The organism is Anabaena sp. PCC 7938 (assembly GCF_049315035.1).
GTDB classification, from domain to species: domain Bacteria; phylum Cyanobacteriota; class Cyanobacteriia; order Cyanobacteriales; family Nostocaceae; genus Anabaena; species Anabaena cylindrica.
This window is the reverse complement of sequence record NZ_CP186034.1, coordinates 2,758,186-2,873,528: the sequence shown is the minus strand read 5'-3', so window position 1 is coordinate 2,873,528 and position 115,343 is coordinate 2,758,186. Positions and strand designations below refer to the sequence as shown.

101 protein-coding genes and 1 pseudogene (2 of these 102 only partly in view) are annotated in these 115,343 nt (G+C 38.6%); 61 read left to right on the top strand and 41 right to left on the bottom strand.

Annotation, left to right across the window (positions count from 1 at the left end; genetic code table 11):
- The 5 genes from recG to rpsB all read right to left on the bottom strand — a co-directional run.
- On the bottom strand, nt 1-2,295 hold the 5' portion of the coding sequence (gene recG / locus ACOWPH_RS13095; protein WP_015215821.1) for an ATP-dependent DNA helicase RecG. It extends 171 nt beyond the left edge of the window; the window shows 2,295 of its 2,466 coding nt (coding positions 1-2,295); the start codon lies at nt 2,293-2,295; its stop codon lies off the left edge, out of view.
- 63 nt (nt 2,296-2,358) lie between these two features.
- Nucleotides 2,359-3,183, bottom strand: coding sequence for a hypothetical protein (locus tag ACOWPH_RS13090; RefSeq protein ID WP_015215820.1), 825 nt, complete (start codon nt 3,181-3,183; stop codon nt 2,359-2,361).
- Between the two features lie 165 nt (nt 3,184-3,348).
- Nucleotides 3,349-4,293, bottom strand: a complete 945-nt coding sequence (gene tsf / locus ACOWPH_RS13085) for a translation elongation factor Ts (protein WP_015215819.1) — start codon at nt 4,291-4,293, stop codon at nt 3,349-3,351.
- A gap of 249 nt (nt 4,294-4,542) precedes the next feature.
- Nucleotides 4,543-4,734, bottom strand: coding sequence for a zinc ribbon domain-containing protein (locus ACOWPH_RS13080; RefSeq protein ID WP_042465183.1), 192 nt, complete (start codon nt 4,732-4,734; stop codon nt 4,543-4,545).
- A 330-nt stretch (nt 4,735-5,064) separates the two neighbouring features.
- Nucleotides 5,065-5,859, bottom strand: coding sequence for a 30S ribosomal protein S2 (gene rpsB, locus ACOWPH_RS13075; protein ID WP_015215818.1), 795 nt, complete (start codon nt 5,857-5,859; stop codon nt 5,065-5,067).
- 262 nt (nt 5,860-6,121) lie between these two features.
- Here rpsB and ACOWPH_RS13070 point away from each other — a divergent pair, with 262 nt between their 5' ends.
- Nucleotides 6,122-6,367, top strand: a complete 246-nt coding sequence (locus ACOWPH_RS13070; protein ID WP_015215817.1) for a hypothetical protein — start codon at nt 6,122-6,124, stop codon at nt 6,365-6,367.
- Complete coding sequence (locus tag ACOWPH_RS13065) at nt 6,357-6,719, top strand: type II toxin-antitoxin system RelE family toxin (RefSeq protein WP_015215816.1); 363 nt, start codon at nt 6,357-6,359, stop codon at nt 6,717-6,719. Before ACOWPH_RS13070 ends, ACOWPH_RS13065 begins: the two co-directional genes overlap by 11 nt.
- 150 nt (nt 6,720-6,869) lie before the next feature.
- Here the strand turns inward: ACOWPH_RS13065 and ACOWPH_RS13060 are convergent, their stop codons facing one another.
- The gene (locus ACOWPH_RS13060) at nt 6,870-7,127 is read right to left on the bottom strand and encodes a hypothetical protein (RefSeq protein WP_042465181.1); all 258 of its coding nucleotides are present in this window, start codon (nt 7,125-7,127) and stop codon (nt 6,870-6,872) included.
- 426 nt (nt 7,128-7,553) lie between these two features.
- Here ACOWPH_RS13060 and ACOWPH_RS13055 point away from each other — a divergent pair, with 426 nt between their 5' ends.
- Nucleotides 7,554-8,021: a DUF29 domain-containing protein gene (locus ACOWPH_RS13055; RefSeq protein ID WP_015215815.1), complete on the top strand. Its 468-nt coding sequence runs from the start codon at nt 7,554-7,556 to the stop codon at nt 8,019-8,021.
- 46 nt (nt 8,022-8,067) lie between these two features.
- On the opposite strand, the gene ACOWPH_RS13050 is transcribed toward ACOWPH_RS13055, so the two are convergent.
- Nucleotides 8,068-9,033 (bottom strand): glycosyltransferase family 2 protein, encoded by a 966-nt coding sequence (locus ACOWPH_RS13050; protein WP_015215814.1) that lies wholly within the window; start codon nt 9,031-9,033, stop codon nt 8,068-8,070.
- 1,319 nt (nt 9,034-10,352) lie between these two features.
- Here ACOWPH_RS13050 and ACOWPH_RS13045 point away from each other — a divergent pair.
- The 6 genes from ACOWPH_RS13045 (at nt 10,353) to ACOWPH_RS13020 (ending at nt 20,449) form a co-directional block, all read left to right on the top strand.
- The gene (locus ACOWPH_RS13045) at nt 10,353-12,554 is read left to right on the top strand and encodes a PhoX family protein (RefSeq protein WP_015215813.1); all 2,202 of its coding nucleotides are present in this window, start codon (nt 10,353-10,355) and stop codon (nt 12,552-12,554) included.
- A 1,167-nt stretch (nt 12,555-13,721) separates the two neighbouring features.
- Nucleotides 13,722-14,144 (top strand): hypothetical protein, encoded by a 423-nt coding sequence (locus ACOWPH_RS13040; RefSeq protein ID WP_015215811.1) that lies wholly within the window; start codon nt 13,722-13,724, stop codon nt 14,142-14,144.
- A gap of 371 nt (nt 14,145-14,515) precedes the next feature.
- Nucleotides 14,516-15,949 (top strand): alkaline phosphatase PhoX, encoded by a 1,434-nt coding sequence (locus ACOWPH_RS13035; protein ID WP_015215810.1) that lies wholly within the window; start codon nt 14,516-14,518, stop codon nt 15,947-15,949.
- 607 nt (nt 15,950-16,556) lie between these two features.
- Nucleotides 16,557-18,989 carry a hypothetical protein gene (locus ACOWPH_RS13030; protein ID WP_242043047.1) on the top strand — a complete coding sequence of 811 codons (2,433 nt, stop codon included), beginning with the start codon at nt 16,557-16,559 and terminating at the stop codon, nt 18,987-18,989.
- A gap of 67 nt (nt 18,990-19,056) precedes the next feature.
- Complete coding sequence (locus ACOWPH_RS13025) at nt 19,057-20,256, top strand: argininosuccinate synthase (protein WP_015215808.1); 1,200 nt, start codon at nt 19,057-19,059, stop codon at nt 20,254-20,256.
- A gap of 19 nt (nt 20,257-20,275) precedes the next feature.
- Nucleotides 20,276-20,449 (top strand): hypothetical protein, encoded by a 174-nt coding sequence (locus ACOWPH_RS13020; protein WP_171815805.1) that lies wholly within the window; start codon nt 20,276-20,278, stop codon nt 20,447-20,449.
- A 14-nt stretch (nt 20,450-20,463) separates the two neighbouring features.
- Here the strand turns inward: ACOWPH_RS13020 and ACOWPH_RS13015 are convergent, their stop codons facing one another.
- A complete protein-coding gene (locus ACOWPH_RS13015) occupies nt 20,464-21,093 on the bottom strand; it encodes a DedA family protein (protein ID WP_015215807.1) in 630 nt (209 codons plus the stop codon).
- 409 nt (nt 21,094-21,502) lie between these two features.
- Here ACOWPH_RS13015 and ACOWPH_RS13010 point away from each other — a divergent pair, with 409 nt between their 5' ends.
- Entirely contained in the window at nt 21,503-21,856 is a 354-nt protein-coding gene (locus ACOWPH_RS13010; RefSeq protein ID WP_015215806.1) for an STAS domain-containing protein, read from the top strand.
- Between the two features lie 293 nt (nt 21,857-22,149).
- Here the strand turns inward: ACOWPH_RS13010 and ACOWPH_RS13005 are convergent, their stop codons facing one another.
- Together ACOWPH_RS13005 and rpsF are read right to left on the bottom strand one after the other, a co-directional pair.
- Nucleotides 22,150-22,710 carry an Npun_F5560 family protein gene (locus ACOWPH_RS13005; protein WP_015215805.1) on the bottom strand — a complete coding sequence of 187 codons (561 nt, stop codon included), beginning with the start codon at nt 22,708-22,710 and terminating at the stop codon, nt 22,150-22,152.
- Between the two features lie 505 nt (nt 22,711-23,215).
- On the bottom strand, nt 23,216-23,542 hold the full coding sequence (gene rpsF, locus ACOWPH_RS13000) for a 30S ribosomal protein S6 (RefSeq protein WP_015215804.1): 327 nt from the start codon (nt 23,540-23,542) through the stop codon (nt 23,216-23,218).
- Between the two features lie 357 nt (nt 23,543-23,899).
- On the opposite strand from rpsF, the gene ACOWPH_RS12995 reads away from it, so the two are divergent.
- Nucleotides 23,900-24,673 (top strand): fumarylacetoacetate hydrolase family protein, encoded by a 774-nt coding sequence (locus ACOWPH_RS12995; RefSeq protein ID WP_015215803.1) that lies wholly within the window; start codon nt 23,900-23,902, stop codon nt 24,671-24,673.
- Between the two features lie 90 nt (nt 24,674-24,763).
- Here ACOWPH_RS12995 and ACOWPH_RS12990 read toward each other — a convergent pair whose 3' ends face one another.
- Nucleotides 24,764-25,240, bottom strand: coding sequence for a Tic20 family protein (locus tag ACOWPH_RS12990; protein ID WP_015215802.1), 477 nt, complete (start codon nt 25,238-25,240; stop codon nt 24,764-24,766).
- Nucleotides 25,241-25,322: 82 nt separating this feature from the next.
- Nucleotides 25,323-25,520 (bottom strand): hypothetical protein, encoded by a 198-nt coding sequence (locus ACOWPH_RS12985; RefSeq protein ID WP_015215801.1) that lies wholly within the window; start codon nt 25,518-25,520, stop codon nt 25,323-25,325.
- A gap of 442 nt (nt 25,521-25,962) precedes the next feature.
- Between ACOWPH_RS12985 and glyA the strand changes: the two genes are divergently transcribed.
- From glyA to ACOWPH_RS12830, 31 genes are all read left to right on the top strand, one after another.
- Nucleotides 25,963-27,246, top strand: coding sequence for a serine hydroxymethyltransferase (gene glyA / locus ACOWPH_RS12980; RefSeq protein ID WP_042466083.1), 1,284 nt, complete (start codon nt 25,963-25,965; stop codon nt 27,244-27,246).
- Nucleotides 27,247-27,400: 154 nt separating this feature from the next.
- Nucleotides 27,401-28,447 (top strand): glycosyltransferase family 4 protein, encoded by a 1,047-nt coding sequence (locus tag ACOWPH_RS12975; protein WP_015215799.1) that lies wholly within the window; start codon nt 27,401-27,403, stop codon nt 28,445-28,447.
- A gap of 40 nt (nt 28,448-28,487) precedes the next feature.
- A complete protein-coding gene (locus tag ACOWPH_RS12970; protein ID WP_015215798.1) occupies nt 28,488-29,738 on the top strand; it encodes a competence/damage-inducible protein A in 1,251 nt (416 codons plus the stop codon).
- 539 nt (nt 29,739-30,277) lie between these two features.
- On the top strand, nt 30,278-31,705 hold the full coding sequence (locus tag ACOWPH_RS12965) for a glycosyltransferase family 4 protein (protein WP_015215797.1): 1,428 nt from the start codon (nt 30,278-30,280) through the stop codon (nt 31,703-31,705).
- Between the two features lie 154 nt (nt 31,706-31,859).
- Complete coding sequence (locus tag ACOWPH_RS12960; protein ID WP_015215796.1) at nt 31,860-32,315, top strand: hypothetical protein; 456 nt, start codon at nt 31,860-31,862, stop codon at nt 32,313-32,315.
- A gap of 54 nt (nt 32,316-32,369) precedes the next feature.
- Complete coding sequence (locus ACOWPH_RS12955) at nt 32,370-33,206, top strand: ABC transporter permease (RefSeq protein WP_015215795.1); 837 nt, start codon at nt 32,370-32,372, stop codon at nt 33,204-33,206.
- Between the two features lie 166 nt (nt 33,207-33,372).
- Nucleotides 33,373-33,966 carry an adenylyl-sulfate kinase gene (gene cysC / locus ACOWPH_RS12950; protein ID WP_280514238.1) on the top strand — a complete coding sequence of 198 codons (594 nt, stop codon included), beginning with the start codon at nt 33,373-33,375 and terminating at the stop codon, nt 33,964-33,966.
- A gap of 87 nt (nt 33,967-34,053) precedes the next feature.
- Nucleotides 34,054-35,355 (top strand): ABC transporter ATP-binding protein, encoded by a 1,302-nt coding sequence (locus ACOWPH_RS12945; protein ID WP_015215793.1) that lies wholly within the window; start codon nt 34,054-34,056, stop codon nt 35,353-35,355.
- On the top strand, nt 35,346-36,158 hold the full coding sequence (locus ACOWPH_RS12940; RefSeq protein ID WP_015215792.1) for a sulfotransferase domain-containing protein: 813 nt from the start codon (nt 35,346-35,348) through the stop codon (nt 36,156-36,158). Before ACOWPH_RS12945 ends, ACOWPH_RS12940 begins: the two co-directional genes overlap by 10 nt.
- A 94-nt stretch (nt 36,159-36,252) precedes the next feature.
- Nucleotides 36,253-37,176, top strand: coding sequence for a glycosyltransferase family 2 protein (locus tag ACOWPH_RS12935; protein WP_015215791.1), 924 nt, complete (start codon nt 36,253-36,255; stop codon nt 37,174-37,176).
- A 4-nt stretch (nt 37,177-37,180) separates the two neighbouring features.
- The gene (locus tag ACOWPH_RS12930; protein ID WP_015215790.1) at nt 37,181-37,951 is read left to right on the top strand and encodes a hypothetical protein; all 771 of its coding nucleotides are present in this window, start codon (nt 37,181-37,183) and stop codon (nt 37,949-37,951) included.
- A gap of 27 nt (nt 37,952-37,978) precedes the next feature.
- Nucleotides 37,979-38,977 (top strand): polysaccharide pyruvyl transferase family protein, encoded by a 999-nt coding sequence (locus ACOWPH_RS12925; protein ID WP_015215789.1) that lies wholly within the window; start codon nt 37,979-37,981, stop codon nt 38,975-38,977.
- A gap of 7 nt (nt 38,978-38,984) precedes the next feature.
- A complete protein-coding gene (locus tag ACOWPH_RS12920; RefSeq protein WP_015215788.1) occupies nt 38,985-39,884 on the top strand; it encodes a hypothetical protein in 900 nt (299 codons plus the stop codon).
- Entirely contained in the window at nt 39,884-40,978 is a 1,095-nt protein-coding gene (locus tag ACOWPH_RS12915; RefSeq protein WP_015215787.1) for a glycosyltransferase, read from the top strand. Before ACOWPH_RS12920 ends, ACOWPH_RS12915 begins: the two co-directional genes overlap by 1 nt.
- 71 nt (nt 40,979-41,049) lie before the next feature.
- Complete coding sequence (locus ACOWPH_RS12910; protein WP_015215786.1) at nt 41,050-42,018, top strand: glycosyltransferase family 10 domain-containing protein; 969 nt, start codon at nt 41,050-41,052, stop codon at nt 42,016-42,018.
- A 334-nt stretch (nt 42,019-42,352) separates the two neighbouring features.
- The gene (locus tag ACOWPH_RS12905) at nt 42,353-43,150 is read left to right on the top strand and encodes a glycosyltransferase family A protein (protein ID WP_081593702.1); all 798 of its coding nucleotides are present in this window, start codon (nt 42,353-42,355) and stop codon (nt 43,148-43,150) included.
- Between the two features lie 33 nt (nt 43,151-43,183).
- Nucleotides 43,184-44,035, top strand: coding sequence for a polysaccharide pyruvyl transferase family protein (locus ACOWPH_RS12900; protein ID WP_015215784.1), 852 nt, complete (start codon nt 43,184-43,186; stop codon nt 44,033-44,035).
- An 81-nt stretch (nt 44,036-44,116) separates the two neighbouring features.
- Nucleotides 44,117-45,070, top strand: coding sequence for a glycosyltransferase family 2 protein (locus ACOWPH_RS12895; protein WP_015215783.1), 954 nt, complete (start codon nt 44,117-44,119; stop codon nt 45,068-45,070).
- Between the two features lie 67 nt (nt 45,071-45,137).
- Nucleotides 45,138-46,079, top strand: coding sequence for a glycosyltransferase family 2 protein (locus ACOWPH_RS12890; RefSeq protein WP_015215782.1), 942 nt, complete (start codon nt 45,138-45,140; stop codon nt 46,077-46,079).
- Nucleotides 46,080-46,114: 35 nt separating this feature from the next.
- Nucleotides 46,115-46,690 (top strand): acyltransferase, encoded by a 576-nt coding sequence (locus ACOWPH_RS12885; protein WP_015215781.1) that lies wholly within the window; start codon nt 46,115-46,117, stop codon nt 46,688-46,690.
- 76 nt (nt 46,691-46,766) lie between these two features.
- The gene (locus ACOWPH_RS12880) at nt 46,767-47,675 is read left to right on the top strand and encodes a glycosyltransferase family 2 protein (protein WP_015215780.1); all 909 of its coding nucleotides are present in this window, start codon (nt 46,767-46,769) and stop codon (nt 47,673-47,675) included.
- A gap of 524 nt (nt 47,676-48,199) precedes the next feature.
- Entirely contained in the window at nt 48,200-49,468 is a 1,269-nt protein-coding gene (locus ACOWPH_RS12875; RefSeq protein ID WP_015215779.1) for a calcium-binding protein, read from the top strand.
- Between the two features lie 531 nt (nt 49,469-49,999).
- Nucleotides 50,000-51,070 carry a calcium-binding protein gene (locus ACOWPH_RS12870; RefSeq protein ID WP_015215778.1) on the top strand — a complete coding sequence of 357 codons (1,071 nt, stop codon included), beginning with the start codon at nt 50,000-50,002 and terminating at the stop codon, nt 51,068-51,070.
- 417 nt (nt 51,071-51,487) lie between these two features.
- Nucleotides 51,488-52,714, top strand: coding sequence for a glycosyltransferase family 4 protein (locus ACOWPH_RS12865; protein ID WP_015215777.1), 1,227 nt, complete (start codon nt 51,488-51,490; stop codon nt 52,712-52,714).
- A 20-nt stretch (nt 52,715-52,734) separates the two neighbouring features.
- A complete protein-coding gene (locus ACOWPH_RS12860) occupies nt 52,735-53,817 on the top strand; it encodes a glycosyltransferase family 4 protein (RefSeq protein ID WP_015215776.1) in 1,083 nt (360 codons plus the stop codon).
- Between the two features lie 61 nt (nt 53,818-53,878).
- Nucleotides 53,879-55,336, top strand: coding sequence for a hypothetical protein (locus ACOWPH_RS12855; protein ID WP_015215775.1), 1,458 nt, complete (start codon nt 53,879-53,881; stop codon nt 55,334-55,336).
- 20 nt (nt 55,337-55,356) lie between these two features.
- Nucleotides 55,357-56,535 carry a glycosyltransferase gene (locus ACOWPH_RS12850; protein WP_015215774.1) on the top strand — a complete coding sequence of 393 codons (1,179 nt, stop codon included), beginning with the start codon at nt 55,357-55,359 and terminating at the stop codon, nt 56,533-56,535.
- 50 nt (nt 56,536-56,585) lie between these two features.
- Nucleotides 56,586-57,182 carry a YdcF family protein gene (locus ACOWPH_RS12845; RefSeq protein WP_015215773.1) on the top strand — a complete coding sequence of 199 codons (597 nt, stop codon included), beginning with the start codon at nt 56,586-56,588 and terminating at the stop codon, nt 57,180-57,182.
- Nucleotides 57,169-57,747 carry a WcaF family extracellular polysaccharide biosynthesis acetyltransferase gene (locus ACOWPH_RS12840; protein ID WP_015215772.1) on the top strand — a complete coding sequence of 193 codons (579 nt, stop codon included), beginning with the start codon at nt 57,169-57,171 and terminating at the stop codon, nt 57,745-57,747. Before ACOWPH_RS12845 ends, ACOWPH_RS12840 begins: the two co-directional genes overlap by 14 nt.
- Before the next feature lie 415 nt (nt 57,748-58,162).
- Nucleotides 58,163-60,385: a GumC family protein gene (locus tag ACOWPH_RS12835; protein WP_015215771.1), complete on the top strand. Its 2,223-nt coding sequence runs from the start codon at nt 58,163-58,165 to the stop codon at nt 60,383-60,385.
- A 263-nt stretch (nt 60,386-60,648) separates the two neighbouring features.
- Entirely contained in the window at nt 60,649-61,443 is a 795-nt protein-coding gene (locus ACOWPH_RS12830) for a DUF2993 domain-containing protein (RefSeq protein ID WP_015215770.1), read from the top strand.
- A 103-nt stretch (nt 61,444-61,546) separates the two neighbouring features.
- Here the strand turns inward: ACOWPH_RS12830 and ACOWPH_RS12825 are convergent, their stop codons facing one another.
- The 8 genes from ACOWPH_RS12825 to ACOWPH_RS12790 all read right to left on the bottom strand — a co-directional run bounded on the left by ACOWPH_RS12825 (nt 61,547) and on the right by ACOWPH_RS12790 (nt 71,196).
- The gene (locus ACOWPH_RS12825; RefSeq protein ID WP_015215769.1) at nt 61,547-62,938 is read right to left on the bottom strand and encodes a UDP-glucose dehydrogenase family protein; all 1,392 of its coding nucleotides are present in this window, start codon (nt 62,936-62,938) and stop codon (nt 61,547-61,549) included.
- Between the two features lie 97 nt (nt 62,939-63,035).
- Nucleotides 63,036-63,971 carry a UDP-glucuronic acid decarboxylase family protein gene (locus ACOWPH_RS12820; protein WP_015215768.1) on the bottom strand — a complete coding sequence of 312 codons (936 nt, stop codon included), beginning with the start codon at nt 63,969-63,971 and terminating at the stop codon, nt 63,036-63,038.
- Nucleotides 63,972-64,352: 381 nt separating this feature from the next.
- A complete protein-coding gene (locus ACOWPH_RS12815; protein WP_015215767.1) occupies nt 64,353-66,644 on the bottom strand; it encodes a cation:proton antiporter in 2,292 nt (763 codons plus the stop codon).
- Between the two features lie 338 nt (nt 66,645-66,982).
- Entirely contained in the window at nt 66,983-67,639 is a 657-nt protein-coding gene (locus ACOWPH_RS12810; RefSeq protein ID WP_015215766.1) for an HAS-barrel domain-containing protein, read from the bottom strand.
- Between the two features lie 69 nt (nt 67,640-67,708).
- A complete protein-coding gene (locus ACOWPH_RS12805) occupies nt 67,709-67,903 on the bottom strand; it encodes an NAD(P)H dehydrogenase subunit NdhS (protein WP_015215765.1) in 195 nt (64 codons plus the stop codon).
- Nucleotides 67,904-67,984: 81 nt separating this feature from the next.
- Nucleotides 67,985-69,298: a rod shape-determining protein RodA gene (rodA, locus tag ACOWPH_RS12800; RefSeq protein ID WP_015215764.1), complete on the bottom strand. Its 1,314-nt coding sequence runs from the start codon at nt 69,296-69,298 to the stop codon at nt 67,985-67,987.
- A gap of 78 nt (nt 69,299-69,376) precedes the next feature.
- On the bottom strand, nt 69,377-70,447 hold the full coding sequence (locus ACOWPH_RS12795; protein WP_015215763.1) for an Mrp/NBP35 family ATP-binding protein: 1,071 nt from the start codon (nt 70,445-70,447) through the stop codon (nt 69,377-69,379).
- Between the two features lie 236 nt (nt 70,448-70,683).
- Entirely contained in the window at nt 70,684-71,196 is a 513-nt protein-coding gene (locus ACOWPH_RS12790) for a hypothetical protein (RefSeq protein WP_015215762.1), read from the bottom strand.
- Nucleotides 71,197-71,524: 328 nt separating this feature from the next.
- Between ACOWPH_RS12790 and hemF the strand changes: the two genes are divergently transcribed.
- Together hemF and ACOWPH_RS12780 are read left to right on the top strand one after the other, a co-directional pair.
- Entirely contained in the window at nt 71,525-72,571 is a 1,047-nt protein-coding gene (gene hemF / locus ACOWPH_RS12785) for an oxygen-dependent coproporphyrinogen oxidase (protein WP_015215761.1), read from the top strand.
- 286 nt (nt 72,572-72,857) lie between these two features.
- Nucleotides 72,858-73,304 carry an STAS domain-containing protein gene (locus tag ACOWPH_RS12780; protein ID WP_015215760.1) on the top strand — a complete coding sequence of 149 codons (447 nt, stop codon included), beginning with the start codon at nt 72,858-72,860 and terminating at the stop codon, nt 73,302-73,304.
- A gap of 51 nt (nt 73,305-73,355) precedes the next feature.
- Here the strand turns inward: ACOWPH_RS12780 and ACOWPH_RS12775 are convergent, their stop codons facing one another.
- Nucleotides 73,356-73,952: a chromophore lyase CpcT/CpeT gene (locus ACOWPH_RS12775; protein WP_015215759.1), complete on the bottom strand. Its 597-nt coding sequence runs from the start codon at nt 73,950-73,952 to the stop codon at nt 73,356-73,358.
- Between the two features lie 216 nt (nt 73,953-74,168).
- Here ACOWPH_RS12775 and psb29 point away from each other — a divergent pair, with 216 nt between their 5' ends.
- Nucleotides 74,169-74,876 (top strand): photosystem II biogenesis protein Psp29, encoded by a 708-nt coding sequence (psb29, locus tag ACOWPH_RS12770; protein ID WP_015215758.1) that lies wholly within the window; start codon nt 74,169-74,171, stop codon nt 74,874-74,876.
- A 259-nt stretch (nt 74,877-75,135) separates the two neighbouring features.
- Here the strand turns inward: psb29 and ACOWPH_RS12765 are convergent, their stop codons facing one another.
- The 3 genes from ACOWPH_RS12765 to ACOWPH_RS12755 all read right to left on the bottom strand — a co-directional run bounded on the left by ACOWPH_RS12765 (nt 75,136) and on the right by ACOWPH_RS12755 (nt 77,179).
- Nucleotides 75,136-75,498: a phage holin family protein gene (locus tag ACOWPH_RS12765; protein ID WP_015215757.1), complete on the bottom strand. Its 363-nt coding sequence runs from the start codon at nt 75,496-75,498 to the stop codon at nt 75,136-75,138.
- Between the two features lie 249 nt (nt 75,499-75,747).
- The gene (locus ACOWPH_RS12760; RefSeq protein WP_015215756.1) at nt 75,748-76,404 is read right to left on the bottom strand and encodes an ExbD/TolR family protein; all 657 of its coding nucleotides are present in this window, start codon (nt 76,402-76,404) and stop codon (nt 75,748-75,750) included.
- On the bottom strand, nt 76,394-77,179 hold the full coding sequence (locus ACOWPH_RS12755) for a MotA/TolQ/ExbB proton channel family protein (RefSeq protein ID WP_015215755.1): 786 nt from the start codon (nt 77,177-77,179) through the stop codon (nt 76,394-76,396). Before ACOWPH_RS12755 ends, ACOWPH_RS12760 begins: the two co-directional genes overlap by 11 nt.
- A 219-nt stretch (nt 77,180-77,398) precedes the next feature.
- Here ACOWPH_RS12755 and ACOWPH_RS12750 point away from each other — a divergent pair, with 219 nt between their 5' ends.
- Entirely contained in the window at nt 77,399-77,701 is a 303-nt protein-coding gene (locus ACOWPH_RS12750) for a YkvA family protein (protein ID WP_015215754.1), read from the top strand.
- 488 nt (nt 77,702-78,189) lie between these two features.
- Here ACOWPH_RS12750 and ACOWPH_RS12745 read toward each other — a convergent pair whose 3' ends face one another.
- Nucleotides 78,190-79,857 (bottom strand): IS1634 family transposase, encoded by a 1,668-nt coding sequence (locus ACOWPH_RS12745; RefSeq protein WP_096713130.1) that lies wholly within the window; start codon nt 79,855-79,857, stop codon nt 78,190-78,192.
- Nucleotides 79,858-80,046: 189 nt separating this feature from the next.
- Between ACOWPH_RS12745 and ACOWPH_RS12740 the strand changes: the two genes are divergently transcribed.
- Complete coding sequence (locus tag ACOWPH_RS12740; protein ID WP_015215753.1) at nt 80,047-81,303, top strand: RNA-guided endonuclease InsQ/TnpB family protein; 1,257 nt, start codon at nt 80,047-80,049, stop codon at nt 81,301-81,303.
- 1 nt (nt 81,304) lies between these two features.
- Here ACOWPH_RS12740 and ACOWPH_RS12735 read toward each other — a convergent pair whose 3' ends face one another.
- Nucleotides 81,305-84,511 carry a glycoside hydrolase family 15 protein gene (locus ACOWPH_RS12735; RefSeq protein ID WP_015215752.1) on the bottom strand — a complete coding sequence of 1,069 codons (3,207 nt, stop codon included), beginning with the start codon at nt 84,509-84,511 and terminating at the stop codon, nt 81,305-81,307.
- Nucleotides 84,512-84,976: 465 nt separating this feature from the next.
- On the opposite strand from ACOWPH_RS12735, the gene ACOWPH_RS12730 reads away from it, so the two are divergent.
- From ACOWPH_RS12730 to dmeF, 3 genes are all read left to right on the top strand, one after another.
- Entirely contained in the window at nt 84,977-85,252 is a 276-nt protein-coding gene (locus ACOWPH_RS12730) for a ribbon-helix-helix domain-containing protein (protein WP_015215751.1), read from the top strand.
- Nucleotides 85,249-85,605, top strand: a complete 357-nt coding sequence (locus ACOWPH_RS12725) for a type II toxin-antitoxin system PemK/MazF family toxin (RefSeq protein WP_015215750.1) — start codon at nt 85,249-85,251, stop codon at nt 85,603-85,605. Before ACOWPH_RS12730 ends, ACOWPH_RS12725 begins: the two co-directional genes overlap by 4 nt.
- 145 nt (nt 85,606-85,750) lie before the next feature.
- Nucleotides 85,751-86,698 carry a CDF family Co(II)/Ni(II) efflux transporter DmeF gene (dmeF, locus tag ACOWPH_RS12720; RefSeq protein WP_015215749.1) on the top strand — a complete coding sequence of 316 codons (948 nt, stop codon included), beginning with the start codon at nt 85,751-85,753 and terminating at the stop codon, nt 86,696-86,698.
- A 345-nt stretch (nt 86,699-87,043) separates the two neighbouring features.
- On the opposite strand, the gene ACOWPH_RS12715 is transcribed toward dmeF, so the two are convergent.
- The 5 genes from ACOWPH_RS12715 to ACOWPH_RS12695 all read right to left on the bottom strand — a co-directional run bounded on the left by ACOWPH_RS12715 (nt 87,044) and on the right by ACOWPH_RS12695 (nt 91,102).
- Entirely contained in the window at nt 87,044-87,832 is a 789-nt protein-coding gene (locus ACOWPH_RS12715; RefSeq protein ID WP_015215748.1) for an ABC transporter ATP-binding protein, read from the bottom strand.
- A 71-nt stretch (nt 87,833-87,903) separates the two neighbouring features.
- The gene (locus tag ACOWPH_RS12710) at nt 87,904-88,944 is read right to left on the bottom strand and encodes a FecCD family ABC transporter permease (protein WP_015215747.1); all 1,041 of its coding nucleotides are present in this window, start codon (nt 88,942-88,944) and stop codon (nt 87,904-87,906) included.
- Nucleotides 88,941-89,936: a FecCD family ABC transporter permease gene (locus tag ACOWPH_RS12705; RefSeq protein ID WP_015215746.1), complete on the bottom strand. Its 996-nt coding sequence runs from the start codon at nt 89,934-89,936 to the stop codon at nt 88,941-88,943. The genes ACOWPH_RS12710 and ACOWPH_RS12705 overlap by 4 nt, the downstream gene beginning before the upstream one ends.
- 130 nt (nt 89,937-90,066) lie before the next feature.
- Nucleotides 90,067-90,465: an ExbD/TolR family protein gene (locus ACOWPH_RS12700; protein ID WP_015215745.1), complete on the bottom strand. Its 399-nt coding sequence runs from the start codon at nt 90,463-90,465 to the stop codon at nt 90,067-90,069.
- Nucleotides 90,449-91,102 carry a MotA/TolQ/ExbB proton channel family protein gene (locus ACOWPH_RS12695; RefSeq protein WP_015215744.1) on the bottom strand — a complete coding sequence of 218 codons (654 nt, stop codon included), beginning with the start codon at nt 91,100-91,102 and terminating at the stop codon, nt 90,449-90,451. The genes ACOWPH_RS12700 and ACOWPH_RS12695 overlap by 17 nt, the downstream gene beginning before the upstream one ends.
- Before the next feature lie 284 nt (nt 91,103-91,386).
- Here ACOWPH_RS12695 and ACOWPH_RS12690 point away from each other — a divergent pair, with 284 nt between their 5' ends.
- The gene (locus tag ACOWPH_RS12690) at nt 91,387-92,985 is read left to right on the top strand and encodes an energy transducer TonB (protein WP_042466079.1); all 1,599 of its coding nucleotides are present in this window, start codon (nt 91,387-91,389) and stop codon (nt 92,983-92,985) included.
- Nucleotides 92,986-93,040: 55 nt separating this feature from the next.
- Here the strand turns inward: ACOWPH_RS12690 and ACOWPH_RS12685 are convergent, their stop codons facing one another.
- Nucleotides 93,041-95,071 (bottom strand): FAD-dependent oxidoreductase, encoded by a 2,031-nt coding sequence (locus ACOWPH_RS12685; RefSeq protein WP_042465174.1) that lies wholly within the window; start codon nt 95,069-95,071, stop codon nt 93,041-93,043.
- A gap of 491 nt (nt 95,072-95,562) precedes the next feature.
- Here ACOWPH_RS12685 and ACOWPH_RS12680 point away from each other — a divergent pair, with 491 nt between their 5' ends.
- Nucleotides 95,563-97,941, top strand: a complete 2,379-nt coding sequence (locus ACOWPH_RS12680) for a tetratricopeptide repeat protein (protein ID WP_015215741.1) — start codon at nt 95,563-95,565, stop codon at nt 97,939-97,941.
- Between the two features lie 865 nt (nt 97,942-98,806).
- Here ACOWPH_RS12680 and bchH read toward each other — a convergent pair.
- Nucleotides 98,807-102,541 (bottom strand): magnesium chelatase subunit H, encoded by a 3,735-nt coding sequence (gene bchH, locus ACOWPH_RS12675; protein WP_015215740.1) that lies wholly within the window; start codon nt 102,539-102,541, stop codon nt 98,807-98,809.
- A 514-nt stretch (nt 102,542-103,055) separates the two neighbouring features.
- Here bchH and ACOWPH_RS12670 point away from each other — a divergent pair.
- The gene (locus ACOWPH_RS12670; RefSeq protein WP_015215739.1) at nt 103,056-104,000 is read left to right on the top strand and encodes an N-acetylmuramoyl-L-alanine amidase; all 945 of its coding nucleotides are present in this window, start codon (nt 103,056-103,058) and stop codon (nt 103,998-104,000) included.
- A gap of 233 nt (nt 104,001-104,233) precedes the next feature.
- On the opposite strand, the gene ACOWPH_RS12665 is transcribed toward ACOWPH_RS12670, so the two are convergent.
- Nucleotides 104,234-105,235: a CHAD domain-containing protein gene (locus ACOWPH_RS12665; RefSeq protein ID WP_015215738.1), complete on the bottom strand. Its 1,002-nt coding sequence runs from the start codon at nt 105,233-105,235 to the stop codon at nt 104,234-104,236.
- A 411-nt stretch (nt 105,236-105,646) separates the two neighbouring features.
- A complete protein-coding gene (locus ACOWPH_RS12660) occupies nt 105,647-106,051 on the bottom strand; it encodes an NIL domain-containing protein (protein WP_015215736.1) in 405 nt (134 codons plus the stop codon).
- Between the two features lie 45 nt (nt 106,052-106,096).
- Here ACOWPH_RS12660 and ACOWPH_RS12655 point away from each other — a divergent pair, with 45 nt between their 5' ends.
- A complete protein-coding gene (locus ACOWPH_RS12655) occupies nt 106,097-106,687 on the top strand; it encodes a thioredoxin family protein (protein ID WP_015215735.1) in 591 nt (196 codons plus the stop codon).
- An 81-nt stretch (nt 106,688-106,768) separates the two neighbouring features.
- Here the strand turns inward: ACOWPH_RS12655 and ACOWPH_RS12650 are convergent, their stop codons facing one another.
- Both ACOWPH_RS12650 and ACOWPH_RS12645 read right to left on the bottom strand, forming a co-directional pair.
- Complete coding sequence (locus ACOWPH_RS12650; protein ID WP_015215734.1) at nt 106,769-107,008, bottom strand: DUF6737 family protein; 240 nt, start codon at nt 107,006-107,008, stop codon at nt 106,769-106,771.
- A gap of 112 nt (nt 107,009-107,120) precedes the next feature.
- The gene (locus ACOWPH_RS12645; RefSeq protein WP_015215733.1) at nt 107,121-107,618 is read right to left on the bottom strand and encodes a hypothetical protein; all 498 of its coding nucleotides are present in this window, start codon (nt 107,616-107,618) and stop codon (nt 107,121-107,123) included.
- A 462-nt stretch (nt 107,619-108,080) separates the two neighbouring features.
- Between ACOWPH_RS12645 and ACOWPH_RS12640 the strand changes: the two genes are divergently transcribed.
- Nucleotides 108,081-108,536 (top strand): DUF1499 domain-containing protein, encoded by a 456-nt coding sequence (locus tag ACOWPH_RS12640; RefSeq protein WP_015215732.1) that lies wholly within the window; start codon nt 108,081-108,083, stop codon nt 108,534-108,536.
- Nucleotides 108,537-108,628: 92 nt separating this feature from the next.
- Entirely contained in the window at nt 108,629-109,087 is a 459-nt protein-coding gene (locus tag ACOWPH_RS12635; RefSeq protein WP_242043143.1) for an EVE domain-containing protein, read from the top strand.
- A gap of 99 nt (nt 109,088-109,186) precedes the next feature.
- Here the strand turns inward: ACOWPH_RS12635 and murG are convergent, their stop codons facing one another.
- Nucleotides 109,187-110,260 (bottom strand): undecaprenyldiphospho-muramoylpentapeptide beta-N-acetylglucosaminyltransferase, encoded by a 1,074-nt coding sequence (gene murG / locus ACOWPH_RS12630; RefSeq protein ID WP_015215730.1) that lies wholly within the window; start codon nt 110,258-110,260, stop codon nt 109,187-109,189.
- Nucleotides 110,261-110,344: 84 nt separating this feature from the next.
- Between murG and ACOWPH_RS12625 the strand changes: the two genes are divergently transcribed.
- Nucleotides 110,345-111,157: a hypothetical protein gene (locus ACOWPH_RS12625; protein WP_015215729.1), complete on the top strand. Its 813-nt coding sequence runs from the start codon at nt 110,345-110,347 to the stop codon at nt 111,155-111,157.
- A 258-nt stretch (nt 111,158-111,415) separates the two neighbouring features.
- On the opposite strand, the gene pip is transcribed toward ACOWPH_RS12625, so the two are convergent.
- From pip to ACOWPH_RS12610, 3 genes and pseudogenes are all read right to left on the bottom strand, one after another.
- The gene (pip, locus tag ACOWPH_RS12620; protein ID WP_015215728.1) at nt 111,416-112,363 is read right to left on the bottom strand and encodes a prolyl aminopeptidase; all 948 of its coding nucleotides are present in this window, start codon (nt 112,361-112,363) and stop codon (nt 111,416-111,418) included.
- A 36-nt stretch (nt 112,364-112,399) separates the two neighbouring features.
- A complete protein-coding gene (locus ACOWPH_RS12615) occupies nt 112,400-112,600 on the bottom strand; it encodes a hypothetical protein (protein ID WP_250855397.1) in 201 nt (66 codons plus the stop codon).
- Nucleotides 112,536-112,746 (bottom strand): annotated as a pseudogene (locus ACOWPH_RS12610) (RNA-guided endonuclease TnpB family protein); the annotation flags it as partial. The pseudogene ACOWPH_RS12610 and the gene ACOWPH_RS12615, both read right to left, overlap by 65 nt.
- Before the next feature lie 264 nt (nt 112,747-113,010).
- On the opposite strand from ACOWPH_RS12610, the gene ACOWPH_RS12605 reads away from it, so the two are divergent.
- From ACOWPH_RS12605 to ACOWPH_RS12590, 4 genes are all read left to right on the top strand, one after another.
- Nucleotides 113,011-113,607, top strand: coding sequence for a hypothetical protein (locus tag ACOWPH_RS12605; protein WP_015215727.1), 597 nt, complete (start codon nt 113,011-113,013; stop codon nt 113,605-113,607).
- A 26-nt stretch (nt 113,608-113,633) separates the two neighbouring features.
- Nucleotides 113,634-114,275 carry a cupin domain-containing protein gene (locus tag ACOWPH_RS12600; RefSeq protein ID WP_015215726.1) on the top strand — a complete coding sequence of 214 codons (642 nt, stop codon included), beginning with the start codon at nt 113,634-113,636 and terminating at the stop codon, nt 114,273-114,275.
- 77 nt (nt 114,276-114,352) lie between these two features.
- A complete protein-coding gene (locus ACOWPH_RS12595; protein WP_199327453.1) occupies nt 114,353-114,634 on the top strand; it encodes a chorismate mutase in 282 nt (93 codons plus the stop codon).
- A 279-nt stretch (nt 114,635-114,913) separates the two neighbouring features.
- Nucleotides 114,914-115,343, top strand: the start of a protein-coding gene (locus ACOWPH_RS12590; RefSeq protein WP_015215724.1) for a GNAT family N-acetyltransferase. It continues 986 nt past the right edge of the window; only the first 430 of its 1,416 coding nucleotides appear in the window; the start codon lies at nt 114,914-114,916; its stop codon lies off the right edge, out of view.

Sequence of the window (115,343 nt, the reverse complement as noted above, 5' to 3'; positions counted from 1 at the left end):
TACACCTGATTGACGCGTTCCCATTACTTCTCCAGGCCCCCGAAAACGCATATCCATTTCCGAGATAAAAAACCCATCTTGGGACTGTTCCAACACCTTCAACCGTTGTTGAGCATCAGGACTTCTGGAACTACTCATTAATAAACAATAAGATTGTGCTGCACCTCGTCCAACACGTCCCCGTAATTGATGCAACTGTGATAAACCAAATCTTTCCGCGTGTTCAATGAGCATCACTGTGGCATTTGGCACGTCTACACCCACTTCAACCACAGTGGTAGAAACTAAAATTTGCGTTTCATTATCGCGGAATTTGGTAATAGCTTCGTCTTTTTCTGCTGAAGTCATACGACCATGTAAAAGCCCCACTTGAAAGTCAGGAAAAATGCTTTCTTGTAACTTTTGATGTTCATCAACTGCTGAACGCAAATCTAATTTTTCTGATTCTTCTACCAAGGGTAAAACTACATATATTTGTCTACCTTGGGCAACTTCTCGACGCATCAAATCATAAGCTTGTGGTCGTTGTTGACCACTTAACATTGTGGTTTTAATTTGTTGTCTTCCCGGTGGTAACTCATCAATTTGACTAACATCTAAATCCCCATGTACTGTTAAGGCCAAAGTCCGGGGAATGGGAGTCGCCGTCATGGTTAATACGTGGGGTTGTTCGCCTTTTTGCTGTAATTTCGCTCGTTGTTCTACACCAAAACGATGCTGTTCATCAATTACAACTAAACCCAAACGTTGAAAGTTAACTTTATCTTGAATTAAGGCATGAGTTCCAACTAACAAAGGTAATTCACCTGTTTCTAATTGAGAGTGAATTTCTCGCCTTTTAGCTATTTTTGTCGAACCTGTTAATAATTCAACTGGCAAATGTAGCAAGTTAAACCAACTAACTAATTTGCGATAATGTTGTTCTGCTAATACTTCAGTGGGAGCCATCAAAGCCGCTTGATAACCTGATTGAATTGCTGCCACAATAGCCACAACTGCAACCACTGTTTTACCTGAACCGACATCACCCTGAACTAACCGATTCATGGGTGTCGATTTTTGCAAGTCGTTGAGAATATCGTTGATAACTCTTTGTTGTGCGCCGGTGAGTTGAAAAGGAAGAATTTTGTGGAAATTTTCTAATAGTTGTCCTTTGGGGGCAAGAATGGCGCTGGTTTGGATTTCTTTGGCTTTTTTCTGACGTTGTAATAAGCCTAATTGGAGGTAGAAAAATTCATCAAATACTAGACGGCGACGAGCTATTTTTAAGGTATCGCTATCTTCAGGGAAATGAATATTTGCGATCGCATCTTTCAATTCCATCAAACCATATTTTTGCCGCAAACCACTGGGTAAGGGGTCTTTCAAATTCACCGTCGCAGGTAAGGCCGTAATTACCGCTTGACGTACCGTATTCGCTACCACTCCCTCAGTTAAAGCATAAATAGGAACAACCCTGCCAATAGTCAGCGAATCAATCGCATCTCCAGGATTTGCTAAAACTTCTAGTTCTGGGTTATCCAGCGTTACACCATATTTACCAGCTTTTACCAACCCACAAGCTGCCAGCACACTACCCACAGCATAACGGCGTTTTAAAGTTTCCTGCCAAGCACGACTACTAAAACGCGCCCCAGCATAAAAGCGCCCAACTTTAATTTGCCCTGTATTATCTTTGAGGATCAATTCTAAAATTGATAATTTCTTATTTTTAGGGCTAGTAAAACAATTACAACGCTTCACAGTCGCTATTATCGTTACGGTTTCACCCCCCTGTAATTCTTGAATATTTACTTGCCGCGCATAATCAATATGATCACGGGGATAATAAAACAGCAATTCACGCACAGTATATAAATCCAAACGCGCCAAATTTTCAGCTTTTCTCAGTCCAATTTCTGGCAATTCGCTGAGTTTTTGGTCAATTTTTGGTGCTAATCCCCGACTGACTTCGGCCACAATTGGGGTTGTAGGATTGAGGGTTTTGTTTGGATATGTTTTCTCCTGTTCCCCCTCTTCTAGTTCTTGCTGTAATTGGTAGAGGTATCTTCTGACTTCTGCGACTAAGTGCTGTCTGACTTGTACACCCCAAGTTGGATATTCAGCAAATTGCATGGCCATTTGATGCCAGCGCGATCGCTCTTTTGGTGGTAAAGCTTGGGGAAATTTCCCAAAAGTCAAACTGAGAAATTCACTGAAGCGGTATTGCTTACCCACCAAATCCGTAAAACCATGTTCGGCCTCTACTGCCAAGGCTTTATGCAATCTTATCCAATCGGGTATGTCATTGGTCATTAGTCACATTGAAGTTAATTGCAATTGATTCCTATCCACACTCAGTACTCGGTACTCGGTACTCTATTCAAACCAACTAGCACGCCATGCAGCCTCAGCTTCAGAAATTTTGAGTTCCCGTTGCTTTTTTTGATACTCTCGCCCCGCTTTATTTAGCTGTACTAAAATATTACGAATTTGTTTGCGCCCTGACAACAGTGTAGTATCAGCAAATTCAATTTCTCCTAGTCGCAAGTTAATAGTTATCAGCTGCGTCACACTAGAATCATCTGGTTCTTCCTCATTACCTATTTCAATTACTAAATTTAATAGGTTGGGTGGACCAGGTATAACTTCAGCAGATGCTTCTGATGCTGCCGCAGCGGCAGCTAAAATCGGTTCTGGTAGTTTTTTGGGTAAAATTCCAGCCTTTTGAATCAAAAAGTTAGCATCATGGGAGACTTTTTTCAGTGTATCCTGAATGGCTTCCTCTATATCCTCATGCCATTGAACCAGTTCTATCGGGTTAGAAGGGTCTAAGTATTTTGGATTTTCGATTTCGGATTTTGGATTTTCGTCAACTTCCTCTGTTTCTTCAGATTCCTCTAATTCTTCAACTTCAGATTCTTCAGCTTTAAGATAATCGAGTAGCTGCATAGCTGCTTTTTGACCCAATTTGCGGATGCCTTGTTGCAATTGTTGCCGCTGATTTAGGGACAGTTGGAGAAAGTTGTCAGAATATCCCTGGGTGCAAAGGTGATAAGCAGCTAAAATTAACTGTTTTTGTAAAGCTGCCCCCAAAATAGTTAAATAACTAACATAACTGCTATGGAGTTCTGTTGCGATCGCTCTAATCGCCTCTTTTAGCATCGTCATATCTTGTTCTATTCGCTCAATTGCTCTGGCCATATCTTCTCGTTATTTTCCATTTTCTAACAAATTCACAAACACAGGATTTGAGGTTTTCTACTACCTCTAGTGTACTGAATTCCAATAAAATACAGGCCAGCAAAGCTTGCTAGACCTGTATTTTCAGTAGTTATTAGGCAAATAAACAACTAACTAATGACTAAGTTACTTAGCACCCATTTGAGCCGCTACTTCGTCAGCAAAGCTAATTTCTTGCTTATCAATGCCTTCACCTAAAACATAGCGGACAAAGCGATTGATTTTAATCTCTTCACCTACTTTAGACTTAACTTGCTTCACCAATTCTTCCACCGAGATAGCTTGGTCACGGATGTAAGGTTGATCTAGCAAAGTGATTTCTTTCAGGCGTTTGTCAATCCGTCCTTGAACAATCTTTTCTTTGATATTCTCTGGTTTGTTACCCAAGTCATCCTTGCCCATTTCGATGTCTTTTTCTTTTTGGACAAATTCGGCAGGGATTTGTTCTATGGTGACATACTCAACATTAGGACAAGCCGCAACTTGCATTGCCGCATTTTTAGCCAAGTTTTGGAAATCTTCATTACCAGCCGCTGATTCAGTTTGGGCGTTCAGTTCCAGCAACACCCCAACTCGGCCTCCAGTGTGAATGTAGCTGTCTACTACTCCGGGTGTGGCTGCTGATAGGGCAAAATTGACAAAGCGCCGTACTTGGATATTTTCACCCAAGGTAGCCATTGTTTCTTTAATGAATTCGTCAACGCTAACGCTGGATTTTTCCAAATAGGGTTGAGCCAGCAAGGACTCCACACTATCAGCAGTTGCTGCTTGTTGTGCCAGGTTCTTAACTAAAGATTTAAAAGCATCGTTACGGGCAACAAAGTCTGTTTGGCAGTTGACTTCTATAAGAACACCAACCTGACCACCGGACTGAATGTAGGTGTCTACTAGACCTTCAGCAGCAATGCGATCGCTTTTTTTACCCGCTGACGCAATACCTTTTTTACGCAGCCAGTCTACGGCTTCTTCTATATTGCCTTCAGTTTCTTTCAAAGCTTTTTTGCAGTCCATCATGCCAGCACCGGTTTTTTGGCGTAGCTCTTGGACGAGTTTTGCAGATATTTCCGCCATGTTGCCTCAATTCCTAACTTGACCTTGAGTTGTATTTGTTGCTATGTAAAACCTAGATAAATCTAGACTTTACTTCTTACTTTAACGGGAGCCTAGCATGGAAGCGGTTATCCCACCCTGCGGTAAGCAAGCTACAGTAAGCTTTTACGCCTTAGCTAGACGCGATCGCCTAGCGTGAAGATGTAGGAGTGATAAGGTTAATTACTGAAAAAAACCTTATCTATCTCAAAACCGCAGTTTTCACGGCAGTCAGTCCTTTGGAATCAAGAAAGTTTTTCTTGCTTGTATCCACAATTGAGAACGAGTTTTACTAGAGGGATACCATCTATCGGCAATTATTATTTCACTACCAAACTTTTTAGCTTCATATTCTAACTGATGTTTAAACTCATTAAATCCACAGTCAGCTATTACTTTAGCTAGTTTCTCATTTTTTAGCATCCCAGCAACGTTTCCATCTTCTACTACTATTTTGGCGTAGTTTTTTACATAAGTAAAAAAGAGGAGAAACGTAGATTCACGATGACGCTGACTCTAAACAGATATTTTGTGGCTAGAAAAAAAGCAGATAAAGTTGAAAGCTAATAGCTGGAGTGATGTAATTGAGGGTATGCCAAGAGAAGATCAAGAGTAGTCAATGTTTTTATAAAGTTATTGACTAGCTTTATCTAGTTTATCGCTCGCTAGTAAATATTTTATGACAATTTAAAGGATCAAAGACGAATTATGAAGGATGAAATCAATTTTTTTAGTTTTCATCCTTCCATTGGCTTATTCTTCCTCTTCTTCGTCGGGAATTACTGCGTCAGTGTATTCACTTTCGTCATAGTCGTAATCTCCCTCAGCGCCTTCATAATCGTCGTAATCGCCTTCCGCTTCTAGCTGACCGTGACGACCTTCATAGATAGCATCTGCTAATTTACCGACAATCAACTTAATTGATCTAATCGCATCATCATTAGCTGGGATAGGAATGTCTACTACATCTGGGTCACAGTTTGTATCCAACATAGACACAATAGGAATACCCAATTTTTCGCATTCTTGAACTGCGTTATACTCCCGTCGTTGGTCAACAATGATCACAACATCAGGTACTTTCCGCATATTTTTAATCCCACCCAAGTACTTTTGCAGCTTGGTCATTTCCCGACGCAGCATTGAAGCTTCTTTCTTGGGTAATAAATCTAGTGCGCCATTTTCTTCTCGACGTTCTAGATCTTTGAGCCTGTCTGCTCTGGTTTTGATTGTCGCCCAGTTGGTGAGCATTCCACCTAACCAACGTTGGTTAATGTAGTGAGAACCGCAACGAGCAGCTTCTTGAGCAATAATTCCTGCTGCTTGGCGCTTTGTACCCACAAACAGGAATTTCTTCCCTTGCTCAGACTGCGATCGCATATAGTTGTAGGCATTATCCATCAACTGGGCAGTTTGTACCAAGTCAATGATATGTACACCATTGCGAGAAGTGTAGATGTAGGGAGACATCTTTGGGTTCCAACGTCGTGTTTGGTGTCCAAAGTGAACCCCCGACTCCATCATTTGAGCCAATGAAACAACAGGCATTTTTGTAACTCCTATTCGGGTTAAACCTCCATCCAGGAGCATTTCCATAACAGAAACACCCGAATCCCCGGATGTGCGGAATTTTTAATTAACTTTACTAGGGTAGCACAATCGTGGCGTATGTTGAAGGGATGCCTTGAATTTTATATTGTATCTACACAATCAACAGTAAATAGAAATGCAAAAAGCAGCGATTTGATTAAGGTTTTTAATATTTATTTATCTTGCTATAATTTTACTCACACCTATTTGAGGTCAAGTAATGAAAGCTTTTGAAGTCATGGGAAAAGTTAATGAAAAAGGTCAATTATTACTAGATAAACCTTTAGAAATTCATACGTCTAGTCTAGTCAGAGTAATTATCCTTGTATTAGATGAAACTGAATTTGATCCTGATGATACTCCCATTGTGGAAATTAAAGCAAGTTTAAAAACAGCATTACAAGAAGCAAAAGCAGGAAAAAGAATACCTTTAGAAAAAATGTGGGAAGGAATTGATGCAGAATGATTCTTTCTTAATTAAGATTGATTTAACTCCTGAATATCAGAGAAATTTAAAATCTTTAGCTAAAAAATACCGGAAGATTCGTTCTGATACCCAGTCTTTCATTACAGAATTGCAAAAAGTCCATTTATTAGGAGATAGGTTAACTGGTTTTGATGAAGATGTTTATATTTATAAAGCTAGAGTCAAAAATAGTAATATTCAAAAAGGTAAAAGTGCTGGTTATCGGGTAATTTATTTACTGGAATCTGAAACCAGCATTTTATTGTTAACAATTTACAGTAAATCTGAACAAGAAGATATTACTGATCATGATATTAATTCTATTTTAGACGAATTTTATAAAGATGAATAAAAAAAAGCCGATGATATAAAGATAATAAATGTTGGGTTTCGTCACCTCAACCCAACCTACTTACTTAATTGAGATTTATAATTGAGCTTGACAGACCACTAGATATTTTTTGCTATTATTTTGATATAAATAATTTACCTTGAAAAATAATCAAATGTCTAATTCTATTTGATTCGCTTGCACTTCTCTTTGTTTTTTAGCACTTTTAACAACTTCAAAACTTAAACGAATATTTAACCTTTGGTTGTTTTCAATAATATCTTCAACAGTTACAATCTGAATTGTATCGCAACTGTGACTCATATATTTACTCTGATAAAAGCCAGCAGGTTTTGCTGTTTTCAGCATATCTTTAGTAGGATTTTCTAAAGTTATGAATATAGCTATACTAGCATTTTCTAGCGTCATTATTCCTAGTAAATCTCGTATATCTCCCGATTTGACTTTACCAGATTTTACTTGAAACTATATCCAGAGATGAGATAAAACAGTCTTTATCATTGTCATCATTGGATGTAATTAACGGCTTACAGTCATTAACCAGAAGATATTTATTAACCAAATTAAAAAGTGATGAAAAATTATTTAATCTTTCACCTGTGTTTAAAGCATATTTAAAACTTATGCTCTAAAATATTAAATATACAGCAGATTCCTTTGTTATAAGGTACATTATAGCCCCCTCATCGCTTGCGGTGAACCAGCGCTGTAGGCGGGTTTCCCACCGTAGGCGACTGGTGAATCCGAAGGAGGAGGGGGTTGGGGGTGGGGTTCTTGTACCTCATGACACTGGGAAATGCTGTAAACACACAATTCAATGAGTGGAACTAAAAGATGTCTAACACGCTGTACAATCGTGATTTGCAATTATGGATTGAGCAAACGATTCAGCAATTACAGAATCGTGAATTTGTATCGCTGGATATTGAGCATTTGATTGAGGAGTTAGTTGATTTGGGTAAATCAGAGAAGAATGCGCTTAGAAGCAATCTCAAAATCTTGTTAGCTCACTTACTCAAGTTAAAGATTCAGCATGATGTACCCGATTCAATGAACGCAAGTTGGTACAGTTCAATTGTAGAACATCGTCAGCGAGTTCTCGATAATTTGGCAGATACCCCATCTCTTAAAATTTTCTTAGTGGAAGCAGTAGAAAAAGCCTATCCCGATGCTCGTAAACTAGCAATTAAAGAAGGTAAACTTGCTAAATTTGGAGTTCGTGTACCAGCAGAAAGTGAATATCCTCTAATGTGTCCTTTTTCGATTGAGCAAATTTTGGATGAGGATTTCTACGGGTTATAGAGGTTAATTAATAGATTTGCTCCTTTGCGTCTGGAGCGTGAGAAAATCATTTACCCTGCATTTCAGCATAAGCAGCATAAACACCCTTCACGTTATACCAATTCAAGAAAATACGCGCAATTTCCAAAGCCAACTGAGGTTTACCCAAATCAATCAACCATTGCAGAAACGGAGCCATAGTCCTTTCATTTAACACCCCATTTAAAGAAAGAATCCCCCACAACAAACGATGAAACCAAGTCATTTGAATCATCATTTTCACTTCCCACGTAGGATGTTTTTGATAAAATAAAACTCCCATGCGTCCGCGCTGAATTTCCTGATCAATTAACTTAGGAATTTGCTGTAAACTAAATGGTGGATGCCAATGATAACCAACAGCTTCAGGACATTTAACTAGTTGCAAACCTAAGTTTTTCAACCTTACCCCTAATTCCAAATCTTCCCACCCATAAAGTTGAAAGCCAGTATCAAATAAACCTGCTTCTTCTAACCAATGTTTAGGAATTGCTACATTACCTGTAGCGAAAAAAGCGGCAGAAAAATCTGTAATTTTATAAGGTTCTGCGGTGGGGTTATCAAAATTGCAAGTGTTAATTACTGCACCATAGGTAAAAAAGCTGTCGTTTCCTAATTTCTCTCTTCCCTGCACCAAAGCATCTGCATGAGCTTGTAGGAAATTAGATAAAACCACTAAATCGCTATCAATAAAGATAATTGTATCTCCCAGTGCTTTCTCTACCCCCAAATTACGAGCAGCAGCAGGCCCAGCGTGGTTTTGTTGAAAACATCGTACATGAGGAAATTCTTCTTTGTGTGCTGCTAACCATTCTAAAGTGCCATCAGTAGAACCATCATCTACTAAGACAATTTCATAACTAATGATAGAACTTGATGTACTCAAATCTTGCACCTCTAAAGCGCGGAGGCACTTTTCTAAAATAGGCAGACGATTGTAAGTTGGTATAACAACGCTGAAAAACACAATTTCACCCACAACAAAATTATCCATTTCCAGGATAGGACAACAGAGTACTTTTCACTGTTCCTGATCTAAATTTGGTGATAGGGAGCAGGGGGATTTGGAATAAAATAGTATGAAATCCTCTGGTTTCAAATGTAACTGAAATTAGGATTTACGCAAAAAACTGCTCAATCTCCTATTTATACCTATCGCGTCAGTTGCTACAACGGAGAAAACTCTCGCCAAGCACTGACTTCTCTGTGTCCTCTATGGATATTTTTCCCGTGACTTTTACGTAAGTCTTGTATCAGAAAGCAAATACACAAAATTCATGAAAATTTTAAACTTATGGTAATTCCCAAGTTCATGAAATACACCCCACCCGCGCTATCGCACTTACCAAGGGGAGGGTTGGGAAGGGGTAATTTTGTATATCACGCTTAGTGGGAAACGCTATAACTATAGAGTCAAATTTATTTTCATTAATTTTAAGTTGCTGATAAATGATAACGTTAAAATTTTCGCTAAAGCATCGAAGTAGAGATAGATTTTTTGGGAGAATTAATTTACAGTCAGATATAACTAAATGCAAGCTTCTATAAATTATTGAAAATTATTTTTATTAGCAATACTTCTTAAGTAAGAAACTCAGATTGAAAAAATTACTAATAGGATGTTTGAACAGTCGGAGAAGGTAACATTTTGTCATTCTGTTTGCGAAGCGTTTCTGTAGAATGCCGTAGGCTCTAGAATCTAGGTTTTCATCTGCATACAGAGATATTTCACTTTGCTGCGCTGCCTATGGCTAAGACTTCCGTCAGGGATACAACGTGACATAGAAAAACCCTTTTAAAACGTTCTCTAAAGTTGTGTTAGAGATATTTTGTATAATTGTTATACAGTAAAATATACGTATATTAGAAATAATATGTTGAATGACAAACGCTATTTTAACTGAAAAAATACTGATTAATAAATTAGAATTAATCAATATATAACCTGATATTAATGCTTGCTACTTAAATTTGAGATGGAATTGATAATTCTTGCGTGTGTGAGCATTAATATCAATTTTAACCTGTTATTAACCAAGGCTCACTATCAATTTTAACCTGTTATTAACTAAAGGTTCGTGGCTGTTAAAAGTCAAGAAAATATCAGCAAAATTTCTGTAAATCTGTAGAGTTTTTCTTTACTAGACTGATCTTGCTAGTGAGAAATTAACTAAATATAGCAATCCTCAATCATTCGTGAGCAAAAAAATGGCTGAAAGTCTTATAAATACGCACCTTTTATCCCCTTATTTTCTCACGCTTCGATTTGGATTGCGATCGCAACCTTGTAAACTTTAAAGTAGAGAATCGAGAATGAAAGGTCAATTTCATCCTAAGAACGATACAACCATCAACCCATCCGGTAACGAGTCAATCCTGGACGTAATTGATCGTGTCAGCATAAAACGCAGACGATTTATCACAACGGCTGTAGGTGCTTCAGTAATGACCGTGCTAGGTGATATGACCCTTGGTGGTTTTTTCCAAACCGTAGAAGCAGCACCAATTCCAGCTGGAATTGGCTTCGCTGGAATTGGCTTTGAGAGCATCGAGCCAAATCTCCGCAACCCGGTAACAGGACTATTAGAAAAGGATCTTGTTACTGTTCCTAAAGGTTACACCGCCAGAGTATTATCTGCTTGGGGTGATCCAATCATGCCTGGTGCGCCAAACTGGCTACCCGATGCTTCCCAAGATGCTGCGGCACAAGAAAAGCAAGTTGGGGAAAACCAGGATGGGATGCACTTCTTCCCCTTGCCAGGGCGAAGCTTTCTCAACCGGACAGCAGGTTTACCAGTAGCTGTTGAAGGTAAAGCATACAATAATAGTGGGCTACTGTGCGTTAACCACGAATATACCCAAGAGCAATTCCTTCATGTCGATGGTAATACAAGTAACGAGACCATGACTATTGAGAAAGCAAGAAAGTCTCAAGCAGCCCATGGTGTATCTGTTCAAGAAATATCTAAAGACAGATTTGGCAATAGCTGGAGTGTTAACCGCAATTCCCGTTATGGTCGCCGCATTACAGGTAACACAGAAATGCGAGTTTCTGGGCCTGCTGCGGGTGATGCCTTGATGAAATCGAAGAAATTTTCCATTCAACCTAATGGATCTTTTGAAATCGGCATCAACGATGGCTACACCGCTTATGGTACTATCAATAACTGCGCTAACGGTGTAACTCCCTGGGGTACTTACCTGACTGCGGAAGAGAATTTCCAAGGCTATTTTGCTAACCAGACATTTGCTTCTGGACAATCTGCCGATGTAAATAACGATGCTCTAGCAACTGTTGGTCTAACTAGTAAAAAGGCTGATATTCTCAACGGACAAAGACGGCATGGTATTCCTTCAGCTTCTAGTTATCGTTGGCCTGTGGTTGATCCACGTTTTGACGCATACAACAATCCCCTGGAACCTCATTTGTTCGGTTGGATGGTCGAAATTGATCCTTACGATCCTGAGAGCAAACCAGTTAAGCGCACATCTATGGGTCGTTTCAGACACGAGAGCGCCCAATATGTTGTTGATAGCAACAATATTTTGGCTTTCTACATGGGTGACGACAACGTTAATGAGTATATCTACAAGTTCGTTTGCTCTAGACCATACAATCCCAATGTTCGGGCTGCTAACCGGGATTTACTTGACCACGGTACTCTTTACGTTGCTAAGTTCAATGACAACGGTACCGGTCAATGGTTACCTTTGGTATGGGGTCAAGGTGGTTTGACACCAGCAAATGGATTTGACAGCCAAGCTGAAGTATTGGTTAAAACTAGACAGGCTGCGGATAGAGTTGGCGCGACAATGATGGATCGCCCAGAGTGGGTTGGTGTCCGCCCTCGCATTCGTGGATTCAATGAAGTTGAAATTTACTGCACATTGACCAACAACTCTCGTCGCGGAACACAACCTGTCTCCGTGAACAGCCCAGACGGCACAACCCCAGGAGGTGCGGCACGTCCTCCTGTTGATGCTGCTAACCCACGTCCTAATAACCCTTACGGTCATGTTATCCGTTGGCGCGAATCTGGACGCAGTGTTACCGCTACAACTTTCAATTGGGATATTTACGTTTTGGCAGGCGACAAAAAAGACCCTGATCCAATTCGTCAAGGCAATATCAATGGTGACGACTTTGGCTCACCAGATGGTCTTTGGTTCGACTCCTACGGTCGTCTGTGGATTCAAACTGATCAGGCAGGTGATGGTACAGGGAATTATGCCAATATCGGCGGTAACTCGATGGTTTGTGCCAACCCTAATAACCCAAGAGAGATTAAACGATTTTTAACTGCGCCTACAGATTGTGAAGTGACTGGTGTGACCACTACACCTGATCACAGAACCATGTTTATTAACATTCAGCACCCAGGTGATAGCGGAACTGTTGCTAATCCTACAACCCATAGCAATTGGCCGCATAGCCAAGGTTATGGTCCACAAGGTCGTCCCCGTTCTGCGACAGTGGTAATTACAAAAAATGACGGTGGCATTATTGGTACTTAATTCTTGATGGAATATCTAGTACCGCTTTCTCGGAATTAGAAATTAAAGGATGAACAGGATAAAAATAGGAATTGTATTATAGCAATTCCCAAGCTCATGAAATACACCCCACCCGCCCTATCGCGCACCCTCCCCTTAGTAAGCTACGGTGTACACACAAGGAAATGCTCTTTGGTCGCCATAAAACCCCACCCCTAGCCCCTCCCCGCTGTTTCGTGGAGGGGAACTGGATTTCCGGTTAAATCCTGTTTTCATGGCGCGAAACTTACTCTGGCTAAGATTGTGTGTACACCGTAGCCCTTAGCAAGGGGAGGGTTGGGGAGGGGTAATTTTGTATATCACGCTTAGTGGGAAACGCTATATGAATTACCTATTACCAGCTTAACCTAGATGTTTGAATTGACTAATTAGAGACTTCCAACTAAAAAAATATCCCGTCATTGTGACGGCAGGGGGCAGGGGGCAGGGGCAGGGAGCAGGGGGAAGAAAAGTCGCTTTGAGTTGGTGAAATTGGATCATCTTTTGTGTGGAGTTCTCTTAGTAATTGAGACTCAATTAAAGAATAGAGCTTACAGCGGTTTTCATGTATTTGTACCACACACTAATTTTTCTATTTCTTTCTTTGCGCCTTTGCGCCTTTGCGTGAGATATAAAAACGTGGTTCATTTACCCAAAAATCACCGTAAAATAAGTTACTTGATTAGGGTGCATTTATATAAATACACCCTAATTTATTGATTCGTGAAATTTGCTGCATTGAAAATAGGAATATTATGAAAATAAAAACTCAAGCTTTATCTTTTCTTAGCCTTGAGTTAATCTAATGTTTTGAAAAAATAAATAAAGTTTCATTCGGCTATTTTATCGCTATCAATAATTAATTAAAATATTTTTTACGGCTTGACTAAACAATTACTTTTAAGTAATATAACTCTGTTGTAAGATCTACGCACTGCAAAGGTTAATCAAAACTTAACTTGGATTGTGCTGAAATATAATGTTTTTCACCTTAGATGCTGAACAGTAATCACACCTTAAATTCAACAGTTTGTGTTGATAAAATCGCTTGCTTTAACAGTAATTTAAATAGTGAAATTTTCCACAGCACAGATGTAAGATGCGTAGATTGCAAATACATTAAACTTTCAATAAAAGGAATAGAAGCCGATGAAATTGAACAAGAAAGTAGCGATCACATTAGTTACAGTTTCCGCTAGTGTATTTGGCTTTAGTTCTGTAGCTTCTGCTGGTGAAGGTGGTGCTGCTGGAGCGGTAGCAGCTACACTCGACGCTAATGGTTTAGTAACTGAAATGGCTGCTGCTGGAGCAGTTGGTAAAAATGATGCAGCTGCTACAGCCACTGGTAACTTTGGTGTTGTCTCAGCGGCTGCCTTGGGAAGTGCTGGCGTAATCGAATTAATTAGCGACAACGGATATTACTCCTACTCAGACGAGCAGATTTCTGAAACCGAAGCTTATAACAATATCACTCTCAAAGGTAGTGCAGACACTGCTTTAGAAACTAGCCAAGCTAACTCTATTGCTACCTTCACCGAAACCCCTATCGGTTCTGTTGAAACAGGATTTTAGTTTGTCAAACGTCTGAATCATTTACTTGATTGGGAGTTTTGTTGATCTGTTAGAGACATGATTAGCACGTGTCTCTAGCTTATTAGATAAATTTATATGAATAAATTACAGCTAAACTAGTAAACTACGGCGGCAATAAATATCCATTAAAATAATTTAAAACTGTGAGTACTTAGGGAAGGTTTTAAAAATCTAATTTATTAATTACACTAATAATTAGAAAATAATTAGAAATTGCCGCTACATAGAATTTGATTATCAATATTTTGCTAATCGATTGTTAAACTAAACATTATCTAACATTAAGGTTGATTCAATAATCTTTGATCGTGCTGCCGAGCATTTATTTAAAAAAGAAGAGGAGCAATACAGTGGAAGTCTCAAGACGTAAATTTCTAACCTTAGCTGGGACAAGTGCAGCTACCGTGACACTACTTTCACCACTTGAAGCCTTCTACGCAAAAGTAGCTCGTGGTGAAATGCCCACAAGTACTGGCTACGGACTACTTGAGGAAAAACTGCCTTTAAACACTGCTGAACTTCCTCCTAGTTTAAGCGGCAGACCTATTTTGAAACTGCCTCGCGGGTTTAACTACACCGCATTCTCAACTACTGGTGAGCCAATGGACGACGGCTTTACAGTACCGTCAAATCATGATGGTATGGCTGCGTATTCAGGAGCCAACAATACAACTATTTTGGTTCGCAACCATGAGTTGGGAACTTCCGCCGCAGATCCAGTTCGTGGAGACCTCAGATATTCTACAGGCGCTCAGGGTGGAACGAGTACATTAGTAGTTGGAGCAAATCGCCAACTGATTAAGCACTTTAACTCCCTAGCTGGAACTAGGACTAACTGTGCAGGTGGTCCTACACCCTGGCGCACATGGATTAGTTGTGAGGAAACCTTCTCCACAACCACCAACAATACTGTTTCTGGTTCTGAAACTATCAGACATGGTTACAACTTTGAAGTTGTCGTTGACCCCAATAGCGGTTTAGTCACCCCAGTCCCCTTAAAAAGCATGGGACGTTTCAGCCATGAAGCTGTGGCTGTAGAACCCAAAACTGGTTATGTCTATGAAACTGAAGACCGTGGTGATAGTTGTTTCTATCGTTTTGTACCTAATGCCAAACCCACTAAACCCGGTGATTTAGCTCAAGGTGGTACTCTTTACGCTTTGAAAGTTATAGGTGCAAACAACTTTACCTTGAATACTACCAATAACCCTAATCAAGGTGGTCAACTTGGACGTATTAAGGTTGGCGAAACACTACAAGTAGAGTGGGTGCAAATTCCTAATCCTGACCCAGACTCAGAAAATGCAACCACCCGGACTGGTGTTCGTCATCAAGCACAAGACTTGGGAGCAGCCATTTTCTTCCGAGGAGAGGGAGCTTGGTATGGTAATGGACTAGTCTACTTCATTGCTTCTCAGGCTGGCCCTCCAATTTCTGCTGCCAGCGATGCTAGGGGTAATGGTCAAGTTTGGTCTTATAACCCTGCTAAAGAAGAATTAACCCTTGTTGTCGAAGCATCTCCTACTGGTCAATTTCTAGATGATCCAGACAATATTACCGTTGCTCCCTGGGGTGACCTCTTCCTTTGCGAAGATGGTAGTGGAGTGCAATATATTGTTGGCGTTAACGGAAAGGGTGAAGTATATCAGTTTGCGTTTAACAATATCACTAACGGTGAATTTGCTGGTGCTTGCTTCTCACCTAACGGTAGAACAATGTTTGTAAATATTCAATCTCCTGGTATAACACTTGCTATTTGGGGTCCCTGGAATCGTGGTCGATAGGATTAGGAGAACCCCAAATGGGTTTGTTTAAAAAAACGCAAATACAAATTTAAGTTTAATCTTGGGAAGGTACAACAATTGTAACTTTCCCAGATTCTACACATATAAATTGAACAATTTACTAAGGAAATACCTGGTGTCTTTTAGACCGATAATCAGGAAGTTATGAAGGTCTTATTTTCGAGACTATAAAATATTTAGAACTATGTTTTTGACATTTTGCTTAAGCAATGAGCTTTAAGTCATATAACTCTATTTTAAGACTTAATTGCCGCATACATAATTTAATCTTGACTTAACCTTAAATATGTTTAAATATAACTTTTTTAAGTTTTAATAATTAAAGAATTATCACTTTTTTTTTAGTCAAATCAATGTACAGCAAGACTTAGAATTGCAATATGGTAATTTTTTAGCACGGAATTAGAAGTAGAATATTTTTTTCACACCACAGATTTATACGTGTAGACAGCAAATTTTTAAAGTTTCAAAATTGGAACCAAGATAGATATAATTCAATGAAAAATTAATGCATTGGTTCGGCTAAATTACACAAAAATTCTAATTAATATTGCAAGTGTTTATTACAAGTCTGGCATAAATGTATATGATGATTTCGCAGCACAAAAACTTAAAGCTGGCGCTTGTATTATTATTTAGTTCAGCAACAATATTCTTTGCTAAAACAGCGAATGCTGAGATATCTGTATCTGCAAACACGTTGGAACTGGAGAACCTCAATAATAATAGCAAATTAGAATTATCTGCACCCTCTGAAGATGATTTTGTATTAATTGCTAATCTAGAACCTTTGATAATTTTGTCAGCTTCAGAGCAGCAATTACAAGCTTCTGTATCTAATTTTGTTCAACAAATACAAGTAACAGATTTAGTAAAAACTAATTCCTTATTTCCGTCTTGTTTTTCCAGCAATGTTAGACAAACAGAATTTACTTCAGTCACAGATTTAGCAAAAACTAATTATCAAATTCAGTCTTGTACTGCTAATAAGATTAGTCAAGCAGAATCTAGAAACAAACAATTAGATCCACTAGACCCTCCAATAGATCCGCAACCTAAGGTTGATGAATTGGATCTTGAACAAACATTACCACCAGAAAAAATACCTCAAACTGAACAAGAATATATTATTTACCCCAGAGTTGCAAATGAGAAAAAAATTCATCCCCGGACAACTACTATTCCACTAAATGGGGAATTGATTAATCATTTAACTGATAGCCAACTAAATCTAGGTTCTAGCTTTGGTAATAATCAAAATACTACTTTTGATGTCAATGGACTTGTTAAACTTAATGGACAAATACGAGAAAATGTAACAAAAAATAATATTTTGACCGTAGACCAAATAGGAGAATATTTACAACTGCAAACGGTAAGAAAAACCAGAGAAGTTACTGTTAATTTCCGAGAACCTCAGACAGTATTGGGTACACATCTTCAATTCAGTATGATAGGTTCATGCATATTACCTGGTGGTAATCCAAATCAAATATGCACATATATTCCTGGATTAAAATCTGCTGATATCAACCCTGAAAGCCTGACACCCAGGAGAATTTTTCAAACTTCAAAAGTAGGTGATATCGTTAAAGCAGAAACACTAGCGGCTATTCGCCAACCGGGGTTTCAATCTGGTGCTAATGGTCAAGAAATTGGCATAGATTTATTTTTACCAAATACAGGTTCATTGATTGGTAATAGCACTGGAAATCAGCTTTCTATCACTAGAAAAGAAGAAATAGATAATACACCTGTAGCAATTTATTCTAGAGTTAGACAGATTGTTAAAGTTAATGACCGTGAAGCTGTAATGGGTCGGACAGTAAGAGGTTTTAGCTTCATTTTAAATGATGATAATACGTTATTGAATACGGCTTTGCAACTGGGATATAGTTTGTTGCCTGATATTGTTCCTGATATTGACGGTTCAGAAAATCGAGTCAACTCCAATGTCAATAACAATTTGTTTTTAGCTGCTAATAATGTCAGGATTCCTGCTAATAGTTTGACTGCTTATCACGGAGGAATGGCTAGAGCGCAGAGTGTACCGCCAAAAGCAGAAAATTTGAGTCAAGTACCTGCTGCTACCTTCAATGGTATTTGGCTAGGTGCATCACCTATTATCAAACGCAGGTCTGATATTTCTACTCGTTTTGAACAAACTGGAACTCAGACAGTTTTAGCTTCTGGTGGTGGAGAAGGGGGATATGGTTCTAATGCAAGTTTTGTTTCTAATATTAACAATCAAGTTTTTTCTACACTTGATTTACAAGATTTCCATACTCAAGTTTATGTCACAGTTCTCAATCAAGAAGTTAATAATGTCACATCTAACAGATATAGAGAAGAAACAAAATATGCTCCACATCTGAGTTTCACAGGAAATATCACAGGGTCACAGGAAGCGTTGAGATATTATACAGGTGTAATAGGTGCAGAAGACGAAATTAAGGCTTATGGTGGAGTGGATTTTACTAAAAATACTGCAAATGGATGGAATTTTTCTGGAGGTGTGATTGGTTATATTAATCCAGATGTTGATTACTACAGTCAAGTAACAAGTAGTGTTGGTAAACGTATACCGTTCAGTCGGAATAGTAATTTAGTGCTATCCACTGGAGTTAATTATGCTTTTGATAGAGAAACTCGTCCCAATGACTTTGTAAATTCAATTACAGTCAGAGCTAGAGTGAATTTAGGTAATGTTTGGTTTGGTTTAACTAACTATTTTGGGGATGTTTTGCCCGATTCACTGAAGAATACTTTGGTAACAAGCGTTGGTATTCAATTTAGCAGTAATTTTTCATTATCTGCATATTATAATCCTGTAAATGAAAATGCTGCTCGTTCTGTCTATGGTGCTGGAGCGCGATTGAGACTTGGTACAAATCAGAATAGTCCTACACTCAACCTATCCTGGAGAAATAATGAGTATGACTATGGCAGAGATCTGGTTGGTAATGAATTGAAAATAAATGAGAATATATTTACCGTGTTTTTGAGGAGTAATTTTTAAAGAGGGTTTTTAACCTACATATCTTATAATAATGACTCATTGTTTGTTTTCCTAAGTGGAGAAACTAATGGGTCGCGCCAAAAAGGTTGTTCTGGCATATTCTGGTGGAGTAGATACTTCTGTTTGCATTCCCTACCTGAAGCAAGAGTGGGGAGTGGAAGAGGTAATTACCCTAGCAGCAGACTTAGGCCAGGGAGATGAATTAGAGCCAGTTCGAGAAAAAGCGCTGAAATCGGGTGCAAGTGAATCCCTGGTAGCGGATGTCAAAGATAGCTTCGTGAAAGAGTACGCATTTCCTGCTATTCAAGCCAACGCCCTCTATGAAAATCGCTATCCACTGGGAACAGCCCTCGCTCGTCCACTGATTGCTAAAATCTTGGTAGAAGCGGCTGCAAAATATGGTGCTGATGCGATCGCTCATGGTTGTACTGGCAAAGGTAACGACCAAGTACGTTTTGATGTCTCCTGTACAGCCCTAAATCCCAATTTAAAGATACTCGCACCAGCGAGAGAATGGGGAATGAGCCGTGAGCAAACCATCGCCTATGGTGAGCAATTTGGCATTCCTACACCAGTAAAAAAATCTTCTCCCTACAGTATTGACAAAAATTTGCTTGGTCGCAGTATTGAAGCTGGTACGTTGGAAGATCCAACCGTTGAACCACCAGAAGAAATCTATGAAATGACCAAAGCCATAGTAGACACTCCTAACGAGCCAGAATATCTAGAAATTGGTTTCCAAAAAGGGCTTCCTACCACAATCAACGGTACATCTAAAAACCCAGTTGAGTTAATCGAACAACTCAATCAGATCGTGGGAAATCATGGTATTGGGCGGATTGACATGATTGAAAACCGTTTAGTAGGCATCAAATCGCGGGAAATATACGAATCACCAGCGATGATAGTGCTAATTAATGCTCATCGTGATTTAGAAAGCCTGACCTTAACAGCCGATGTCAGTCAATACAAACGCGGTATTGAAGAAACCTACACCAAATTGGTATACAACGGTTTGTGGTATAGCCCACTTAAAGCCGCATTAGATGCCTTTATTCAACAAACACAAGAACGAGTTTCTGGTGTTGTGCGCTTAAAACTGTTCAAAGGTAATGCCACTATAGTTGGTCGTTGGAGTGATAACTCTCTCTACACTCCAGACTTAGCAACCTACGGTGCTGAAGACAAATTTGATCATAAAGCAGCGGAAGGCTTTATCTACGTTTGGGGACTCCCAACTCGCATTTGGGCGCAGAACAACAGGTAACGCAGGTTATGGGTGATGGGTGATAAGTAAAAAATTACGAATTACGAATTACGAATTACGAATTACCCATTACCCATTAAGAGAACTCCACAAAAAAGATGATCCAATCTTGTGGGATGGGCATCTTGCCCGTCCTTATATTATTAGCGGGCAAGATGCCCGCACCACAAGAAATTTTGGGATATTTTTTTAATTGGAGAACTCTAACTAATCCCCAGTCTGATGTTTAACTTGACGAGATTCCCACCAAATAGGAACAACAATCACAGCCACTAAAATCAGTAATGCCAAAATTGCAAACTGACTTACCCAAGCGACTAATTGCTCTAGGGAAACAATTTTGCCTGCAAAAAAAGCTAAAGTCACCATTGCACTAGCCCAGGCAGTTGCCCCAGCCAAGTTGTATACCAAGAATTTACCAAAAGGCATTTCGGCAATACCAGCAAGTGGTGCAGCAAAAATTCTCAATAAGGCGAAAAAGCGACCAAAAAATACAGCTTTAGCAGCATTTTCACTAAATTGCTCTTTAATACTTAGCAATCGCACTTCAGATATGCGGAATATCTTGCCCACTTGTAGCAGGAACGGCCAACCACCAACCCTACCAATCCAATAGCCACAATTACCGCCAATGACAGCACCTGCAACTGCATCACCCAGAACTAACCAGTAATTTAGTTCATCACTGCCAGCTAAGAAACCACCTACTAGAGTTACGGTTTCACCGGGAAGAGGAAGACCCAAATTCTCTAGCAAAATTCCTAAAAAAATTGCCCAATAACCGTAAGATTGAGCAAATTCTTGGATGTTTTCTAGTGAAATTAGCTCAAAAGACATCCAGCACCGCCGACTTTACAAATTTTTACCTTTCATATATCTTGGCTTGTTTTTGGTGAGGGTGTCAATCAAGTCGCGACGAGAAATCAATTGCTTTCTGATAGATAATTAGGGTTTGCTGAAATTTATATTTACTTATAAAAAAGTTATAAAAGTACATATAGCTTATAAGAATTTTGTAACTGTTAAGTTCGCTACGGAAATACCCAAGCATTTATGCCTATACTAGATTCATGTATCAAAAATTATATGAGCTAATCACTGTACCCATTCCTATGAGCTATAATTGTATTAAGTCTCGAAAAATCGGTTAAAAACAGTAATTCCACTGTTGATAATTAATCCATTTTGATATAAAAACCGCATTATCCAAGTTTCAAATGCCCAGTTCAACTACCCGGTTAAATTCATGACTCTTACACAAGAACGCCAAGTAATTTTGTTCAAACCCCAAGGAAGCATAGACTTAGAGGTTGGTACTGACTTGAGCGAACAGATGGCTGGAGTAACTCCCTTACCTGAACAACTCTGGGTTATCGATCTAGCAGAGGTTGACTTTATGGATAGTTCTGGTTTAGTGCCTCTAGTACAAGGTTTGAAAGCTGTACGTCAGAGCGGTTGTCGCTTGGTTCTTTGCAACGTAAAAGCGCCTGTAAGATTAATTTTGGAACTTACTAAGTTGGATTCAGTGTTTGAAATAGTCAATAATTACGAAGATATATTTTCTAGTGTCAATGAAAAAAGTCTAGCGACAGCAGCCTAAATCTCAATTTTGCTCAGGGGAAAAATAGCAAAATGAGGGGATAGAGGGGTTATTAGCCATCTCATTGAGGTTGACACCTGGAAAATTAACTTTGTAAAGTTGTCTATAAAATTACAAACTGTCAATATCTTTTTCTAAGTGTTATTGCCCCTCTTTTATAGATCCCTTCCAAGTCATAGCTTAATATTGACACTCTCAGGTCTAAAGACACTGATATTCTGCGGACAGAGTAAAACTCTCGCTGCGACCGTCAAGCGTCGCCTAAACGCTCAAAGCAACTACCAAATATAATGTTAGGCATTTTGAGGAGTGGATATATTACTTTGTCCAGATATGGGACTAGAAAAATTTGGTAAATCAATACCGCTATGACTTGCGTGGCGAGTTTTTAGTGCTAACCGATAACTTACACTTTGTAGCTCTGCTTGTAATTGACGATTTTCTCGTTGTAGCATTGCGACCTTATCTCTGACGGGAGTCATTCTTTCCTCAAATTTACGACGATAAATTTGGGGTAATTCTTGTACTACCTGCTCTAACATCCGACTACGATCAGTTAGTTCTTGGACTGATTGTCGCAATTGGTGTATTTCTTGATCACGAGATGTAATTTGCTCTTGGTAGAACGTTACTTGCTGTTCGACAGCTTGAAGTTGTTCTCTTAAAGCCTCTAATTGACTCAAATCGCACTCGGGTTCAGGCCGTTGAGGGATAAAACTAGTATTACCCTTTACAAGCCGGAACAGTTCTTGGGATAGCTGTTGCACTAATTGATCTCGAAGTTGCAATTCTTGATGCAACTGCGATACTTCAGTAGAAAGAGTTTGGATGTCGGGGGTGTCTGATTGGCTCACAGTGGCTTACATCTCTTAGGTATAACTGCGATGATACTACCTTTAGCAAGTACTTGGGGAAGTAATCACATACTGAATTTTGCTATCTTATGTCGAGGCAAAATACAAATCACAAGGGATATATTTGAGAGGTTGTATGCCTCTTTTCATAGCCTTGTTTTGATGGGAAGTGCAATTTTAATACTAGAAAACAAGGTGTTTAAGCTTTTTTGTATAAAATTTTATTTCTCACCACCCTTGAAGTCATGGTTTAAAAAAGTTGCATTCTCACCTAATTATGTTTTTTCCTATACCTGAATTATATTATGGAAAAAAATGCACGGGATGATTTCATGAAAAACATATCGCATTTAAGAGAATTTGACAACTGTTAAAATACGCAATTTAATAAGTAATTCAATAAAAAAAATTTCTGTAGGTGAAGCATACTAGCTTACCTGACAGAAAATATTACTAGGAATTTTTTTTGGGGAATTCCTGGGAAATTCCTCCATGAACCATCTTTTTAGGCAGTTACAGCTTCTGGTTCTGATTTTTCTTTACGGATCTGCTGCTTAATGGTCATGTAGCGAATCACTTCTTCACTCAATCTCATGGCGCGTTCTACTGGTGCGATCGCAGTTGGAGGTGCTGTGTAGTTTAATTGAATGTAGATACCATCACGATGCCTATTGATTTCATAAGCAAGACGACGCTTACCACGATTTTGAATTTCAATATTTTCAGCACCTTGTTCAATGAACAAATTCTGATATTTGGCAACGGCTTGCTCTACCTGCTCATCTCCCAAGTCAGGACGCAGGATGTACATTGTCTCGTAAACTGTGGTCATTTATCTTTAGTTACCTTATGGACAGATTGGCTGCTGATGTTAATTTATACGAGTAAATTTCAACGTTGCTGGTACAACTCAACATCTGAAGCAACAAGGAATCCCAATAATAACACAACATAGAGCAAGATAAGTTTTGATGCTGCTGGTAATTCCTGGAGCAAAGTCACGGCATTTTCAGCATTTATCCTATAATCTTACCAGTTTTCAATTTATAGCAGTTACTAGGGTAGTGAGGAAAAGCCTAAATTCTCGATTCCTGATAATACAAGCGTTCTCACCAGATGGCTGCTGACTGCTATAAATCATTAGCCAAATCTGCCGAAATTTGGATCTCTAAGGATATTAATCAAGGTTATGGCGCAACGCTATGTGCGAGTTAAAAGTCAAGAAGGAAAAATTTACTATGGGTTGCTGCAACTATCCCTCAATGTAGAGGTTCTGGATGCTCCACCTTGGTTAGATGGACAACCCACTGATTTAATTTTGGAATCAGACAAATACGAAATTTTGGCTCCTTGTTCTCCTTCTAAAATTGTAGCTGTAGGTAAGAATTATGCGGATCATGCAGCAGAAATGGGAACTCCCGTACCTACTGAACCGCTGATTTTCTTTAAACCATCTACATCTGTAATCGCGTCGGAAAGAGAAATTAAGTATCCTCCACAGTCACAGCGGGTAGACTACGAAGGCGAATTGGCATTAGTGATAGGCGATCGCACCTGTGACTGTACCCCAGAACAAGCCCAAAGCAAAATATGGGGTTATACCATTGCCAATGATGTCACAGCTAGGGATTTACAAAAAAAAGATGCCCAATGGACACGAGCCAAAGGCTTTGATACATTCTGCCCTTTAGGCCCTTGGATTGTCCGAGAATTGAATCCAGGAGCGAGATTGCAGACCTTTTTGAATGATGATCCCCACCCAGTCCAATCTGCTTGTATTGATCAGATGGTTTTTCCCCCGGATTTTTTGGTGTCTTACATCAGTCAAGTGATGACACTTTTACCTGGGGATATAGTGCTAACAGGTACACCTATGGGGGTAGGAGCTTTGCAAATAGGCGATCGCATCCGGATAGAAATTGAAGGTATTGGTCGCCTTGAAAATACCGTTATAGCCCGTTAGCACCAGATGGGAATAGATACTATTTTTTAAATTTTGAGCGATCGCTTATTATCAAAACTGTTGAGCAAAAAACCCAAACTGCTATCACGTCTAGCGCACTTGCATATAAACAGCATCAGAAATTGCTGGTATTTCTGCATAGCGACCCATCAGAGACTGGACAACAGAATAAACAACTGTGACAACTATTCCCATGAAAATAGTTGTATACAGTGTTTGCATGGCAAATCCACTACCAGGAACTAATTTCACAATATCAGTCAAGATGCTGCATAAAAATATAACAATATCCAAAATGATTGCTTGCATAGTGTTGAAACGAATAAAATGGCTGATTTTGTCATTTCTCACTACCAACAGCCATAAAGCAAAGAAAATAATCAGCCCAGCATAGCGGACACCATAGTAAATCCTTAACAACGGCAATAGAGGTAAAAAGATGATTCCTAAGAATGGAAAATCATTCAGCAGAAACTGACCAAAGGCAAATACCTCAATCAAAGGCAGTAAATAAGGTAAAGAAGCGAAAATTCGGTCGGGAACCGTTGTAGACCCGCGCAAGGACATATTGCGTTCTCCTGTGGCTGAAATTTTAATAGCTATTTGAGCTTAGGATAACGCAGTTGCTTGATATTGCTAGAAAATTAGATTATTTTATATGGGCAATGCGGAAGCCCATCACGCATTCATACTGCTCAGGCTGCTGCTCAGTAAATGCGCGAATTGCTTGACCACAGCCAAGTTTACCCCCACCCCAGCGTGGTTGTCCGCTACTATTAGCAAGCAAACAAGATTGGCAAACCTGCTCAGGGGTAAAGATTTGATCATCCGTTAAAATGACTAACATCCAAATACCTCCATCGCTCCTTTTAGCATCAAGGCATAAATGCAGAAAATAGCAAATTTTTGGTAACTGCACCTGAATTCATTGTATGTTATATGTTTTAGATATTTATTTTCATGAGTAAAAAATAATACATATATTTTCATGGTTAGTGAATTACAGGCAAAAGACCAAAGCTAATACGCGAAGGCATTTATTTTCTGGACATTGAATAATAAAGAAGTCAATACTCAAAACATATTAAATGAACAGCAATATAGCGTTTCCCACTAAGCGTGATATACAAAATGACCCCTCCCCAACCCTCCCCTTACCAAGGGAAGGGTGCGCGACAGCGCGGGTGTGGTGTATTTCATGAGCTTGGAAATTGCCATAACACTATTACTACCGTGCTGTACTGAAAACAAAAGCTCAGATTTTACCAATGTTTCAAAGGATAGTAAACGTGAATAAGACTAGCTCAGACTTACTTAAATCTGCCGATCCTGCCATTAGCGAGTTAATTAACCAAGAATTACAGCGTCAACGTGATCACTTAGAGTTAATTGCGAGTGAAAACTTTACTTCTGCGGCTGTATTGGCTGCTCAAGGTTCTGTACTGACCAATAAATACGCTGAAGGATTACCAGGTAAACGCTACTATGGCGGTTGTGAGTTTGTTGACAAAATCGAGCAAATAGCGATTGACCGTGCCAAACAGCTATTTGGTGCTGCCCATGCGAATGTTCAACCCCATTCTGGCGCACAGGCTAATTTTGCAGTGTTCCTGACCCTATTAGAACCAGGGGACACAATTATGGGGATGGATTTGTCTCACGGGGGACACCTCACCCATGGTTCACCTGTGAATGTATCGGGTAAGTGGTTCCAAGTGCGTCACTATGGTGTCAGTCAAGAAACAGAACAACTTGACTATGACCAAATCCGCGAGTTGGCTTTGAAAGAACGTCCTAAACTGCTGATTTGTGGTTATTCAGCTTATCCCCGGATTATTGATTTTGAAAAGTTCCGCAGCATTGCTGATGAAGTTGGTGCTTACTTATTAGCAGATATTGCTCACATCGCTGGTTTAGTCGCTACAGGTCATCATCCCAACCCCCTTCCATATTGTGATGTGGTGACAACAACAACTCATAAAACTTTACGGGGTCCAAGAGGTGGCTTGATTTTAACCCGCAATGCTGAACTTGGTAAAAAGCTAGATAAATCAGTTTTTCCTGGTACTCAAGGTGGCCCTCTAGAACACGTAATTGCTGGTAAAGCTGTAGCTTTTGGTGAAGCACTGAAGCCAGAATTTACTACTTATTCTGCTCAAGTGATTGACAATGCTCGTGCTTTAGCTACCCAATTGCAAAAACGAGGATTTAAATTAGTTTCAAATGGCACAGACAATCATTTAATGCTAGTAGATTTACGTTCTATTGGCATGACAGGGAAGAAAGGCGATCAACTTGTTAGTGGTGTAAATATTACCGCTAATAAGAATACAGTCCCATTTGATCCAGAATCACCTTTTGTTACTAGTGGATTGAGATTGGGTTCGCCAGCAATGACAACAAGGGGCTTGGGTGTGGCAGAATTTACGGAAATTGGTGATATTATTAGCGATCGCTTACTTTCTCCAGATTCTGAAACAGTAGCCGCAGATTGTCTGCAACGAGTAGCAGCATTGTGCGATCGCTTCCCCTTATATCCTCACATAGAAATTCCCTTGCCAGTTCTAGCCTAAGGGATTCTAGATTTTAGATTTGGGATTACCTGCTCAAATCTAAAATCTCATAATTACGCCGTAAGTACCCCAACCATAGTAAATGTTGCGTAAAAATTGCGGACAAAACCCTCACACAATTTTGGTCATCCCCACCACTTCTTAAAAAATACTGATGCCTGCTCAGATTTATCATCTGATTGCCTTTCTTCTCGCCGCAGTAGTCGTTCTCTGGACTACACCAGATGTCAAAAATATTGGCATCAAAAGTGGACGTTTAGATAAACCGGGTAGTCGAAAAATTCATCAACATCCTATGGTACGCCTGGGAGGAGTTTCTATCTTCGCAGGTACTATTATCTCCCTATTAATTGTCTGGTGGCTGGGCGGATTTGCGAATCTACCACCGGAAAAAGAATGGCAAATTTGGGGTGTCACTTTAGGCGGTCTAGGCTTTTTTCTGATCGGTTTAGCAGATGATTTATTCAACCTATCCCCTTTAGTCCGGCTATTAATACAAATAATAGTCGCTGCTGCTGCATGGAAAGTTGGTGTCAGTATAGATTTTATTACCATTCCCACAATCGGCATAGTTAATCTAAATTGGCTAAGTTTTCCAATTACAGTTATTTGGTTGGTAGGAATGGTAAATGCTATTAACTGGATTGATGGTTTAGACGGACTAGCTGCTGGTGTCACAGGAATTGCTGCCGTAGTCATGCTGTTAGTATCTCTATTTATGCACCAACCAGCAGCAGCCTTAATAGCAGCAGCTTTAGCTGGTGCAGCCTTGGGATTTCTTCGTTATAACTTCAATCCAGCGCAAATATTTATGGGTGATGGTGGATCTTATTTTATGGGATTCACTATAGCGGCTGTTGGTGTCATCGGGCTAGTCAAAATTCCCGTTTTTACCGCTGTATTATTGCCTTATTTAATTTTGGCAGTGCCAATCGTTGATATGTCAGCAGTAATTTTAGCGCGACTACGACACGGTAAATCACCTTTTTTAGCAGATAAACGCCATTTACATCACCGTCTATTAAATGCCGGTTTATCACACCGATTAACAGTTTTGTTCATTTATTCTTTAACTCTATGGGTGGGTAGTTTAGCCTTAGCTATTGTTGGCATTCCTAGCGGGATGACTTATGCCTGTGCATCTACCTCTTTATTGAGTTATGCTATTTGGCGAGTTTGGAAACTTTCTCGACAATCTTAAGGATTCTGGATGCAATCTAAAATCTAAAATCTAAAATTTCATGAGTGCAGAAATTATTTGTGTTGGTACTGAATTGCTACTAGGAGATATCCTCAATAGCAACGCTCAATTTTTAGCCCAGCAGTTAGCCCAGCTAGGCATTCCCCATTACTATCAAACTGTCGTGGGAGATAATCCAGAAAGACTCAAGCAAGTTATAGAAATTGCTGCTTCCAGAGTACAAATTTTAATTTTTACTGGTGGACTTGGCCCCACACCAGATGACCTCACCTGTGAAACCATTGCTGATTTTTTTGGCGTTCCTTTGTTAGAAAGTGTCGATATTATTGAAGACATCACTCAAAAGTTTGCCCAACGCGGTCGGGTGATGTCTCCCAGTAACCGCAAACAAGCCTTAATTCCCCAAGGGGCTGAAATTTTACCCAACCCTACAGGAACAGCACCAGGCATTATTTGGCAGCCCCATCCTGGATTAACAATTTTAACTTTTCCTGGTGTTCCTAGTGAAATGCACCGAATGTGGACAGAGACAGCAGTACCTTTTCTCAAAAGTCAAGGTTGGGGCAAGGAAATTATTTACAGCCGGAGTTTAAAATTTTGGGGTATTGGTGAATCTGCTTTGGCAGAAAAAGCATCTGCATATCTGAATTTATCTAACCCGACAGTAGCACCCTACGCTGGCAAGGGAGAAGTCAGGCTACGAATTTCTGCTAAAGCATCTAATACAACAGATGCAGAGAATTTAATTGCACCAATTGAAAAACAACTGAGGGAAATTGCTGGTTTAGATTATTACGGTGCTGATGATGACACTTTAGCTTCTGTTGTTGGTAGGTTGTTGCAGTTATCAGGAGAAACGCTTTCAGTTGCTGAATCTTGTACAGGTGGGGGACTGGGGCAAATGTTGACAGAAATTGCTGGCAGTTCTAATTATTTTTGGGGCGGAGTAATTTCTTATGACAATTCGGTAAAAGTCGGCTTGTTAGGGGTTAACCCAGAAGATTTAAATCGATTTGGTGCGGTGAGTGCTACTGTAGCCGAACAAATGGCTTTTGGTGTGAAAACTCGACTGGGAACTACTTGGGGATTAAGTGTGACAGGGATTGCCGGTCCCACTGGAGGAACTGATACAAAACCAGTAGGATTAGTATTTATTGGATTAGCCGGACCAGGAAATGAGGTAAAAAGTTATGAGTGTAAGTTTGGGACGATACGGAATCGATCTTCTATTCGTCATCTGAGTGTATGCGCGGCTTTAGATAATTTGCGGCGCAGTTTATTAATGCGTTAGTTTTGAATTAATTGTGATTTATGGCAATGCTATTTGTTTAAAGGGTTACTTTATGTATTTGTACTAACAAGTAGCAAGAAAATTACGAGTTATTTCCCATGAACATCCGATACTCTACAAAAATCACACGGGAACTTTCTCAAACAGTATTAGTTCTGTTATATATGGATAACAAATTTATGAAAATTTAATGAAGTTGTTTACTATGTTATTTCGATCACACAAGATATTTTTCGCTCATGTTTTTTATCTTACCTACTAAAATAAATGCACCAAATAACCACTTTTAAGGTATCCTACTCCAGTAGGTTTAAAAATTTGCGCTTTTATTTAAGACGGTGATTTTGCTTAGTTTTTTAATAGCCAATTTTTTTTCCGGAACTGGTATTAACTCTGTTGTCTTGTAAAGTATGATCATTCAGATAACACTTACTACCAAATCAATCAAGAACAACTAGCGATTAAGAAAAATATTTACCTTATAATCGCTATGGATCTTGCCTGTAAGCCTCAATTTTTTTCTACAGGGAACTATACTCATGGCATTCTGGCCGAAAAAGTCAACCACTTCTAATCCAACAGCATTTCAGAATCAGGATTTTAAAAAAAATACAGACGTACTTAATATATCGAATCAATCAAGTACGGAGAGTAAGCCATTTTATAAAAATACAAATTTTACCACACCAGCACTATCTTCCATAGACTTAGCAGATACTTTTCAAGCGAATCATAATTTGTACGAGAACTTATTAAAAGTATCTATACTCACAGAATTCTTCCCGCCTGATTATGCTGCTACGGGTCAGTTGATTGAAGAACTGGTAAAACACTTAGAGAAACAAGGAGTAAATATTGAGGTATTTACAGGACAGCCAGCATATGCATTTTCAACAGCTAACGCACCTGCTGTTGAACAATTAGGTGGTATTCGTATCCAGCGATCGCGTTCAACACAAGCTTGGTCGGGACGGATTCGAGGCAAAGCCGTAAATGGTGTTTTATTTACATTGCGTGCCTTTCTACATATTATCAGAAATTTCCGTCGGCATAATGTATTTTTGGTAACTTCTGCTCCTCCTTTTTTGCCTATAGCAGCGTATCTAGCACATCTGTGTTTTCGAGTCTCTTACGTTTGCTTAATCTATGACCTTTATCCAGATATTGCGATCGCACTAGGAGTAGTCTCCAAAAATCATTGGCTGGCAGGGTTATGGAGAGAACTGAACAAAATGATTTGGCGGCGGTCTCAAGGGCTAGTAGTGCTTAGTCCTGATATGAAAAAGAGAATCATCGCCATATGTCCAGATATAGCCGATAAAGTATCAGTAATTCACAGTTGGGGAGATCCTAACTTGATTGTACCGATTACCAAAGAAAATAATTGGTTTGCTAAAAAACATAATTTAGTTAATAAATTCACTGTCCTTTATTCTGGTAATATGGGCAGGTGCCATGATATAGAAACTATATTAGAAACTGCAAAACAACTACAAGGTGAACCTATTCAATTTGTTTGTATTGGCAGTGGAGCAAAAAGAGAGCGTTTTATTGAGGCGGTGAATAAACTAGGATTAACCAATTTTCTATTTCTCCCTTACCAAGATAAGCAAGTGCTTCCTTACTCCTTGACTGCTTGTGATCTCTCTCTAGTGAGTGTAGAAGCCGGGATGGAAAGTCTTGTCGCTCCCAGTAAGCTTTACCCAGCTTTAGCCACCGGACGACCAGTAGCAGTGATTTGTTCAAAGTATTCTTATTTACGACAGCTAATTGCTGATGGCAAGTGTGGGGTGAGTGTGGAAAATGGAGATAGTACTGCTTTAGCTGAATTTATTCGGCTGCTGAATAGCGATCGCAAATTAGCAGAACTTATGGGCAAAGCCTCCCGCCAGTATTTGCAGTCAAATTTTACGCCGCAAATCATAGCTGAACAATATCTTAGAGTTCTGCAAAAGTCCAACTTGTAGTATCTTGGTTGCACTATACCAATGATCACAAACCTGCTAACATATCCAACGGGTTTACAAAACTTAGATTCAAAAACCGAATAACTAAACTTTCAAATTAGGAGTTGGGCTTTGATGGTCTTTTTGATCTCAGTCCTGCCAACGCAACCTTCTTATGATCTATCTTTATCAAAAGGAGGCCGAAGTGCAGAGAAGGTGTGACCGAAATCGGAATCGTTCAAAACGTCGAGCCATTTATTGTCCGGTACATAGTTGTTACATGGATAGCGTCAGTCAAAAATACGGCTTGTTTGCTGAACACGCAGGACAACTACAGCAGAGAGGAATGAAACGGAAAGAAGCCCTAATGTTAGTAGCGGCAAAAACTACAGTTTCTCTAGAAGGGGAGTGGTTAGAAGCATTTTGGTGTGAACATTGCCAGGATACCAAATGGTATCACGTCCATAAACGTGAATCTGTATATCACTTGTCATTAGCACCAGCAGAACTTTGGCAACAAGCAACAGGAGTTATTAATCCCCATAGAAATCCTTCAGTAGGAGAGTTTACATTCAGAAACTCCCACATTGTAGGTGGCAACAATATAAAAGATTTTTGGGTGATCAGCTAAAAACTGTGTGCATTTGCACCTGTAGATTGAGATACGCATAAATAAATTTATGATATGAAAGACACCTCTTCTCAGCCAGAATTAATAATTGAAGCCGGAAGAAGCGAAGGGCAATACTGGAAAGACCTCTGGCGCTATCGAGAGTTATTTTATTTCCTAGCATGGCGAGATATATTAGTTCGGTACAAGCAAACAAGCATTGGTATCGCTTGGGCTTTAATTCGTCCTTTTTTAACAATGGTGGTGTTTACCGTCGTATTTGGGCGATTAGCAAAATTGCCATCTCAGGGTGTGCCTTATCCCATCCTCGTTTTCTCCGCGATGTTACCCTGGCAGTTTTTCGCTAGTTCCCTATCAGAATGCAGTACTAGTTTAATTACCAATTCCAACCTAATTTCTAAAGTCTATTTTCCCAGATTAGTAGTACCTACAAGTGCAGTAGTAGTGAGCTTTGTAGATTTTATGATTTCGGGAATGATTTTAGTAGCATTAATGGCATGGTACAACTTTATTCCTAGTTGGCGAATTTTGACCCTACCTTTATTTATTAGTATCGCCTTTGCTGCTTCAATAGGAGCAGGATTGTGGTTTGCCTCCCTGAATGTTCAATATAGAGATTTCCGCTATATTGTGCCATTTATTGTCCAGTTTGGACTGTATATATCACCAGTAGGCTTTAGCAGCAGTCTTATTTCTGAAAAGTGGCGCTTGATATACTCGTTAAACCCAATGGTAGGAGTAATTGATGGTTTCCGTTGGGCAATTTTAGGTAGTGAATCAAATTTATATCTACCAGGATTTATTCTATCTTTGATCCTCGTATTCTCGCTCTTATTTAGTGGGATTTGGTATTTCCGCAAAATGGAAAGGAAGTTTGCAGATGTGATTTAGATTCTCTGGCTGAAAACAACAGTACAGTAATAGAAATACTATATATTTTTCAGAGATGTGATACCCAACGTCATTTTGAAAAATGGCTTATTAACAAGTAAAATAGGCTTTTTGTACATTTCCTCCAAAGCTAATAATTGAAGTTAAACCCGCAGAAAAGCAGCTAATAATTTTTGATGTACTTAGTAATACAAAAGAGTTAAAAATGCAAGATATTGGAGCAACAATTTGGTTTACAGGATTGAGCGGTGCTGGCAAAACTACAATTAGTAGTGAAGTAGCAAAACATCTACGAAGTCGTGGTATCAAAGTTGAAGTTTTAGATGGTGATATAGTGCGCCAAAATCTCACAAAAGATTTAGGATTTAGTAGGGCAGATAGAGATGAAAATATTAGACGAATTGGTTTTGTTGCTCATTTATTAACTCGAAATAATGTGGTAGTAATAGTTTCAGCTATTTCACCATATCGTGATGTGCGGCAAGAGGTACGCCAAAAAATTGGTAATAATTTTATTGAAGTTTATGTCAATGCTCCCTTAAAGACTTGTGAAGATCGTGATGTTAAAGGCTTGTATAAAAGAGCGCGTCAAGGAGAGATCAAGTTTTTTACAGGTATTGATGATCCCTATGAACCACCTTTAAAACCAGAAGTTGAGTGCTTAACAAATCAAGAAAATCTCGAACAAAGTGTGGCAAAAGTAATAAAGCAATTTGATATTTTGTGTAGCAATTTAGCTGGATCTTCTGCTTGTTTATAATTCTCTGATTTAGATTTATTCTAAATAAATTATAGAAGCATTAATTTTGAGAATAGTTAATATTTCTCACCGCCCAATTCGTAACCTATGCCAGACAAAATCATCCACGTTGAAAACCTCAGCAAAAAATATATTATTGGACACCAAAAGCAGGAGCGCTATACTGCATTGCGTGATGTTATATCTAATCAATTTAAATCTATTGGTAGTTTAATCAATCCTAAAACCAAAACCAAAAATCCTGCTTTTGAGGAATTTTGGGCTCTCAAAGATGTATCTTTTGAGGTTAATCAAGGTGATAGAATTGGAATTATTGGCCGCAATGGAGCCGGAAAATCAACACTATTAAAGATTCTCAGTAGGATTACAGAACCCACTCAAGGACGCATCAATATTAAGGGACGAGTTGCTAGTTTATTAGAGGTTGGTACTGGTTTTCATCCAGAGTTAACAGGACGAGAGAATATATATCTCAATGGTGCAATTCTGGGGATGAGTAAGGCGGAAATTAAGCACAAGTTTGATGAAATTGTTGCTTTTTCTGAAGTAGAGAAATTTTTAGATACACCAGTGAAACGGTATTCATCTGGTATGTATGTGCGTTTAGCATTTTCCGTAGCGGCACATTTAGAACCAGAGATTTTAATTGTGGATGAAGTATTAGCAGTAGGGGATGCTGCTTTTCAAAAAAAATGTTTAGGCAAAATGGAGAATGTAGCTTCAGAAGGCCGCACAGTCATATTCGTGAGTCACAATATTGGAGCAGTTCGCGCTCTTTGCAATCGAGGAATTGTCTTAAGCAGTGGAAATCTTATCAAAGAGGGAGATGCAGAAAGTTGCATCGCTGAATATCTTGCAAAAATCGCCAGTAACCAAGTTTTTTCAGGACAAGCTTCATGGAATATGGATAATGCACCAGGAAATGAATATTTCCGAATATTAAAGATGGAACTTGTATCTGTTGATGGCGAAATAAAATCTTCTTTTTCGGCCCAAGAAGAAATTATTATTCGTATTCACTATCAGTTACTCAAAAATATTGAAGGGATGCGTTTGGTTTTACAAATCTTGGCGCAGACAGGTGAAATTGCCTTTACAAGTACAGATCACGCCCAGCGCCAAAGTCAAGAAGGTTTAGCAGGACATCATATTTCTGTGTGCCATATACCTGGGAAGTTACTGAATCTTAGTAACTATGTGATTAAGATATGGGCAGGAATTCCAGGTAAACAGTATCTACTAGAACCGGTTGAATTGATGATTTTTTCAATAATAGGAGGGGGGAATCATCACTCGACTTACACAGATTATCAACGCTGGCCTGGTGTTGTCTGTCCAGACCTTAAATGGAAAATTATTAATAATGGAGACGATAAAAAATGCTTATAACCAGTTTCATGTCTCGTTCTCTTTCTAAGTTGCGTTCTTTGTCAAAGCCTGACTTTCCTGAAATATTTAAGCCTACAGAAAATGATATATATTTAGTTTCATATCCTCGTTCTGGTAATACGTGGATGAGAGTGATTATGGCAGAACTTTTATATAAAAAATCAGGAGAAAGCGTTGCAGATATTCAATATTATGTTCCAGATATTCATCGTAAAACTTATGCTAAAGATGTAATTAATTCAGAATTTAATTTAATTAAAAGCCATCATCTATATAGAAAAGACTTTAAACAAGTTACAAATTACAAGAAAGTTATTTATCTCATTCGAGATCCGAGAGATGTTGTAATTTCTTACTACAAATATAAAAAAATATTGAGGGGCTATCCCCTAGGGTTTGATGAATTTTTTTTAGATTGGATCAGCGGACGCATTTGGCCTTGCTCTTGGCAAGAACATATTAATTCTTGGGTAGGTTTGGGAAGTCAAAATAGTGGCGTTGAACTGGAAATTATTCGCTATGAAGACCTGTTAGTAAACCCTGAGCCAGAACTTCTCAAACTGGGAAAAATTTTAGGTATTCAGATTCTTTCAGAAGATGTACAACGTGCTATTCAAGCAGCAGCCGTTGATAAAATGCGTTCTAAAGAAAGCAAAGGAATGCCAGAACATGAAAGATCAGATAAATTTCAGTTTATAGGTGAAGCAACTAATAAGCAGTGGACTGAAAAACTTACTTCTGAGCAACTAAATTTAATTCATGAATATTTGGGCGCTACCATGAAACATCATGGATACAGCTAACTAAATTTCTAACAAAATTAGATATTGGCCAATGCCTTTCATATTCCTTTTGACTGTAATTAAATCTCTCCACTCTAAATTTTAATTAATAACAATGAACGATAAATATTTAAAGATTAGCATTATTACGCCATCTTATAATCAGGGACATTTTATTGAGGAAACTATTTGTTCAGTCTTAGATCAAAAATACCCAAACCTTGAGTATATAATTATTGATGGAGGTAGTACAGACAATACACTCGATATAATCAAAAAATATGAAAAGCATCTCGCCTATTGGGTAAGTGAACCTGATAAAGGCCAAACCCATGCTATTAATAAAGGTCTTGAGAAAGCAACAGGTGACATCATAGCTTATCTCAACAGTGATGATTATTATCTACCAGAAACACTTTTTAAGGTTGCTGAACATTTTAACCAATTTCCTGAGACTGATTTATTACATGGCAAATGTCGTTATGTCAATCAGCAAGGTGAGAAAATTGGTGAGCAATTTGGTAATATCCAAAAGCTAGAAGAAATTTTAGATCTGTGGGATGTATGGTGGAAAAAACGCCAATTGGTGCAACCGGAAGTTTTTTGGAGCAGAAGAATTACAGAAACAGTTGGTTTATTTAAAGAAGAACTTTACTTTGTTATGGATTATGACTATTGGTGCAGAATAATTAAATCAGGAGGTGTTATCAAAAGAATTGATTCTGAATTAACTTGTTTTCGATTTACTGCTGTTCAAAAATCAAATCAACGTCAGAAAGTTGCCGATGAGCTTTTAGAGTTAGTGCGTTCCATTCTGTGGGATAGAACCGTGCCAATATCTCTCAAACACAGATTAAGTCTTCAAGGTAAATGGCTGTACCAAGTCAAATTCTTGTGTCAAGTTGAACAGTCAGTTATCAGTTGTGACAAAAAATTAATTCGTTGGTTAAAAACGTTTAAAACTGTTGTACAATTTCCGCAAATATTACTAGCTTCATCTTTTCAATCAAGATTCAAACACTGGTTCATGCGATTTTGAAAAAATGTATAAAATTTACGCTAGTCCAATTCCTATTACTATAAACTTTGATGCCACAGTTAATTCCTTTGGTGGAGTTGGAACTTCTTTTTTTATGAGGTTTTTTGAAAAATTTATACGTCTAAACTGTTCACACAATACAGATTTAATTAAGCATACTGATACGCCTCCTCTTACTCATAAGATAAAGTTTAAAGCTATTTATATTTATGGTAACCCCATGGAGGCTGTCGTCTCTATTTTTATGCGTAAATATCATGGGTTGCATTCACAATATATGCTTCGCAATTATGCAAAAATTCAACCTATTTTAAAAGAGGAAACGCTTGAAAGTTATCTGACTTTAGGAGAAGATAAATTTAAAATTGAAGCGCACTTTCATAATTGGTTTTATGCTTCGAGACATTATCCAATTTTATTTTTAAAATATGAGTATATATGGGATTTTCTCCCAGAAATATTTGATTTTTTAGATATTGAACATGAGTATATTAAAGATTTTCCTCCTCAAAGAAATCGCAACTCCAATTTGAGTCAGCTTCCAGACAATATTATTGATAGTCTCAACAATATGTATGGCGGTTTTGCAAAAGAGCTTGAAACAAGGCCTCCTTTTTTAATTCTCCCACCTAAAATTGAACAATACCCATTATCACTATTCCAGTTACCTTTAGCTGTAGTGCAACATCATCATCTTATTCATCCAGGATTAACATTCTCGACTTTTTTTCCTAAGGCATATTCAAGCTTAAAAAGCTTACAAAAACATAAATAAATATAGAAAAAATATTTTAATTAAACAATGAAAATTGCAGTTTTTGGTTACTATAACGCTCTTAATGCTGGCGATGACCGCATTCAATACTCTATTACTAGATTACTTCAGGGTAACACTATCGTATTTTTACCGCACTATCTATCTCCACCACAAGAATATCTTCAGAGTTTCGATTGGATATTGATTGGTGGAGGTGGATTGGTATTTGAAAGAGTTGGAATATGGGTGAATCCAAAACAATGGATAAAAAAATGTAAAGCTAAAATAGGTGTGTTAGGTTTAGGAGTCAACCGAGTTTCTCAAGATTTGCTTGTAGATTTATATGATTTAATTGAAAATTCTGAATTTTTTTATGTCAGAGATGAACAGAGTAAGTCATTACTCAATAACAATCCTAAAGTAGAAATACATCCCGACTTAACTTGGTGTTTTCCCCATCCCTTAGAAAAAAATACAACTTTTGATTCTATTGATAATAAAATTGCTGTCAATTTAGTTCCGTGTCATTGGAAAGAATTTGATGTACCAATGTGGTTCAAAGAATTATCTAAATTTAAATTAAATCCTTTTCCTTTAAATTTTAACCAGAATAGAGATTTTGATTTATTGAAGACTTATTTCGGTGGTTTAACACCCGATGAATTCTCTTTGCAACCATTAGTCGAAAGTCAACTTTTGGTGGGTTGTAGATATCATGCTATCATATTTGCTATGCAGATGGGAAAACCTTTTATTGCTATAAATTATGATGATAAAGTGCATCGCTTACTTGCAGAAAGCAAACTTTTGGAATTGTGTTTAGAAACGACAGAATATGCTTTAGTACCAGAGAAAATAAATTTTATTTTAGCCAACCAAGATAAAATCAAAGAAAAAATTAAGTTGTTTGTTCATACCCAGAAAGAAAAATCCATATATTTAACAGAATCTCTGCAAAAACATATCTCAACTACGCAAAAACCCCAAGCAACTCCATTCAATTTTTTGAAAACTAATGTTAAAAAAATCCTAAACCGGAGTTAAAATAATCATGTCTATTGGTTCAATGGTTTATAATTTACGAAAAAAGTATCAGTATGGATTTGTCACAGCCTACTATAGAGATAGAGTTAGAAAAAATATATTGAATTCTCATCCAATTATTAACACATCTAACAGAGTTTGCGAAATTCATGTTCTTACTTCTGCTAATGATTGGCTAAATTTAATCTGGGCATTAAAATCTTTTTATCATTATTCTCAGCGTCAATACGCTTTGTGTGTTCATGATGATGGAACTCTAACTCAGGACAATATTACAACTTTACAGCATCATTTTCCAGATGCACGGATTATTGACAGAAAACAAGCTGACGAAAAAGTTTTACCCTTACTTTCATCCTACCCTCTCTGTTTAGAGTTTCGCAAAACTAATCATCTTTCACCTAAAGTATTTGATTTTGCTGCCTATTTGCAGAGCGATCGCTTATTACTCCTAGATAGTGATATCCTCTTTTTTCAGGAACCCACAGAACTACTCAACCGGATCGAAAACCCAGATTATAAACTTAATACACTAAATGCTGATGAAAATAGTGCTTACACTGTAGAACCAGAAACTGTAAAAAGCCAACTTGGTTTTGATTTAGCAGCAAGAGTAAATTCAGGATTGGGTTTAATTCATCAGCAATCATTAAATTTTGATTGGATAGAAGAATTTTTGTCTTTACCGGATATTATTGGACATTTCTGGCGGATCGAACAAACTATTTATGCTTTGTGTAGTTCTCGTTTTGGAGTAGAACTGCTACCAAAAGCTTATGATGTGCATTTAGAAGGAGGTATCAACGGTTCACCATCTCGTCACTATGTGGGGAAAATTAGACATTTAATGTACAGGGAAGGAATTCGTCATCTAGTGCAGAATGGATTTCTCAAGGAGTTACAGTAATGAGTTATAGTAATAATACCGAACCCTTGAGGGTTTTGATGATGCCAGATTACCGTATAGATAACCCCTATCAAACACTTTTATCTAATGCTTTAGGAAATCTAAAAATAGAAGTATTATTTCCTTCCGGTTATCGTCGCATCTTTCCCATATACAGAGCTATTAAAAGCATACAGAAAATAAACGTTGTACATATTCATTGGCTGAATCCGTATTTAAAGGGGAAAAATCTAGGCACGAAATTAATTTATGCAATCAAGTTTTTGATTGACATTATATTTACTAAATGGACAGGGGTAAAAGTAATTTGGACTATTCATAATTACATCTCTCATGATTCTAAATTTCCTATACTAGAACAGTGGATACAACAAAATTTATTTAATCTAGCAGATGGAATAATTATTCATCATTCTTTAGCACTACAAGAAAATATCCAAAATTATAAATTTGACAAATCCAAAATTTATGTGATTCCACATGGTCACTATAGCGAATTTTATGGGAATTCCATGCCTCAAATTGAAGCCAGAAAAGCTTTAGGAATACCGTTAACAGGAAAAGTTTACCTCAATTTAGGTATGCTGCGACCTTATAAGGGAGTAGAACGCTTACTAAAAGTTTGGCTGGAAAACCCAGAATTTCTACAGGAAAGCCACCTATTGATAGCAGGAAAAGCGTTAGATGAATCCTATCTGCAAAAGTTAACCCAATTAGCTGCTAATACACAGAGAGTTATTTTTCATCCAGATTTTGTAGAAGATAGCAGAGTACATCTGTTTTTTAGCGCGGCTGATGTTGTAGTTCTACCTTTTGAAAAGATTTTAACTTCTGGTAGTTTGATTTTAGCAATGTCTTATAATAAACCAATTATTGCTCCTCGTACTGATGGTATAGCAGAAACTTTAGGTAAAGCAGATTGGTTACTTTATGAATATCAAGATCCGCAAGGGTTATGGAAATCATTAAAAGATAGTAATCAGATAGATTTAGAAAAATTAAGTGAAATAGTGAAACAAGAATGTGCTAAATTGTCATGGAATGATATTGGCATCAAGACTTCTGTAATTTACAGTCATTCATTGCGGTCTTAATTGGCAACGCCATAAATTTGTTGCTAACAAACAACAGGAATCAGTAAGCAATTCATTTTTATGTATTATTTATGCCTTTAATTGCTTTATTGATGTCAGATAGTGCCATCAATGCTCGTAATTACTTCCGTCCATTTATTACAGAAACAGGAGAACATTCTTGGCAAGACACCCAGTTTGTTATTAATCCAGAAAAGGGCAAATTTGACGGAATTATACTTTACCAAAGTGTCAAGCCATTAGATAGAACTTATCAACTAATTTGCCCCAAAAACCGCACACTGTTAGTTTTAAAAGAACCTCCTGATATTCTCCATCTTCCTGAAGGTTATACGAGGCAGTTCTATTGCACTTTAGGACAAGATAATCGTGTAAAATCAAAGATGCGAGTTATTTCTTATGCTGGATATCACTGGTATGTTGAAGTAAATATTCTTGATGCCCTTGAAACCTCGAAATTACAAAAAACCAAACTGATATCGGCAGTAATTTCTGGTAAAACGGATACTGTTGGTCATCGTAAAAGATTACATTTTATGTATGAGCTAAAGAAGCACTTTGGTGAGCAACTAGATTGGTTTGGGAGAGGTATTCAAGAATTAGGTAGTCGGAAATCAGATGCTCTACTTAATTACAAGTATCATATAGTTCTGGAAAATGGTGCTTGGCCTCATTACTGGACAGAAAAATTAGCTGATGCTTTTGTTTCTAACTGCTTTCCATTTTATTGGGGAGCGCCAAATATATTAGGCTACTTTGATACAGATGCCTTGAGAATTATTGATGTAGATGATATTCAAGGATCAATCAAAATTATTGAAGACGCTATTTTTCAGGATTTATATGCAAGTTCCCAATCTGCTATAGCAAAAGCTAGGAATAAAGTTCTTCAAGAGTATCATCCATATCAAGTTCACTTAGAATTACTCAAAAGTTTACCAGCTAGTGAATACAGTAAAATTGTGATTAAACCACACAATACTTTTAAGTATGACTTAATCACTCGCTTGCAAATGAAAGCTACTCAATATCTTGTATAGCTGAAGATATGAAATTTAACTCCAGTATTTATTTTTCAATTTGTCCAATACATGAAATAAAAAATACTCAAAGCTATTAGCTTCAGAGAAGTCTACTAATGAAATTAGTCAATCAACTTGTTAACAAAATGCCATACAACCACATTTTTAGAGCATCCTATATATTTAGTCTCACTAAATTCAATTCATTTATATATAATTTATAATTATGTCGAAAATTAACAATCCTCCCTCTTGTACTCTATCAATTAATATTTGTCCAACGGATCTTCCATTTATCCTATATACAGTTCCTCATCTTGTTAAAATGTGTCGATATCCCTTCATAGAGAAGATGTTAGTGATAGATACTGCTTCCATGAAGAGAAGATATCGAAAAAATTTCCCTATCCCCAGCATAGATGATCTGAAAACCATTGCTCAAAAATTAGTGGATCAGGGTTTTATTGATAGCATTGTAATGGTTGATTATTCTTCAAATGTAAAAGAGCCGATTCTTAGAAAACATTTAGGAGATCAAATTTCATGGGAAACTCATGATTTCCGCGATGCGCCTATTTATGCTTATCTGTTTGCTTATGAAATCGCAAAAAGTGATTACTTCCTTCACTTTGATGCAGATATGCTTCTCTACCAATCAGAAGAATATAACTGGATTGAGGCGGGAATTAACTGTCTAAAAAATAACCCTGACGTATTGACAGTTACTCCTTTACCTGGTCCGCCAGATATAGCGTTGAACCTAAAACAACAACAAGTTCAGTATACTCTTGATCCAAGAGGTTTCTTTGCATTTAAAGAATTTACAGCTCGTCGCTATCTCCTTGATAGACAAAAGTTTAACAGTGTTTTACCTCTTCCTCTTAGCTATATATCCTGGAAGAGAAAACTGATTTCAAAATTCACACGGCATAGTGCGCTAGAGCGTTGGGAAGGTATGGTCACAAATAAGTTGCTCACAAGTATCTATATAAGATCTGACCTTGCCTCATCAAAAGCATGGACTTTACACGCACTAGAGCATAATCATAAATTTCTTGAGCTTCTACCAACTATTATTACTCGCATCGAATCAGGAGAATATCCGCTGGAACAAGCTGGACATTATGATTTACTACTTAATTTATGGTAATGTTCCTCTGTAATTATTTTGAGGAAATACTTCATGAAACTACACTATTATGACGGAAAATCAACAAATCTTCAAGTAGGAAATTTTGGTGATGATTTGAATCCTTGGTTGTGGATGCAATTAATTCCCAATATTTTAGATGGTGATGGAGAAAAACTATTTGTTGGCATTGGAACTTTATTAAATGAACATCTACCAAAAAATACGCAGAAAATTATTTTTGGTTCAGGAGTTGGATATGGCAAGATACCAAATGTAGATTCTACTTGGAAAATTTATTTTGTTCGTGGACCTTTATCTGCAAGAGCATTAAACCTTGAAGCAAGCTTGGGAATAACTGATCCAGCAATTCTAGTTCGTCAGTGTTTTGCTCAAACAGGACAGAAGAAATATAGATGGTCTTACATACCGCATTTCTCTCAAGAAATTCATAATGGTGGTGCTTGGCAGGAGATTTGCCAAAGTTTAAATATTCACTACATCAATCCCACTGCATCAATCGAACAAGTCTTAACTGAGATCAGTGAATCAGACATCCTTTTTGCTGAAGCAATGCATGGTGCTATTATTGCTGATGCATTTAGAACTCCTTGGGTAGCAGTGAAAACAAATGAAAAAATTTTAGATTTCAAGTGGAATGATTGGTTAAATAGTGTTGGATTGACTTATCAACCACATATGATAAAACGTATAGCCAGTCTTATTGGAAAGAAAAGTTTTTTGAGAGCCTGTGATTACCAATCAATTCGCACTCAAATGTACTATATGTTAATAACTGCCAAACCTTTTTTGAGTAATTTCTCAAAATCTAAAGAATTAGAAGAGCGAGTAATGTTGAAATTGGAAGCACTGAAAACAGATGTTACTAAAGGTTTACTAAACTAAGTATCTAACTTAATTAAGTTAATAAGACATCAAATTAGTCCATGTTATCATTACTAAATATATTGCTTATATTTATATTGTATGGATGCCAAAGTTAGTATTCTCATTCCCTGTTACAATGCAGAACAATGGATTGGAGAAGCCATTGAGAGTTCTTTAAATCAATCCTACCTCAGCAAAGAAATTATTGTTGTCGATGATGGCTCTATAGATAGAAGTTTAAAAATAATCAAAAGCTTTGGCAATTCAATCATTTGGAAAACAAGTCCTAACCGTGGTGGAAATGTAGCAAGAAACTACTTATTAAAACTCAGCACAGGAGAGTGGTTGCAGTACCTAGATGCAGATGATTACCTTTTGCCAGATAAAGTTGAAAAGCAGGTTAAATATCTTGCTCAAGTTCCTCAGACTGACATTCTATATAGTCCCAGTATTTTTGAGTATCACCAGCACAGTACTTCTTGGCAAAAAATTAGAGAAATTCCTGAACCTCACGATCCTTGGATTTTACTGGCTCGATGGTATCTCCCTCAAACTGGAAGCCCACTATGGCGCAGACAAGCTATTGTTGATGTAGGGGGATGGAAAGTTGACCAACCATGCTGTCAGGAACATGAGCTATATTTACGTCTTTTAATAGCAGGAAAAAAATTTGAATATTTTTCTGAAGCAGGTTCAGTTTATAGACAGTGGAGTGAATCAACAGTTTGCAAACGAGATAAGTCAGAAACACACCGCCAACTATTAGCTATTGAAGATAAAATTGAACAACATCTCAAAGCCACAAACCAACTGACTCAACTGCGACATAATGCTATTAATCAAACTAGATTTGAAACCGCCAGAATGATTTGGTTGTCAGATAAAAATTGGGCTAATGAAGTTATTGCAAAAATAATAAATACCAATAAAGGTTTCATACCATCGGGACTCGCAGCACCAAAATCGTATCGTTTAATTTATCGACTACTAGGTTTTTCTACGGCTGAACAAGTGGCGAAATTCAAAAGATTACTGAACTATAAACTCACATAAACTACTGCTACTTTGTCTATAGTCCAAACTCTGATCAGCAACAAATATCATATTGCTTCCAATAGATATGACCATACTACTTCCAATTTCTGCTCTTGTACCTACCCGTAATCGTAGCGCACCTTTAGCTAGAACGCTCCAAAGTCTTTCTCAACAATCAGTACAGCCTGTGGAGATGATTGTAGTAGATGGTTCTGAGGATGATCAAACACAAAATATTTGTGAGAGTGAAATTCCCGGACTATTTACCACAATTAAATACTATCGAGCTACAAAAATAGGAGCAGCAACTCAGCGTAATCAAGCAATTTCTCATGCTTCTCAAGCTGTTATCTGGCTGATGGATGATGACATTTTATTAGAACCAGATTGTTTAGCCAGACTGTGGTCAGCACTACAAAGTGATCCACAAATAAGTGGAGTTAATGCCATGATTACTAATCAAAGGTATCTACCACCTGGACGCATTAGTCGCAGTCTATTCCGTTTTTTACACGGTAGTCTAGAGAAAAGCTACGCTGGCAAATGCATCGGACCGGCTTTAAATTTACTGCCAGAAGACGACCTCAATTTACCAGAAGTTGTACCTGTAGAGTGGCTAAACACAACTTGTACACTCTATCGCAGAGAGATACTTCCTCAACCGTTGTTTTCATCCCACTTTACAGGATATTCCCTTCTCGAAGATGTAACTCTTTCCCTGATGGTTGGTAAAAATTGGAAGTTAGCCAATGCCCGCACGGCTAGAATTTTTCACGATAGTCAACCAGGAGATCATAAAAATAATCCGGCTGTATTAGCAAAAATGAATTTAGTTAATCGCTTTTTTGTGATGACTCAAATCTTAGAAAGACGACAGCCCAGCGATTATTTTAAATTAACTATTTTGCAATTATTTGAAATAGTTGCTTCTTTACAATCTAAAAAAGGTTGGTTATCTCTGCCTTTACTCTTAGCTGGCAAATTAGAAGGTGTTGTAGAAATATTATCATCGAAAACATCAAATTAACGAACTTCATTTCATTTTATGTATCTTGTAAATTAATGCTTCTTCATTCTGCTATAATTATCAGATTCAATCGTATTACTCAAGGTTTAGCTAGTCGCTGGCGTAATTTTTATTATCAAATGCTAGGTGTCAAATTGCATGGTTATGTATGGATGCGCCAAATCGAAATTACCCGCAACTTTCAAGATATTGAAATTGAAAGTAATTGTGCGCTAGATCAAGGCGTTATTCTTTTATGCAGCGGTGAACCTCTATCCCATCCCAAAATTTGTATTGGATCTCATACATACATTAACCGCAATACATTTCTGGATGCTATTGAATCTTTAATTATTGGGAATCACTGTGCTATCGGACCTGGTTGCTATATCACCGACCATGATCACGGTCTTGACCCCAATCTTCCACCTCTAGCACAACCAATGGTCAGTAAACCCACAAAAATAGGCAATCGCGTCTGGATTGGAGCAAACGTTACCATCCTCAAAGGTGTCACCATCGGTAGTGATACTGTAGTTGGTGCAGGCAGTGTAGTCACTAAGGATTTACCAGAGAGAGCGATCGCTGTTGGAGTCCCAGCTAAAGTCATTAAGCAGCGAATTTATTTGTGAACATGATTATTTTTGAAAAAGCGGGAATATTAACAAAATTTTTGTCTACTTAAGTAATTTTTATATTTTACCAATTATGCTTGTTCAAGCCACTATCGTTTTTACTACAAACAATAGATCTGAATTACTAAAAAAAGCTATTCAATCTGCAAAAAATCAGAGTGTTCCTGTTGATATCATTGTTATGGATGATAACTCTACAGATGGTACACACGAAATGATGTCCCGTGATTTTCCTGACATCCAGTATTATCGATCATCGGAAAATAAAGGGCCTTGCTATCATCGAAATAAAGGAATTGAACTATCTAAGACAAAAATAGTCTTTCCTCTTGATGACGACTCAATTCTTGATTCACAATTCACTATTGAACAAACTCTGCAAGAGTTTGATCATCCACAAGTAGCAGCAGTAGCTATTCCTTTTATCAACATTTTACAGGATAAAACTATATGGACTAAAGCTCCTGATAGAAATCAAATATATTTAACTCATGCTTATGTTGCCGCTGCTCATGCTGTTGATAGAGAAAAGTTTCTCAGTGTTGGTGGCTATCGAGAATTTTTCTTTTATATGGGAGAAGAAGGAGATCTTTGTATACGTCTTCTTCAAAAAAGATTTTGTGTTCGTTTAGGCGCAGCAGATCCTATTCACCATTACCAACCACCAAATAGAATTTCCAAAAGACCTGATGTATTTGGTCGTCAAAATGATATTTTATTTCCTTATTTTAACGCACCTAAAAATATACTACTTATTTCTTTAATAGGAACTACATTAAAGGGATTGTGGTTTGGGATAAAAGTTCGTCGCCCAATCTATATGTTAGAAGGATTCTATAAGGGTTATTCAATAGCTATTAAGAAAGGTAGTATGAGAAATCCTGTAGACCAAGACTGCTTTCATATTTATCGTTTCTTAAAAAAAAGACACATAGTTCCTCTAGAAGAAATTAAAACTTATTTAAATAGCACAAATATTTAACTATTTAATTCTCATACAAAAACCTTCACAAACCAAATAAAATATATAGTAATCCCCTATTTGAGCTGAAAACTTATCAGTGACAGCGTAGCGTGACGTAAGTCATGGAAAGAAAACAGGAAGTGTTTATGAATCATTTAGGATCGCTATAAAAGTTACTTACAGCTTAAGTAAATACACAATTTAAGAGTTAAATTTTTAGCTTCCTTAATTTTTATAACATTAGGAGTCTCAGACTATATACATACAAAAAAATAAACACCTAATTGAAAGTGATCATTTTTAAATTAACTAGAGATATTGTCTGAAATTTTGTTGGTAGAGTAATTTTTTTAATGCACATTTTAATCCCTCTCTACTTTGTGAAGTGCCAAGCTGGCAAGACTTTAAACAAACTTTGTGATTTACTGGGTTTTGTCAAGCATATTTCAAGGTTTAGATAAGGATGCTTTTCTATCCTGATCTCAAACCAGAAAGTTGGATTTCAGTTATATGCTCAAACCAACCAACAAGAGATTATAACTATGGCTATCATCACAGGCACTCCAGGAGATGATATTCTCACTGGTACAGTTAACAATGATGTAATTGACGGATTGACTGGTGCAGATCAGATGTCTGGTCTTGCAGGTCTAGATGTTTACTATGTAGACAACGCCAACGACATAGTTAATGACTCTGATGACAACACAGTAATCAACACCACAATTAGCTACAATTTAGCCGATGTCGTTGGGTTTACTCCTGTGTCTGGAGGGACTGGCCTGACACTCAATCTATTGGCTGACGCTATCACTGGAACCGGTACAAAAGGAAACGACACAATTGTCAGTTTCGGCTCTAATACTACCCTAATCGGTCTTGATGGTGATGATATCCTCAAAGGTGGAGAGTTTTCACTAGTTCGGGGTCAAGGTGGTAACGATGTACTAGAAATTACTGGTTTGTCTAGCAACGGTACTTTGATAGGTGGGCGCGGAAATGATACCTATAATGTCTATTCCACTAGTGGTTCATTAACCATAGACGAAAGTACAGATAATGGTAATGGAGTGGATACCATTGTCTCTAGTGTAGACTTTTCTTTGAACAGTCCACCTGCTGGAGTCACAATTTTAGGTGACATTGAAAATTTAGAGCTTACTTCCACAGCCATTTTTGGGGAAGGTAATGCTCTTAACAACACAATTTTCGGCAACATCCAAAACAATACCTTACTTGGGTTGGCTGGAAATGATACAATTTACGGCAACGACGGCAACGATCAAATTGATGGTGGTGCCGACAATGACACCTTGGAAGGTAATGCTGGAGACGATCTGATTTATGGTGGTGACGGGAACGATAACATCTTCGGTGATAATCCAGCAGGTACTCAATCTGGCGTTGACAGACTAAACGGACAAGGTGGTAATGATACTCTCACTGGTGGTTTAGGTATTGACGTTTTTGAGTTTGGTGGTAGCGGTTTATCCACAAGACAACAAGGTATATCAAATTCCATTGGTAGGGATACAATTGTAGACTTCAACAGTGGACAAGGAGATCAAATTTATTTGCGTCAGGAAAGTTTTACAGAGCTGGACTTTGGTGTTTTAGACAGTTCTGATATTACCTTTGTCACTACTAATAATGGCATAGGCGCAAACGATAGTTTACTTGTTTATAACACAGTAACTGGTGAGTTGTTGTACAATCAAAACGGTAGTGCCACTGGTATTGGTGATGGTGGCTTCTTTGCTACCTTGACAGGTGCGCCCACATTAACCGCATCTGACATCGTAGTTATTTAATAGTCTGACTTAAATTTTAGGGTAAGCAGTAGCTACTTCAACTTCAGCAAGAATTCTTGAAAAACAAGATTTTATCTAAGTTAAAGCAGGTAAAAAGTACTTTTTACCTGCTTTATTCACAATTTAATAATCATCTTAAGTTGAAGGATAGAAACTTTAGTTTCTAGTATTATTTTGTAGTACTATTGATTTTATTTCTAAACATTCATATCATATCAAAACTTATATGAACCGCCATAAGAAATTTATCTACATCTAAATTAATACTCTCGCACCGTAAGTTTATAGATTTCATGTTAGATTTTGTCGATATGAGCAATATTTAATCATAAAAACTCAGGTAACTAAGTTATATCACTGATAATTATAGGTTACATTTTTCATGTAAACTATACTTGATGAGGTCTTAACTCAAAATTTAAAGTTTAGGTAAGGATATTTATATATCCTGATCCAAAAGTCCTTAACTTGAGTTAACTTATATACTAACTAGTACTAACTAGACAAAAACAATAGGAGTGTATGAATTATATGGCAACAACATTTAATGTGACTGTGGATGATGCTGGTCTAACTATCGTTGGTACATCAGGAAACGATGTATTTAACAGTGATCCTGCTGCCATTAACACTACCCTGAGTGGTAGAGATGGATCGGATCTTATCAAAGGAGCAACAGGCTCGCTGCTTCGGGGTCAAGGTGGTGATGACTTCTTAGAAATTTCCGGTACCGGCGGAGGTACTATGAGAGGTGGAACTGGAGATGATACCTATAATATTCTGCTTTCCAATTCCGGAGTAACAGGTTTAGTCATTGACGAACTTAATGACAATGGTAGTGGAATAGACACTGTTGTTTCTAGAATAAACTTCTCTTTGAATAACCCAGGTGCGTCTGGAGTTACTATCCTTGGTAATGTAGAAAATTTAACTCTTTCCGTTCTTTCTCCGGGAACAGGAGCTACCTTTGGAGAAGGTAATGCTCTTGACAACACAATTGTTGGTAACGGAGAAAACAACACCTTAAACGGTTTAGCTGGAAATGATCGGATTTTCGGCTCTTTTGGCAACGATACAATTGATGGTGGTTCCGGTGATGACTTCTTAGAAGGTAATCAGGATGACGATATAATTAATGGTGGTGACGGTAACGATAGCATCTTTGGTGACAAGGCAGGTGCTACTTATGTTGGTAATGACACCCTGAACGGACAAGCTGGTAATGATAGTCTCACTGGTGGGCTTGGGGCTGACATTTTCGGGTTTGGCGGTACAGGTTTATCCACACAACAAAATGTAGCTAATTCCATTGGCAACGATATAGTTACAGACTTTAATAGTGCAGAAGGAGATCAGATTCAACTGAGTCAGGTAAGTTTTACAGCCTTCGCCGTTACTGGTTCTTTAACTGCTGCTGATATTACCTTTGTGACTACTAACAGTGGAATAGGTTCAAAAAGCACCTTCCTGGTTTATAATACAGTTAGTGGTGAATTGTATTACAATGCTAATGGTAGTGCTACTGGTAGTGGTGGCGGTGGATTCTTTGCTACCTTCACAGGTGCGCCAGCATTAAGCGGAACCGACTTCGTAGTTGTTTAATAGTCATAACTCGAATTATAGGGTAAGCGATATCAAATTCTACCTACCCTAGCAGTTTTGACCAGTAAAATTTGCCCTACTATCAAAACTTGCAAAAAAGTAAAGCAGATGAAAATATTTTTACCTGCTTTATTTAAATCTAATTAAATGTTACAACTTGAATAATAAAAACTTCTATCCCTCTATAGGGATATTTTTTTATCTATCAGGGAGGAAAATTGATAAAAATCAAGTTTTGACCCTGTTTATATCATAAATATCAGATCAGTCAGCTAAGTAGGTGTATGTGAAATAGCCAAAATGTGTAACATATGTAAAGTTGCCTCTATGCCTTATTGTTATTGAGTTTTACCCATTTCACAAAACGAAATATGTTTTGATTTTCCTGCACCTATCTACTTAATACTTTAAAATTTAATGCCTACACCACCTTGTAGTTGGATTTCTTGCCAGATCGGAGCGCGTGAACATTACACTATACCCAGAGCTTTACAACAGCAGGGACAACTTTCTCAGCTAATTACAGATGCTTGGGTATCTCCTCAGTCTGTGATCAATTTTTTACCTAAAAATCTCTTAGCAAATTTACGAGAAAGATATCACCCAGATTTAGAAAAAGCAGATGTCCTCTCTTTTAATAGCTCCTTAATTCAGTTTGAATTATCTCAACGGCTGCACAAAAAGACAGGATGGGAAAGAGTTTTTGCTCGCAATCAATGGTTTCAGCAGCAGGCTATCAAGAGTTTAACATCACTGGCGAATCAGTTTATAAAACCTCCCATATTATTTGCTTACAGCTATGCGGCCTTAGAGCTATTTCGATTTGCTAAACAACAGGGATGGTACACAGTTCTAGGTCAAATTGACCCAGGAATACAAGAGGAGATGATTGTCACCCAAGAATATGAGCGATATCCCCAATATAGTGGAAACTGGCAACCTGCATCTATTGAATATTGGCAAAATTGGCAAGAGGAATGTAACATAGCTGATGCTATTGTGGTAAATTCTGATTGGTCACGTCAACTCTTGGAAAAAACAGGTGTTGATTTTAAAAAGATTCATATCATCCCCTTGGTGTATACTCCACCAGCAGCAGCTAATCAATTTGTCCGCATTTACCCAAAATCTTTTTCTCAAGAGCGGCCTTTAAGGGTATTATTCTTAGGACAGGTAATTTTGCGAAAAGGAATTGCAGCTGTATTAGATGCGGTGCAGTTACTTGAAGGATATCCTGTTGAATTTTGGATTGTTGGTTCTCAACAGCTTGATATTCCACAAAATTTTCAAACTCATTCCCAAATTCGTTGGGTAGACCATGTTAATCGGAGTGAAACAGCACAATATTATCAGATGGCAGATGTGTTTTTGTTCCCTACTCTTTCCGATGGATTTGGGTTAACACAACTAGAAGCAAAAGCATGGAAATTACCTATTATTGCTTCCCGTTGCTGTGGTGATGTGGTTGTAGACGGTGAGAATGGTTGGATTTTAGAGGAAGTGAGTGGTGAAAAAATTGCTAATGTGATCAACTGTATTTTGCTCAATACTATAAAATTACCAGTTCAATATAATACTTTAAATTCAAACCCAAAATTTGACCTTTCAAATCTATTTACTTCCTTACAAAAATGCTTGATTTGAAAATTAAGGTTAAGTAAAAGATGAATACTTTAAAAGTTACTTTCTATTCTATTGTTCCTTCTCCCTATCAAAGAGACTTATTTTATGCTCTGTCCCAAATTCCTGGGATAAATATTACTGTATATTATTTAGAAGCTGCCTATAATATCTACCCCTGGCCTAAAAAACCGTTAAATTCCTATGAAAAAGTTCTGCCCGGATTTGTTCTGAGTTGGGGAGGCTCAAGATTTCATGTTAACTGGCATTTGCCTAACATTAATCAATCAGATGTAATTGTTATTAATGGCTATATGAATACAACAGCACAATTGCTGTTGAGGTTGTACGGTAGACAGATACCCTGTGTGTTTTGGGGTGAAAAAATAGTGGGTTCTACTGGTGGATTAAAAAGTAAGTTACAACAATTATTTGCAGAAGGTTTAACACAATCTAGTGCGATCGCTGCTATAGGTTCACTAGCAGAAGCTGATTATAGCCGAAGATATCCTGGTAAGCTGATTTTTAATATTCCCTATTACTGTGATCTTACTGATTTTAATCAAAATCTGCCCCAACGCCCCCGTACACCTATAAAAATTTTATTCTGCGGGCAAATGATAGCTCGTAAAGGAGTGGATATTCTGCTACAAGCTTTCCACCGCTTGATAGAATACGGTTTACAGGTAAAGTTACTCCTGGTGGGACAAGAAGCAGAACTGCCTCAGATGCTAGAATTGCTGCCAGAACAAACACAGCAAAACATTGAGTATGCCGGTTTTCAAGCACCTGAAAACTTACCTAAATTTTTTAGTCAGGCAGACTTGTTTGTATTACCGAGTCGTTATGATGGTTGGGGTGTGGTAGTAAACCAGGCCGTTGGGGCGGGTTTACCAATTGTTTGTTCAGATGCGGTAGGTGCTGCCCACGACTTAATTAAGCCAGGTGAAAATGGTTATTTATTCCCCAGTGAAAATATTGATGCTTTAGTAGAAATTTTGAAAAACTATATACAACACCCAGATAAAATTCAAATTGCCAGTGCGGCTTCTCTTCAAATATCAGAATTAATATCACCCCATTTGGGCGCTCAACGTTGGTGTGATCTACTTAAAAAATTGATTTAAAAATTTCCGGTTTCTATGAAAAATCTCAATTTTGGACTATTAACAGTCTAACTATTTGCTTATGAATCTTTTAACTAATTCACATTATCCAGAATCAAGATCGCCCTCAAAAAAGATACGCGTTGCCAAAGCAACATGGACAGGAACATTCATATTACTTTTTGGTTTAGCCATAGCATTTATACGGTTAAGTGTAGACATGGCTCCTAGTTTCATGGCTAGTCAAGTAGCTATTATAGTAGGGGTGGCAATCACTGTTAGCATCTTGTTTGATAGTAGGCGGGGATGGAACAATTTATTTCGAGCCGATCTACTTTGTATATTAGCTCTTTATTTCTTAACACTGGTGGAGTTTTTATACCCACAGGCAAAGTTCGACCAACGTTTGACTTCTGAGCAAACCATCAAAGCAATCGAAGTCTTACTAATAGGGTTTGGTGGTTTAGTAATTGGTCGTCATATCACTGTTTTTAAACCAGCACCACCTGAATGGTTAGATTTTAGTAATATCCCTGATAAAACTCTGTTTCGTATCTTCTTGATATCAGCTTTTTTAGCCTATTTTTATATATTTATGTCAGTTGACTTCAATTTTGTAAAAGTAGTTGAAGCTCTACTGAATCCACGCTTTGCCGTCCCTTGGGGACGAGGAAAATTTGGTGACTGGCGAGTATTTTTGTCTGAATTGAGTTTGTTCACGTATGTAATACCTCCACTGACAGGTATTATTTGGAATCGCCGCCAGTCTTTTCGCTTTTCGCAGATATTATTAGTGGTTTTCATATTTGCTTTTACCCTGTTTTATGGATTTTCGGGGGGAACTCGCAATGTTTTAGCTGCCTATATTGCTACATTCATGGCTGGATATTTTTTGACATTACAACGTCCAAGTTTTTTCAAAATAGCTATTCCTACAGCTATTATGGGATATGTAATGGTATTTGCTACCCGTCATATGCTGGGTTTTAGACAGATGGGTATCATTAATTATATAGCCACAGCAGCTTATGCTAGTGAAAAAGTGCAAGATACCCTTTCAGTTGACTACAACCTTTGGAGTATTGGTTTATTGGTAGATGCTTTTCCCAATAAACATGATTTTTTAGGACTGGAATTATTATTAGTGTTTTTATCCAAACCTATACCTAGAGTGCTATGGCCTGATAAACCAGAAGGTCTGAGTACATCAATCGAAACGGTCGTAGGTGCAGAAGGTTGGACTGTTTCTGCAACTTATATTGGAGAAACCTACATGATGGGTGGTATATTTGCCGTAATATTAGCATCTCTTTCTTTAGGAATTTTAGCTAATTGGTGGTCGCGGACAGCCGCTTTTCACACTACTGGTTACGGCATAGTTGTCAATGCACTGGGCTTTTTTACAGCGGCTATTTCTATGCGAAGTTTGATTGTGTTCACCACATCAATGTTACCAATTGTGGGTCTAATATTTATTGCTAAAACTTTTCCTGGTTTATTGGGTGTTAAACGCTTACGTTACCAGTCCCAGCGAAAATAATTATTGTGAGTGTTATATAAATGAAAGTTTTACATATAATTCCTTCTATCAGTCCTAAACTTGGCGGTCCGACGCAGGTCGTCTTGAATTTAGTCAGGGCTTTAAGAGCAGAAGGAATTGATGTAGAAATTGCTACTACTAATGATGACGATGGACTGTTGCTAGATGTGCCATTATCTGAGCGTGTAGAATACGAAGGATTACCTGTTTGGTTTTTTCCACCTGCGGCTCGGATTAAAGCATTTTTACCTTCTCCTGTATTCACACAATGGCTATGGAAAAATATCAAAAATTATGATGTTTTAGATAATCACTATTTATTTTCCTATCTTCCTAGCTGTGCTGCTGTTTTTGCCCAGCGGCAACGAGTTCCATACACAGTGAGGATTATGGGACAATTAACGCCTTGGGCATTGGCACAAAGTAAGTTAAAAAAGAAAGTTTACAGTTATTTCATTGAAAAACGTAATTTAAATAGTGCTGCGGCCATTCACTGTACATCTGTAGGTGAAATGGAGGATGCGATCGCTTTTGGAGTGAAGCCGCCAAAAATTGTCTTACCGCTGGGAGTTAATTCTCCAACATTAATTGGTGATGCTAAATCTCAATTGCAAGATCGGTATAATCTTACTAAAGAAGTTCCAATTATTCTTTTTCTTTCCCGTCTGCACTACAAAAAACGTCCTGAACTGTTAATTCAAACATTAGGTGAGTTAAGAAAACAAGAACAGAACTTCCATTTGCTGATTGCTGGTTCTGGAGAAGATAGCTATGTCAAATTTTTGCAGAAAATGGTAGCATCTGTCAACATAACAAACCAAACTTCATTTGTCGGGTTTGTGAGTGGGCATGAAAAAGATTTGCTGCTGCAAGGTTCTGATTTATTTGTACTGCCAACTTATTCGGAAAATTTTGGTATTGCTTTAGCAGAAGCTATGGTGTCTGGCTTACCAATTATCACAACTCCAGGTGTGCAAATTGCCCCGGAGATTGCTGAAGCTGAAGCTGGCATCATTGTAGAAGGAGAAGTAGAAGCTTTACAGAGTGCGATCGCTCATCTTTTAAATAATCACCAATTGCGGAAACAAATGGGAACCAATGGTCGTCTACTGGCTTTGCAACGCTATTCATGGCAAACAGTTGCTAAACAATTAGCCTCTGCTTACCAACATATTCTGAATCCAGAAAATCTGCTGTGATAGTATAATGCCAATCACATCAACGATTTGGAAACACATTGATTCTCTCCATGAGCCAATTGTATTACCAACTGAAAAAATATTGGATTCTAAGTTTAGCCAGTTTCATCATAGTTTTTCTGAGTATTATCCCTATAAGAATTGCGATCGCCTCTCATCAAGCACCCCAACCCCAAGCTATTCTTACTCTTGGTGGCGGACCAGAAAGAGAAAAATTTACGGCCCAATTTGCCCAAAATCATCCTAATTTAGACATCTGGGTTTCTAGCGGGATACTCCCAGCTCAAGCCTTTGCTATTTTTGATGCAATGTGTATTACCACAGATCGTATTCACCTTGACTACCGTGCTGTTGATACAGTTACTAATTTTACTACCCTAGTCCACGATTTCCAAAACCGCGAGATTCGACACATTTATCTAATTACCTCAGATTTTCACCTTCCCAGAGCAAAAACCATCGCTACCATAGTTCTCGGTAGCCAAGGTATCACTTTTACCCCCATATCCATCCCCTCTGAACGACCCAGAGAATCTATTTTTCACATTGTTCGTGATAGCGGACGCTCTTTGTTATGGATTGTGTCAGGTCGTACCGGAGCAAGTTTCAACCCCCGTTTTCATCCTCCACTGTATGCGTCTAGATAAATATACCCTTGGCATTTATAATCCCGGTGCATCCTACCTTCAGCAACTTTTGTGGTATTTCCTTGGTTCACCTTTAGTTAAAAGTCATTGGTTACCGATATCATCTATAAAAGTTGGGATACTTAGACTTTTTGGAGCCAGCATCGGTAACGGTGTGCGTATAAAGCCGGGGGTGCGAGTCAAATTTCCTTGGCGTTTAATAATTGGTGATTATGTTTGGATTGGGGAAGATGCTTGGATTGATAACCTTGCACCTGTAGTTATCGAAAATCATGTTTGTTTATCCCAAGGAGTTTATCTTTGTACTGGCAATCATGACTGGAATCAACCTGATTTTAAGCAGATTTCTGCGCCTATTCATATTGAAGAAAGTAGTTGGATAGCTGCTAAATCAGTAGTTGGACCAGGAGTCACAGTCGGGAAGGGAGCAATTTTAACTCTTGGTAGCGTGACTGGACAATCTTTAGAGCCGATGATTATTTATGCAGGTAATCCCGCGCGACCTGTTAAAAAACGGCGAATAGGACAAGCAGAAGATTTTTTTCCTAGTTCTGTACAAGAATGAATACTATATATAAATAATCTATTACGCTTTGACTTGAGATATATTTAAACATAAGTATAGATAACTGAACAGCCAGAGTGTAAAATATGAACATAATCTTTCTGGCATCGAACGATACAAAGCAATTTTTGCTGTTTATCGTCATCGCACTCTAGATTTTCATACCCTTCTAACACTTACAGCATAGAATTTAGATGATCAAATTCCCAGTTGCTTGATGTTGATCAAAATATCACAGTGAAAGCAAGCAGTCCCATAAATTATCTCATGTTGAATAAAAAAATAAGTATTAAGTCAGCAAATGTTTTAGAGTTTACCATCCTCATAAAGCCTCATAAAGATTGTGTCTACTTTGACATCATGCCAAACGTAAAAACCAAAAATATTTAACTAAATAATTATCTAATTCAAATCCATGAACAATCAAAATTCTAGTAAAATTCCAACTTTTAACGAGAATGGTAGAGCAATTATCACACCAGAAATCTTGCCATCCCAAAACTATTCATCATTTGAAATAGAGGATGATGATGGGGGTCTAAAAGACTTATTGGGTCTTCTCCAGCGGCGCGCATTAATTATCACAAGTGTTGTGTCTGTGATTATGGCTACTGTGATTTATTCAACCCTGAATGAAGAAACTATTTATCAAGGTAATTTTCAACTTTTAGTCGAACCTGTTAGTAATGATAGCAGCTTAGGACAAATACCTCTTCCAGACTCTAGTATCTCTAAGTCCAATCTAGATTATGAAAGTCAAATTCAGGTTCTCAAAAGTCAAGAAATAATGAAAGAAGTTGTAAAAAAATTACAATTTGCTTATCCTGACATAACTTATAATTCACTAGTTGGAAATTTAACTATTCGTCGTTTAGGCGCTACTAAAATTTTAGATATAAGCTATAAAAGCAAAGATCGTAAACAAATTGACCTAGTATTAAAAACAATTTCTACATTTTATTTAGACTACAGCTTAGAAAAGCGTAAAACCAAGTTAAATCAAGGTGTTCAATTTGTTGAAAAACAACTGCCTGCGATCAAAAATCGGGTTGATCAATTGCAACAAAAATTACAAATATTTCGACAAAGATACAATTTTATCGATCCAGAAACCCAGTCTAGTGGAGTTGAATTACAAATTCAAAAGTTGGAAGAACAACGACTGGAAATTGATAAACAGTTAGCTACGGCTCGTGCTAGTTATATTAGCTTATCAACACCAGAAGGACAGCAGGCAACACTAAATGAGGCACCTATATATAGTCAATTAATATCCCAACTCCGCCAATTAGAATCTCAGCTATCTGGAGAATTAGTTCGTTTCCAACCGGATAACCCAGCCATAGAGTCATTGCAAGAAAAAAGGCGAAACCTCTTACCCTTGATAGAAGATGAGCAAGAGCGGTTTGTAGGTCTCAAATTGGCTGAAGTAACTTCTCTAATTCAGAAACTAGATGTACAGAGTCAAGAATTGTCTAGAGTAGAACAGCAAACAAAGCGCAAGTTTGAGCAATTACCAATTTTAGCAAGACAATATAGTGAAATTCAGCGTAGTTTACAGCTTGCCAATGAAAGTCTCAATCGCTTTTTAGCTACCCGTGAAAATCTCGTAATTCAAGTAGCTCAAACAGAACTTCCCTGGGAGTTAATACAACCACCACATCAATCTGTATTCCCTCTATCTCCAAATATTCCCCGGAATTTGTTGATGGGATTGATTAGTAGTTTAGCCGTAGGAATTGGTATTGGCTTTCTCCTAGAAAAAATGGACAATACCTATCATACTATCGAAAGCCTGAAGGAGAAGATAAAACTGCCTTTTTTAGGAACTCTTCCCATTGACAAGAGTATCTCAGGTTATCAATCTCCTCATCTCAAGATTAAAGGGGTAGAACCAGAAGTGCAATTAGGGAATATTTCGACTAGAAATGGTTGGTTGTCTAATCTTTTCCGTCGGGAAATCACAGGGGATAATTACTACGGGCAAGGACTATTTTTTGAATCTTTACAAGTTCTTTATGCTAATATTCAGCTACTCAATTCCGATCAACCGATTCGCTCTTTAACTGTTTCTTCCACTATGCCTGGAGATGGAAAAACTACAGTTTCCTTTCATCTGGCTCAAATAGCTGCAGCATTAGGGAAACGAGTATTACTTGTGGATGCTGATCTACGCCGCGCTCAGGTTCACAGATTATCCAATTTACATAATCTATCTGGATTAAGTAATGTTATAGCTTCCAATATGCCGGTTGAACAGGTGATTCAGCAATTACCTGCAATGAATTCATTATCTGTGATTACGGCAGGACCGGTACCACCAGATCCGGCTAGATTGCTCTCATCAGATAAAATGAAGCAATTAATGGAATACTTTAATCAAAATTTCGATTTGGTGATTTATGATGTGCCGCCAATGTTAGGGTTAGTTGATGCTAGACTCCTAGCCCCGCAAACTGATGGGATGCTGTTGGTGGTGAGGATTGATAAAACAGATAAGTCGGCGTTAATGCAGCTTCAGGATAGTTTGAGAAATTCTCCTATCAATGTCTTAGGCGTGGTTGCTAACGGAGATAAGAAAAAACTGACTAGTTACAATTACTACTATAGTGCTGGCAGGGAAGCTAGACGTACCTAAATTTCAGCTTATGTAGTAGCTATCTGTAGCGATCGCATTTTTGCGGTGTTGATAAAGATATATTTGCCTCTGACGCTGCAACTTGTGCGATCGCTTTTATCATTTGCTCCTCATCATCACAACAAGTAACATTCAACACATTTAGCTATCATCCATCAGTTATCCTGCACACAGTCATCAGAATAATAAATCTGGGGATCGCTTGCACTATTGTTCACAATTTGTTACAAAAATACAAAGAACTTCTAGAGACCCAAAATCTGATGTTAGGCGGACTTACTGGTTTAACAGATCCTAAAGGCACGGATTGGGGAGAGCGAATGCTCAACACAGTCGCCAGCCAAACGATTCGCCACCTGTTTAGCATGAGCGAGTCAGTAGAAGTCTTTGTGCGCTGCTATCCCTCCAGCAAACTGTTGCAAGGCAGCATTGATAGCTTTAAAATGAGCGGACGTGGGTTAGTAATTCGTAGAGACTTCGCTGTTGAAGAAATGTCTTTTGAAACCGATGCAGTCGCTATTGACTTCAGTTCGGTACTAAGTGGCAAACTTAGCCTCAAGCAACCCACCCAAGCGGTAGCACAGGTGATTTTATCAGAAGCAGGTATCAATGATGCTTTCAAGGCAGAACTGGTTAAAAAGCGCTTACTGAACCTTTCGGAACCAACGTTGACTGCAATATCTGGAGGAGAACCAGTTTCCTTTACCGAAGTCCAGATACAGCTATTGCCAGAAAATCGTTTGCACCTTGTAGCTCAAGCTGATTTAAACAACGGCCAACTCATACCTCTAAGTATGACCCTGGCTATAAGTATTGAAAGAAGAAGGCGGGTTTCTTTCAAAGACCCAAAAATTGAACTTGAGCAAGTTCCAGAAGCACAACAAGAAATTTCCCAGACTTTAGGCCTCGCCCTTGTAGAAATTTTGGATAACATGGTTGATTTAGACCGCTTTGACCTCGACGGAGTGAAAATGCGACTCAACCGTTTAGAAACTGAAGGACAAAGATTGATTTTTAGTGGTTATGCGGAAATAGAACGTATTCCCAGCAGTGCATAAAAAATTAAAGATTAGGTTATTAAAATGAGAAATTAAACGCCGGCTAGAGTCTTCTAGACGGCGCTTTGATATGAAATTGCAAATTTAACTTAACTCTAAATTTTTAACGGCCTACACCTACATATTGGAAACCAGCCCTTACCATCGCTTCGGGGTCTAGGAAGTTACGACCATCAATCATCACGGCGTGGTTCATCAATTTGGCCATTTTTGCATAGTCCAAAGTGTTGAACTGTTGCCATTCTGTGACGAGTACCAAAGCATCACAACCATCAGCTAGTCTTTCAGCATCGGTTTCTACCAATACCCCAGAAAGACCATGACGCATTCCTGTTTGAGAAATAATGGGGTCATAAGCTTTGACTTTAGCTCCCAGTCGGTTGAGTTGCTCAATCAGGTTGAGTGCTGGAGCATCGCGCAAATCGTCAGTATCTGGTTTGAAGGTCAAACCAAGAAGTCCGACAGTTTTACCTTTGAGGATTTTGAGAGCTTTTTGAAGCTTTTCCAAAGCAATCAAACGTTGGCGTTCATTCACACTCACAGCAGCTTTCATGAGTTGTGCTTCATAGCCATAATCATCAGCTGTGTGAATGAGTGCAGAGACATCTTTGGGGAAGCAAGAACCACCCCAACCAATACCAGCTTGTAAGAACTTGTTGCCAATGCGGGAATCTAAACCGATACCTTTTGCTACTTGGGTAACATCAGCACCGACGCGATCGCATATGTTAGCAACTTCGTTGATAAAACTAATCTTAGTAGCCAAAAAAGCATTTGCAGCATACTTAATCATTTCTGCTGAACTCAAGTCTGTTACCAACACTGGAACAGCAGATAAAGACTGATCAGCAGCAAATTTACGTTCTACAATCGGGGCATAAAGTTCTTTCATCATCCCCACTGCTTCTTGGCTATTGCTTCCTAAGACAATCCGGTCAGGGTTAAAGGTATCGTAAACTGCTGAACCTTCCCGCAGAAACTCTGGATTACTAACAACATCAAACTGAGCTGAAATCTCAGGTAATTTTTCCTCAACGGCTTTTCCACCTGCGGGTGTCAATATTTTTTGGCGTTCAGCAATGCCATCTAAAACAATCATTCTTACCCAATCACCAGAGCCGATAGGCACAGTAGACTTATTAACAATTACCTTATAACCACCGTTGAGATTAGCTCCAATACCACGCGCTACAGCTTCTACATAACGGGTATCACTTTCACCAGTAGGTAAAGGAGGTGTTCCCACAGCAATAAACAGAATTTCTCCGTGAGCAACTCCCGCTGCCAAATCGGAAGAAAATTGAATATTACCCCTATTAATAGCAGACTGCATAATTTCCGAGAGTCCCGGCTCGAAAATAGGCGACTGTCCAGACTTCATTAATTTTACTTTTTCTTCGTTGTTATCTATGCAAACAACATCATGGCCAATATGAGCTAAACAAGCTCCTGTAACTAATCCAACATAACCAGTACCGATTACACAAACACGCATTTTTTAGCTCCTTGCTTTTTGTTATTAGTAATTTAGTCATTAGTAATTTAGTCATTAGTCATTGGTTTACAAATGGCTAATGACAATTAACAACTAACTAATTGTTGCTTTCGATACGTTCGCGAAAATCTTCTACAGCCAGTTTTAAGCCATCTTGCAGAGGAATAGTAGGTTCCCAATTTAACCAGGTTTTGGCTCTGGTAATATCGGGACGACGACGACGGGGATCATCTGAAGGTAGGGGTTCAAACTTAATTTGTGCATCTGGGTTAACCAAGTTCTGCACAGCTTGTGCCAATTCTAAAATTGTGTATTCATCGGGATTACCCAAATTGACTGGCCCAATGTAGTCCCCATTCATCAACTTAATTAGTCCTTCAACTAAGTCTGAGACATAGCAGAAGCTGCGAGTTTGTGTACCTTCTCCATATACGGTCAAGGGATTACCCCGCAAGGCTTGAACTATAAAGTTGCTCACTACCCGACCATCGTTTTCTAACATTCGTGGGCCATAGGTGTTAAATATTCTGGCTACTCGAATATCAACTTTATTTTCTCGGTAGTAGTCAAATGCCAAAGTTTCAGCCATTCTTTTGCCTTCGTCGTAGCAGGAACGGATGCCAATGGGGTTGACGCTGCCTCGATAATCCTCGGTTTGGGGATGAACTTCTGGATCTCCGTAGACTTCACTGGTGGAAGCTAACAAAAATCTAGCTTTGACACGTTTGGCTAATCCCAACATATTCAGTGTTCCCATCACGTTAGTTTTAACGGTTTTAATGGGGTTGTACTGGTAATGCACTGGCGATGCTGGACAAGCCAAATGATAGATTTGATCCACTTCTAACCGAATTCCCTCAGTGATGTCGTGACGAATCATTTCAAAATGAGGATTGTTTAACCATTTGAGAATGTTGCGTTTATGTCCTGTATAGAAATTATCTAAACATATAACCTCATGACTATCAGCCATTAGTCTGTCGATCAGATGGGAACCAATAAATCCAGCACCGCCTGTTACCAAAATTCTCATAGAAATACTCAGTAAGTGGAAAACTCAGTGTCTTTAGACCTGAAAGATGTGATTTAACGTAGCTCACTAGCTACGACTCGTGCGGTTTTAACCGCCCTGCCTATTATAGTTTCTCCGTTATTTTACATATACTTCCAGCGGCTATGATGCCTATGTATTAGATTATCTACTTTGGTACAAAATTATAGATAACTAATGAAGGTCTCTGAACAACGTGTTTGTTGGTTGAGTAATTTTCCTACAGATATTTTTTAAAATTAATAAATATTTTCTAATAATTGTGCGCTTTTGAGTCATGTTTTATCAAATCTTCAATAATTTGTAAAGTTGTTGACAAATATAAATCCTTGTTACAATAAACACAGATCTAGTGTGGTATTTTTAAACACTGGCTGTTTGAGTTGTTGAAGTATTTGATAAAAATAATTTGTGGTTGTGTTGTGGTTCTCCAAGGATGATGATTGAGCAGGTGAGTTGTTTAGCTAATTGGTTTGTAACATCATCCATCGCTAATCCTCCAGGACTAGTACGATTACGGATATAAGGCAATACGACTAAATCATACAATCTTGCTGCTTGCAAAATTGCTTGGGTAACATTTTCATGGGTAATAATTTGAATTTCTGGTGGATTTGGCACGGCCAATTGAGATACTAATTGGGTGAGGTACGATCGCCTCTGACAGTGTGCTTCGCGCAATCGCCTGGCAGCAATTTGACTGGATCTGGTGTGGCGATCGCTCGGATCAGTTTGTTTTTCCTTGGAAATGCTTTGTTCTGGCTTACTCTGACCGCTGTAATTATGGGACAAACTATATAAACTGTCCCAAACAGGTAAGTTAACACACACATTCAACACAGTAACTTGGCTCTGATTGGCATCTGCTAAGGTTTGAACAAATTTTAAAGCTGTTAGTGTGGGATTAATTAAGTTTTCTATAGGTACGAGAATACGTTGAATTCTTTTTGGTGACTCTACTAAGCGTGCCACTGCTACTGGACAATGGGCAGACCAAAGGACGTTATCAATGACATTACCCAATAAACGCGCTCTTAAGCCAGTACGGTTTCCCCAACCCATGATAATTAAATTCGCCTTTTGTTCACGAGATACCCGACAGATGCCTGGTGCATAAGCGTCATCAATTCTGAGTAACGGTTCTGCTTTTGCTCCTAATAATTGACTTTGTGTTGTGGCTTTTGCTAATAACTTTTCATTGCATTGCCAAGTTGCTTCTAGTTCAGGTGCATCCATTTGAGCAGTAGCATGAGCGATCGCTAATGGTAATATTTTTCCCTGAGACTGACGAGCCAATAATGCTGCCATCTCAATTAAATGTTTTTGCGTTTGGGGATTATGTACTGGCACGACTATGGTGAAATTACTTTGTACTGATTGTTTTTGCAACTCAGACATATGAATTGGTTGTGAGTTTTCCACCCATAAACCAGTTAAATCAGCAGCACCCCCAGCGACTAGACTCGTCAGCCAAGGCCCCAAAATTGCTGTCATCACGACCAAAACAATCACACTATTTAATACTTCTGGTGGTAGTAACCCAGGTTTATATCCCCCTAAAGCTACAGCTAACGTTGTACCCACAAGGGGAATTGATAGCGACCAAATTGTCAGGGTTTCCTGCCAGTTATAGCGGTAAATCACCTTTGCCAACAAAGCTGCCATAAATTTGCTGACAATCAAACCGCCGAACATTAAAAATAATAATTTAATTGTGCTGTATCCATTTAAAAAGGCAGATAAATCAATCCTTAAGCCCAGAATCACGAAGAAAAGGGGAATGAAGATCACACTGCCAATAAACGTCAATTTTTCTTTAACTGGTCCTTCACCTACAGCTTCATTTACCGCCAAACCTGCCAAGAAAAAGCCAATAATTTTTTCTAACCCCATTAATTGAGCGATCGCCACAGCTAGAAATACAGACATTAACACACATAAAAACTTGTTACCCTCATCATCTCCAGAACGCCGGAAAAATTCTCTGCTTGCCCAATCAAAACCTACTAGCACCACATTTGAATAAATGATCACCAAACCTAATACAGTGATTAATTGCGCCGATACGAATGCTCCACCATGAAAACTGGCTGTACAAACAGCTAATGTCAGCAGCGTGCCGATATCAGTAAAAATTGTCGCCCCCATTGTCATGGTAATAGCCTTGTTATTCACCACTCCCAATCGGCTGATAATTGGATATGCCAAAAGGCAGTGAGAAGCCAGTAAGCAACCCATTAAAATGGGAATATACCCACCAAATCCCCAAAATTCTCCTATTAATGTTCCGAGCATCAGGGGTAAACTGAAACTCAAAATACCAAATACTAAGGAACGACTTTGCTGTTGACGAAAAAATTGGATATTAAATTCAAATCCGCCTATAAACATTAAATAAAATAACCCAATATCTGATAGCAAACTGATAATTGGTGATTCAGACTTAAATAAACTCCAACCAGAATGACCCAGTACTACTCCACAACAAATCAAACCTACCAAACTTGGTAATCGTAGCCGCTCAAACAGTATAGGTACAACGAGAATAACTATTAATAAAATAGAAAAAGGGACAATTAGTCCCTGATCAAAAACTTGGAAGGATGCTTCCAAAATCAGAAATTGTGATACTAGTGGCATAAGTAAAACAGTCATTAGTTATCAAATTCATCGCTGTACAATCTGCTTGTCAAATAAATTAATTATCTATAGGACTTACGCAAGATTGAACTCAAAAGCTGATTCTTGTGTAAGGGTAATTCATGAATTACCCCTACTTCCATCCTGTTTTGCGTAAGTCCTGATCTAGTTAGGAAAAGCGAATCTTAACAGTGAAAGAATACAGCAATTTCAATCATGTGTAAAAAGGGCTAAATTAAGTAAATTAAATCTTTATGCGTAGTTATTAATTGCTAAATTATTGCTCTACCGTTTTAATTGGCTTGAAAATCACCACAGGTCAAAACTGATAATAGTTTACTGTTTACTGATAGCTAGGGGTGGATTTGACTTAAAATAAAGCGCAAGCGATCATAATCGTCTTTTAGTAATATGCTCAGGTGTCGTCCCGCTTTAATCAACCATTCTCGGTCAGCTTTGCGTAACTGGTAAACTTCACGAATAGCTGATGCAGCCAAAGATTCTACGGGCGCACCATTAATTAAAAGTATTGTCCGCAAAAAATCTAGTTTTTCGGTGAATTTAACGATCGCTTCTGGTTGACACCGATAAACTGCCTGATGAATTTGGGGCGGACGGGGTGGAAGATATTGATATACCCCTTGGTTATAACTCAGATTTTGTGACTGCTGCTCAAATCCGACAATTGCTGCCCGAAATTCAGTTCTGAGCATAGCAAATATCTGGGGTTGTTCCTCACGCAATGTTTGTAAAGACAACCCCAACGCCCTAGCCCTGTGTACAGAATCAATAGGCATGGTTGTGGCATGATATACCACTGCATAAACTTGATTGCCAGATTCTTCATCCATAGCACAAACCCAACTACCAAAAGGTGGCATAGGTGGAAAACTCAAATCTTCCGGTTCTAAACACTGTGCCAAAAATTCGGTTGTTGTGGTTTCGATCACCTCCCCAATATGGTGAGGATGGCGATCGCCCGTTGCAAACTGTGGTAAGGGTAGACGCATAGGAGTGCTGAGTTCTGAGTTAACAGTGGAGAATTATCATTTGATTAGCAATCACCTATTACCCATCACCTATTTTCCTTTTTTCTTGGCTGTGGTGTCTACAGGTTCTAATTCTGGCAAGCGGAAAGTAATTATTTTATCCCAATTACCACCTTCAAACAATACAGCTACTTTGCCATCACTAACACGTTGGACAAGTCCTTCAAAACGATAATATGTATCGGCGGGATTTTTGACGCGAACAGTTGCTCCAGGCAGAATCATGTTTTTACCCTCGTTTAGTTCCTGTTATTAGCTTAATATTAGTTGATGGTTCAGTGGTCAATCTATTTCCTATTCCCTGATTTAATAATACTTTGGTCGTTGGCGAAAATTGGCTACAGATTCTACTATTCCTAAAGCAATGAAGTTTGTCAGCATAGCAGAACGACCATAACTCATCCAAGGTAGGGGAATTCCTGCCACAGGTGCTAAACCGACAGTCATACCCACATTAACAATTAGTTGAAACACAATCATTGATAAAACGCCTATGGCCAGCAGTGAACCAAAATTATCTTTGGCGCTTTGAGCTACGTGTAGTATGCGGAAGCAAATCAAGCAGAAGACAAAAAGTACTATTAAACAACCGACAAAACCAAACTCTTCACCAACCGCCGAGAAAATAAAGTCAGTATGCTGCTCAGGCACAAAATTTAGTTGCGTCATTGGCCCTTTGAACAAACCCCATCCCCAAACTTCCCCTGCACCGATGGCAATACGCGATTGAATTAGGTGATAACCGGCACCAAGGGGATCATGTTCAGGGTTTATAAATACGCTTAATCTGTCTTTTTGATATTCTTTTAGTACATGATTCCAAGCAAAAAGCCCTAATTCGCCACCTAACATATTGAGACTAAAGGATGCGATCGCACCCATATTAAATCGCTTCCAGGGTAGAGTTTGCCAACCTAATATCCCCATAGCACCGGCCCAAAATAAACCTAAGGGACTCAAAGATAGTTCTTTAATCAACACTATGGGTTCTGACAAAGGCCAAGATATGCTGAATAAAATTGCCGACACCACAGGGGAAATCATCAGAATCAACCAACCAGGATTGGCATTTGCCCAATAAAGCATTCCTAAGACTATAGACCCAAATACTAAAGATGTGGCCAAATCTGGTTGTAAAAATATTAATCCCCAAGGAACAGCAGTGATTGCCAAGATACGGAACACACTCTCAAGAGTGGAAGCTGTACGCCTGTGTAATAAAGCTGCTAAGGTGATGATCACGCCTATTTTGGCAAATTCTGAAGGTTGGACATTGAAGCTACCAATGCTAATCCATCGCTGTGCGCCTTTGGCACTAGTTCCAGCAACCATCACAATCACTAGACTGAAATTAGTCAGCGCGTAAGTTATCCAATGCCACTGCATCAGATTTTCGTAGCGGCAACGAGCCAAAAATAAAGCGATAAGTGAGCCAATACCAGCTACTAACCAGTGCCACCACCAGTCAGTTACTGGCTGCTTGAGTTCTGTACTGAGGATCATCAGACCGCCAAACATACTGGCAGCAACAGGTAAAAAAAATAATAGCCAATCTACTTGTTGCCAGGGCTTAATCCAATATTGCCAGCGAATTTTGGGAAGCGAAGGTTTTAATAACATTGTGCGAGGAGCAGCTTGAGAGTTAAACGAGGATTGGGGATTGGGTAATAGTTTTTACCGATTACTAATTACCAATCCTTATGTCAGTGCAGCGACTGAGACTTTACCAGCGATCGCTAGAGCGATCGCTTTGAGAGCTTTAGCAGCAGCCGAATCTGGATCAGCAACAACTATTGGTACACCATTATCTCCACCAACTCTGGTGGAAATTTCTAGAGGTACACATCCCAACAGTGGTACTCCTAACTCTGACGCAGTTTTTGAACCTCCACCGGAACCAAAAATGTCATATTTCTTATCCGGTTGATCCGGGGGAATAAAATAGCTCATATTTTCCACAATTCCCAATACTGGAATACCCAACTGTTGAAACATCCGCAAACCCTTGCGCGAATCTAACAGTGCTACAGTTTGCGGTGTAGTGACAATCACTGCGCCTGACATTGGTACCGATTGGGTGAGAGTTAACTGGGCATCTCCAGTTCCTGGAGGCATATCCACAATTAAATAATCCAGTTCTCCCCATTGCACCTGATAGAGAAACTGACGAATTATGCCATTCAACATGGGGCCACGCCAAATCACTGGCTGATCTCGGTCAATCAAAAAGCCCATTGAAACTAACTTAACGCCATGATTAAACAAGGGTTCTAGAACTTCCCCTGTTTCTGTAGAGCGCACAGCAATTTGAGCATCAGCCAAACCCAACATTGTGGGATCATTAGGCCCATAAATATCAGCATCCAGTAAGCCAACTTTTGCCCCTGTTTGTGCCAACGCCACTGCGACATTTACAGCCACTGTGCTTTTACCAACACCACCTTTGCCGCTAGAAACAGCAATAATATTTTTCACCCCTGGAACCCCAGTGCGGTCAGGTAAGCTTTTTTGTTGGGGTGTTTCTGCTGTCACTTCTACACTGATATCTGTAACGCCTGGTAGTTGTTTAACAGCCTTTTTACAATCTTCGACAATAAATTCTCTCAAAGGACAAGCGGGAGTAGTCAACACCAAAGTAAAGCTAACCTTACCACTGTCAATTTTCACATTGCGAATCATATTCAGTTCTACCAGACTTTTGCGAAGCTCTGGATCTTCGACCGGTCGCAATATATCTAGGACTGACTGGGAATCTAGGACATCATACATAGCGTTTTTACCGTTGCCGCTTTATATAAAGCTTAAAAAATTTTTATTGACTTCTACTTGAATCTTAACTTTCTTAGGACATCAGTGATGAGAAAGATATTGCCTGTTGAACAAAACAGTCCTGAGTAACGAGTGTTGAGTAAAATTTAGCCATAAATTAATAAACTTAGAGGCTTGAAACCATGAGTGGTGGGGAAGTTACAAATCCTTCTGTTCCCTTACCCCTACCTCTTCGGTCAAAGCCAATCCCACCCTTCGAGTTTACGTTGTAAAGGTGGAGTTTGTACTGCTTCTACAGCTTCTATCAGAGAACGCGCTACCCTGTCTACGTAAGGACGAGATAAAGACCAAATGAGTGGAGATAACCAGCCTCGTAAAATTACAGAATAAGATAAATAAGATCCACAAACGGTCGATTCTACTTGATATGTCACCCTTTCTTCAATTCCAGGAAATGCTAAAACGCGGATACTGAGCATTTGCTTAGGATTAACTTTTTCTACAAAAATCATTATGGGAATTGGCCAAAACCTTGTCATTGCTTGAAAAATCAAGCCTGGTTTGGGGACTAATCCATAGGGAACATTTGTACTTTTGAGTAATGGATGCCAAGAGACATCTGTTAAGTCAACCACCTTTTGCCACAGTTCATCTACAGAAGCGTAACTAAGCTCCCGATATGTCCGTACCAGAGAAGCACAAACCCGACGACGTTTGCGGTGGATGAATTGGGATAACCAACCTTGCACTGTCCTAATCCTCCTAGCTATACTCTGGCATCTGGGAAAATTGTAGTCAAACTCTCTATTTACCACAGATACCATACAGCAAAGTAGTTGCTTTGTAGACTAAATTGTTGATCATCTGCTGTCTGTACCAGAATTTTTCCAGTTAAAATTGCAAATAAACTTTAATGAATATACAAGCCTAGACTCATTTGAGGGACAATAACTTTAGTCAATTGCTCTATCATGGCTTGAAAAGTAAAGAAAAGCAGTTTTGGCTGTCATGGCTGGCAAATTTTTAGGTTAAAAATTTGTAGCTTTTTGAAAATTGTAATTTTAGGTTCGGGAATCTATGTTGACCAAATCACAAACCCCAGATGTAGCAGCAGAATCATCCGCGTTTTTACCACCAACTGACGGAAAGGTTAGGGTTCGTCAGTTTATGCAACAGTTACAAGACAAAATCAGTCAAGGGCTGGAAAAACTGGATGGTGTTGGTAAATTTAAAGAAGATGGCTGGGAACGCCCAGAAGGTGGGGGGGGAAGATCAAGGATTTTACGTGATGGTGCAATATTTGAACAAGCGGGTGTGGGTTTTTCTGAAGTTTGGGGGGATAGCCTACCTCCTTCAATTTTAGCCCAACGTCCAGATGCAGAAGGACACAGCTTTTATGTAACTGGCACTTCAATGGTGTTACATCCACGTAATCCCTATGTACCCACAGTCCATCTGAATTATCGCTATTTTGAAGCAGGGCCAGTCTGGTGGTTTGGTGGTGGTGTTGATTTGACACCTTATTACCCTTTTGCCGAGGATGCAGTTCATTTGCATAAAACACTCAAGCAGGCTTGTGATCAACACAATCCAGAGTACTATGCAGTGTTCAAACGCTGGTGTGATGAATATTTTTACCTCAAGCATCGGAATGAGACAAGGGGTGTTGGTGGTCTATTCTTTGATTATCAACATAGTCAGAGTCAGTTATATGGTGGTACTAATCACCATGGCGAAGCAGCAGCATACAGTGATAAATTAGGTACACCAGAGCCACGCAGTTGGGAAGAATTGTTTGCTTTTGTGCAAGACTGTGGTGCAGCCTTTTTGCCAGCTTATGTACCGATTGTGGAACGGCGACATGGGATGGAATATGGCGACCGCCAACGCAATTTTCAACTATATCGTCGGGGTAGGTATGTAGAATTTAATTTGGTATATGATCGGGGGACGATTTTTGGACTACAAACCAACGGCCGCACTGAATCTATTCTTATGTCCCTACCACCGCTAGTACGCTGGGAATACGGCTATCAACCAGAACCCAATTCTCCTGAAGCTGAACTGTACGAAACTTTCCTTCAGCCTCAAGATTGGATAAACTGGAAACTAAATCAACTTTAGCGATCGCTGTGGGCTGAGTAAATTTCCCAATATTAATCCATAGTGAAGTATATTAGGACTTTGGTCTTGCGAGATTTTACATATATGTATATTCTCTTGTCATCTTAGATTTACTCAGCACCCGCTTTCAAGCATTAAATACTGTCTACCCGGTCAAAATATTACTTATGGGTTGAAAAAATAGCAATATAGATAATTTAGACGTGGAGATTTCTTAGTCCTACTTCACCCACTAAAACATGAAGTAAACAAAAGTTAATTAACAGTAATATAACGGATAGGTACAGTGAATATAGATCAAAAAATCTACAAAACCCAAGATGGTAATACTGTGATTGTCTTGAAACCAACAGATCGTCTAGACATCACTAGCGCTTGGCAATTTCGCCTAAAGTTACAGGAGTGTATTTCCAAATTAAGTCGTCATGTAGTTGTGAACCTGGGACAGGTAGATTTTATTGATAGTTCTGGTCTCACCTCTTTAGTTGCTGGAATGCGCGATGCTGATAAGGTTAAAGGCAGTTTCCGCATTTGCAATGTCCATCCAGATGCCAAGCTGGTCTTTGAAGTGACAATGATGGATACGGTTTTTGAAATTTTTGAAACTGAAGAAGAAGCTTTAGAAACCATATTCCCCAATTTAGTCAAAAACGAAAATCTGATTTCAAGCCACGAGCATGAAAGCAATGAAGAACCAAACAATCCTTCCGGGTTAAATTCGCAATCTGCTTAATGATCGATCTTTTTGGGCTGATTTCCAATTAACGAATGCAGAATAGTCGACTCAAACTAGATTATACGCTTCTACCTTGGCATAACAATAAGGCCCAACAACAGCGCCCCATGTGGCTTTTCCAGTTTCTGAATCAATTCCTTTGTCGTAACTGAGAAATGCTGTTTCAGTAGCCTCAAAACCCAAGGAAACTTGTATTTTGTTACCAAGATAAGTAAAACTACAGATATTTTCTGGAGATGGAGAAGTTCTAAACCGATAGAGGTGAGGAGCTAGTGTTTCTTGAGTAATAGAAAGAATACAGCCTGGTAACAACTCTAGCTGATCAGATGTTAACGAATTTAGTAAAGTGGGATTATTTCCCGCCCCTTTGAAAGCGGCGGGATTTTTAGGCATATAGTACTGCACTTGCAGAGACTCAGATCCCTGCTGCAATCGCATGATTCTTTGGCGGTAAGGTTGATCGAGATTAACAATATTTGCTTGTTCGGCAAATAGGGTAATACTGTCTTTGGGGAAAAGATTCACTGGTCGTTGCCATAGACGCAGGTGAACATACCAAACAGACTCCGCCATAGCCTGTTCCTGATTGTTGAATTCCCCAGCCAGGTAATTACCTAAAGCTATTAACGGTGGTGATAAGCTCATAAAGTAGGGCGTGTTATAAAGTTAATTATCAATTAGGGCATGGTGCATGAGGAATTATTCTTTTCTTCTGCATTTCCCTATTCAGATTCTATCTGTTATTTTTACTATGGCTTACGCCACCCTGGGCTATCTGGGTGTTCAGGCTTTTTTTTTATAACTTGGCAAAGTAGCCTTTAAACGACAAAATAAGAATACGTCGCCCTTAACATTTTCTTTGTGAATAACGTCCGTACAGTCTCTGATACAAAGCGAACTTTCTATAATCTTCATACCCGTCCAATCAATACTATTTACCGCCGGGTAGTAGAAGAGTTGATGGTGGAAATGCACCTGCTGTCAGTCAATGTTGATTATAGTTACAATCCAATTTATGCCTTGGGCGTTGTCACAACCTTTGACCGCTTCATGCAAGGCTACCTACCGGAACGAGATCAAGAATCTATTTTCAATGCCTTATGTCAGGCTGTAGAGCAGGATCAGCAACGCTATCGACAAGATGCGACTAGATTGCAAGCTATAGCTCAAAGTTTGCCAGTGCAGGATTTAATTGCTTGGGTTAGCCAAACTACTCACCTAGATAAAGATGCTGATTTGCAAGCTCAACTGCAAGCGATCGCACATAACCCTAACTTTAAATATAGTCGCTTGTTTGCCATTGGTCTGTTCTCATTATTGGAACTGGCAGATCCAGAACTTGTCAAAGATGAAAAACAACGCAATGAGGCGCTAAAAGCGATCGCGCAAGGTTTGCATTTATCGGAAGATAAACTTAGTAAAGATTTAGACCTATACCGTTCTAATCTAGATAAGATGGCGCAAGCACTGATAGTAATGGCAGATATACTCTCAGCTGATCGGAAAAAACGCGATCAGCGTCAACAACAAGCCAGTACTCCAGTGACTCCTCCTAATACCAATGAATAATTCGTAGTAGTGCCTCTAGTCCCTCTAGGGATAAGTAATTCGTAATTCGTAATTTACTAGTACGTCATCGCATAAAGAGAATACCCATTTTTAGGGCTGCAATTTATGTTCATTAATCGATTCCAAAATGGGTAACTTAACTACACCATTTTGTACTAGATTGTAAATTTGCTAAGTTGCAAACAAGATTACTTTGCATTTACAAGTTTTTAACCTGCAACCTTTAATTACGAATTACGAATTAACAATTACGAATTATTTAAACGCCCAGTAGTTTGTAGAGTAGATTGTTGATAATAGTGAGTGTAAAAGCTCCTAGTACAGCACTCCAAATGCCATAACGTAAGCGAAAACCTTCCACTAACCAGGCAGCAATACTAAAGCAAGCAACGGCAATCATGAAAGTGAAGATACCAGATAATAAGTCAAAGGTGACTAAATTTGGTATCGTAAATACAAAACCTAAAACTGGTCTGACTAATGCTGTGATAATACCCAGAATTGCTGCGGAAAAGACGGCTTTTCCAGGAGTATCAATTTCAACTCCTAAAGGCAATTTACTAATAATCCACAAGCTGATAGAAGTGACTATCCAAACAATTAACAGTGTCACAATATTCATTGCCGCAACCCTTGAAACGTAAGATGGTAATTGGCGATAAATTACTTAGTCTATTGATAGTAAAATCTTTGTAGCTTAACCAATTATTTATAAATTAGCAGAGATTTTTTCTCTGACGGTAATTTATTTTAGATGTCTTTAGGTTTATCCTGTTTTTCCTGATATTAATAAAAACTCAAAATCCCCCAATCCCATATCATTAAAGAGGGTTTGGGGGATTTTAAAGCTAAAACTTTTACAGAATTAGTTTTACCTTTTAGGTGTAGAATTGCTGACTCCCGGTGCTTCAGGCATTTGGGGTACACTATTGTTGGGAACTGTTGGCGAAATACCAGGATTTATTCCTTCTCCATTGCTAGGAAATGGAGGGGCTGAGGGCAAGGAAGGGGTAGAATTACCTTGTGTATCAGTACCTGGAATTGGCACAGTATTAGGTATACTTGGCACAAAAGATGGAATTGGTGAATTCGTGAGTGATTCAGATGGGCCGGGAATAATGCCCAAAGAAACACGATTTCCTCCAACTTGTCTGAGCAAATCTAATGTTTGAATAACATCGTTATAAGTAGCTGTGCGTGATGCATTCAGCACCAAAATACCATTAGGATTTGCTTCGACATATTGCCTTAAACGTGACTCTAATTCATCTTTGCTAACAGGATCTTTTTCGATGTAAGTTTGACCAACAGCATCAATAGTTACAGGTAAGATGTCACTTTTGCTCTGTGAACTAGCAGCAGAAGTTGAACCTGTGCTGGCTTTGGGTAAATCAACATTAATTGCTTGTTGCCTAGTAAATTGCAACGCTGCTAACAGAAAAAAAGTCAGGATACAAAAAACGACATCAATTAACGGGATGATTTGAATTTGGACTTCTTCAATGGGTGTATGTAAGTTAACTTTCATTTTCTAGCTCTTGTGCCGAGTTAGGATTGGGATTCTGAGCCGTATTCTCTGGTGGGGATTCAGGAGTGGTAAACTTATTCTTTCCTCGCTTGCGGGGTGAATTAAAGCTTTCTCTGCCAGTATCCCGTGCTATTCCTGATGTACTTTTGTGAAGATCAGGAGGAGACTGGCGATAAAGTAACTCTAAATCATTCCCGGCTTTGTTAAAAACCTTAACTTGGTTGACAACAAAACTCTGAAACAGGCGATAAAATACCAAAGTTGCGATCGCAACTATTAAGCCAGCGGCGGTACTAATCAGAGATTCCCCAATCCCAGTAGTTACCCCAGCCGTCGATTCAGTACCCAAATCACCAATGCGAATTGAGCGCAAAGACTGAATCAAACCTAAAACCGTACCCAACAATCCTAACAGTGGAGAGAGCGCAATCACAGATTCTAAAAGTTTTTCGCCCCGTCGCATCCCGGCCACCTCTTCAGCCGCCGTTGATTCCAAAGCCAGTCGAAAGGTTTCTGCATCACCTCTTTGTAAACGTAGCGGTGCATAGAGAAAACGTCCAATCGGCTGATCAGTAGCTCTTTCAGCAATTTCCGTAGCTATTTCCCAATTCTCAGTCGCAGCATCAAGGACGCGCTCAACGATTTCCTTTTCCTGCATCAAAATCCGCAACCAGAACCATAGGCGCTCGAAAATGACACTTACAGATAGAACTGACAGCACCAGCAAAGGCCACATTGCTGGGCCGCCCTTATTAAAAAGATCTAAAATATCCACTGTGTAGGTTTCCTCCCTCCATTACTAGAGCAACAATGCCGAAGCATTTTAATTTTAGAGACTAATGCACCATTGCCACACCACTCATCTACTCTATCGTTAGGTAAGTAGTTTAATGACTTCTTAGTAGTACCATCTTCTATACACACTAGGACGGTTATTCCCACCGGGAGTTTAAAGCAGAATTTGCCAAAATAAAAATAACCGGAGGTTAAAAATATGAACTTCTCAATTCAATCGCTTTATAGCTGGTATCGGAACACACTGCGTAATCCTAAATACCGTTGGTGGGTGATTTTCGGCACAATAGCTTATCTGATTAGCCCTATTGATATTGCTCCCGACTTTATACCCGTTATTGGGCAAATTGATGATGTCTTGCTTTTAACATTACTAGTTTCGGAAGTTTCTGGATTAGTAATTGACGGTTGGAAAGCGAAAAAAGGCAATGTAGAAACTGGAGTTAATGAGTCAACGTCTACAGACAACACCGTTGATGTTGATGCTGTTTCTGTGAAGTAAGTTTTTAACGCAGAGTTACTCTGCGTTTAACTATTACGCCGTAAGTCCACCACTGAATTTGGTAATCCAAATCAGTAGCGGGATATAAGGTGGGAAAAGCCGAAATCGTTCTCAATCAATGCGAGGCATAGCCGAGTAAGAGCAAAGAACATTTGAGGTTTTTCCAAAATTATATATTACGCCCTTATCAACCCACATTCCGCAGATGTGACTCAGATTATTGATATTTTTGAAAAATTCCAGCCAGGAAAATTTTATCTACCTAATTTTTTTGGCTGAATTTAACTTTATTTGCCAAAAGATAGAGCTTATTAAGTAAGTTAATTTCACAAGTTTTTAAAATAGATTCTCTCTCTCAATTAAAGTAGTCATTTTCGGTAAAATAAACATGACAATTAAAGCCAAGAATATTTCCGTCTTCGCTAAAAACTTCTATTTACTACTTTTACCCTTGAACTTTCTACATCTTTTAGGTCAAATAAACCACATCAAGTAATTAGATAATATTTACTACAACTCTTTCCTAAATATCTGACAATCTTTTCACGTTCCTCCGTTAAATTGCTCATTTGTTTCTGTCCATTTATGATTACCAAATGTACAGCCTGAAACATCTGAAATACCCACCTCATTGTCGGTTTATTTGTGATTTTCTTAACTTGATTTCTAATCCCATCATCAAATTTAGCTAATTCTTGCCTTAATTTTCTTTGGGCAAGGTTATAGACTAACAAACACAATCCCATTATCATTGCTATTGCTTCTATTCTTTCCGGGGTTTTGACAAATACGCTTGATGTAAAAAACAATGGGTCTTTTAAAAATCTAAATCCTCTTTCGTTAGATTGTTGAGCTTTGTATTCTTCTAATACTTTCTCATCACTCAATTCATTTCTATCTAATACATTCGTTGCTAATATAAATCTCCCTGCGTTAATTTTTTCAGTTTCTATTACTTCTTCTCTTGTTTCTATTTGACCTTTTACTTGATATTTTATTTGACTTGGTTCGGTCAATTTACTTGGTCTACCTGCTGTTTTATATTCTAGTTTCTCTATGTATTCAATTTCTTTTATTTGGTGATATTTCCAGGATTTTGATAGCTTTTCTATTACTATTTTTGCATCTGGCTGACAGGCGAACTCTTGTCTGGATAGTTTGCTGAGTGCGGCTTTTGCTTTTGCTTCCTGTTTTTTGACTTGTTTTTCTACTTGTTGGATACTTGATTTTTTTCTGATTTCACTTTCTACGATTATCCATCTTTGTTTTATGCCTGCATATTCTGATTCTTTGGCTGCTATTTTATAGCCTGATATTTGACTATCTTTCCATTCTGCTTCTTTTATATCTACAATTTTATTTTTTGCTTCTTTGATACTTAGTGGTACTCTTGTTATCCATTTCAGTTCTCTCATTGCTGCTAAGTTTTCTGCTGTATATAAGGCACTGTCTGCTACACTTATGCCCTCAAATGTCCATTGTTTTTTAAATTCTTTTAATCTTTCTACAAATACACTTTTATCATCTACGTTTCCTGAGTCTACTTTTAAATATAATGGGATGTCTCCATCTCCTGTTACTATCATGTCTATGATAAATTGTTTCAAGTCTGGTCTTTTATCTCTTGAATATCCGTGGACTATTTCTATTGCTTTCATCTCCGGTTCTATTTCTAATTTATTCTCTTCTGTTTCTTGCTTTATTTCGTCTATTTCTTTGATTTCTTTTTTGTACTCTCCTTCTACACTCATTGATGTCCCATCTAAATGAATACTATCCATTTCTACTTGGAATTTATGGGCTGCTTTTATGGCTACTGCTGTAAATATCTTGGTTGTTCCTATTTGATGATATTTGTCTAGTTCTCTTCCTAGTTTGTCATCGTTTAGATGCTCTGGTAATACTCCTTCTCCTATTAAATGTTCTGTTGCTTTTCCTACAAAAAATTCCCCAAATAGATATAATGGGGCGCTTAAAAACCCTAATCCATTCAATATCATCGCTTTTACTACTTGTCCTGGTGTTAGGGTTTCTTTTGTTTTTATTCCCACTATTTTATTCACTTCTTCTACCAATTCCATCTCGTCTATTATTCCTGCTACTATTCCTAAATGGTCTATATCTAGGGTTTGTATGGCAACTTGAGACTCTTTCACGGTTTTTCCCTTCTCTATTTGACGCTTTTTATTTTAACAAATAAAAGCCTGAAATCCTTGCTAGACAATCTTTTCAGGCTTTTATTTCTCTAAATTTTTAATTCCTAAATTTGCTTTAACATCTGCGGAATGTGGGTTATCAAAAATAATATATCATGATAAAATAGATGTATCAAGGAGGTGATTTGAGTGATACACAAGGCTGTTCAAGTTCGTATATATCCATCAAAAGAACAGGAAACACAACTAGCGCAATCTTTTGGATGTGCTAGATGGTGGTGGAATTATGCTCTGAATAAGTCAGTTGAGACTTACAAAGAGACGGGCAAAGGACTTAGCCGTGCTGCACTCAACGCATTTCTCCCCGCGCTTAAAAAATCTGATGATACTATTTGGTTGGCTGATTGTTATAGCCAGATTTTACAAGCTACAACACTGAATCTAACCACAGCGTACAAGAACTTTTTTGATAAACGTGCCGGGTTTCCTAAATTCAAATCTAAGCATGGGAAACAGTCTATTCAATATCCTCAAAACGTCAAGATTGTAGATGGTCATGTCAAACTTCCCGGTAATATTGGGATAGTCAAAGCCAAAATACATAGACCGATTGAGGGGAAAATTAAGACTGTAACTATTAGTAAAACTCCATCAGGTAAATATCTTGCATCCATCCTCACTGAAGTAGAAGGTGTTTCGACTCCGCTCAACACAAGCGAAAATACAACTATTTCCGAAGGGAAGATTTACGGTATTGATTTAGGATTAAAACATTTTGCCGTTGTCACTGATGGCGAAAATGTTTCTAAATATGAAAATCCTAAACACCTTGCCAAGCATGAGAAAAACCTTAAACGCAAACAGAAAAAATTAGCCCGTAAACAAAAGGGAAGTAAATCAAGAAATAGATATAGAAAAGTTGTTGCCAAGGTGTACGAACGAGTTAGCAATTCGCGGCAAGATTTTCTACATAAACTTAGTTATAAGTTAGTCAGCGATAGCCAAGCTGTGATAGTAGAAAATCTTAATGTCAAAGGCATGGTACGCAATCATAATTTGGCAAAATCAATATCTGATGCAGGTTGGGGAACATTCACCAATTTTCTAGCCTATAAGCTAGAACGCAAAGGCGGAAAGTTGGTTGAGATTGATAGATGGTTTCCCAGTTCTAGGCTCTGTTCTCATTGTTTCTATCAAGTAAGTGATATGCCATTGTCTGTCCGTGAATGGACTTGTCCTCATTGCGGCACTCATCATGATCGTGATGGCAATGCAGCGATAAATATTAGAGCCGAAGGTATCAGAATAATCAAGGCGGAAGGTTCAGCCGTCTCTGCTGTAGGAGGGGAGATAAAACCAAAACTTGGGCGAAAGTCTAAGTTGAGGCACTCCCCTGTGAGTACAGAAGCCGACACTGTACTTGGTACTCCAAGTCAGTGTGGGTAGTTCACGCATCTTCTCCAAACTCTATCAAGAACCTAAACGCCTTCAAAATATAATTAGCGCAATCTTGAGGAGAAGTGTTGTAAAAATGTGGCCATGCCAAACCTTTATCTTCATCATAATTGTTATTCCGATGCGGATGATTCTCCAACCACGCTAACCGCACTGCATGACCTATCAATACATCTAAAACTATATATTCTTCAATTTGCAAGCTGGGGTTATTAGCGACTATTGCAGCTAACTCCATCAATGCTTCTGTATTAACTTGGCGATATTCTGGAGCTTCAATTTTATTGAGTAAATGCTCAACTAGCAAAGCAAAATTTCTTTCTCCTGCTGTCATTTCTGACAACATCACTTCGCTATCTAAACGATTGCGCCGTTCTAATTTATCGCCAATTACTAGACCTTTGCAATGTTGCATTAATAGCCAAACTTGTTTAAAAAAGTCTTTAGGAACACGGTTGATTGCGCCTTCTGCTTGGCGAAATCTGCGCCAATTTTCTGGAGAAACTGCGATTTCTTCGCTAATTGCGGGTAACACTACCCAAGCAATATCACTTTCTTTTTGCTTGACGTGTAATGATTCTTGTTGACGCAATAAACCACTCACACCAGTATATCCGGTTAGTACTTTATGCAGGCGAATTTTTACTTCAAAAGGTGAGAGCTGCATTAAGTAATCATAAGCTTCATCTTGAGTAACGCGCAATTCTTGAGCTATTTCGCTGGTGATTAAGAGAATTAGATAACCGACTCTGAGGGTGAGTAGTCCTTGAAATAATTCCGGCTCTGATTTAATTAATACACCCAGATAAATCAAAATCTCTTGCGTCAAAACGCGATCGCGGATATCCTCACGACAGAAGTTATTTATTTTTTCTGCAATTTCATGGTGAGACATGGGTACAACCATCAGGGAAGCCTCACTGTAAGCCCTACCCACTGCAATTTGCTTACCTCGTACCACTATACTTGTCACCGCATCAGATAAGCCAATATCCACCATTTGGCGTAAACCCGCAGCCCGTCGCACCACTGCCCACAGACCTAAATCACCGGCTTTAGTGTAAATCTCATCCAACAAATCTCCCACCTTTACAGGTCGTCCAGGGCCACCATATCCCGTATCAAATTCTAAACCCTGTAACCGTTTTAAAGTTTGTAATAACTCAATTTGTTCATAAATATTTTCTGACGAACGCAAATGCACTAACAATGATCTCAAGTTAGTTTCACATTCCATTTGGAATTCTTGGGTATGTCCTAAGCGCCAATTTTTTCCAGGATGATGAGCTAGATAATAGCAGCGGATACTAGCATTTTTAACCACTGATTGAGAAAATTCTTCATCTGGAATAAAATCAATTGTTTGGATACCTGCTGTGAGCATCAATTGATTGATTCGACCTAATTTTACCTGGACACCGTTACAAACACCATCTTTAAGCTCTTGCATTAGTTCTAATAATGCTGCCGAACCAATTTCTAACATGGTGTGAGTTAACATCAAAGTCAGAGTCGGACGACCTAAATCATTCCAATATTTCTGAATATAAGCTAATTCACTTTTAAGTTGATCTACCAAAAAATGGTAATCCAGTGTTAAATAAAATTGCTGAGAATCTAAAAAAGACGGCAAAAATACAACTGTTTCCCCACAAATTCTAAAAATTCTTGATGTCGTTAAACTCCGCAAACGTCTTACCGGACGACCAGTTAAACCAAGTTTATCATTACGACCAATTTGCGTAAAAATATGGGAAAGATCCCCAGCTTTTCTAACTTGAATTGGTTCAACTTGGGTAGGAGTTTGGGTTTCAATACCGTGAACTTCTAGCTTTGCTTGTAATTCTTCATCTTCTGCTAATAAGGCAATTTGAATTAACGCTTCACGTTTTTTATTTATACATAAATGTCTACCTAAAGGATCAAGTTCTCCTACAGCTATTAATCCTTCACTCAACATTTGACCGAGAAAATATAAACTTTGCGCCCACACTAAGGGGACATTTTCATTAGGTAAACGGGGTTGAGTTTGTGGGTTTAATTTTTCTGCTTCGACGTTTTCAGCAGGAACATAATAAAGTTCTGGCAATAGCCACATTTCATCACTGTCTATAAGTAATGATTCTAATAAAGCTTGATATTTTTTAACTTGTTCTTGTTCACCCCGAAATAATCCATCAAGAACCAAATAAGTAAAAAACAAAGGCCATTCACATTCAATATTTTCAAATTGCTTTAATTCCCCAGGTTCGTAATGTAAGCGTTGGGTATCTTCTAAAACAGTTTGATGTCCATCGCGGAGAAAACGTTTACAGCCGTATTTACCTGCCAGTTTGGTAATAATTTTATTAAAAGTTCGTTCATACAATTGCACATCTTCCACAGCAAAAGCAGGATAACTAATAATACTCAACAGTGCTGCATCAACTTCTTTTGAACCTGATTCTCTCGGTAATAAAGATTCCAAGGTAATTCTGGCTCTAGCAATTTCATCTGGTAATACATGAATTACTGAAGTTTGACTTCCATGTATACCAAATAAATTTAGTCCATTAATAGCTTCTAAAGCTGCTTTAGCCATGCCTACAGAACTAGCATTTAATTCCGCACTACCATGATTAATTTTATTTCCTCTTTCCCAAATGCCAAAGTCTGGAGTGCGGTAAGCTCGACCAATATAGTAAACTAAATTTTGGACAAAATTAACTTCATCAAGTGTATAAATAATTGATAATCCCCCAGCGGTCATTTGTGCCAACATCAGTAAAAATATTGATGTAGCATCAAGTTGTAAATGTCCCCATTCATCATCACCAACTACAATGTCACCAGTAGCAGTGTTGTATTTAGCGTGCAGTCCATCTAGTAGAGATTGGGTATGTTTAAATGTTTCTACTTTATGTGCTTGGCGCATCATTGCAAATAGCAAACCACGCATCAACTTGACAACACTGTGCTGGAGTTCGTAGGTGCGTCCATCGTCGTTGTCTAGTTTACGGTATGCCAGTGCTAAACCCCAAACGGCTAAAATGCTGTAGACATTATCTCTTACCCAAGCATCAGTATAATCACCATGAGCAGTAATTGCTGTACTTGCAGGAAGCAAACCTGTGATGGGATTTTGGCGAGCAAGAATAATCGTCTTAATTTGCTGGTAGTATAGATCGAGACGAGTTTGCAATGCTGTGGATGTTTTCATAAGTTACTGGGAAAATGCTTGGTAAATTCAACCTTGTAGGGTCAAGTAAATAATCTCGTACAAAGTAAGAAAATCACTAAAAATATTAGTGAAATTACAGATATGGTGAGTGTTTATTTATATTTTAGCTAGACAGTTTACATTTAGTTTAAGTAATTATATTTAATAGTTTATAGCCTTTAACACTCTAGTTAGATACAAAATTACCCCTTACCAAGGGGAGGGTGCGCGACAGCGCGGGTGGGGTGTATTTCATGAGCTTGAGAATTGCTACATAACCGAATTAAACTAAGTTGTTTGTTGAAATTTTAAGCAAATTAACGAGTGTTTTTTAGGTAGTAAATTTGACTATTTTTAGTATACCAATGACTAATTACTAATTACTAATCATTTATTACTAATAATTGATGCTTAAAACGATATCATATAAATCATCACTTCAGACATCACAGTCTAGAACGCGCCATGAAAGCAGAAACCATTCGCACGACGTTAACAATCCCAAAAGAACTGCTAGAAGCTACAGATAAAGCGGTACTAGAGGGAAAAGCCAAAAGTAGGAATGATTTTGTGGTGCAGGCTTTGAAGCGGGAATTAGCAGCACAAAAAAGAGCCGAAATTGATGCTGCTTTGGCAGAAATGGCGAAAGACCCTGATTATCAAGCAGAAGTCTTAAAAATGGAGATAGAATTTGCACCAGCGCAATGGGAGGCGTTGCAGCTAGGGGAATCGCCAAGATGAGAAGGGGTGAAGTGTATGATGCGCGTCTAGAAATGACAGAAGGTTCAGAACAGGGAGGAACTCGCCCCGTAATTATAGTCAGTCGTGACGTGATTAATCTATCTAGCCCAGTGGTTTTAGCAGTACCATGTACCACTTATCAAGACGGCAAGAGAGTTTACCCTACTCAAGTTTTAATTTTAGCACCTGATGGCGGATTGAGGAAAGATTCAATTGCCATGGCAGATCAGGTGCGAGTGTTGTCTAAAACCCGTTTTTTACGTCTCAGAGGGGTGCTTTCTCCGGTGGTAATGGCACATTTGGCACAGGCTTTAGTGATTGCCTTAGATTTACCAAGTTTGGAGGAAGATTAATCAATTTAAATGTGGGATGATTTAGCTGAATCAGGGTGCTAATCACTGTATTTCACAGTACAGTATTGATATGAGATAGAAACAAAAAATTCCGAAAAAATCACTATCAGCTTTATATATTAACGAAAGGAGTGTCAAAATTTCTATGCACATTCATACTCTTGAAGAATGGCAGCATTCTCATAATTTTTCTATTGACCAAAATCATGCAGAGAGAAACACCAAAATAGTGATGCTGCTGACAGCATTAACGATGGTGGCTGAGATTTTAGCTGGAACTACGTTTGGTTCAATGGCTTTGCTTGCTGATGGTTGGCATATGTCAACCCATGTTGCTGCCTTTGGAATTACGATTTTTGCCTATCAATATGCGCGGAGTCACGCAAACAACCCTAAATATACTTTTGGAACTGGAAAGGTTAGTGTACTTGGAGGTTTTGCAAGTGCGGTTGCACTGGCTGTCATCGCTTTTGTGATGGGACTTGAGTCGCTGGGGCGTTTTTTTCAGCCTCAAACTATTCAGTTTAATGAAGCAATTGGTGTTGCTGTGATTGGGTTAGTTGTTAATATAGCCAGTGCTTTTTTGTTGCAAGATGATCATCACCATGCACATGAACATGATCACGATCATCATGACCACCATGATCATAATCTTCGTGCTGCTTATATTCATGTTTTAGCAGATGCACTAACTTCTGTTTTTGCCATTATTGCTTTATTTGCTGGTAAGTTTCTGGGTTGGGTTTGGATGGATGCAGTAATGGGATTTGTTGGTGCAGCTGTGATTGGAAAATGGTCTTATGGTTTGGTGCGTGACACTGGTGCAATTTTGCTAGATGGAGCAATTGATAAACAAACAAAGTTAGCTATTGTCAATGCTATTGAAGAAGACGCTGATAATCGGGTTACAGATTTGCATATTTGGTATGTGAGTCAGCATCATTTGGCCGCTACAATTTCGCTAGTTACTCATTACCCGCAAACACCAGAATTTTATAAAAACTTACTTAAAGATATTCCATCTCTAGCTCATGTATCTGTGGAAGTTAATCACTGCCACGGGGAACCTTGTGTAGAGATACAAGCCGTTTAAAATGGTCACTGTTGCTGTAGTTTATAATAGTTTCAAGTCTATATTGTTTTAGGAGGTGCGATCGCAAAGCGCTCCGTAGGAATAGCATGATTATTGATCCAAGCAATTTGACAACAACTCATTTCATCCCAGATAAGTAGCGTATTTAAAAAAATTGGGTGTTTTTTACAGGGGAAGGTCGTTGAATAACCGTTCTGTTGAGTTAACTAATCTATTATGAGATTGACGCTGTTCTTTTACCGTAGTCAAAGTTTGAATAATGGGAGTTAAACAACGTTTTGCATCTTCATATCTACGCTGTTTCAGTTCTTTTATACGTTCATGACTCCTAAATTTTGCTGTATATCATTTACCTTTACGTCCTATGGGTACACACATTGGTGTTCCCACAACTGGGTCAGCAATAACACGACACTCTAACTCAAAAACCTCTTTTACCATTTCCTCAGTCATAACTTCTTGTGGTTCTCCAGCAGTAAAAATTCTGCCTTCTTTAATGGCTACTAAATAATCAGCATAACGACAAGCTTGATTTAAATCATGCAACACCATGACGATAGTTCTGCCCTGAAATTGGTTTAATTCATACAACAAATCTAAGACTTCTATTTGGTGTGCTAAATCTAAAAAAGTAGTCGGTTCATCCAATAATAAAATATCCGTATCTTGAGCTAATGCCATGGCAATCCAAGCTCGTTGTTTTTGTCCACCTGATAAAGTATCTAATGCCCGTTCAGATAACTTGAGCAAATCTGTAATTTCTAACGCCTGCTGAACAATTTTTTCATCTTTCTGAGACCATTGCTGCAACCAATTTTGATAAGGATAACGTCCTTGGGCTACTAAATCTCTGACTGTTAAACCTTCTGGTGCTATGGGACTTTGAGGCAAAATTCCCAATTGCTGGGCTACTTCTTTTGTCGAAAGTTGAAAAATAGATTCTCCATCAAGATATACTGCACCACCACGAGGTTTAAGTAATCTAGCCAACCCTCTTAATAAAGTAGATTTTCCGCAACCATTAGCACCGACTAAAGCACTAATCTTTCCGCTAGGAATCGCTAAATTTAGATCCCATATAATTGTCGTACCATCATAAGCTAAAGATAAACTTTTCGTTGATAATCCTTTCATAATTGGTGATTGGTAATAGAATATTAATTTTTATCCTGTTAATCCTTAAATCCTGGAAATCCTGATTCAGACTATTTTTTCCGATCACGAATTAATAAATACATAAAATAAGGAGCGCCCACGGCAGCGGTAACAACTCCACAGGGAATTTCAATAGGTGCAAATATAGTTCTTCCTAATAAGTCTGCTACCACAACAATCATTCCTCCTAGCAGTGCAGAAGTAGGAATCAAACCGTGATGATTTGTACCTACTAATTGCCTTCCTAAATGGGGTGCTATTAAACCGACAAAGCCGATCATTCCGGCTGTGGCTACTGATGCACCTGCTAGGGCTACTGCTACTAGCAACAGTAAACTACGCTGCCATTCCACGTGACTGCCTAAACTTCTAGCAATATCATCTCCTAAATTTAAGGCGTTCAAATGTCTGGCTAATGTCAACGCCATTGGTACAAAAATAATTAACCAAGGTAAAAATGAAAATACTTGTTCCCAGGTGCGTCCGTAAACACTACCAGCTAACCAAACCAAAGCATCACTAACGCTGTAAATGTCTCCGAAGGTAATCATTAAACTGGTGAAGGCACTAGCGATCGCAGATAAACCCACTCCCATTAAAATTAATAAAATCGGCGAACTGCCATTATTCCAAGCTAACCAGTAAATTAAAGTAGCCATCAACAAAGCCCCGCAAAAGGCTGATAAAGGCAAGATGTAAACTGGTGCGGAGGGAAATAAGACAATAACTGTAACTGCGGCTAGACTTGCTCCAGAATTGATGCCAATAATACCGGGGTCAGCTAAGGGATTGCGTGTTAAACCTTGGAAGATAGTTCCAGAAATAGCCAGCGCCACTCCCACCATAAAAGCTACAACGGTACGAGGTAGACGCAAGGAATTAATAACAAATAAATGATCAGGGTTTCCTGTATCAACACCCAATAGAGTTTTAATAATATCTAGGGGAGAGATAGGATATTCACCTCTACCCACATTTAACACCATTGCTACCCCAATCACTGCTAGTAAAAATAACAGCATTGTTGGTACACGTCGGTCTATGCGAAAAGATATTGCTGAGGAACGAATCACCAACCAATCAACCTTCATTTTTTCACCTTTGATTTAGCCAGGTAGACAAAAAAGGGAGCGCCCACCAGTGCAGTCATCACACCTACAGGTAATTCCTGGGGTTTGAGGACGACACGGGCGGTAATATCTGCTACTAAGAGCAGAGTTGCCCCCACAACAGCGGAATAAGGCAAAATCCAGCGATAATCGGTTTTAATGAAAAATCGGACTATGTGGGGAACAACTAAACCAATAAAACCGATGGGACCAGCAAGGGCTACTGAACTTCCTGCTAGTAAAACTACGCTGAGGGCAGTCAGGATTTTTATCCAGGCTGTTTTTTGACCTAAGCCTTTGGCTACATCGTCACCTAGACTCATGGTGGTAATTTGTCTACCCAAAGCAAAGGCAATTACTAAGCCGATGATGATAAACGGTAGTGCGGAAACGAGTATAGTGGTATCTCTACCTGCTAATGAACCAGCTAACCAAAATCTAATTTCTTCTAATGTGCGTTGACTGATGATTAAAATCGCAGTGGTGAGGGAAGAAATTAAAGCTGTCAGTGCTGCACCTGCTACTGTGAGATTGAGTGGGGTAGCACCTCCCTTTCCCAGTGAACCCAGGAAGTAGACTAAAGTTGCTGTAACTCCCGCACCCAAAAAAGCCGCAATTGTCAAGGTAGCAACTGATGAAGTACCAAACACAAAAGTTGTGATAACTACGGTGAGTGCTGCACCGACTTCAATGCCCAAAATACCTGGATCTGCTAAGGGATTGCGTGTTAAACCTTGCATTAATGCCCCAGATACTGCCAGGGCTGCACCGACTAAAATGGCAATGAGCGATCGCGGTAATCTGACAGTTTGAATAACTAAATGTTGATATGAACCATCAAAGCTGACAAAGGATGTCAAAATCTTATTTATTGGTATTTCTACTGCCCCTAACGTGACACTAGAGACCAAACAAACTAGTAGCAGCACCACACATACAACCAAGCTGAACACAGGTTTAGCCGCCGAATTCATCAAATTATTAGCCTCCCACCGTTGGTGTTATCCGCCTGTTAAAAATGAAAGAATCAGTTGTCATACTTTATACTGTCTTGTTTTTATGCTTCCTTCCTTCTTGACTCATGACTCCTGAATCCTTTTAAAACTATTTCCGTGTAGCTACACCTAATTTCACTCCTTCTACCCGTCGCACTTTATCCATCACCGCTACCACTTGTCCATGATTAACTTTTTCATCAGCATTTAGTACCACCATCAACTGTGTTTTCGGTTCTAACTTTTCTCTCACTCCTGTTTCTAATTGTTCTAAACTAATTGCTTTTTTGTTCAAAAATATCTCTCCATTCTTATTAATTGTCACCGTCACCTGTGCAGGACGATCTGTTTTACCCGTAGCTGCCTGAGGTAAACTAACTGGTAAACCTTCGGAACGAGTTAAATACAACGTTGACATAATAAAAAATGTCAAAATCGCAAAAATAACATCAATCATCGGCACAATATTAATCTGTGCTGGAATTTCCGGCTCATCTTGTAGACGCATACGCTTTTTCTCCTTTTTCGTAGCGACGACGGTATAATAGTTCTAAATGACCACCATATTCTTGAATCAAAGCAATTTGCCTTTGATAAAATCCCCGGAAAGTATTAGCAAAAACAAGGGTAAAAATTGCCACAATTAACCCAGACGCAGTGGAAACCAACGCTTCACTAATACCGCTAGTTACCCCCGCAGTTTTTGTTCCGCCAACATCACCAAGATTGAGTGAAGCAAAAGAACTAATCAACCCCAATACCGTTCCCAGTAATCCTAACAGGGGCGCGAGGGCAATAATAGTATCAAAAATTGTATTAAACCTTTTGAACAAAGGTATTTCTGCCTGGGCTTCACTCTCCAACGCCAAACGAAATTCTTCTGGATTTGGTTCTTCCAGTTCTAAAGCTGTTAAAAATATCCGCGCTATGGGTAAATCTGCATTCTTTCGCAGTGTATCAATTGTACTTACTACATTATCCTGACGATAGAGATTCAACACGTTTCGGACTACCCGTTGCTGACGGGTACTGATTTTTGCCCAAAATTTGATCCGTTCGATAATTAACCCTACCGCCAACACAGAAGAACCAAGCAGGGGCCACATTACCACACCACCTGCGATAAACAGATTTTTAATATCCATGTCTGATTTGCAAGCCTTTCAGTAATTTTCCTAAGTAATTGAGTTTAAGTTAACTGACATAACTTCTCAAATTAAATTAAACTAAATAGGAATTCTTGTCAAGATTTTAATACCAGCCATAGTGAAAATACCGTTATTATTAGGGTTTTAGTCGCTAAAATCATTGCCTAATTAGAGATTTTAGATAAAAAGAGCAAAAATAAAAGTTAAGATTTATCGATTGACATTTTTATCAAATCTCTGATATTCTTCCAGAATTAATGAAAGTATCTAGCAATAAACATATGAATTTTTCTAGCATAGCCCTACAGCAGCGAGAGCAAGAAATAAAAACACTGAGAACTTTTTTAACATATAGTTTGATTGGATCGTTAACTCTACACATTGGGTTACTGGCTTCTGGTATTGGTAATCTACTAATGAAAGTGCCGGAAATGACAGAAGAGCCACTAGAAATTACTATGGTAGAAACTCCACCGAAGATAGAATCAAAACCTCTAGAAAAACTAGAACTGACACAACCTGATATTGCTGAAAATTCACGGATTTTGACTAATTCAAACAGTCGTTCTGGTGGCGGTGGCGGTGGTGGTTTGAGTATCAATAACATTTCTTCCACATCTGAATTAAAGCCGCAACAAAACAAGGTAGCATCTGCTGTCGTTCCATTTCCGAAAATAGAAGATCTTAAACCTTTACCATCTATACCCAAAGAACCTGTCTCGGAAAGGAAATTAGAACCACAGTCTCAAGTAAAAGCGTCTGCTCCTCAAAATATACTTACTCAAACTTCATCTAGAGATAGCACGACAGTACAAGCATTTTCACAATCTAGTGCAAATTTAAGCAAATTGCTGGCAGGAATTAGAGATAATGGGTCAAATCAAGGAGTTTTACAACCCTCTCAAGGTACTGTGGGTGGGAATGGTGCCGTAACATCAAACTCATCAGGGCTTCTTGGTAGTGGCAGTGGCAGCGGTAGTGGTAGCGGCAGTGGTAGCGGCAGTGGTAGTGGTAGTGGCAGTGGCAGCGGCAGTGGTAGCGGTAGTGGTAGCGGTAGTGGTAGTGGCAGTGGTAGTGGCAGCGGCAGTGGTAGTGGTAGTGGCAGCGGTAGTGGTTCAAAAGTTGCAACTGCACCAACAACTCCCAAATTAAGTACTAACTCTGGTAGAGGTAATGGCCGTGCTGCTTGTCGGGAGTGCGATACAAATTATCCAGATTGGGCGAGGAGAAGAGGAGTAGAGGGCAGAGTTGAAGTAGCTGTTGATACTGATAATCAGGGTAATGTTACTAAGGTGCGGTTGTTGAGATCTAGTGGTAACGAGAAATTAGATGCAGAACATTTAGATCGAGCGCAAAAGTGGAAACTCAAACCCAGTTCAGAAGGTAGACAAGGTGTTAGTATTGGGACTGAATATGCGATCGCAGGTTCCCAACGACATCGCCAACTGCAAGAACGCAAGAAACAAAGAGAATCAGAACAAAGAAACGCTGCATCTACAAACAATGCAAGTAATTCTGCAAGCGAAACACCAAGACGCAGCCGAAGATTAGTAACATCTGTTAATGAAAATATTCCTAGAGAACCGAACCCAATCACCAGAAGAATTCGCCGCAGCAGAAACACAGCAGCATCAACAGAATCTGCTTCCACTTCATCAGCAACTAAAGGTCAGCGTTTGGGAGAAGCTCTCAGAAGAAGAAGAAATCCAGCAGTAACTAATGCTTCTTCATCTTCAGGACAAACAACCAAAAGAAGACGAAGACGGGAAGCAACTCCAGCTTCTCCAGTCACTAACAATAGTCAAAGTAGTCCTCAACCTAGCAGCTGGCGGCGACGTTTGCAACAACCAGCATCGTCAGAGCCAAATCAACAACCTTAACGATAGAGCCAGAGTAGAGACGTTCCCTAGACAGTCTCTACAACAGATGTTGAACCTACCGCCAATCTTCCCAATTTTGGTTAAAAATGGAAGTATCAGGAAAAGCTGTAGGATTACCATTTTGTTCCAACAGCCGTTTTAAAACTTGTAATTGCGGTTCTTGTTTAGGTAAATCATCAACTAATTGATAGGGTGCAATATTTTCTTTGATTGCAAAACTGGCCACAGTTCCCGCAGCCGCACCAGAAGACCATTCAAAGGAATGAACCCGATAGGCAGCAGCAGCTATATGGCTGGTAGCAATACTTTTACCCCCTACTAATAAATTATCAATTTTTTGGGGAATCATGGCTCTGAGGGCAATTTGGAAAGGATATGCTTGTCCAGCACCCCGTCTTTCTCCCGCACGTTCAGTATTACCAGGTGCTTCAGCGGGACTTTTTGTCATGCAAGGATGGAAATCTATGGCGTAATGACCGATACCCACAGAATCAGGGAAAATCGTTGAACGACTCCGCCGCATGACCTTATCTGGAGAGATTTGACCACTAATTACTGATGGTGCTTCTAAACCTGCCAGTGCTGCTGTTAACCAACGATACATATCTGCGGGCAAGTTTTTCCGGTAATACTCATCATTATAATTACGGCGAGAAATATCAATTTCCCAAATTCCAAAACCTTCCGGTTGTCCCCAACTAGGACGGCCGATAATGCGTCTTCCTTCCCGCATATATGGGTATTTTGATAAACCGTGTGCAGTTCCCATTGGAGAATTTAACCCTGTTAACAAACGGTTATTTGGTTGGGGTTGCTTTACACCTGCACCGAGTTGGGAGTCAGTATTTCCCGCGACTAACCAGTAATAATAAGCAAGGGCATTTTCTTCACCTTTGCGGAGGGTTTCGGTTCTTAGTCCCCCCGTCCAACCTCCAGGGTTTAACTGTCCAGAAGTTTGTAATTGTTGACGTGTATAAATGAGATTATCATTAGCAGTTCCTGGACGGTAGTCATTCCCCCAAGTCCAGTTTTGCATGGAGATGTCTCCTGGTGTGGGTGCGGTAAACTTAACCCCATTGAATGTAGTTGGTTGTCCTTTTTGCGGACTCCAAATCCGTCTGTAGGTAAAGACTAAATCAAAATTTGCCAATCGCGCTAATTCATAGCTAAAATATGGCGCATATTGGGGATAGAATGGGGGCATTACTTGATTTTGCGGGTCTTTGGTAGACTCCATTGCAAAGGTATAAGTAAAACCTTGGGTACAATAGGAGTCGTTGGTAGTGCTAGAAGATGAAGGTTCTAAATAGGAAAGCGCATCAATTCCGAGTCTGTAAGGAACATCGGCTAAAGCGATAATTTCCCCGGTTTCGCTGGTGTCTACAACATACCATTTGGAAGTATTGTTTTTAGTTTGTTTGGGGAGAAAGCGAATTAAAGTTTTGCTTAATTGTGGGGAGTTTTCGTAGCGATAAGCATCTTCAATGGTTTGAGATAATGTAGCGGTGTTTAGGGGTGGTGCGCCTGTTGCTGGTTGATGTTGAATTGCGATCGCACTATTAATGATTTTACCATCTTCACTAATTGCTAAATCTTTAATTACTGTATTGGGAAACCATTGCAACTTTCCTCTACCCCGTTTTTCAGCTTCTTTAAGCATTTGTGTCATGATGTTGTGAGCATCACGGGGGAGAAAGCAAGAGTCGCTTACCCAACAATCACCAGGATTTAGTTTGCCATATTTGCGTTGAATGCGGTTTCTTAATTCCAAATATCCACGAGAATAGAATTGTTTAGCTCGTTGGGTTGGTCTTTCGTCTAATGCAGATGTACCTTGAGAAGATATTTGTCCACCTAACCAGTCGGTTATTTCCGTTAAGCAAACCGTCCGTCCTGCGAGTAACCCTTCATAAGCTGTAGCAACTCCAGAGAGTCCACCACCAACCACAAGAATTTCACAGTTGACGGTTTTATCAGGAGTGCGTGGAGTTGTAGCAGCAACGGAATAGGGTGTGAGAAAGGTGGTAATTAAGCTGAGACTAATGAGAGATTTTTGGTGACAAGCCATTTTGTGTCTGTTTTTCATGGTTTATGCATTCTGTACACTACGTCAAATTGTAGACGGTAGCTTTGGGGAAATGTTCTTGGTGAGGTTGAATAAAATATATTACAGCGATTTTCAGGTCAATGAACCACATTTTTAAATCTCACGCAAAGACGCAAAGGCGCAAAGGAAGAAAGGAGGAGAATAAGAAGGATGTGGTACAAATATATGAACCCTGCTGTAAACTAATAAATATGTATTTTGCGTAATTCTTTGGTTATCCTTTGCCACATAATTAAGAGTTATAAAATATCGGTTCAATTTTACTTATATATAAGGTTATATCCGAGAATAAGAGTATATTTTCAATTGAATAACTAGGTGTTCGCATAACGTGCCGGAGCGATCGCACTCCACTAATCTGCTAAAATCAAACAACCTCTCTAAAATCTAGCAACCCCACCCATCATCTATCATAGATGGCATATAGGCAGACCGCTGCAAAAACTAACTAACGGATAGGGAAGGTTGTTATGAAGAGCAAAAACCCCATAATTTCCAATTTAGCTTTAAAAAGCGCAATTTTATTATCACCCTTGCTGATATCTACTGGTTTTGTCAGTGGACAACTCCAACTATCCGCTCATGCTCAAGTACTCTCAAATCAGGAACGGGAAGAATTAACCAGACTGCGAACAGAAAACAGACTTCAAAAGCAAGTACAGTCAGACTTTGAGCGTGCTTTCACTCGCACCAATACCCTGCTCAATATCTGGTTAACTATCTTAAGTTTGTTTCCTGTGGTTTTAATTGCTACATTATGGTTACTACGAAAGGCCATAATTCGAGAAATTGTTGAGCGAGCAATGCAACAAGTACAAGGAATCGAAAATTTGCAAGCTCAATTAATTACAGTTAATCAAGATGCGGAGAACCTGATTAAAATCTCTCAAAATCTTACCCATGAATTAGGAGAGGGAGTTAACAATCTTCAACAAAAAATTCAAGGTGAAGAGAATAAATTATCTATCTTATTATCGGATTTACCAAAATCAAAACAAGAATTTTTAACAGCATTAGAGCGTGAGGTTAAATCTGCTCAAGAAAATATCAGTAATTTAGAATTTAAATTAAATACTCAATTAGAACAATTAAATTTATCTAGTCAACAACAAAAAATTGCCATTGAAAATGCTAAAAAATTAGAAGCTGATTTAGTTGCTCAATTTACTAGACTGAAGTTAGAACTGGAAAGCCAAAAAGATATTGCTGTTAATGATATTGAACAATCCCGTTCTCAGTTGATATCTCAAATTCATGGGTTAGGGTCAGAAGCTTTACAGCATAAAGATTATACTTTTGAAAGTATCTCAAAATTACAGTCAGAATTTACGGCTGAATTATCTCAATTTCAGATAGATGCTAAAAACCAAAAAGATATAACTATAGAGCATTTAGAAAATCTAAATAATTTATTTAAATCACAAATTGCAGAATTACAAATTGATGCTCTAACCCAAAAAGATAATGTCTTTGATAGTTTGGTTAATTTACAATTAGAATTCTCTCACCAACTTGCAGAACTACAGAATGCTGCTCAAGTTCATCAACAGCAAATTATTGAAAATTTAGCAACATCTGGTGGAGAATTTATTTCTCAGTTTTCAGATATTTACACTGATGTTCAACAACAGCAAGCGCTGATTCAGAAAAATTTGCAAAAGTTAGACTCTGAACTTGTAAATCAGCTTGCAGAATTACAAAATGCTGCTCAAGTTCGTCAACAACAAATTATTGATAATTTAGAAATATCTGGTAGAGAATTTACTTCTCAATTCTCAGATATTCAAACTGATGTTCAAGAAAACAAATTGATAATTTTAGAAAACTTACAGAAGTTAGAATCCGAATTTGTTAATCAGCTTGCAGAATTACAGAATACTGCTCAAGTTCGGCAACAGCAAATTATTGAAAATTTAGAAGTATCCGGTGGAGAATTTACTTCTCAGGTTTCAGAAATTCAAACTGATGCTAAAAAACAAAAATTGATAATTCTGGAGAATTTGAAAAAATTAGAAGCTGAATTTGTGAACCAACTTTCAGACTTACAATTAGATGCTCAACAGCATAAAGATGTTATTTTAGAAGAGTTAAAAGAAGTTAAACCTACGCCAAAACTGGAAACAATATCAGAATCAGAAGCACCTCAACCAGAAGTTTCTGCTGATGATTATACTAAAGAAGCAGATATGCTGTTTTCAGAAAAACGTTATGAAGATGCTTTTGCTATTTATGAGCAAGCGGTAAACATTAAATCTGATGATGCAGAAATTTGGCTCAAACGTGGTATTATTTTGAATAGACTAAAACGCTATAAAGAAGCTATTGCTTCTTACAACCAAGCTATCAAAATTAAACCTGATTATCATCAAGCTTGGTGTGATATTGGTGTTGCTTGCGGGAACTTAGGAAAACATAAAGAAGCCTTTAACTGTTTTGATAAAGCTACCCAAATTCAGCCAGATGATGGTGTAGCTTGGTTAAATCGGGGTTTGTCTTTGGTAGAGTTAGAACGTTATGAAGATGCACTTGCATCTTTTGATCAAGCGCTGCAATTTCAACCCAATTCTCCTAAGATTTTAGATAAACGTGGTTACACTTTGGTAAGATTAGGAAGGGATGACGAAGCGATCGCTGATTTTGACAAAACGCTAGAAATCAAATCAGACTATCCTAGTGCTTATTACAATAAAGCAGCCTGTTATGCGCTACAGAGAGAAGTAGAATTAGCTTTAGAAAATCTACAAACAGCAATTCAACTTAAACCTAGTTATAAGGAAGATGCTGCAACTGATATAGATTTTGATGATATTAAGCATGAGCCAAGTTTCCAAAAACTAATTCTCAGCTAATTCGGTTAAAAAAATCCATCCATAGTCTCTATAAAAATTAGAACCTGTGGATGGATAATTTTGAAGTCACTAATGCCTCTTTTGAAGGGAGGGATATATGGCAGAGAAATTGGTTTATAGGTTAGCTGTAATTATGCAAGGAAAAGCTTTAACAACTATGTAGTTTCCACCCAAGGAAATCCTATCAATGTCTCATAACTGAAGATATAACTTATCTCCCTTATACCTCATCTATCTAGAGAGATAGGGACAACTCTGCCTAAAGACAGATTGACTAATACATATTTTTATAGTAAAGAGTAATTTTCAAATTTAATTGAACTTACTAAAGGTACTGGAAAACCCGCTTAATTAAATTTAAGCTTTTTCCTTAAAGAGTTCAGGACTCACGCACTGAAATGGAAAACTGTCATTCTGAGCGCAGCGAAGAATCTCTCCAGAAGTTGAAACGCCTATTCTACCGTTCTCAACTTGGCTGAGTGCGTCAGTCCTAGAGTTATGTCTATCAGTCGCCACTACGCCATTGGGAGGAAGAAACAATTGCGCCCATATTATACAGTTTTCATCTCTCAGAATATCTTGACCTAAAATCCAAAGCAGCAAACGACTCAAATTTAAATCGTATTTGTACCGATTTTGCACGAATTGAGATGAAATCACAGTAATACTCCACGAGGATTAATACAGGCTGTCAAATAAGCTTGTTTTCTGTCATTACAGAGTGCATAGTAGCTAAAACCTTTTATCAGAAGTAAAAACTAAAATTATCTAGCAGATGTTCTTTCTTGCTTCTCTGGAAAATTGTAATTGTAAATATGTTGGGTTTCACTTCGTTTAACCCAACCTACTATTGATTTTGAATTGTTTACACCGTTACTCCTTCCAATTCTTCATCAGTTAAATCATACAATTTCCGCAGTTTATCCAACTTCTCTTGATCAGCTTGCCACAAACTGCGTCCTGATGCTTCTAACATTCTCCCCACTATATTTCTAAAAGCTTCAGGATTTGCTTTGCGTAATTTTTCTGCCATTTCTGCATCTAAAGCATAGGTTTCTGCGGCTTGGTCATAAACCCAATCATCTCGAAAATCAGCAGTACCACCCCAACCGATTAAAGCTGTCATGCGTTGAGAGATTTCAAAAGCGCCACCAGAACCTTGATTAGCCATTGCGTCAGCCCATTTGGGGTTTAGCAGCTTGGTTCTGTATTCCATTCGCAACAAATCATCCAAATTGCGGGGTGTGGTGTCTTTAGAGAAACTTTCCACAAAACTGGCTTGTACCTTCCTACCACTTTGTTTTTCTGCGGCTTTTTTTAAACCGCCTGTATTCGCATAATATTCCTGAATATCAGTTAAACCATATTCTACCGAATCTATTTCTTGAACAATGCGATCGCTTGTTTTTAATAAAGTCTGCAATACTTCCGGCCTAGCTTGTCCCTTATCCTGTCTACCATAGCTAAACACATTGCGGCTTTCCCAAGTATCCCCCAACTCTTCCCCCGACTCCCAATTACCATCGACAACTCTATCATTAACCAAAGAACCAAAATCACCAGATGGATTAGAAAACAACCTCGCTGAAGAATTTTCCACACCTTGCGCTTTCAAAGCCAAAGCGTGTTTTCTGATAAAATTCATTTCCTCCGGTTCATCAGCATCAGCAGCACGTTGAAATAAATCATCTAACAACTCAATAATATTCACAAAACTATCTCGAAAAATACCCGATAGATTTGCTAACACATCAATACGTGGATGACCAACTTGATCAAGAGGTTTCAAATCATATCTAACTATTCTTCCCGTTCCTTCCTTCACAGGTTCAGCACCCACCAATTCCAACAAAATTCCTAAAGATTCACCCTTAGTTTTAATCGCATCCAAACCCCATAACAAAACTGCCACAGTTTCAGGATAATTCTGATTATCATTTGAATGTTGAGAAATAATTTTCTTAGCAATTTCTCTACCCCGTTCAAAAGCAGCAGGAGAAGGCATACGATAAGGATCTAAAGCATGAATATTTCTACCCGTAGGTAAAACACCAGCACCATCCCTTAACAAATCACCACCAGGTGCAGGAGGAATAAACTCACCATTCAAACCACGCAAAAGATTCGTTAACTCATCAGTAGATTGATTTAATAAATCTGTAATTACTCGTTCTTCTTCCTCTCTGTGTTCTCTGTGTCTCTGTGGTTCGTTTTCTCCCCCAAAATAAGCATCCAAATAACCAGCTAACTCCTCCTGATTCGGTGCTTCACCTAGAGTATGTAACCCAGAAGAAAAAAGACGATTTTCGAGAACTTGCAGATATTCATACAACTTCACCAAATAATGGTCAAAAGCATGATTACTAAACATCCTCACATTTTCCGGTGTAAATGAAATCCCCAACCTTTTCGCATCATCAAAAGGACAATCCACCTCCAAACCAGTATCAACAATTTTCTTACAAATCCCTTCCTTTAACAAATAATTCTTTCCTGGATCTTCCCGATATTCAGCAATTAAATCTCGTAAATTTACTAATTCCTTATATAAACCAGCGCGTCCATAAGGCGGGACATTGTGAGAAATTAACACCCCATAACCGCGACGTTTAGCTAAAATTGATTCCGAAGGATTATTAGCAGCATAGATATATAGATTGGGCAGATTTCCTAAGAGAATATCAGACCAAGAATAACCAGTATTTCCTAAAGGTGAACCGGGCAACCATTCCACAGTTCCGTGCATTCCAAAATGAACAACCGCATCAGCTTTAAATTCATTTTGTAACCATTTATAATAAGCTGCATATTGGGGATGAGGCGTTAAATCTCTTTCAAACATTAACCGCATGGGGTCGCCTTGAATTCCTAACGGTGGTTGGACACCTATCCACACATTTCCTAACTGTACACCTCCAATATTAAACTCATCTCCATAGGTTTTAATACCGCTACCTGTGAGATATTTCCATTGTTTTTCAATTCTGGATGTTTGGAGATATCCTAACCATTTTTCTAATGTTCTAGCATTGACAGTAGAACCCCCCCTAGCCCCCCCGGACATGACTTCCTCTCCGCTTGTGGGGAGGGTTGGGTTGGGGTTTTCATCTGCTTCTTTAATTTGGCGAATTAATTCTTCCCCATCTTCAGGAATGTCACCAACTGTATAACCTTGTTCTTTCAGGGCATGAAGTAATTTAATTAAACTGCGAGGAACATTTAATAATGCAGCCGTTCCCACTGCACCATAACCGGGAGGGAAGCCATATAAAATAATTGCTATTTTGCGTTCTGAAATGGATTTTTGTCGCAGTGAAACCCAGCTTTTGACTCTATTAATTAAACGCTGAACTCGTTCGGGAACTAAATAAATTTGTTCACCTACTAAACCACCCAATGGAATAGTATCAATTGCCCCGTCTAATTCTGGTAAAGCATATAAAACCACACTTTGTAAACCACCAACCCCTTGACGTACCCAAGAATAAATATCTTGAATTAATAAAGGTGCAGCGACAATATAAGGAACATTTTTAGCTGTGAGAATGCGTTTAGCAACTTCTACCTGTCTTCCTGCTTCCATTGAACCAGCGGGGCCACCAACTAAGGGAAATCCGATAGTAGAAACTACAGCATCTACTTTCACGGCTTCTGGGGAAAGGGAAGGGGTTTCAATGTTACCGAGTTGACGTTGTTGGGTTTCGTAGTCGGTTGTCATCCAATCACGGACGGCTACGTGTCCTTCTACACCGTTGATAAAGATGGGTAAAGGTGTTAAACCCGCTTCCTCAAATTTACGAATCAGTTGGAGAATATAGGGTAATTTGGTAATAACGTGCTTTCGGTAAAGTAAAATACCAATAATTGGGGACTGGGTAATTTTATTCCTTTCTTTCTCCTGACTCCTGACTCCTGACTCCTGACTCCCTCTTTGATACCATTCTAAGTATGCTTTGGGCGATGTAAAAAACCCTTGATAGTCGGGATGTAATAACCCCATATTGGGGGTTTCGATGGGTGGGGGGATGTCACCGACTCTTAAATCTAAGTATCTTTCCGCAAGTGTTAAAAATAGAGAGGCGACATTTTCTGAACCACCTGCATTCCAGTAACCGTAGATAATTAACCAGTTACGTAAGTCTTGGACTTTTTGGACGGGTACGAATTTGAGGAGTTTGGGGCCGATTTTGAGGAAGCTGATATAACCTGCGAGTTTGTCTTCTTCTTTACCATTGCTGAATTTGTCAAGGATGAATTTAACGGGTTTTGGCATTCCTTTCGGTTGATCACCGATCGCAAATTCTCCTATTTTTGTTAAACTCATCAACTCCAGTGCTGACTCAAAAATAAGCCTGATAGGGATGTTAGCGATCTGTTCCCGTAACCATAAAACTTCGTCGTAGTCAAAGATTAAGCTGCCGAAAAACACATCTGCACCTTGGAGTGCGGCTTTTACTTCGTTGCGCTTAGTGGTAATATCGCGATCGCTAAACACCCGAATATCCAACTCTTTCACCCGCGAATTCGCCAAAAAAGCCGCATCCCGGTATAAGTCAGCGTTAAATGATTCAAAGCCTGCAATCAAGACGATGCGTTTCATGCCTTAAGTTATTAAATCTTTCTTTGCTTTTATCTTAAACATTTTTGCAGGTTCATGGTGGGAATATCTACCTATCATGGTTAGATTTCAGCCTTTTTGCTGATAACCATTAGCTGACAGAACTGATGCTGACATCTCAGTTATATTATGATTGCCTAAATCTCTAGTTAAACCTCATCCAAGTTGAAAACTGGAATTTTTCAAAAGGGAACTCTTAACAGGGAAGGTATAGGATTTGGGAACAAAACCCGATTAAGCAAAAACTATTGGTTTCAAAGTAGACGTAGTTTACTACTAATTTGGTTAAATTATGATGTGGCAGATTGTAGGTAAATGAAGTATGAAATTTAAACCAGAAACCGAGTATCAAAAGGGTTGTACTCATGAGTCTTGATTCCTGACTTCTGACTCCTGCTGTATGTGATATCATAAACCTGTGTTTTTTGACTACAAAAAATCCCAAACAAGCAAATTTTCTTCTTTAGATATTTTGAAAGCAAGTTGAGGATACACTATGAAATTTGGCATTGATATCGGGCATAATTGTCCTCCAGATACTGGGGCTAGAGGCATTAAAGTTGAAGATAATTTAACTGTGGAGATAGGTAATAAAGTTATAGCTAAGTTAAAAAGTCTAGGACATGAAGTAATACCCTGTAAACCCGCTAGTGCTAGTACAGTAGGTCAATCTCTTGGTAGACGTTGTGATACAGCTAATAGAAACAAAGTTGATATTTTTGTTTCTATTCATTTTAATGCCTTTAATGGAAAAGCTAATGGCACCGAAATATTTGCCCAAAGCGATGCTGGCAGAAAAATTGCCCAACCAGTATTAGATGAAATCATCAAGTTAGGCTTTTTTAATCGCGGTGTCAAGAATGGTTCTCATTTGTATGTGATTAGAAATACAAATATGCCAGGAATTCTCATTGAATGTTGCTTTATTGATTCGGCAAAAGATATGCAACTATATGATGGCGAAGCAATGGCTAGTGCGATCGTTAAAGGCTTAACTGGTAAAGTTGCATCTGCCCCTGTGAATTCCATCCCAGATGAGGCAGGGAACAAAGATACTAGTATTCTGAGGTTACAAAAAACCTTAAATCAACTCAAAATCACCGATAGAAATGGTAAAACTTTAGTCGAAGATGGCATCACTGGACCGGCAACAACTTCTGCTGTTGAAAAATTTCAGAAACTTGTAGGAATTCTCCCAACGGGAATGGCAGCAAGTAGTACCACTTGGACTGCATTGAACGAGATATTAGCCAAGCGAGTTGTCCAAGGAACCCATACTAGTGGTGTGGTAATCAGATACTTGCAATTTCGTGTAGGTGCTACTCCTGATGGGATCTACGGCCCACAAACAGAAGGGGCAATTAAGAAATTTCAACAGCAGAATGGTTTAACTGCTGATGGAATTGTCGGGGCTATGACTTGGCAAAAATTGATTGGTTAGTATCAACTTTTCCCCTAAAAGCATGGTGTATTAGGCTTATTTAACACACCAATCATCAATTGTAAAAAAATTGGTGTGTTTAAACCCCCAATTTCTTAAATCAGAGACATCAAGAATAATTGACCACAGATAAACGTAGATAAAGATGGATAGTTCAATTGATGTCATTATTCTGTGCAGCCTCACATGAAATTGATTTAATTTCAATCTGCTGTATTTAGGCACATTATAAATTAATCTTTTGTTTCCTTTGCTTCATTGTCCGAAACCGTAGGTTGTAGTACGGCTAAATGTAAATTATATCTAGCCTCTGCTTGTAAATAACGTTGTTGTAGTGGTTGCCATTCTTGCCATAATTGATAACGATTTGCAGCTAATAATGTCGTTAGCCCTTGTAATTGATTGTCAAGTTCTGATTTGAAAATATTCTCTAACCACTCATGTAAAACCATATTATCTTGGATCATTCCCAAGATTTCTTGGATATTTTTGACATCATTAATCTGGGCGGCAAAAGACTCACCATATAATTCAGTAAATAACTCCATTTGGTAACGGAGACGTTTGGCTTGTTTCCGTAAACTATGCAGGGTTTCACCTTCTATTTTGAGATGTTCTTCTAATTGGGTTGGTGTCCATTTTGTTTGCACTACTATTTCTGATTTAACAATTTTAGTACCAATTAGCCATCCTGGATGTAAGCAAAATTCACTAACTTCTGGTGAAAGTAAATCTGGCAACACGTGATGAATGGGTACAGATGAGAAAGTTTGATAACTGGGATTTTTTAACCAATCTTCACATTTATTTTTTAAAGATTTATAAATTTCATCTTTAAATGTTTTCTGAACATGAGAAAATGCAGCTTCCCGTTCTTTATGTAATGCAGTAATTGCTGTTTGTAGAAATTCTTGTTCTCTTTCAACTAAATGGGGTTTGTAATTCTTTTCCAGAATTTCTTCGAGTACATCTAAATCTCTAAGACTACCTAAAATTCGGGCAAGTTTACCGATATTTTTGTCACTGACTGATTTTGGTAAACTTAAATATCTCTCAAATCTACTAACAGCCGTACGTAGACGACGCATCCCTACACGCATTTGGTGTACTGCTTCTGGATCTTCATCTTTTTTGACTGATTTTTCCCATTTTATAGTTTTCTTAAAGTGTTTTTCAATTGCTTGATATGCACAGTCTCCTAGAGTTTTGATTGTTGTGGTTGTGGCTAAAGTCATACTTGATAATAATTAACTATTTAACAGGTTTTTTGCATGATAGCACTAGTCAAAAATTAACCTCTATATCTTTCATATATTTTTTTAAACCAGTTGATACTTACAGCAGCGTCAGGAGTAAAACTGGCTTGGTGTCTGGCTTTGAATTTAAATTCTGTAACTCATTAGACATAGGAGTGAAAAAGAATGTAAAGACGAGAATCTCTACCCATGTCACTTCTCTACAAGGGTTCTAGGATATGCATATTTAAATTTGGTCGATGTCTATTGATCTGCAATCCGCTGTAACAATATTTTATATCTTGAGATACTTGATTATTTAAGATAAATGTGCGTGACTTGCTAACTATCACTTGTGTATTTAAATAAATAAAAATTAAGTGAAGTAACATCAGGTTGACTGGGCAGTTTTTAGAGATTAGTTGAGATAGCTTGTACTGGACAAGTGGGAATACACTGTTCACAGACAATGCAGCGCGATCGCGTGAAGGTGAGTTTATAAGTCGCTGGATTGAGGGAGAGGGCTTCAGTCGGACACACCCCAGTACACAAACCACAGTCAACGCATACATCTTCGTCAATCACAATTTCCCCTAAATTATGGGAAACACTGATGTGCTGCGATCGCATCCACTCAATCGCTGCATCCAATTGATCAATATCTCCCGATAGTTCCACTACCAATTTACCAATTTGATTGGGGGCAACTTGAGCGCGGATAATATTAGCTGCAACGTTGAAATCTTTTGCTAGTCGGTAAGTAACAGGCATTTGAATAGCACGTTTAGGAAAGGTGAGAGTAACTCGTTTTTTCATAAATAGGTAAAATGAAAATACTTAATAAGTTTTAATAAAGAAATTATGAGTACAGATGCACCTGTGAATTCTCCCATCAAGCCTGAATCTACCTTTGGCAGACGTATGAGAAACTTCCTCATTGTCATTGTAGCGATCGCACTAAGTTTAGCGCTATTTTTAGGACTCCGAACCCAGACAGACTCAGTTTCCCTCACCCAATTAGATCAAGATTCCACACCCTTAGAAGTTGCTCTCACCAATAATCAACCCACTTTAGTAGAATTCTATGCTGATTGGTGTACCGTCTGCCAAAAAATGGCTCCTGATATGGCCTTGTTAAAACAGCAGTATGCAGACAAGCTAAATTTTGTCATGTTGAATGTAGATAATACCAAATGGCTGCCAGAAATGCTCAAATATCGCGTAGATGGCATTCCCCATTTTGTGTTTTTGGGCAAGCAAGGAGAGGCTGTAGCCGAAGCAATTGGCGATATACCCCGTTCTGTAATGTCCAGTAACTTAGAAGCCTTAATAGGTGGTTCTGCCCTTCCTTATGCCCAAGCCAGCGGACAGACTTCTAAATTCTCAGCCCCAATATCAGCTGATGGTAATCAAGATGATCCTCGTAGTCATGGTAACCAAGTTGTTAATTAATAGGTAATTGCCAGTCAGGAGTCAGGAGTCAGGAGTCAGGAGTCAGGAGTCAGGAGGAAGAATATTTTTCTCTTCTATTCCCTATTCCCCATTCCCTATTCCCTGTTCCAAAACACCACTTTGAATCATGAGTTTTGGCCAGATTAATACAAAAAATCCCATCCAAATTAATAGAGGTATCGCAACGAGAATTGTTAACCAGATGATTTTAAATATTAACCAGCTACCGCTAATTAAAGTTATCGCCGTAAGTATTATCGACCAAGGTTGACACCACCAAGGTTTATAATTCCAAGGGTTTATAAGCTTTTGTTCAGACATTTTTATTACTAAAAAGAGTTTTTTATCAAAAAAAGGCAAAATGCAAGGAGTAGAAATAAGGGGAAAACGATTTGTAGTAGTAAGTTAGTCCACTACAACCTGACAACTGTTATCATCGTCCATCAGGATTCCATTTTTCTAATGCTATATATTGGTTCTGCACCAAATCTAAAGGCTCAACGACACCACTAGAACTGGACACGCGAAACCAATAAACTGGACTAGTAGTTTTGTCTGGATGATTTTCAAACACGCTAACTACATAAAAAGGCGTATCTGTAGTAGGAGAACTTTCAACAACTGCTGCAAGTTTTATACTCCCTCTAGAAAGACTGGCAATTTCTCGTGCTTTGCGTTGCACTTGTGGTAAATTCCAGACTAAATTGAAAGCTTTTTTTTCATCTAGGGTTTTGATAGAGTTAGAAGTTTTTACCGCAGTGGCTTTATTAGATTTAGCCGGAGGTGTTAAGTAAGCTAATTTTTGGTCAGTATGGATTTCCTTGCCATAACCAATGTTTTCAATGGTTGAATATGCACCTAGCACTCCTGTAACTAATAACCCCATTAGAGGGTAATGAGTAAATTGTTTCTTGGTGTTACCCCTAAGCATAATGATGCACCTCCATAATCATGTAATGTTGATCCCCGTATAACTAAGATACCAGGGGTTAGACCCCCTATGTCTAGTCTTGACAAAAGTGTAGATGTTGCTGTAGGTGGTTTGAATTGGGATAGACAATAGCGATCCCCACTCCATATTACACCCAAGATTGGCAATGCAAAAACAACAGGACGCGATCGCTAATTTAACCTTTGATATAGCAATTGTTTTTCATTTATGAACAAGTCATTTCAACGTTCACACAGCACATAGCACGGAAACTCACAGGGTGCGGAGGCAGAGAACAAATAAATGTTATGCTTACGGCTCTCAGGAATAGATATCTCATTTAGGAGCGATATATGTTAATATTGCTTCTGGTCCTTCTGGATTGTCAGAAAAATTCTGACTCCTGACTCTTGAATTCTGTTCGATAAACTAGATATTGTAATTGTAGCCATCAGAAAAAATATGTTTTCACAGAAATTACAGGGTGTTATTTTCGCAATACTTTTAACCATAAATATTTTAATATTTCCTGAAATTACTTGGGCTTTAGGAATTGAGTCAGGTCATCTCACCTCTTGTCCAGCTTCCCCTAATTGTGTTGTTAGTCAAAATGCTGATGCTAAACACACCATTGAAGCAATTCCCTATCATTTAGACCATGATCAAGCTAGAGAAGCATTACTAAAAGTTTTATCAGTTGTACCCCGGACAGAAGTAATAGAACAAACAGATAATTACATTCATGCTCTTTCTAAAAGTCGTATTTTCAAATTTATTGATGATGTAGAATTTTATTTACCTGCCAATGAGCCAGTAATTCATATACGTTCAGCTTCTCGCGTGGGCGATTCTGATCTTGGAGTCAATCGCAGACGTATGGAGCAAATTCGTCTGGCTTTGCGCGACCTCAACATTTAACAGAAGAAGACAGGAGTTCAGAAGTTCAGGAAAATATTGAGAACTCCTGGCAATTGTAGCTGGTATCCGCTTTTACAACTATTCTTAAAAATATGGATTCAATAAATTATTGGCTGATGAAATCAGAACCAGAAGCTTATAGTATTGCTGATCTGCAACAACAGTGTGAGACTATTTGGGATGGTGTTCGCAATTATCAAGCTCGCAATTTTCTCCGCCAAATGCAGTTAGGAGACTTAGCTTTTTTTTATCATTCTAATACTAATCCTCCTGGGATTGTGGGGTTAATGCGTGTAATTAAAACAGGCATTGCTGATCCAACACAGTTTGAGCCAACAAGTAAATATTATGACCCTAAATCAACTCCTGAGTCCCCACGCTGGCAAACAGTAATGGTGGAATTTGTTGAGACTTTCTCTAATCCTATTTCACTATCAACACTCAAAGAAAAATTTAGCCACGATGAGCTACTTTTAGTAAGACCAGGAAATCGGTTATCGGTGATGCCTGTGTCTTCAGCAGTAGCTAAAAAAATACAAAATGTGGCATAACCGAACGGTAGAAAAATTTGGTCAACTTGGGCGTAGCTTGAAAAAGACAAGGGAGGCAAAATTATGGGGAAATCATACACACCCCTTGCTTTTAACTTTCTAACGTTCCACAAGTTCCCGCACCAAAGCTGCTAACTTATCAGCACTATCGGGAGATGCGATCGCTTTTGCCCTCTCTCCCATCTTCGCCAACTCTGTGGGTGACTGCAATAACTCTAAAACTTGCTTTTGTAATATTTCCGGTTTCAACTCCGATTGTTTAAAAGTCAATGCTGCACCAGCATTAGCAAAAACCGCTGCATTATAAGATTGATGATCTTCAGCCGCAAAAGGATAAGGTATCAAAATTGCTGGTGTACCACATACAGCCAACTCTGTTAAACTTCCAGCCCCAGAACGACTAATAGCTAAATTTGCCCGTCGCAACAAAGCTGCCATATTGTCATAAAAAGGCAAAGATATATACTGGGGATGTTGCAGACTAGCCACCTCTGGATCTTGATCGCCTGTTAAATGTACTATGTAAGCCCCAGCGTCAAACCAAGCTTGAGCAGACTGACGAACTAGTTGATTAACCGCCACTGCACCCTGACTACCGCCAAAAACGACAATTAAGGGAACACCGTCAGGAATTGGTAAGTCTAAAGTAATATCAACTCCTGCATCTAGGAATTGCGATCGCACGGGAGTACCCACACACACATTTTTGGAACGGGGTAAATATTTTACAGCAACTTCAAATCCCACCGCTACTGCACTACACCAAGGGCCAAAAAAGCGGGTAACTTTACCGGGTAAAGCATTAGATTCATGAAAAACCACAGGTAAACCCAAAGAACGAGCCGCAATAACCGCAGGCCCTGCAATATAACCCCCCGTGGTAAATAATCCCTGGAAATCTCCCTGTTTAAGAATGCGTCTCACCTCTAAAATTGAACCCATCAGCTTCAACAAGATTCGGAGAGAAGAAAGACCGAAACCTTGCTGAAAGCCTTCAACTGCAATCGTATTCAGAGGATATTGTCCTGGGACAAGCTGCGTTTCTAGTCGGTTGGGGACACCGAGCCATTCAATTTCATAGTTTGGCAGTTTTTGCGCCAGTGCGATCGCTGGAAACAAATGTCCACCAGTCCCACTAGCAGCTATCAGTAATCGTATTGGTGCGTTTGCCATCAAAGCTATACCATTTAGCGCCTAGCTTAACTAAGATAAAACAAATTCCTTACTTTCTCTTATCAAATCAGTAAACTCTTACTAATGACTAACATTATTGCCTTATTAATGAAACGCAACAAAACCTTTCCTGTGGGTATTTCCCTAGCTTCGTTCTTACTGACACTTGGTTTCAGTAGTAATCGGCAAATTGCTCAAGCTAATACACCAGACACAGCACCCGCAGCACTTAAAACCCTGCTAACTCAAATTGATACAGCTTCCAATCGGGGTGATGTTAAAGGCGTAATGCAATTTTACAGCCCCAATTTCACTCATGGGGATGGATTAAACCGCCAAACAATGGAACAATCCTTGAAATCTTTTTGGAAGCGTTATCCCCAACTACGATACACCACACGCTTGCAATCTTGGAAAACTGAAGGCAATAACATCATCGCAGAAACAGTCACCACCATCACCGGTCTACCTTCTGCTAACAGTCAGAACCTAGCTCTCAACTCCACAATCACATCCCGTCAACGTCTTTCAGGTACAAAAATCCTGCGTCAAGACATTTTATCAGAACGCACCCAACTTACCTCTGGGCGCAAACCACCGCAAATAGAAATGAAATTGCCAGAACAGGTAAAAGTAGGTCAGAAATATAACTTTGATGCGATCGTTCAAGAACCATTAGGAAATGATTTCCTTCTGGGAAGTGCGCTAGAAGAAACCATCCAACCAAACAAATATCTCAATCCCACAGCAGTAAATCTAGAATTACTGACTGCTGGAGGACTATTTAAAACCGGACTCGCACCATCTACCCCCGGACACCAATGGATTTCTGCCGTCATTCTTCGCAATGATGGCATGACAATGATCACCCAGCGTTTAAAAGTAGTGAAAAAGTAATTAATTTAATCAGTGGTAATATACAGCAGGAGTCAGGAGTCAGGAGTCAGGAGTCAGGAGTCAGGAGCAAAACCTGCTTGAGCCTTAATCTTTGGTTTAATTTGTACTTCATTTACCTGAAATATGCTGTAACTACCACTGAAAATCCCTTATCAACTAGCTTAATCTTCATCCCCTTTGCACTCTCCCTCTCTGCGCCTCTGCGCCTCTGCGTGATAAAAACAACATCTGTAGAAAATCCAGCAGAACGTAAGTAAGTTACAAATTTGCAAACTTATCTGTTGCCTCAATCAAAGCACTACGAATACCAGGTTCACTCATCGAATGTCCCGCATCAGGAACAACGATAAATTCCGCTTCTGGCCAAGCTTGATGCAATTCCCAAGCCGATATCATTGGACAAACCACATCATAACGTCCTTGCACAATCACCCCTGGAATATGACGGATACAGTCAATATTTAATAACAATTGATTGTCAGGTTCAAAAAATCCACCATTCATAAAATAATGGCATTCAATCCGCGCAAAAGCCGCCGCAAATTCATCATTCCCAAACTGTCGTATTAATGAAGTATCTAATAACAATTTACTTGTGCTTGCTTCCCAGATTGACCAAGCACGCGCAGCTTCAAGTTGAATTTGTAAATCTTGACTTGTCAAGCGTTGATAATAAGCCGTAATCATATCCCCTTGTTCAGCAGCAGGAATAGGTTTAAGGTATTCTTCCCAAGCATCAGGAAAAATATAACTAGCACCTTCTTGATAAAACCAATGTAATTCTTTTGGTCTGAGCATGAAAATACCACGTAGAATTAATCCTTTGCAACGAGAAGGATGGGTTTGACTGTAAGCTAATGACAAAGTACTGCCCCAACTTCCACCAAATACTACCCATTTTTCTATACCTAAATATTCACGTAATTTTTCAATATCGTTGACTAAATCCCAAGTAGTATTTTCCCGTAATTCAGCATGAGGCCGACTTTGACCACAACCACGTTGATCAAACATTACCAAACGCCATTTTTCTGGGTGGAAATATTGCCGATAAAATGATGGACATCCACCACCAGGCCCCCCGTGTAATAAAACAATTGGCTGACCTTGGCAATTACCTGATTCTTCAAAATGAATCGTGTGCAAGTCAGAAACCTGTAAATTACCTTCTCGGTAAGGTTGGATAAGTGGATATAGTTCTCGCATTTTTTCAATTTTAATAAAAGTATAGGAGTAGCCCTTTCAAGGTGGTGAAATTTGGAAAAATGGACATAAAAATCCCCAAAAGAGCCGTGATAACAGGGTAGAAAGATTCATGACCAAAAAAGAAATAGCAAAAGAAGTTAAAGAAGTATGAGGCAGTTTAGTCATGCCTCTACCCAGGCTGATTTTTCTTGCAGTTATCAAAAAACCGAGCGATCGCACTCCATGCCCTTTCTGCACTAGCTTGAAGCATAGGGGAAATCAGGATTAGCCGCAAGCACAGCGCAATATGCGCTCAACTCGTATTTGCCAATGCCCTGATTATCCATCCGGTATAGAACACAACTATTACGAACAAAAGGAGCAGTGCGGATAGCTTCATCCAGCTTCCCTTACTGCTCGTTCGCCCCTGACAGTTTTACTTCAAATGCCAGCATCTTTACGCTCAAATTAATGCGTAATCATAACACAGATTTTAGCCCACCTTTCATCCCCTCCCTACTTCGTTATGGTAAGGTAGGCAATGGCCACTGTATCCGGGTTTCAGTGGCCATTGCCCAGCCTACACTACTTAAAGATTTTCACAAATCAAATATGATTTCTATATCTAATCAGGTAGATAATCAGATTCACTTTCACAGATTACCGTCATGAATAAGCAACTAATTTTCGCAACTTTAGGCCCATCCGGGACTTGCCATGAGCGAGCGACTAAAGCTTACATTGCTTTTCAGGAATTGCCTAATGCCAAAATAGAATTGTTCAATGATCTATTAGAAGCACTGGAGCAACTACATGATGGTAAAGTTGACTTTATCATTCAAAATTCTGCTCATCCTAAAGTTTATGAATTAACAGAAAAGTACTTTCGGGAAATATTCGTGATTGATAGCTTCTTATGTCCAACTACTCCTATGGGAGTGCTGAGTCGTCGTGATGTAGAACATCCCCGCAGTTTAGGACTAATGCCTGCTACGCGGGCTTATGTCAATACAGAACGCTGGGATAACTTGATCTATGAGACAGCAAAGCCCATAGTGGGACAAAACTTGTTGACGGGTAAGTATGATAGCGGTATCGCAGCTTTACACTTTGCTGAAGAAAATCCTGACATATTAGTAGTTGATGAAGTTATTGGCTCTGTCCAAACAGCTTGGCTTGTATATGGTCGCCAGCAGAATAGGCAACGAGAAGTGATTGGGATCAAAAATTCCCAACTTTTCCAATCAGAACTTTCTCATGCATAGTTAATCAAATTAGAAGATATTAGAAAATGTCAATATTTTTCCCAATTCCTCAAACGGTCAAGCCGCGCTCAGATTTAGAATTGACACTTTTTCATTGTCAAGAAATAGTTGTGCAATTAGATAATATCTTGCCAGGAGCGATTTTTGAGCCGCATCAACATCCAGAAAGCCAAATGGGTATGATTTTTACTGGCTGTGTAGAAATCAATGTCGGTGGTAAGAAAGAAATTTTAGAGCCATTTGAAAAAGTGTTTGTCGCAGGAACTAATATTCCACATGGTTCTACAATTCTTTGCCAAGAACCCGTTCTCGGAGTTGAGATAAAGTATCTCATAAAATCTCAATCAAATGGACATATTGATCCACCTATCCTCAAGCTAGAGCCTACGATAGATCAAACTACAGGTTTTCCTTGTAAGTTCGGTGCTAGTTCCTGGTTTAAAATAGCGGTTTTAGAAATTCCTCCACATGAGAAATTGCCCACAAGCATAACTAACACAGAGGAAATTGGCATTATTCTCAATGAGCAAATTATGATGAAAGTAGGTGAGGAAGAAAAACTTTTGGAATATGGTAGCATTTACTATGCTCCCCCAGGCGTTGCTCATGGTGGGTATAGCACTTCAGATAAAGCGATTTCTTTAGTTAAAGTTTCCCTGCCATCTTAATAGCAAGTCACAGATTTGATAGTCTTTTTATTTGATGATTACTAAACAACCAAGTGGTGAAAATATTGATGGAAGCCATGAACAGACTGGAAGGTTTTAGACAAGAAATTGATGACGTGGATTCTCAAATTGTTGAGGCATTAGCCAAGCGGTTTGAGATTGCCAAACGGGTGGCTGACTTTAAGAAACAACAAGGTATTCCGATGATGCAACCAGATCGGGTGGAAGCCGTGAAACAACGTCGTCGGGAATTGGGGACGCAGCATGGTCTGGATGGAGAGTTTATGGTTGCACTATACAGTCTGATCATTCAGGAAACCTGTCGCGTAGAAGATGAAATTATAGAAGCGCAAGGTTAGTGAAGTCTTGCCTCAAATCGTAGCGTTTTTAAATGCAAGAGGGACACGGAGGTTTGCTAAATTTCTTCGCTACGAATTAATGAAATGCTGTAATTAGACATGACTAATTTTCCCGAAAGCCTCATAAATACCTAAGCAAAATTAATTGAATATTTTCGGAACAAATAAAAATCCCTATAGTGCTTATCTGTTCCCTATTCCCTCTCCTAAATGTACAATTTATTTTGCACGATTACTTAAGTGTAATTTTTCACAACTAACTTAATTCAGGATTGCTACATGGCCTTAGAATTTTGCTCTTGGACTTACCTTAATGGACGCATCGTGCCAACTGAACTGGCACAGTTACCAGCAGATAATCATGCCCTCAATTTTGGAACTGCTGCCTTTGAAGCACTTCGGGTTTATCCCACTCCCAATGGTTCAAAGATATTAGGACTAGATTTACATCTCAACCGATTAAGACTATCAATGTTATCTTTGGGATTATCTCCTGTAGAACCTGAAGCAATTACCAAAGCATTGTGGCAAACCATAAGTGAGAACAATTTACAGCAGGGATATGTACGTTTGCTCGTGTATCCAAACGGAAATTGTTTAGGTTTAGATCCTTCGCCATTCCCTTCAGCCGCACTGGTTCTAGCTTGGCGCTCTGACAGTTCAGGATTTTTACCACCACTGACTTTAGGGATTAGTCATATCCGTCGTC

Bases quoted from the DNA above. Each gene is read 5' to 3' on its own strand.
- ACOWPH_RS13090 (WP_015215820.1), bottom strand. From the start codon at position 3,183: ATGGCCAGAGCAATTGAGCGAATAGAACAAGATATGACGATGCTAAAA.
- tsf (WP_015215819.1), bottom strand. From the start codon at position 4,293: ATGGCGGAAATATCTGCAAAACTCGTCCAAGAGCTACGCCAAAAAACC.
- ACOWPH_RS13080 (WP_042465183.1), bottom strand. From the start codon at position 4,734: ATGCTAAAAAATGAGAAACTAGCTAAAGTAATAGCTGACTGTGGATTT.
- rpsB (WP_015215818.1), bottom strand. From the start codon at position 5,859: ATGCCTGTTGTTTCATTGGCTCAAATGATGGAGTCGGGGGTTCACTTT.
- ACOWPH_RS13070 (WP_015215817.1), top strand. From the start codon at position 6,122: ATGAAAGCTTTTGAAGTCATGGGAAAAGTTAATGAAAAAGGTCAATTA.
- ACOWPH_RS13065 (WP_015215816.1), top strand. From the start codon at position 6,357: ATGCAGAATGATTCTTTCTTAATTAAGATTGATTTAACTCCTGAATAT.
- ACOWPH_RS13060 (WP_042465181.1), bottom strand. From the start codon at position 7,127: ATGACGCTAGAAAATGCTAGTATAGCTATATTCATAACTTTAGAAAAT.
- ACOWPH_RS13055 (WP_015215815.1), top strand. From the start codon at position 7,554: ATGTCTAACACGCTGTACAATCGTGATTTGCAATTATGGATTGAGCAA.
- ACOWPH_RS13050 (WP_015215814.1), bottom strand. From the start codon at position 9,033: ATGGATAATTTTGTTGTGGGTGAAATTGTGTTTTTCAGCGTTGTTATA.
- ACOWPH_RS13045 (WP_015215813.1), top strand. From the start codon at position 10,353: ATGAAAGGTCAATTTCATCCTAAGAACGATACAACCATCAACCCATCC.
- ACOWPH_RS13040 (WP_015215811.1), top strand. From the start codon at position 13,722: ATGAAATTGAACAAGAAAGTAGCGATCACATTAGTTACAGTTTCCGCT.
- ACOWPH_RS13030 (WP_242043047.1), top strand. From the start codon at position 16,557: ATGATGATTTCGCAGCACAAAAACTTAAAGCTGGCGCTTGTATTATTA.
- ACOWPH_RS13025 (WP_015215808.1), top strand. From the start codon at position 19,057: ATGGGTCGCGCCAAAAAGGTTGTTCTGGCATATTCTGGTGGAGTAGAT.
- ACOWPH_RS13015 (WP_015215807.1), bottom strand. From the start codon at position 21,093: ATGTCTTTTGAGCTAATTTCACTAGAAAACATCCAAGAATTTGCTCAA.
- ACOWPH_RS13010 (WP_015215806.1), top strand. From the start codon at position 21,503: ATGACTCTTACACAAGAACGCCAAGTAATTTTGTTCAAACCCCAAGGA.
- rpsF (WP_015215804.1), bottom strand. From the start codon at position 23,542: ATGACCACAGTTTACGAGACAATGTACATCCTGCGTCCTGACTTGGGA.
- ACOWPH_RS12995 (WP_015215803.1), top strand. From the start codon at position 23,900: ATGGCGCAACGCTATGTGCGAGTTAAAAGTCAAGAAGGAAAAATTTAC.
- ACOWPH_RS12990 (WP_015215802.1), bottom strand. From the start codon at position 25,240: ATGTCCTTGCGCGGGTCTACAACGGTTCCCGACCGAATTTTCGCTTCT.
- ACOWPH_RS12985 (WP_015215801.1), bottom strand. From the start codon at position 25,520: ATGTTAGTCATTTTAACGGATGATCAAATCTTTACCCCTGAGCAGGTT.
- ACOWPH_RS12975 (WP_015215799.1), top strand. From the start codon at position 27,401: ATGCCTGCTCAGATTTATCATCTGATTGCCTTTCTTCTCGCCGCAGTA.
- ACOWPH_RS12970 (WP_015215798.1), top strand. From the start codon at position 28,488: ATGAGTGCAGAAATTATTTGTGTTGGTACTGAATTGCTACTAGGAGAT.
- ACOWPH_RS12965 (WP_015215797.1), top strand. From the start codon at position 30,278: ATGGCATTCTGGCCGAAAAAGTCAACCACTTCTAATCCAACAGCATTT.
- ACOWPH_RS12960 (WP_015215796.1), top strand. From the start codon at position 31,860: ATGATCTATCTTTATCAAAAGGAGGCCGAAGTGCAGAGAAGGTGTGAC.
- ACOWPH_RS12955 (WP_015215795.1), top strand. From the start codon at position 32,370: ATGAAAGACACCTCTTCTCAGCCAGAATTAATAATTGAAGCCGGAAGA.
- ACOWPH_RS12945 (WP_015215793.1), top strand. From the start codon at position 34,054: ATGCCAGACAAAATCATCCACGTTGAAAACCTCAGCAAAAAATATATT.
- ACOWPH_RS12940 (WP_015215792.1), top strand. From the start codon at position 35,346: ATGCTTATAACCAGTTTCATGTCTCGTTCTCTTTCTAAGTTGCGTTCT.
- ACOWPH_RS12935 (WP_015215791.1), top strand. From the start codon at position 36,253: ATGAACGATAAATATTTAAAGATTAGCATTATTACGCCATCTTATAAT.
- ACOWPH_RS12930 (WP_015215790.1), top strand. From the start codon at position 37,181: ATGTATAAAATTTACGCTAGTCCAATTCCTATTACTATAAACTTTGAT.
- ACOWPH_RS12925 (WP_015215789.1), top strand. From the start codon at position 37,979: ATGAAAATTGCAGTTTTTGGTTACTATAACGCTCTTAATGCTGGCGAT.
- ACOWPH_RS12920 (WP_015215788.1), top strand. From the start codon at position 38,985: ATGTCTATTGGTTCAATGGTTTATAATTTACGAAAAAAGTATCAGTAT.
- ACOWPH_RS12915 (WP_015215787.1), top strand. From the start codon at position 39,884: ATGAGTTATAGTAATAATACCGAACCCTTGAGGGTTTTGATGATGCCA.
- ACOWPH_RS12910 (WP_015215786.1), top strand. From the start codon at position 41,050: ATGCCTTTAATTGCTTTATTGATGTCAGATAGTGCCATCAATGCTCGT.
- ACOWPH_RS12905 (WP_081593702.1), top strand. From the start codon at position 42,353: ATGTTAGTGATAGATACTGCTTCCATGAAGAGAAGATATCGAAAAAAT.
- ACOWPH_RS12900 (WP_015215784.1), top strand. From the start codon at position 43,184: ATGAAACTACACTATTATGACGGAAAATCAACAAATCTTCAAGTAGGA.
- ACOWPH_RS12895 (WP_015215783.1), top strand. From the start codon at position 44,117: ATGGATGCCAAAGTTAGTATTCTCATTCCCTGTTACAATGCAGAACAA.
- ACOWPH_RS12890 (WP_015215782.1), top strand. From the start codon at position 45,138: ATGACCATACTACTTCCAATTTCTGCTCTTGTACCTACCCGTAATCGT.
- ACOWPH_RS12885 (WP_015215781.1), top strand. From the start codon at position 46,115: ATGCTTCTTCATTCTGCTATAATTATCAGATTCAATCGTATTACTCAA.
- ACOWPH_RS12880 (WP_015215780.1), top strand. From the start codon at position 46,767: ATGCTTGTTCAAGCCACTATCGTTTTTACTACAAACAATAGATCTGAA.
- ACOWPH_RS12875 (WP_015215779.1), top strand. From the start codon at position 48,200: ATGGCTATCATCACAGGCACTCCAGGAGATGATATTCTCACTGGTACA.
- ACOWPH_RS12870 (WP_015215778.1), top strand. From the start codon at position 50,000: ATGGCAACAACATTTAATGTGACTGTGGATGATGCTGGTCTAACTATC.
- ACOWPH_RS12865 (WP_015215777.1), top strand. From the start codon at position 51,488: ATGCCTACACCACCTTGTAGTTGGATTTCTTGCCAGATCGGAGCGCGT.
- ACOWPH_RS12860 (WP_015215776.1), top strand. From the start codon at position 52,735: ATGAATACTTTAAAAGTTACTTTCTATTCTATTGTTCCTTCTCCCTAT.
- ACOWPH_RS12855 (WP_015215775.1), top strand. From the start codon at position 53,879: ATGAATCTTTTAACTAATTCACATTATCCAGAATCAAGATCGCCCTCA.
- ACOWPH_RS12850 (WP_015215774.1), top strand. From the start codon at position 55,357: ATGAAAGTTTTACATATAATTCCTTCTATCAGTCCTAAACTTGGCGGT.
- ACOWPH_RS12845 (WP_015215773.1), top strand. From the start codon at position 56,586: ATGAGCCAATTGTATTACCAACTGAAAAAATATTGGATTCTAAGTTTA.
- ACOWPH_RS12840 (WP_015215772.1), top strand. From the start codon at position 57,169: ATGCGTCTAGATAAATATACCCTTGGCATTTATAATCCCGGTGCATCC.
- ACOWPH_RS12835 (WP_015215771.1), top strand. From the start codon at position 58,163: ATGAACAATCAAAATTCTAGTAAAATTCCAACTTTTAACGAGAATGGT.
- ACOWPH_RS12830 (WP_015215770.1), top strand. From the start codon at position 60,649: ATGTTAGGCGGACTTACTGGTTTAACAGATCCTAAAGGCACGGATTGG.
- ACOWPH_RS12825 (WP_015215769.1), bottom strand. From the start codon at position 62,938: ATGCGTGTTTGTGTAATCGGTACTGGTTATGTTGGATTAGTTACAGGA.
- ACOWPH_RS12820 (WP_015215768.1), bottom strand. From the start codon at position 63,971: ATGAGAATTTTGGTAACAGGCGGTGCTGGATTTATTGGTTCCCATCTG.
- ACOWPH_RS12815 (WP_015215767.1), bottom strand. From the start codon at position 66,644: ATGACTGTTTTACTTATGCCACTAGTATCACAATTTCTGATTTTGGAA.
- ACOWPH_RS12810 (WP_015215766.1), bottom strand. From the start codon at position 67,639: ATGCGTCTACCCTTACCACAGTTTGCAACGGGCGATCGCCATCCTCAC.
- ACOWPH_RS12805 (WP_015215765.1), bottom strand. From the start codon at position 67,903: ATGATTCTGCCTGGAGCAACTGTTCGCGTCAAAAATCCCGCCGATACA.
- rodA (WP_015215764.1), bottom strand. From the start codon at position 69,298: ATGTTATTAAAACCTTCGCTTCCCAAAATTCGCTGGCAATATTGGATT.
- ACOWPH_RS12795 (WP_015215763.1), bottom strand. From the start codon at position 70,447: ATGTATGATGTCCTAGATTCCCAGTCAGTCCTAGATATATTGCGACCG.
- hemF (WP_015215761.1), top strand. From the start codon at position 71,525: ATGTTGACCAAATCACAAACCCCAGATGTAGCAGCAGAATCATCCGCG.
- ACOWPH_RS12775 (WP_015215759.1), bottom strand. From the start codon at position 73,952: ATGAGCTTATCACCACCGTTAATAGCTTTAGGTAATTACCTGGCTGGG.
- ACOWPH_RS12765 (WP_015215757.1), bottom strand. From the start codon at position 75,498: ATGAATATTGTGACACTGTTAATTGTTTGGATAGTCACTTCTATCAGC.
- ACOWPH_RS12760 (WP_015215756.1), bottom strand. From the start codon at position 76,404: ATGAAAGTTAACTTACATACACCCATTGAAGAAGTCCAAATTCAAATC.
- ACOWPH_RS12750 (WP_015215754.1), top strand. From the start codon at position 77,399: ATGAACTTCTCAATTCAATCGCTTTATAGCTGGTATCGGAACACACTG.
- ACOWPH_RS12735 (WP_015215752.1), bottom strand. From the start codon at position 84,511: ATGAAAACATCCACAGCATTGCAAACTCGTCTCGATCTATACTACCAG.
- ACOWPH_RS12730 (WP_015215751.1), top strand. From the start codon at position 84,977: ATGAAAGCAGAAACCATTCGCACGACGTTAACAATCCCAAAAGAACTG.
- ACOWPH_RS12725 (WP_015215750.1), top strand. From the start codon at position 85,249: ATGAGAAGGGGTGAAGTGTATGATGCGCGTCTAGAAATGACAGAAGGT.
- dmeF (WP_015215749.1), top strand. From the start codon at position 85,751: ATGCACATTCATACTCTTGAAGAATGGCAGCATTCTCATAATTTTTCT.
- ACOWPH_RS12715 (WP_015215748.1), bottom strand. From the start codon at position 87,832: ATGAAAGGATTATCAACGAAAAGTTTATCTTTAGCTTATGATGGTACG.
- ACOWPH_RS12710 (WP_015215747.1), bottom strand. From the start codon at position 88,944: ATGAAGGTTGATTGGTTGGTGATTCGTTCCTCAGCAATATCTTTTCGC.
- ACOWPH_RS12705 (WP_015215746.1), bottom strand. From the start codon at position 89,936: ATGAATTCGGCGGCTAAACCTGTGTTCAGCTTGGTTGTATGTGTGGTG.
- ACOWPH_RS12700 (WP_015215745.1), bottom strand. From the start codon at position 90,465: ATGCGTCTACAAGATGAGCCGGAAATTCCAGCACAGATTAATATTGTG.
- ACOWPH_RS12695 (WP_015215744.1), bottom strand. From the start codon at position 91,102: ATGGATATTAAAAATCTGTTTATCGCAGGTGGTGTGGTAATGTGGCCC.
- ACOWPH_RS12690 (WP_042466079.1), top strand. From the start codon at position 91,387: ATGAATTTTTCTAGCATAGCCCTACAGCAGCGAGAGCAAGAAATAAAA.
- ACOWPH_RS12685 (WP_042465174.1), bottom strand. From the start codon at position 95,071: ATGAAAAACAGACACAAAATGGCTTGTCACCAAAAATCTCTCATTAGT.
- ACOWPH_RS12680 (WP_015215741.1), top strand. From the start codon at position 95,563: ATGAAGAGCAAAAACCCCATAATTTCCAATTTAGCTTTAAAAAGCGCA.
- bchH (WP_015215740.1), bottom strand. From the start codon at position 102,541: ATGAAACGCATCGTCTTGATTGCAGGCTTTGAATCATTTAACGCTGAC.
- ACOWPH_RS12670 (WP_015215739.1), top strand. From the start codon at position 103,056: ATGAAATTTGGCATTGATATCGGGCATAATTGTCCTCCAGATACTGGG.
- ACOWPH_RS12665 (WP_015215738.1), bottom strand. From the start codon at position 105,235: ATGACTTTAGCCACAACCACAACAATCAAAACTCTAGGAGACTGTGCA.
- ACOWPH_RS12660 (WP_015215736.1), bottom strand. From the start codon at position 106,051: ATGAAAAAACGAGTTACTCTCACCTTTCCTAAACGTGCTATTCAAATG.
- ACOWPH_RS12655 (WP_015215735.1), top strand. From the start codon at position 106,097: ATGAGTACAGATGCACCTGTGAATTCTCCCATCAAGCCTGAATCTACC.
- ACOWPH_RS12650 (WP_015215734.1), bottom strand. From the start codon at position 107,008: ATGTCTGAACAAAAGCTTATAAACCCTTGGAATTATAAACCTTGGTGG.
- ACOWPH_RS12645 (WP_015215733.1), bottom strand. From the start codon at position 107,618: ATGCTTAGGGGTAACACCAAGAAACAATTTACTCATTACCCTCTAATG.
- ACOWPH_RS12640 (WP_015215732.1), top strand. From the start codon at position 108,081: ATGTTTTCACAGAAATTACAGGGTGTTATTTTCGCAATACTTTTAACC.
- ACOWPH_RS12635 (WP_242043143.1), top strand. From the start codon at position 108,629: ATGGATTCAATAAATTATTGGCTGATGAAATCAGAACCAGAAGCTTAT.
- murG (WP_015215730.1), bottom strand. From the start codon at position 110,260: ATGGCAAACGCACCAATACGATTACTGATAGCTGCTAGTGGGACTGGT.
- ACOWPH_RS12625 (WP_015215729.1), top strand. From the start codon at position 110,345: ATGACTAACATTATTGCCTTATTAATGAAACGCAACAAAACCTTTCCT.
- pip (WP_015215728.1), bottom strand. From the start codon at position 112,363: ATGCGAGAACTATATCCACTTATCCAACCTTACCGAGAAGGTAATTTA.
- ACOWPH_RS12605 (WP_015215727.1), top strand. From the start codon at position 113,011: ATGAATAAGCAACTAATTTTCGCAACTTTAGGCCCATCCGGGACTTGC.
- ACOWPH_RS12600 (WP_015215726.1), top strand. From the start codon at position 113,634: ATGTCAATATTTTTCCCAATTCCTCAAACGGTCAAGCCGCGCTCAGAT.
- ACOWPH_RS12595 (WP_199327453.1), top strand. From the start codon at position 114,353: ATGAACAGACTGGAAGGTTTTAGACAAGAAATTGATGACGTGGATTCT.